Raw genomic sequence first — 115,343 nt, 5'->3', positions numbered from 1 at the left:
TTACTTCGACCAAGTCGTCTTATCTGCCCGTACCCCAGCTGATGTGAAGCGCAACACCGCTGCCATGCGGGCGGTGTTACAAGGTGAGCTAGATCAAATGGCCCATAACTTTCAACCGACCACTACGCTTAATGAATACTTACAAGTCATCGCAGGTAAAACGGCCCGCTTATTTAGCCTCAGTTGTCAGCAAGGCGCACATCTAGCTTTGGCATCAGCTGCTGTGGAAACCTTGGCACAACAAATCGGTCAACAACTAGGGTTAGCCTATCAAATGTTAGACGATATTCTGGACTACACCGGTGATGAAGCCCTAACCCATAAACCGGTCTTGGCTGATTTAAAGGTAGGCGTCTATTCCTTACCTTTAATCTATGCCTTACAACGTGACCCTAGCTTGGCACAACAACTTCCCATGCCAGGCAGTCACCCAACCAATCAGGACCTGATTGCGATTCGCGATCAAGTGATTGCCTTAGGTGGGGTCACGCAGACCCAACAATTGGCTACCACCTATACACAGCAAGCCTTAAGCTTGATTAATCGCTTACCCGCCGGCAGCAGTCAACAAGCGCTCCAACACCTTGTGACTCAATTGTTAGTTCGCAACCATTAATCCGATGCTTAAAAGGTGACTTGACTAAAAAATAAATGTTGCAAGAATCTTAATAAATTCTTGCAGCATTTATTTTTTTGACCTAATTGACATCAAGCATCACGACCATGATCTAAATCATACAACCGTTTAAACCGCGGCGCTGTTGCGTATAATTCAGCAGGTGTCCCCGCCATATCGAACTGCCCGGCTTCTAAAAAGCGCACTTGATCGACATAATCAATTCCGGCTAAATGATGGGTCACCCAGAGAATGGTTTTATCTTGTAACACCCGAAAAATAGTAGCTAACAAGTGTGCTTCTGTAATTGGATCTAGGCTAACTGTGGGTTCATCCAAAATGATAATCGGTGCATCTTGCAATAGGATACGCGCCAGGGCTATCCGTTGGCGTTCACCGCCAGAAAACCGGGTCCCGCCTTCTTCTACTAGCGTCGCCATTCCCGCTGGTAACGCATCGATTAATGGTCCTAATTCCACTGCAACCAATGCCGCTTTAACGGCCGCATCCGTGGCCTGCAAATTCCCCATGCGCACATTATTTAGAATACTCGTATTGAACAGATAGGGCTGCTGGTCTAAGACGCCAAACAAAGCGGCCCGCGATGTTTGCAGGCGACTAATCGGCACATCATTTAACTGGATAGTCCCAGCACTGGGTGTTAAATCACCTAAAATCAGCTTAAGTAACGTGCTCTTTCCAGTACCAGAAGGCCCCAGTAAGGCCACTTTTTCACCGGCCTGCAACGTTAAATCTAAATGGTTAAAAATAGCCGGTTGAGTAGCGTCATATTGAAAATCAAGTTGGACCACCTGCAGTGTTTGGAATGGTTCAGTGAGTTGCGTTTGTTGCGACTCATCTGTTGGCGTCGTATCCAGCTGATTAACACGCTGAATCGATCGTTGATAGCTGGGCCATTCGCTGACACCTTGACTAACTGACTGAAACGCATCAACTAATGGAAAGACTGATAACACAAAAGCAGCAATCCAGTTAACGCTAGCCGCATTAGTTGTCCAATACAAGCTACTCCACCCTAATAAGGCCAAGCAAATGACACCAAACAATAATTGAATGGTAAAATCACGCCACCATTGAAATTGATGATCCGCTTGCCGAAGCGTTTCTATTTGCTCGATTGGCGCTGTTTGCTGCGCATTAAAATCTGCTTGGCGCCCAGCAATCACCCAGTCGCTTAACCCCATCACCGAATCTGTCAGTTGTGTATAAAATTGTTGTTGAACTTTACGACTTTTGGTTTCCCGGGCGCCATTGATCAAGACGGACCACAAAGGCATCACCACTACGATTAACCCTAGTAAGACTAACATCAATAACCCAAACCACCAGCTAAAGTAGCCCAGCGCAAGGATAATTATCACGTACATGGTCCACGCAATGACCGTCGGAAAAACCGTCCGCAAGTAAAGATTTTCAATATGATCGATATCATCGGCCAACAAACTTAAGACATCCCCGGTTTGAAAATTTTGGCGAATGGCGACAGCTTGTTTAGCCACTGCTTGATAAAGTTTCTTACGAAAATCCGAGACAATTCTTAAAACCCAGTTATGGCTCGTAATGCGTTCCGCATACCGAAAAGCTGGCCGACCAATCCCGAAGGCTCTAGTCAAGACAATCGGGACATAAATCAATAAAATATTTTCCGGTCGTTGTGCCGCACGACTAATTAAATAGCCTGAATTAAACATCAATGCCGAGCCACAGAAAAAGGTCATCAAGCCTAAAAAGAGTGTTAATGCTAGTAATTTTTTATATTTCCGGAGGTACGGCATCACCCAAGTGTCATGTTGAAATGTGGTAAAAAAGTTTTTCATTCGGTCGCACCTCCCATTTCGGTCCACAATCGTTGATACGGTCCGGTGTGTGTTGCTAACTGCGCTGGCACCCCTTGTTCAACAATACGACCATGTGACAAGACCAAGACATAATCCATTTGATTTAACCAATGTAACCGATGCGTTGCAAAAAAGACTAAATGTTGATCAAATACTGGCAAAATCGTTTGTTTTAAGGCGGCTTCAGTTTCGATATCTAAATGCGCTGTCGGTTCATCAAATAATAAAATCTTCCGTGAATCATCTAAGAATGCCCGAGCCAACGCAATCCGTTGGGCTTGACCGCCACTGACGCCCCGTGCACCTTCCCCAATTGGCGTGTTCACCCCCGCTGGCAAGGTCTGTAACCAGGTAGTTAAGCCTGCTCGCTCAGCAGCTTGGGCGATTGCGCTCGGCGTCGCCTGTGGTTGATAAAAAGCGATGTTTTCAGCCACAGTCGCATGGAACAAATACGGGTTTTGTGGAATATAGAAAAAACTTTGTTGCCAAGCGGTCTGATCAAGATGTGGAATCGGTTGCCCATTGACTGTCAAGGTCCCTTGGTTCGGGGTAGGCGTCAAAAAGCCGCCTAATAATTTAATCAAGGTCGACTTGCCAGAACCTGAAGCCCCAATAATCCCAATCCGCTGATAACCTTTAGCCGTAAAATCGAGATTCGTTAGAGTTAACTGATCAGTCGTGTACCCAAAATTGACAGCTTTCAAACTTAACGTACTATCTGCTTGCCAAGTTAGTGGCGTCGTGCCCAGTTGGGCTTGTTGCGTCGGTAACGGTAATGCTAGCATTGTCTTAACGGCGGTAAGCGCATTCTTACCATTTAACGTCGCATGATAGTCATTAGCGAACGTTCGCAGGGGCAAAAAATAATCTGGTGCTAACACTAAGATCACTAGCGCCGGCAATAAGGTAATCGTGCCATTGATTAAGCCAAAGCCTAAAAAGACGGCGACCACTGCAATTGATAACGTCGTGAAAAAATCCAAGGCAAACGTCGATAACATGGCCACCTTAATGACCGCCAACGTTTGCTTGCGATAGCTTTCACTTACCTGATACACATTCTTGGCATAGCGTTTACTCAAGCCCAGCTGTTTTAACGTCGGTAGCCCTCGTAACGTATCAACAAAATGATTGGATAATCGTTGATAACCTGCATATTGGCGGTCTGCTTTAGCCTGGGCCGCATACCCGAGAATAATCATAAATAAAATAATTAATGGAAAAATAGCCAATAAAAACAAAGCTTCCCGCCAGCGTAAAAAGGCGATATAAATTAAAATCACCCAGGGAATCACCATCATATCAATCACTTTAATAACGACCAACATTAAATACGTCTGGACTTTATCAATCCCCTCTAAGGCAGTCGTCACCACATTACCCGTACCCATTTTAGCAACATAGCTTGGGCCTAAGCGATAAAGCTTTTGCATGACCTGACGCCGTAAATCACCGGTCGTCTTGGCAACCAGTGGATACATTAAATGATTCTTAATGACCACTAACAATTGCCGGCCCACCCAGGCAATAGCAAAAATCAGCATCGGTTGTAAGACGATTGTCAACACTTGGCGCTGCCACAGGCCCACAATCGCCACCGCCAAAAACTGTGCCTGAATGATAATACAGACGCCCTCAAGCAACGCTAACACCGTCAATAACACGGCAAGTCGGCGCATGCCTGGGAGCTTAAATAGTGCTGGATCAAACATTGACCATCCCTCCTCACTTACAAATCACAAAAGATCGTGACTTATTCATTACTAAGTCACGATCTGATTCAAACCACTTTTACGATGCTAAGCGTTTATAAAATACCCAATAACTCCAGATAAAGTAAGCTAGCATAATCGGTAACACCGTTAAGGTAATGATCGTCATCACATGCAGCGTATACGGTGAGTTCGACGCATTTTTAATCAGAATGCTATGAGCCGCATTGTTAGCAACCATCACCCGAGGGAACAGGCCATTAAACAATAAGACCACGACATCAATCAATGATAACCCACTGCCGATAAATGACAGCCATTCGTGATTGCCGTATACCCCCCACGTCGCTAAGACCGTCAACGCTACTAAGACAACTACTAAAATCAATGTTGACACCGGCCGTTTCGCGAAGAAGTCGGTATTGAAATAAAGTAAGACTGCAAACAAGACCTCACCAGCAAACAAGACCCAATAAAGGGGCTTAGCCCACTGAAGCGCTCGCTGCCGTAAAGTGCCTGTCGTCTTTAGTCGAATAAAATTTAAGCCGTGTAAGTAGCACAGCAAGGTCACTGCCACCCCACCAACTAACGTAAACGGATTGACGTAATCCGTAAAGTGGGCGGTGAGATTGCCATTAGCATCAATGGGCATTCCTTTGACAAGTGCGGTAAACATCATGCCAAACAAGAATGCGGCACAAAAACTGCCGATGGCGGCTGCCCATTCCCAAAAGTTGCGGCCAGCAACAGTTGCCATCCGACTCCGAAATTCAAAGGAGACGCCACGCATAATTAAGGCCACCAGAATAAATAACAGAATTAAATAAAAGCCAGAAAACAATGACGCATACCACATTGGAAACGACGCAAACATGGCACCACCAGCAGTGATCAACCAGACTTCGTTAGCATCCCAGTGTGGACCAATCGTATGAATCACGACATCCCGTTCTTGCCGTGTTTGGGCTAAACTCTTAATCGTCATCCCAACCCCAAAGTCAAATCCTTCTAAGAAGAAGAACCCACTAAATAAAACGCCAACTAACACAAACCATAAGAATTGTAAGTTACTCATGACTGAAGGCCCCCTTGCCGTATGGATCATATGGTGCATCATCGGCCGCTTGCAACAAATCATCCGGACCCTGACGTAACGTCCGCCGTGATAAGACAATCATGACGACCCCTAAGCCACTGAATAAGCAGAAGTAAATAATATTTGAAATCAATAGCGATGCCACACTCACATTTGGTGAGACCGCATCCGCAATCGTTAACAACCCATAAACAACCCATGGATAACGGCCTAATTCAGTAATGAACCATCCCGCCGTATTCGCGGCAAATGGTAAGAATGTACAGACTCCTAAGACCCATAAGAACCACCGCTGCCGTTCAATTAACGTTGAGCTGGCACGATTAAAGAATAAGCCAACAATCGCAATTAATGCAAATAGTCCGCCAGACACTGCCATGACCCGGAAACTCCAGAATAAGGTTTTGGCCGGCACATAGTAATTCATGCTTTTACCAAATTTATGATCATACTTAGCATGTAATTCTTTATTCAACCGGTTTTGACCCTTTACATTTCCGCTTAACTTATGATAGCTCAAGATATCTAAAACATATGGCACTTCAATCGACCATTTAGCTTGATGATTTTTGGTGTCTAAACCCTCGATAATCGCCCAAGGTGCCGGTGATCCTGAATCCTTATACAAGCCTTCAGTCGCTGCAAACTTCATCGGCTGTTCTTTAATAATGTAACGAGTTTGCAAATCGCCCATACCAACGACCCCAATGGTCGCAATCAGGCCAACAAGTAAACTAATCGTGATGGATTTGCGGAAGAACTGAACGTTGCGTTTTTTGAGCAAGCCAAACGCGGCCATCCCCGCCACAACAAAGGCACCGGTTACGAAAGCCCCAAACAACACATGGGGTAATTCATACCATAATTGTGGATTTTTAATAACCGCTGAAAAACTCGTCATTTGAGCCCGTCCCGTTTTGGCATTAATCATAAAACCAACCGGATTTTGCATAAAACTATTCGCAGCTAAAATCCACATTGCTGAAATCATCGTCCCAATGGCCGTTAGCCAAATGAATGCACAATGAATCCCCGCATTGAATCGATCCCAACCAAACATCCACAGACCAATAAATGTTGACTCCATAAAGAACGCAACCAGCGCTTCGATTGCCAATGGTGCGCCAAAAATATCACCCATAAACCGTGAATAATCTGACCAATTCATGCCAAATTGAAATTCTTGAATAATCCCAGTAACAACGCCAACGGCAAAGCTAAGTAAAAAGATTCGTCCCCAGAATTGCGCCATATGTTTATATAATTCATCCTTTTTAACGACGTAAATTGTTTCCATAATGGCAACGATTAAAGCTAACCCAATCGATAATGGCACAAAGAAAAAATGGAATACCGTCGTCATCGCAAACTGAAAACGAGCTAAGGATAGAATACTCAATCCTAAATTCATGGTGGTCCCCCCTTTAATGCGACTATTTAGGTTCCAAAAAGTAAGCGGAACCAATAACTTCGCCTTTATCATAGCAAGTGATAAGTGAAAATTCAAACAATCTTAACTTTTATTTTTAAAATCAGCTTTTTTAGCTGTGCCGGTTGACATTATTAACCACCATGCTATATTAACGACAGACTCAGAAAAAAGGTGCGGTTTGATGGAAATTGGAACCAAAGTCACCTTTAGCTTAGATGGTAACCCCTACACTGGTGAAATTGCGAAGGCCTACACGAACGCCTATTTAATTACCTTCACCAGTACTGATCCAGACATCACAGATAAATATCATGATAAAGTTATTATTAGTCAGAAAAAAGTGCGACCGGTCTAGGCGTAACCAGCAAAAACCAGTTAGAAGTCACGCGACTTCTAACTGGTTTTTTTAGATAACTAATTAACTTGTAGAACCAACTAGTCTGCATGGCGGAATCGCAACAACGGTAATCCAATTAATGGCGTTAAGATTCCCGCCAAAATAGCTTCCGGTACGCCATTAGTCCCAACAATCGTTAATAAATATGGCATTAGCTTAGAAAGATCCACTTGGTAGAAGCCAGCTGCTTGTTGCCGATATAAAAGGCCGATTAACCCCAATACTAATAGCGTATTTGTTAAAGCCCCCGTAATCCCTGCTAGGGTTAACCCTAATGTTGTTTTTTGCCGACGACGAAACCAGATAAAGACCCACCCAGCAACGACCCCAATCAGAATCCGGGGCAATACTGACACTAACGGATTTGTAAATACCAGAGGTGCCAACGGACTAGTCGGTGCCACAAATGCCCGTATCCAATCCAGCAAGCCCCAAGCACCGCCAATAATGGCGCCATCACGCGGTCCCAAGACGACGGCAGCAATTATGACCGTAACATGAATCGTCGTTAAACTTAATCCCATAATTGGAATATAACCAAAAAAAGGGACGATATTTTGAATAATAACAATTGCAATCAACACCGCTAGTACACTAATATGATAAGCGTTTGAACGTTGTTTCATCTACGCCACCTCAACCCTACTTCACAATTTTTAATCATCCTAATTATAGCATGGGTGCCTGCCCAAAAACGACCACATGGCCAAAAGGCGCTTGGATTTTATCCCAAACGCCCAGCCTTAAAATCAAGTCACCAACACCAATTATTTAGCCTCTTTAGCGCGTAAATCAGCCCGTAGCTTAGAATGCCGAAAACTATACGTAAAGTAAATTATTAGGCCAATTGTCAGCCAAATACCGAACATCTTCCACGTAAAGGCTTGTAAATTAAGCATTAAATAGATACAGGCCAAAAATGATACAATTGGCAATACTGGGTAAAAAGGTACCTTAAACGAACTATTGATTTGTTGCAAAGTTTCATGTTTTCGTAAGAAAATAACCCCAATTGAAACCATGGCAAACGCAAACAAGGTCCCGATATTAACTAATTCTGCAATTTTATCTAATGGAATAATAGCCGCAAAAATACTAGCAATGAGACCAAAAATCCAAGTACTTTTGACAGGTACTTTCGTTCGTGGATTCAAAGTCCTGAACGCCTTAGGCAATAACCCATCGCGACTAATCGCAAATAGCAAACGAGTGCCACCATAAAGCATCACAATTAATACAGTTGTCATACCAACAACGGCTCCAAGCGACACAATCCCAGCAGCCCAATTCTGATGAATGATATTCAACGCATACGCCACTGGATCGCCAACGTTTAACTTCGTATAATGAACGACACCAACTAAAACCGCGGCCATCGCCACATATAAGATTGATGCAACCACTAACGACCCAATAATGCCAATTGGCATATCACGTTTCGGATTTTTAACCTCTTCAGAAGCTGTTGAAACGGCATCAAAGCCGATATAAGCATAAAAAGCCAATGAGGCCCCCTTAACTAAACCATGCACGCCATGTGGCATAAATGGGTGATAATTTGCTGGGCGAATAAAGAAAATCGCGACGCCAATAAATAAGACAATGACTAGAATTTTAACAATAACCATAATTGAATTAACTCGGGTCGATTCTTGTAAGCCACCAACCAACAACAATGAAATTGCTAAGACGACCACAAAAGCAATCAGGTTAAAACCAGCATGCTTAACGCCAGCCGTCCCAATCGCCGCAGATAAGAACGTGGGAAGTTTAATGCCAAAACCACTTAATAAGTTTTGAAAATACGATGACCAACTAACTGCCACCGAAGAAACCGCAAATAAATATTCCGAAATTAATGACCAGCCTAAAATCCACGCTAGAAATTCACCAAAAACCGTATAAACATAAGTATAAGCACTCCCCGCTAATGGAATAGTTGACGAAAATTCCGCATAGCATAACGCTGCTAAGGAACAGACCACTGCGGCAATCACAAATGATAGCATCGCAGCCGGTCCGGCATACTTCGCCGCAATAATCCCCGGCGTGATAAAAATACCCGATCCGACAATCGCACCGATTCCCATCATCGTTAGACTAAAAGCATTTAACGTTTTAGCTAGGCCGCCCTTATTGAAGTTGGCCGGATTAACTGATTTTTTAACCAATAATCGTTGTGACGCTCGCATTTAGTGTTGCCTCCTAATTAAATTCTTATTAATGTAACGTTGTTCATTTTATTGATTTTCACATGAATAGTCAAGTGAATTCAGTACAATTTAAACTAATAGGCAGTTAGAATCAGGACGAGTCACGGTTTTAAAGCTTTTAGTCATTATCACCAATTTTCAGTCTTTCACAAATTAAAGTAAAAAAAGAGCAATCGCTAATTAATAGCGACTGCTCTTTCATTATTTTTTAATACTAGATAAATTGAATTAAAGACATCAAGATTGGCACAACAACAATGAACAATACGGTACTAGTTGTAACAATGTTAGTCGCGTATTCGACATCCCCATGTGCTTCATTAGCTAAGATTGGCAAGACCGCAAGCATTGGTGTTGCGGATTGAACAATCAATGTTTGTGAGGCCATCGTTGGGAAGCTTGCCCCAATATTACCCGCAACCATGATAACTAAAATCATCACGATTGGTGATAAGACGAAACGACCAATTAAAGCAACAATCGTATCACGATCAAAGTGAATACTCTTTAACCCAGCATCTGCCAAGACAATCCCAATATAGATTAAGGATAATGGCGTTACTAAGTTACCCACGTAAGTTAAAGTTGAATTAATAAATGACACCTTTAATACTGGGATATTGAGTAGTAAGAAGACCAAGGCAACCAAGAACCCAACTAGTGGCATTGGGATAACTTTCTTCCAGTCGATCTTATTGTGGGTCTTTTCCTTAGACTTAGTTGGATCATCATTCGAAATCAAGAAGACCCCGAAAGCCCAAGTCGAAACGGTGTTCACAATATAATAAACTAAGAAGTAAGTCATACTATTCTCACCGAACAAGGCAATATTCAATGGTAACCCAATGAAGATTGTATTGGCGTTGACAATCGCATTAATGAAAATCCCCTTGCGTCCAGGTCGAACCCGCATAATTTTAACTAGGGCAAAGGCAATTAGATAACCAATGATCACCGCTAAGAAGGCATAGGCTAAATATCCCGAAAATGAACCTAACTGGCCCCGGGTTAACCGACTAAGGACTGAGACGAAAATTGACGCTGGTAGCGCGATATTCTTAATGAATTTAGAAATGTTGCCGGCAAAACTATCTGAGAACCAACCGGTCCGCCGTAACACGTAACCTAAAACCATAATTAGAACAACGACTAGCACACTTTGAATTGAATTCCATAAAACAACCATGAGTTTTTATTCCCACTTCCTACTTTTTTTAATTAATACGCTCTCTTATGCAAACCACGTTAATTAATATTCTGGAACCCACTTCATGTCAGCAACAGCTTGCTTGGCACTCGCAATTGGTTCTTTATTAAGCTTTTGATCAATGACACTTTGTGCCACAACTTCAGCTAATTTTTGTGAAAATGACGTGATTTTTGAAACTGGTGGTAATACAGCAGCACCAGGCTTGTCAGTATCAACAATACCGCCTAAGGCATGGCAAGCTGCAGATAACGTTGCACTGTTTAAGACCTTAGCAGTTGAAGCAATCAACCCAAAGCCTAAACCAGGGTACATTAGGGCATTATTTCCTTGACCAATTTGGTAAGTTACACCCTTGTATTCAACATCGTCAGCTGGAATCCCAGTCGCGATCAAAGCACGACCATCGGTCCATTTGATTAAATCTTCAGCCTTAGCTTCAGCTAACTTAGTTGGGTTAGATAATGGGAAGATGATTGGTCGTTCTGTATGCGCAGCCATTTCCTTCACAATACTTTCAGTAAAGGCCCCTGGTTGCGTTGAAGTCCCAATCATCACGGTTGGATGAACAGCTTTAACAACAGCCTCTAAGTTCGTTAATTCATCAGCGTTACTAAATTCACTACGTTGACGTGTGAAATCTTTTTGGGCAGGAGTTAGGTCATCCGTATCGTCAAATAACAAGCCTTGTTGGTCAACGGCATAGAAATGTTGTTTGGCTTCGGCTTCGGTTAACCCAGCTTGCATCAATTCGTCCATGATTTGGTTGGCAATTCCCATGCCGGCCGTCCCTGAACCAAATGATAAAATCTTTTGATCTTTGATACTTTCCTTAGAAATGTTCAAAGCACCTAAAATCCCAGCTAAAACAACCATCCCAGTCCCTTGAATATCATCATTGAACGTGGCGATTTGGTCCTTGTACTTGTCCAAGATAACTTGGGCATTTGAACGGCCAAAGTCTTCCCAATGTAATAATGATTCTGGGAATAATTTTTGTTCAGCTTCAACAAACTTATCAATGACATCATAATATTGATCGCCATAAACCCGTTTGTGACGATTGCCTAAGTACAATGGATCATCGAGTAATTTCTGGTTGTTTGTCCCAGCATCAATGCTAACGGGCAATACTTGTGATGGGTCAATACCAGCAGCAGCCGTATAAACCATCAACTTACCAACAGCAATATCAACCCCGTTGACACCCCAATCACCCATGCCAAGAATTCCTTCAGCATCGGTCACAACAACCAAGCGAATATCACGACCACTAGCCGCATTCTTCAAAGTTGCTTCCACATCTTCGGGCGCATCAACTGAAACAAAGGCCGCATTTTGTGGATCCAAGAATAATTCGTTGTATTGTTCGATCGAATCAGCAACCACTGGATCATAAACGATTGGCATAAATTCAACCACATGTTCATCCATCAAATGGAAGAACAAGGTCCGGTTTTCATTGAATAAATTCATTAAGAAAATCCGTTTTTCTAACCGGGTTGCTTTGCTCTGGAATTGTGCGTAAGCTTGCGTGGTTTGTTCATCAATCGTTTGAACTTGACTTGGGAGCGTCCCAGTTAAGCCTAACGCTTGACGTTCTGCTTTCGTAAAGGCAGTCCCTTTATTTAAAAATGGATTGTTTAAAATTGTATCTGCTTGAGTCATATTTAATTCCTCCAATTCGTTATTTCAATTTACAAATAATACTTTAACTTGCCGAACCACTTATAGTCAAATATATGCTATTATATAAATATATTTTATATGGTTCCATAAATCATTGATACAGAGGCCTTTTTAATGAATACAAAAGATTTGGCTTATTTCAACCAATTAATTATTCAAAAAAACTTTTCAAAAGTTGCTGTTTTTTTTGGCGTGACTCAGCCCACTATCACGACAGCCATCAAACGCTTAGAAACTGAGTTCAATGCAAAGCTGGTTGTCCGCGATCGCGTCCACAACCAAGTTAGTATCACCGCCAGTGGCGAGCAATTGGCGGAACACGCGGCTATCATTTTACGGGAACTCCAAGTGGCTCATGAAGAAATCAATAATTTGACCCAACAACAGATTGTTCTAGGTCTCCCCCCAATTATTGAAAATCATTATTTCCCCAAAGTTGCCGCTAAGCTCGCCCAAGCTGGCATGTTGGCTAATATTGAAACTGTTGAGGGCGGGTCGATTTCGTTACGGGATGCTGTCCAGAATGGCCGCGTCGATATGACCCTACTTGGCTCAGTGGAACCCCTATCTTACCGCAACTTACTCGCCGAAGAGTTCGACCGCCAGCCATTCAGCATTTTCGTTTCAAAATCCCACCCGTTAGCACGCCGCAAGCGCATTTATTTTAGCGAACTCCGGGATGAAAAATTCGTTTTCTTCAATAGTAACTTTGTGCATAACACGGCTTTTAATAAATTGACCCGGCGTAATCATTTCCGGCCTAACATCGTCTTTCGCTCAAACGATACCCACGTCCTAATGAAATTGATTGCTGAAAATGTCGGGATTGGCTTTTTAACCAACGTCGTCGATCATTATCGTGATGATGTCGTTCGTCTTGACTTATTAGACGATGAACAACCTGAATTCATTACAAGTATTGTTTATCGGACCACCCATATTCTGACACCGGTACAACTAAAGCTGCTGGAAATCTTACATTCAGCTTTAGAATAAACTTAACCCCGACTGGCTGTGTTATAGTAGTGATAAAGTTGATGCCTATTTAGGAGGCGCATAATTTGGATACAGAAACCTTACAAAAATACCTTGAAGACAATTCTCAAGTCGTCGCCATTTTCATGAGCAAGTGTACGGACTTTTTAAATCAGCAGAACCAAGCTCGGTTACCCGCACGTCGCTTTAACGACGCCGAAATCAATCGTCAAGCTGAAAAAATGTTAGTTAGCGTCCTCGAAAACATTCACGATAAAATTGCACCACACACCCGTGAACAAACGGTTGCAGCTTGGACGCAATTTTTAAGTGAAAATGACGTCTTAGATGACTTAGAGTTATCCATGAGTGAATTGTCTTTTGAACAAGAAGATTAAGTGCAAACAGCCACTACAAGAAATTGTTAATTCTTGCAGCGGCTGTTTTTTTGTTTTAGACTCTTTTGATGGCCTCACTATGATTTTGACAGACCAGCGTAAATTTGATTAAGATTCCATTGCATCATTGTATAGTAGGTATCTCCCGTCGTCCCCGAGGGCGCCAGCGAATCCGTGAAGATGGTCGCTCGAATTGGTAAACCAGTTTCTTGCGCCAGCTTCTGCATGGACTTAGGCGACACCGACGTTTCCACAAAGAGCCCTTTAACTTGTGAGGCTTGAATCTGTTTTAACACGGTGCGCATTTGGTGGGGCGTCCCCTGTGACTCCGTATTCACTTCCCAAATATACGCAGCAGGTACTTGATATGCCGCGGAAAAGTATTTAAAGGCCCCTTCCGAAGTCACTAACAGGCGTTGTGACGCTGGGATTTGTTTAAATTTAGTTTGTCCTGCTTGGTGTAACTTAGTGAGTTTTGCCACGTAACGATCTGTATTACGTTGATAATAACCGGCATTTTCGGGATCTTTTTGTTGTAACACCTTATTCATGTTTTGTACGTATTGAATCCCATTAGCTAAGTCAAGCCAAGCATGTGGATCTGGTTCCTGTTGATTAGTAGTGAGTTGCTTAACTTTAACGCCTTTGCTTGCCGCAAAAACATCCGTTTTAAAATCCTTTTTAGAGGCTTTAATCAGCTTCTTAAACCAACCGTTGCCACCAGTTTCTAAATTAAGCCCATTATAGAAAATGACTTCGGCTTCAGCCGTCGCTGCAATATCAGCGGGGCGTGGCTCATATTCATGCGGATCAGTTCCTCGTTTAACAATACTATAGCTTTCAATTTTATCACCACCAACATTTTCAACCATGTCAGCTAAAATTGAATTAGTGGTGACCACCTGGAGTTTGCTCGTTGCTGTATTTTTAGCGACAGTGGCCACTTGACGTTGGTGTAAAAAAACAGCCATCCCACCGATTAACCCAACCACAGCAAACAGCGTGAACAGTTTTATTTTCATGCCACTGACCGCCGTGATTTAGGTTGGCGCCACAAGCGCGGTAATAGCGCTTGCTTGGGCGAAAAAATAAATGAAATCCCAAAACAGCCCGCTGCTACCAACACAATGGCGGGACCTGAAGCCCAGTTTAGCGTATAACTCAGATAGAGTCCCACGACCGAAGCCCCCGCCCCCACTGTGGCAGCCAAAAACAACATCGTAACTAATTTATCGGTCCATAGAAAAGCAGTTGCTGCGGGTGTGATTAACATGGCAACGACTAAGATAATTCCGACCGTCTGTAAGGCGGAAACCGTAACGAGTGTGAGTATTAACATCAATGCATAATGCAAATACCGAACTTTTAAACCATACGTGCGCGCAAAAGTTGCATCAAACGAGGTAATGAGGAGTTCCTTGTAAAAGAAGACAATGAACACAATTACTAACCCTAAAACCACGACCGTTGTCATCATATCAGCGTCGCTAACCGCTAAAATATTACCGAACAAGATATGATGTAAATTCGTCGAGCTTTCGGCCATCGAAATCAGAATAAATCCCAGCGCATAAAAGGCACTAAAAACAATCCCGATTGATGTATCTGTTTTAATTTTACTATGATTCGCAACTAGCCCAATCAAGCCTGCTGCCAGAACCCCAAACACAGATGCGCCAATCAAAACGTTCAACCCGAACATATAGGCCACAGCCACCCCGGGTAAAACCGCATGCGAAATGGCATCTCCCATCATCGACATCCCGCGTAAAATGATGAAACAACCAATCAATCCGGACATCACCCCGACCATGATGGCGGTTATTAAGGCGCTTTGTAAAAAATCATACTTGCCTAATGCGACAATAAATGTTGAAATACTAGTCATCATGAGTTCCTCCTGCCGGTGCAAATAAGACCGCCGAAAGATCCGCACTAAACGCTTTTTCGATATTAGCCGCTTGATAGACCGTTTCAACAGGGCCAAAATCAACAATACCATGATTCAAAATAACTAAATCATCAAAATAGCGTGAGACCTTATTCAAGTCGTGGTGCACCACAATAATCGTTTTTTCTTGATCACGCCACTGCTTCAAAATCGCCATAATCGCTGTTTCACTTTGTAAATCAATCCCAACAAAGGGTTCATCAAGAATAATAATCTCTGCCTGTTGTACAATTGCGCGCGCCACAAAGACCCGTTGTAGTTGTCCACCCGATAGATTTCCAATTTGCCGATTAGCAAAAGCAGTCAAGTCCACTTGCGCTAACGCTGCTTGACTCGCTTGGCGCTCAGCCTTACCAGGACTTTTGAATAAGCCTAAGCGGCCGTAAGTCCCCGTTAGCACCACTTCAAATACATTGATTGGAAAGGTTAAGTCGAGTTCCTTACGTTGCTCCACATAGGCGACTTTTTGACGTAACTGCTTTAACGGCTGACCATCGACTGTCGCCGTCCCCTGTCTGACTTTAATCAACCCCAACATTGCTTTAATTAAAGTTGATTTTCCTGCACCGTTTGGTCCAATGATTCCAGTAATCTTGCCTGCGTTAAAATTCACGGCAACATCAGTAAAAACTGGTGTGTCATCGTAAGCAACGGTGAGATTCTTAACAACTAACATTAAGTTCCTCCGTTTCATTGCCGGTTACCTTGCATCGTTTCTAATAGTCAGTATAACCGATTGTTAACTCAAGTTCAAATAATTGTTAGGTGTAGTTAACTTTTTTTATAAGCGGTAGTTGTGGTTGGCATATTGGGCAACAACTTAGTGATAGGTTAATTACAGCGTGGAATCTAAAAACATGTTTTAGTTTTGTTTTATTTTCCCTGAAATTCACTTAAAGTAGACCAAAAAAAGAAGCTCTCATCCTTGCGGATAAGAGCTTCTAATAGTTCAGAAAATGTTGATAGAACAACGTTTTTTCTAAAAATATTAACGCTTTGAGAATTGTGAAGCTTTACGGGCTTTCTTCAAACCTGGCTTCTTACGTTCCTTCATACGAGCATCACGGGTCAAAAGACCTGCGCGCTTCAAAGGACCGCGGAAATCTGGATCTACTTCGAGCAATGCCCGAGCGATACCATGACGAGTTGCGCCGGCTTGGCCGTGGAAACCGCCACCGTTAACGTTAACTAAAACATCATATTGATCAGTTGTTTCAGTTACCGTGAATGGTTGCAATAGTTCTTTACGAACATCTGCAAATGGAATGTAGTCCTCAACTGATTTGTCATTCATGACAATTTTACCAGAACCTGGTACTAAACGTACGCGGGCTACTGAATCTTTACGACGGCCTGTGCCGCGATATTGTACTTGAGCCAATGTAGTTTCCTCCTTAGATTAAGTTAGTGATATCCAAAACTTCAGGTTTTTGTGCTTGTTGCGTATGTTCTGCACCAGCATAAACATGCAACTTCAAGCCCATTTTGTGACCTAAAGAGTTGTGAGGAAGCATACCTTTAACTGAAGTTTCAATTAACATTTCAGGTTCTTTAGCTAAGAAATCACCAGCAGTTCGTTCCTTTAAACCACCAGCATAAGCAGTATGATGATAATAAATCTTGCGTTCTGCTTTCTTTCCTGTTAAAGCAATCTTACTTGCATTAATAACAATTACGTTGTCACCAGTATCCACGTTAGGGGTAAAGGTAGGTTTGTTCTTACCACGTAAAATTGATGCTACGACGGTTGAGAGACGACCTAAAGGTATATCAGTTGCATCAACCACATACCATTTACGATCGATTTCACCTGGTTTAGCCATATATGTTGTACGCACGTTGTGTTCCTCCATTTTCTGTGTTTGACACTCAATAAGATTCCGGGGCTTATCGTGGGGCAAACAATACCAACGATTAGTTTACCTAATTTAAGGGTAGAAGTCAATGCTTAATTAGGTCGTTTTGTAACTCGTCCCGGTCATAATACACTTTTTTCATATAGAGCCCAGCTGCCGGCGCAGTTCCGCGTGCTTGGGCCCGATCTTTAGCCGCTAATAACTGTGGAATACAGTCAACCGCACGCCGGCCCTGACCAATCTCCATTAAAATCGCCACCATGATACGCACTTGATTATAGAGAAAGCCACTTCCATAAAATTCAAACTGAATCTCTTGCGTTGTTGGTAGTGCCCACGCACGAGCTGCATAGATTTCACGGACATGGTCATGCGCTTGCGAACCAGATGCCACAAAACTAGTAAAATCATGGCGCCCTAATAGATCCGGCAAGGCTTGTTGAATACGATCAATATCCGCCGTGAACTTAAAATGTCCAGTGTATTGACGCCGAAAAGGATCGACGAATTCATTCTGATAAGCACGGTACCAATAACATTTGCCGACCGTATCATAGCGTGCATGAAAGTCAGCGGGGACGATTTCAACTTGCTTAATCAGCAGATCCATGGGTAAGAGACTATTTAGACCCCTTCGAACCCCCTCCGGATTAATTTCATTGGGCAAATCAAAATGAATCACTTGTCCCAACGCATGTACCCCGGTATCCGTGCGTCCCGCACCATAAATTGGAATCGCTGGCACTGGATTTTTAGCCATTTTATTAACCGCCTTACTAAACACCAACTCGACCGTCCGCTCATGCGGTTGCCGCTGAAAACCAGCGAATTTAGTGCCATCATAAGCCAGAATTACTTTATATCGCGTTGTCAAAAATTCCCTCCATTAACTCAAAAAAGTAGCCAGTTAGCTTGCTAGCCAGTCGCTAGGCTCTTAAATAAATCAGAACGCCCGTTAAGACGATAAAGCTCAGCGTCGCCCAGGTATCGCGTCGTTGCCACTTTAAAATTCGAAACTTACTGCGGCCTTCGCCACCTTGATAACCCCGAGCTTCCATGGCCGTCGCTAAATCTTCAGCGCGATTAAAAGAACTCACGAATAAAGGAATCAGTAACGGGACGATGGCACGCATTTGTTGAAAAATATTACCTTCACCAAAATCAACACCACGAGCGCGTTGCGCATTCATAATCTTTTCAGTTTCATCCATTAATGTTGGTACAAAGCGCAACGCAATTGATAACATTAACGCCACTTCATAGACCGGAAAATGGACCACTTTTAAAGGCATCAAAATATATTCAATCGCATCTGATAACTCCAAGGGCGGTGTCGTTAAGGTTAACAACGTTGACATAAAGATAATCAATACAAACCGACAAAAAATATAGATCCCATTAACGAGTCCTAATTGACTGATTGTGATAATGCCCCATTTAAAGTACACCTGGCCGCCACTCGCACTAAATAAGACTTGTAGCACGACTGTAAACAAGATTAACCAAATCAACGGTTTGACACCATTAATAAAGAAGGACCATTTAACACCCGATAATTTAATAGCAATTAACGTAAAAACAAATAACGCCACATAAGTTGGCCAATTATTCGCAATAAAAATAATACCGATAAAATAAAAGCTCAATAATAATTTGGCACGTGGATCCATATGATGAATAACTGAATCACCAGGAATATAACGCCCAAAAATCAATTTATTCATCATGTGCGTCACCAGTCCTAAAGGCCGTGGCCGGTAATTGTTTAACTAAGGCCGCTGCTAACTGGTCTTCCGTTAAGGGCTGTGGTTCTAATAACAGCCCTTTAGCCGTCAATTGTTGGGCAAAAGCAGTCGTCTTGGGGAGTCCTAATTGATGGGCTGCTAACCACTCGGGCTCTTTAAAGATTTCTCGTGGCGTCCCTGTTTTGGCAATACGCCCTTGATCCATCACAATTACATGATCGGCATAATTAGCCACATCATCCATTTGATGTGTGACTAATACAATGGTTAACTGCTGCTCATGGCGTAACCGGGCAAACATCTCCATCATATCAAAGCGTCCCTGAGGGTCTAACCCCGCGGTTGGTTCGTCGAGGACTAACACTTTCGGCGCCATGGCAAGCACACCGGCAATCGCAACCCGGCGCATCTGACCACCGGATAAATCGAACGGTGACCGATCTAACAAAGATTGGTCTAAGCCCACTAAAGTTAACATTTCAGCAGCCGTTGCCAAGGCATCCGTTTCGCTGGCGCCAAAGTTCTGCGGGCCAAAGGCAATGTCTTTAGCAACGGTTTCTTCAAATAATTGGCTTTCAGGAAATTGAAAAACAATCCCCACATGCTGGCGTAACGACTTTAAGTCTTTATTACTCGTGGCAGCTGTAATCTCTCGGTCGCCAATCGTCACGGTCCCATGGGTCGGCTTTAATAGGGCATTGAGGTGTTGTAATAACGTTGATTTACCACTCCCGGTATGTCCAATCAGTGCCGTGTATGAACCGGTCGGAATCGACACATTAATATCCATCAAAGCTTGTGTTTCAAAGGGTGTGCCCGGTTGGTAGGTAAAATCTACTTGTTTGAAATCAATTGCCATAACCAGTCCGCCATCCCTTTCTCCGTTAAGTATTCCGTTGGCACTCGCACGCCTTGCCGCTTTAAAGCCGCCTTGAGTCGCTCGGCATACGGCATGTCTAAGCCCATTTTTATTAAGGCCGGGCCATGCTGAAAAATTTCTGCCGGCGTGCCCTCTTCAACCAGCTGGCCATCATTAACGACTAACACCCGATTGGCATTCGCCGCTTCATCAATATCATGCGTAATTGATAGTACCGTTAAATTCGATTGAGCTTTCATCTGACGAATTGTTTGTAACACGTCGTAACGGCCGCGAGGATCTAGCATCGACGTGGCCTCATCCAAGATTAAGATTTGCGGACGCGCTGCAATCATCCCAGCTAACGCCACCCGCTGCTTTTGCCCACCGGACAAGCGCGCAGGTTCGCGGGTCGCAAAGTCGCTCATGCCAACCTGAGCTAACGCGGTTGCCACTCGTTCCAACATTTCAGGTCGCGGGACGCCCTGATTTTCGAGGCTAAACGCCACATCATCGGCAACTGTGGCACCCACAAATTGATTATCAGGATTCTGGAAAACCATGCCGATTTTTTTCCGGATATCCCAGACAGTTGTTTCAGACAACACTTGCCCGTCAATCGTAATTTTACCGGCTGCTGGCGCTAATAGCCCATTTAAATTTTTAGCCAATGTCGACTTTCCGGACCCATTATGCCCGACAATCGCCAACCATTCGCCAGCTGCGACTGAAAACGAAATATCTTTTAACGTTAGGTCATCCGCCGACTGTTGCGGGTAACGATAATCTAAATGTGCAACGTCAATCATCTGACTCACCGTCGTCCCTCATTTCCTTAATTTTATGCCTATTATCATACCATACTGCGCTATTTCAAATCACTTGCCGGTCCGTAATGGTACCCAGTATCACTGAATAACGTAAATTTCTTTTTCAGATTATTGGAAACATAAACTTTTTTATCCTTAGTAATAAAAATAGCGCCAATACCTTGATCTGCTTTACCATTGATATAGGTCATCCCGGCCTTTAACCCTTTATCAAAAGTCGCGGTTGACAGGCCATCCCCATCGGTCGACTTTTTCGAAATAATGGAAACACCCATCAAATTATTTTGGAACGGCGACCCCGTTTTAGGATCCATCAAATGGCTATAAACTTTACCGTCTTTTTTTAGGTAGCGTTCATAAATTCCTGAAGTCACAATTGATTTATTTTTAGCAGGCAAAGAGCCAATTGACGTCCCCCGAGATTGTTTCGGGTCTTGAATGCCGACGGTCCAGTTACCAGACTTCGTTTTCTTAGGACTGTTACCCATCACATAAATATTGCCACCTAAGTCAATAATTGCCGTTGAGACACCGTGATTCAAGAAATATTTTTGTACTTGATCGGTCATATACCCTTTGGCAATCCCGCCTAAGTCCAACTTCATCCCTTTTTCTGTGAGATAAACTGAACGTTTTTTATCGTTGAGCTTAACCTTAGTGTAATCAACCAACTTAACATTAGTCGCAATCTCAGCTTGACTTGGGACGCGGGCATCCGAGAAACCAATCCGCCATAATTGCGTAATCGAGCCAATTGCCATATCGAAGGATTCATCCGAATTCTTACTATAGTAATAGGCGGCCTTTAAAATCGGATAAACATCCCGGCTGACGACCACCGCGTGTTTACCGGCGGCAGCATTAACTTTATCAATTTCTGAGCCTTTCGCATTGGTCGTAACTTCCTTAGCTTCTTTTTTCAATAATTTGAATGCGCCGGCAACCACGTCACTTTTGCCCTTATTATAAACCCGCAAAGTGACGACTGTGCCCATCATAAATTGCGTATCTTCTGTCGGCGTTTGTACCACTTTAGTGGGCTTAGGCCGTTGATTCGCCGTTTTTTTCTGCGCAGTTGTAGTCCCACAAGCAGTTAATGGCACAATCAATGCCACGACGACAACGAGTTGGAGCCATTTTTTTAATTTCATCGTGTAACTTCCCCTTAACTAATTTCAATCGTTATTATACCAAAGTTTCTAGCCACTGTATGCCATTTTTCTGGGCTAAATTTAAAACAAAAGACCTGAGACAAAGCGCCTCAGGCCTCAAAAAAATGTTATGGCTTATTGATTAGTCAGAGAAGACCATGTTATCAACTGTGATCGCCTTAGTATTGCCATTTTGTGCGGCATTTTGTAATTGTTCCGCATATAAAACGAAGGTATTTGATGATTCAGTTGCACCAGTAACCACGTCAACCTTAGTTGGATCACTATCCTTAACTAAAGCTTTGTTTAAAGCTGGTTCATAAGTCTTAGGATTCGTCTTAGAAATTTTCTTCATTTGCTTGTTATAAGCGGCATCATCAACTTTGGACTTGCCCTTCTTATTAACTTGGTCGTATTCAGACTTCGTAATCTTGTTATCCTTAACGGTAATGGCAAAGGTTGCCCGGTAACCGTGTGAATAATTCTTTTCAGATAGGTTATAAGTCCCATCTTTCATCTTGGCACCGTTGTTAATTTTAATCGTTGCGGTGTTACCAGCTTGTGCGGCTTGAACTAATTGTTGTGCATAGTTTTGGAAGGATTTTGATGATTCAGTAGCACCTGAAACAACATCAATTGATGCCACATTTCCCGTTGCTGCTGCGCCTTCTAAGGCTTTGTTCAATTTTGGTTCATAGGTCTTAGGATTAGTTCCAGCAACCTTCTTCATTTGCTTATTGTAAGAAGCATCGTCAACTTTGGACTTGCCTTGCTTGTTAACTTGGTCATAATCTGACTTTGTCACTTTACCTTTGTTGTTAACGGTAATGCTGAACTTCGCCCGATAACCATGTGAATAGTTTGTTTCTTCAAGTTTGTAAGTTCCAGCCTTCATCTTGCTACCAGCCGTTAACTTAGCGACCTTGGTCGTTTTAGCTGATGACGAAGATGAACTGCTTTTCTTTGAAGATGATGAACTTGAACTCGATGAGCTGCTCCCACAACCTGCTAATGCTAATGCGGAAATAACAACTACTGATGCACCCGTAACAATTGACTTAAACTTCATAATATCCCACTCCTTAACCTTTTTGTATGAAAATTCACATTAATCTTAACGTTTATTATAAAAATAGTCAATACAATATTAACAATTTGATTGCATGACAGGCGTTTACTACCGCTAATGGTACCGTTTTTCATTTTCATCAATAAATTAATGAATTTCGAGTCTAATACAATGTGATTTATTGTTCATTCTATCCAATATTCCATAGACAAACGTTTACATTACTTATATAATTAGAGACGGAATCATTATTTTAATATTATTATTCAAGGGAGTTGTTACGCAATGGCAAAGAAAAATATTGTCGTTGTCGGCGCGGGATTTGCCGGAGTTTACGCGACAAAGAAATTAGCGAAGCATTTTAAAAAGAATGCTGACGTTGAAATCACGTTAATTGACCGGCATTCATACTTCACGTATATGACCGAACTACATGAAGTTGCTACTGAACGAGTTGATCCAGAGCATATTCAATATGATTTGCAACGGTTATTTTCTCGTCGGAAGAATGTCCGCTTAGTTACCGACACGGTTACGGGAATTGATAAAGAAAAACAAACGGTTACTACTGAAAATGGTAGCTACCAGTATGACCAATTACTCATTAGTTTGGGTGGCGAATCTAATGACTTTGGGACGCCTGGCGTTAAGGAACACGGTTTCGAATTGTGGTCCTTCGAACAAGCTATGGCCCTCCGGTCGCACTTAGCAGCGGTGATTCGTCGTGGGGCTGTTGAGTTAGATCCAGCCAAGCGCAAAGCCATGTTAACCTTAACCGTTTGTGGTTCTGGGTTCACCGGTTCTGAATTAGTCGGTGAGTTAATCGAATATCGGGATGTCTTAGCTCGTGATAACAAGCTCGACCCTAGCGAGATTACCTTACAACTCGTTGAAGCGGCCCCAACGATTATCAACATGTTAAACCGAACCCAGGCTGGCAAAGCTGAGAAGTACATGACTAAACATGGTGTTACTATCAAGACAAACTCAATGATTACTGGCGTCTTTGAAGATCACGTGACCTTAAAGGACCAAGCTGATTTACCAACTTACACCTTGATTTGGACTGCAGGTGTGCGCGCCAACGGTGTCGTTGATAAGTTTGGTATCGAAACTGGTCGTGGCGGTCGGCTAGCTGCCAATGAATTCATGCAAGCTAAAGGATGCAAAAACATCTTCTTAGCTGGTGATTCAACGTTCTACCAAGAACCCGATCAACCACGTCCAGTCCCACAAATTGTTCAAGGGGCTGAAGAAACTGCGGCAACTGCAGTTCAAGGTATCATCAAAAATGTTGATCACTCTGATGTCACCATTAAACCATTTAAAGGGGCCTATCAAGCTTCAGTTGATTCGATTGGTTCGAAGTATGCCGTCGCTCAGGTTCTTGAAAAATGGAACGTTTCTGGCTTCATTGCCGTCCTCTTGAAACATGCCATCAACTGGATGTACTATGTTCAAATTTTCTCAGGCTATTATTTATTCCAGTACTTTATGCATGAATTCTTCCGGACACGCAACCAACGTAATGTTTTCCGCGGTTGGACGTCACGAGCCGGCAACGTCTTATGGAGTGTGCCATTACGGTTCTTCTACGGCGCTATGTGGCTTTGGGATTGTTGGACTAAAGTTCAAGGGAAAGAATCGTGGTTTGTTGACAAACTCCGACTAACCTCCTTCTCATGGTTACAGGTTTCTGCAACTAGTGGCGCTAGTGAATCAACTTCTAAAGCAGCCAAAGGAATTTTTAGTTTATCTTATATGTACGGAAAAGATCCATTGCTCGTCTTTGATAAGATGCCAGCATGGTTTGAATCGGTTACTAAAATCTTTATTCCTAACATGCAGATGGCCTTCTTCTTCCAGAAATTAATGACTTGCGTTGAAATCGCCGTTGCCTTATGTATCTTCTTCGGCCTCTTCACTTGGCTAGCGAATGGGATCACAATTGGTTTAGTCATCGTTTTCTGTTTATCAGGGATGTTCTACTGGGTCAACTTGTGGATGATTTTTGCCGCCATCGCATTAATGAACGGTTCTGGTCGGACCTTTGGGTTAGATTATTGGGTCGTTCCGTGGTTACAAAAGCATCTCGGTCATTGGTGGTACGGCAACGTTCGTTCCCATTACGATGGTGTTAAAACCCGTTAATTGCGGTATAATTAATTAAATCGTTTCCCGATGGTTCAAGGGTAGCTTTTACCTTGAACCATTTTTTATTCAACCTAAAAGGAGGCCAAAGCATGCATCGTTTACGCGCATTCAAACAACTACTAAAACGATACGGATCAATGTTACGTCCGTTTGATTTCATTATTATTGTTAGCTTGCTCATTTTATCATTTGCTCCTTTGGCCGTTTTCTCCTACCAGCAACGGCAACAGACCATTCAAGCCGCCCAAAGCGCTAAAAAAGCGCGCCATACCTTAACTGCGGTCGTTTCACATGATGGGCATGTCTTAAAAAAGGTTAATTTAACAACATTAGCTAAAACCCAGCATTATACGTATCGTGATCAATCCGGCCATTATAATCAAATTACCTTTAAAGCCAAACGTGTCGCGATTACTAAGGCCAACTGTGCGGATCAAGTTTGTGTCCGCCGAGGCTGGATTCATAAGCCGGGACAGACAATTGTCTGTTTGCCCCATAAGATCTTAATTGAAATCAAGTCTAGTACCGGTCAAGTCAAGGCTGGCGGTAACGGGCTGGTTACGGAGTAAAATCTTGAATAATTCATATGAACAATCTAACAAAACACACCGAAATATTTATATTGCCTTATTAGTGGCCCAGGGCGTCATTATCGGCATTCTAGAGCGCATGATTCCCTTCCCTTTCGCCTTTGCCCCTGGTGCGAAACTGGGTCTAGCGAATCTCATCACCATTGTCGCTATTTTCACGCTATCTTTTCGTGACGTCATTACCTTAACCTGGTTACGCTTAATCTTAACCGCCCTTTTAGGTGGGACACTCTCAACCTTTATCTATAGTTTTGGTGGGGCTTTTCTCAGTTTATTTACCATGTTACTCGTTAAACAGCTCGGACCAAAACGGGTCAGTATCATTGGTATTTCTGCCACCGGTGGTGTGATGCACAATGTCGGTCAACTCTTAGTTGCTAGCTTAATTGCCCAGACTTGGACTGTCATGTTGTACCTCCCGGTGTTATCAATCATTGGCCTAGCTGCTGGTAGTGCTCTCGGTATTGCTGCCAATTACCTCTTTACCCATGTGACCAGTCTGAGCTATTTACGTTTTAATCATGAACAACGACCAAGTCAAAAAAAGGAGTAACTTTTCATGCAAGCAACGCAATTACATCCACTTTGGCATGATTATCCAACTTTACAACCAGAGTTACAGCAAGTTATGCAACTAATGGATGCTAATATTAATATTTCTGATACCGCCATTACTAGTGCCATTCTTGAAATGATTCACAGCGGTGGCAAACTCTTGCGGCCAGCCTACTGTCTGTTATTTTCACAATTTAAGGCGACGGACCGACAACGAATGATTGCCCTCGCAGCAGCGCTAGAAACGTTGCATACAGCGACTTTAATTCATGACGACATCTTGGATGATGCAAAGCTTAGACGTCATCAGGCCAGCATTCAAGAGCAATTCGGCAAAGATGTCGCAGTCTATGCAGGTGATTATCTATTCGTTGTCGTGTTTAAAATCTTAGCGCAATATTCGAGCAGTTTTAAAAGTATCCAATTAAATTCTGAAAATATGGAGAAAATTTTAATTGGTGAGGTCCAACAGAAGGATCGCCATTACCGCATTGATATTACGATGACGCAATATCAGGAACAAATTCAAGGTAAAACAGCCGAACTCTTCGCATTAAGTTGTTTCCTTGGTGCTTACGAATCTGGTCAGAGCGCACCGTTTGCTGCCCGGGCACGTAAAATCGGCTTAGCCATTGGGATGGCGTTTCAAATTCTAGACGATATTCTTGACTATCAAGCCGTTAGTCACGAAATTGGGAAGCCAATCTTAGAAGATGTGGCCGAAGGGGTCTATACGTCCCCATTAATCTTTGCACTACAAACCGACTACCGGACTGAGCTGCTCCCTTTATTGCGACAACAAGGTCAAATTAATGCTACCGACCGCCACCGCATTCAAACCATCGTCATTGCCGCTGGCGGGGTTGACCGAGCTAAGCAACTGGCAACTAGTTACACTAATCAAGCCCTACATTTATTAAATAAGCTCCCGAACAACGCAACTCGCACCACTTTAATCCGATTAACGCAGCAACTATTAGATCGACATAATTAACTTAACTAAAAAAAGCGTCTAGATTGAGTTTATACAAACTCAATCTAGACGCTTTTCAGTTGACTAGCACCAAAAAAATCACTTAAGACTGCGATATGCCATCTATGTTTAACATAAATAACTTCCGAACTAGACTTAGTTACCAAAATAGGTAACCACCATCATAACGTCCGTCAACCATCAATCTCAGTGATCCGTAAAAAATTTAATTAGTCAACGAGTTCCAAGACAACCATGTGGGCACCATCGCCACGACGAGGCATAGTCTTGTAAATTCGTGTATAACCACCATTGCGGTCAGCATATTGAGGACCTAGGTCACTAAATAGCTTTTGCAAAGCAGTTTGTACAGTTACGTTGTCGTCTTCTTCCTTAACATCAGCAACAATGTCCCGCATAAAAGTAGCGGCTTGACGACGAGCGTGTAAATCGCCCTTCTTAGCTAATGAAATCATCTTATCAGTAGTCGAACGAACTTCCTTAGCGCGAGCTTCAGTAGTTTCGATGCGACCATTAACGATTAATGAACTAGTCAAATCACGAAGTAAGGCACGACGTTGTGAACTTGTACGTTGTAATTTACGGTAACTCATGAACGGATATCCTCCCTTGTATTAGTCTTCTTTGCGTAATGATAACCCAAGGTCAGCTAACTTAGCTTTAACTTCCTCAAGCGACTTGCGCCCAAGGTTGCGAACCTTCATCATATCAGCTTCAGTTTTGTTAGTTAATTCTTGAACCGTGTTGATACCAGCACGTTTCAAACAATTATATGAACGGACTGAGAGATCTAACTCTTCAATCGTCATTTCTAACATTTTTTCCTTATGCGTTTCTTCTTTCTCAACCATCACATCAGTGTTTTTAGCTTCATCAGTGAGATTTACGAAGATTGAAAGGTGATCAGTCAGGATTTTGGCTGATAGACTAATGGCTTCACTTGGAGTGATTGAACCATTTGTCCAAACGTCTAAGGTTAACTTATCAAAATCATCACGTTGACCAACCCGCGTGTTTTCAACTTGATAGTTAACACGTTCAATTGGAGAATATAATGAATCGACAGGTAAAACGCCAATTGGCATATCATCTTCACGATGTTTGTTATCCTCAGCGGAAACATAACCACGACCAGTATTAGCAGTCATACGCATATGGAAGTGTGCACCATCTGCAACAGTACAAATTGCTAAATCAGGATTTAAGACTTCTACGTCAGCATCGCCAATGATATCACCAGCGGTAACGTTAGCAGGTCCCTTAACATCGATTTCCAATGCCTTGGTTTCGTCTGATTCTAATTTAAGCGCGATCTTCTTTACATTCAAGATAATTGCCGTAACATCTTCAGTTACGCCCTCTATCGTTGAAAATTCATGAAGAACCCCGTCAATTTGAATACTGGTAACAGCAGCGCCAGGTAAAGAAGAAAGAAGAATCCGACGAAGTGAATTCCCTAAAGTTGTACCATAACCACGTTCAAGTGGTTCTACAACAAACTTACCATAGTTGTCGTTTTCATCAATTTTATGAATGTTAGGTTTTTCAAATTCAATCATTCTTATCTTTTACCCCTTTCAAAACGCGTGGTGTTTGGTAGTTGTGCGCACAAAATGAAGTTTGCCCTCAAAATGAACGTCACAGATTAAACACGACGGCGCTTTGGAGGACGAGAACCATTATGAGGAACTGGCGTAACATCGCGAATTGCACTAACTTCCAAACCAGTAGCTTGTAAAGCACGGATTGCAGCTTCACGACCTGAGCCAGGACCTTTAACAGCGACTTCAACAATCTTCATGCCATGTTCCATACATGCCTTAGCAGCAGCTTCGGCAGCCATTTGAGCAGCAAAAGGTGTTGACTTACGACTACCCTTGAAACCTAATGAACCAGCTGATGACCAAGCAATTGCGTTACCTTGCATATCAGTGATCATTACAAGTGTGTTGTTGAATGTTGAATGGATGTGAGCCACACCGGCTTCAATATTCTTTTTTACCCGACGACGACGGGTTGTCTTTCTAGTTGCCATAAAATTCGAAAACCTCCCTTATTTATTATTTTTTACGTCCAGCGATGCTAACTTTTTTACCCTTACGAGTACGTGCGTTATTCTTCGTATGTTGACCACGAACGGGTAAACCACGACGATGACGCATCCCACGATATGAGCCGATTTCTTGAAGTAACTTGATATTCAAGCTAACTTCACGACGTAAGTCACCCTCAGTTTTGTAACCGTCAACGACGGCACGGATCTTATCTTCTTGTTCAGGAGTTAAGTCACGTACACGAACGTCTTCTGAAACCCCAGCTTCAGCTAAGATCTTTTGAGCAGACGTATTACCAATACCGAAAATGTAAGTCAAACCGATGACAATACGCTTGTCACGTGGTAAGTCAATTCCTTCAATACGAGCCATTAATTTTTCACCTCCGACTTATTAGTTAAATTATTTACCTTGGCGTTGCTTATGCTTTGGATTAGCAGAGCAGATAATCATCACACGGCCTTTACGACGAATAACTTTGCAGTGTTCGCACATAGGCTTTACAGATGGTCTTACTTTCATGAATATTTACCTCCTATAAGGTACAAAGTGTCGATCCTACTTGAAACGGTAGGTAATCCGACCCTTAGTTAAATCATAAGGTGACATTTCGACTGTTACCTTGTCGCCAGGTAAAATCCGAATGTAATGCATGCGAATCTTACCTGAAACGTGTGCCAAGATTTCAGCGCCGTTTTCAAGTTCAACCTTAAACATTGCGTTGGGCAACGTTTCTTTAATGGTGCCTTGAATTTCGATGACGTCTTCCTTTGCCAAGTAATTGTCCCTCCCTTATTATCTGGTTTCGTGCTGCCACGTTTTTGGTCCGCTTTTCGAACCAGTCATTGTCTAAATAATATTAAAAAAATACTAAATCATTCAACGGCTAAACCTGAATAAGTTTATCACAACGGCATTTGAAAAGCAAATGACGCTCCTACTCATGGGACTTACGGTTAAAGGTTATCAAGAACTGACTTGATATCTCGATAGACATCATCAATGTCGCGATCACCGTCAACATTGACTAGCAATTTCTCTTGACCGTAATAATCGATTAATGGCGTGTTCAATTTAACATTGACATCCAAACGATTTTTGACGGTTGCAGGCTTATCGTCATCTCGCTGATAAAAATCATGACCACCACAAACATCACAAGTTCCCTCAACTTTAGGCATCTTGTATAACTTGTGGTAAGTTGCACCACATGTCCGACAGATGAAACGACCTGAAAGTCGTTCAACTAAAACTGCTGGTTCAACATGAATGTTAATGACACCGTCCAACGGTTTGTTCAAATCTTTAGCGATTTGTGACAAAGCGTGAGCTTGATCAATATTGCGTGGATAACCATCCAAGAGAAAGCCATTAGCAGTATCCGCTTCAGCTAACCGATCCTTAACGATGCCATTGGTGACTTCGTCAGGAACCAAATTACCTTGGTCGATATACTTCTTAGCTTCCAAGCCCATCTTGGTTTCATTTTTAATTGCTGCCCGGAAGATATCACCCGTTGAAATATGAGGAATATCAAAATCTTCAAGAATCTTCTGCGCTTGAGTACCCTTACCAGCACCTGGTAGACCCATTAAAATCAGGTTCATTGTTCCCATGTTTTTTCCTCCTATAATGCAAGAATGTGTTGAGTCTCCCCAACACATTCGCTAATTAACGAATGAAACCGACATAGTCGCGCTTCATCATTAACCCTTTAATTTGACGAATAGTTTCAAGGGCAACCCCAACCACGATTAGTAAACTAGTCCCGCCTAACCCGATTGATTCATCCAAGCCCCAGATATCTGAAGCAAGCAATGGAATCAAGGAAATTAATCCAAGGTAAAGGGCACCAACCGTACTTAACCGCATTAACAATTTAGATACCCAGCCCTGAGTATCTTTACCAGGCCAAACGCCTGGAATATAGCTGCCTTGCTTTTGTAAGTTTTTAGAGAGTTTTTCAGGATTAACCTGAACAAACGCATAGAAAAACGTGAAAAGCACAATTAATACGGTATATAATATCGCACCAGTCGTTGACTGCATATTAAAGATGTTACTCATAACTGTATACCAAGTTTCGTCACCATGGCTGGATTGGAAACCAAGTAAAATTGTCTGTGGCGTTGCGATGAAAGAACTCGCGAAGATAACAGGAATAACCCCGGCAACATTCACCTTTAATGGTAGATAACTACTATCAGGTGCACCAGCTGCACGCCGAGTATATTGAATTGGAATTCGATCATTAGCTTGTTCAACCCACGTTACAAACATAACGATGATGATGACCAAGAGTAACAATCCAACCACAACTAAAATACTCAACCACCACTGACTTTTTGCTACATTGACAAATTGTTCTTGATAAATTTGATAAATCGAAGTTGGTGTACGAGCAATGATCCCAGCAAAGATAATGATTGAAACCCCATTACCAATCCCACGATCAGTAATCATATCTCCCATCCAAGTTGTCAACATGGCACCACCAGTTAAGATGAGCCCAATCGTTAGATAGGTTGACACGCTTGGATTGCTAACTAATTTAAGCGAGCTAAGAGAGTTAAAACCAGCCGTAATACCAATTGATTGAACGAAGGCCAAGATGATTGTTAAATATCGAGTCGCTTGATTAAGCTTCCGTCGTCCAACTTCACCTTGCTTGCCCCATTCAACAAACTTTGGAACAATATCCATTTGTAACAATTGAACAATGATTTGTGCCGTAATGTAAGGGGATACCCCCATAGCAAGGATAGAATAATTTGTTAAGCCGCCACCACTGAATGTATTCAACATACTTATCAGTCCAGATGATGCAACCGATTGTAGCGCCTTTGCATTAACCCCTGGAACTGTGATATAAGAGCCAAGACGAAATACAATCAAAACGCCCAACGTGAACAGAATTTTATTCCGAATATCCTTAACTTTCAGAGCGTTCTTCATGGTAGTCAGCAAGTTAAATCACCTCAGTTTTACCGCCAGCAGCTTCGATTGCCTTAACGGCAGTTTCGGAGAACTTGCTTGCCTTAACTGTTAACTTTTTGTCGAGTTTACCATTACCAAGAACTTTAACAGCAGAACTCTTTTTAACCAAGCCAGCTTCCTTTAATGATTCTGGTGTTACTTCAGCACCATCATCAAAACGGTTTAAGCCATCAAGATTAACAACCGCATATTCCTTACGGTTGATATTAGTAAATCCACGTTTTGGAATCCGACGGTACAATGGCATTTGGCCACCTTCGAACCCTACACGTACTTTACTACGCGCCTTTTGGCCTTTTTGACCACGACCAGAAGTTTTACCTTGGCCACTTGAATCGCCACGACCAATCCGACGGCGTGAAAAACGTGAACCTTCACTCGGTGTTAATTCATGTAACTTCATCTAGTAGGCACCTCCTCTTTAAAAATTTTAATTATTTGATTACTTCAACATCAATTAAATGAGCGATGTGGAAGATTGCACCGCGAGTTGCCGCGTCATCAGGTTTTAGAACTGAGCTGTTAACTCGGTTTAAACCAAGTTCCTGAACAATTTTACGTTGCTTAGGAAGACGATGAGCCGCACTGCGCACTAAAGTGATCTTTAATTGAGCCATGTTGTTTGTCCTCCTATTCAGCTAAATGTTCAACTGAAACGCCACGTAAAGCAGCAATTTGTTCTGCTTTCTTCAAGCTCTTTAAACCTTCAAACGTTGCACGAACAACGTTAACAGGCGTATTTGAGCCGAGACGCTTACTTGTCACATCATCAATACCGGCTAATTCCATAACGGCACGAACGGCGCCACCAGCGGCAACACCGGAACCTTCAACAGCAGGCTTAAGCATAATGCGGCCACCGCCGTAAACACCAAGGGCTGCATGAGGAATGGTTGTACCGACCATTGGTACAGTGATCAAGTTCTTTTTAGCAGCTTCGGAAGCTTTCCGAATGGCTTCAGGAACTTCTTGCGCTTTACCAGTACCGAAACCAACGTGTCCTTTGTGGTCACCAACGATTACCAATGCAGCAAACCGTAGACGACGACCACCTTTAACAACTTTAGTAATCCGGTTAATGGCAACAACATTATCGTCAAGATCTAATTTTGATGGATCAATGAAAGTCATGTGGTATTATTCCTCCTTTGTTAGAATTTAAGTCCGTTTTCACGAGCAGCTTCAGCTAAAACCTGAACCCGGCCGTGATATAAGTAACCGCCACGATCGAAGACAACGTCAGCAATCTTCTTTTCGGCAGCACGTTTTGCAACGACTTCACCAACAGAAGCAGCCTGTTCGGTCTTTGTGTTGCCTGTTACTTCGCTATCTAATGTTGAGGCACTTGCGAGCGTTACACCCTCTACATCATCAATAACTTGAGCGTAGATGTTTTTGTTTGAACGATAAACATTTAAGCGTGGGCGCTCAGCAGTACCAGAAATCTTACCGCGAACACGTGCGTGACGACGTTGGCGGGTCTTATTCTTATCTGGTTTTGTAATCACAATAGTCACCTCTAATATATAGTATGGACAGCACTAGGCTGCATTATTTACCAGTCTTACCTTCCTTACGACGAACATATTCATCGACGTAACGAATCCCTTTACCTTTGTAAGGTTCAGGTGAGCGAACGGCCCGAACTTCGGCAGCAAAATCGCCAACAGCTTGCTTACCAATACCAAGGATATTGATATGTGTGTTGTCAGGAACTTCAATTGTCAAGTTTTCAGGTGTTTCGAATTCAACAGGATGTGAATAACCAACGCTTAATACTAATTTCTTACCTTGCAATTGGGCACGGTAACCAACACCGACCAATTGAAGATTCTTAGCAAAGCCTTTAGTAACCCCTTCAACCATGTTGTTGACATTAGCACGAGTAGTTCCGTGCACTGCCTTCATCTTATAGTCATCAGATGGGCGAGTGAATTTAACTTCATTGCCTTCAACTGACATCGTGATATCACTGGAAATGTTCCGAGTTAATGTTCCCTTAGGACCCTTAACTGTGACCACTTCACCAGCTTGTGATACCTCTACCCCAGCGGGTAGTTCAATTACTTTATAACCAATACGACTCACTTACTTGCACCTCCCGTCTTAATTATTTATTACCAAACGTAAGCTAAAACTTCGCCGCCAAGTTTCTTAGCGCGAGCTTCTTTATCAGTAATTACGCCTTCTGAAGTTGAAATGATAGCAATACCTAAACCATTTAAAACTTTAGGAACGGCATCAGCTTTAACGTATGAACGTAAACCTGGTTTTGAAATACGCTTCAAACCACTAATTACACGTTCGTTGTCTTTACCATACTTCAAGAAGACACGGATAATGCCCTGTTTGTCATCATCCATATATTCAACGTCGCGAACAAAGCCTTCATTCTTTAAAATTTCAGCAATGTTGCGTTTGATTTTTGATGCAGGAACTTCTAATGAGTCGTGACGTACCATGTTAGCGTTACGAATACGAGTCAAGAAATCTGCGATTGGATCAGTCATCATGAAAGTTTAACCTCCTTTAACTTGGGTTCGTTTTTTACCAGCTGGCCTTTTTCATGCCAGGGATTTGACCTTTGTGGGCCAGGTCACGTAAGCAGATACGGCACAAGTGGAATTTACGGTAAACTGAATGTGGACGACCACAACGTTCGCAACGAGTATAGTTTTGAACATTAAACTTTGCGCCACGCTTTTGTTTAGCAATTTGTGATTTTTTAGCCAACTTCGATTAACCCCCTTCGATTATTTAGCAAATGGCATGCCAAATTGAGTTAACAACTCACGTGATTCTTCATCACTATCAGCTGTCGTTACGAGTACAATGTCCAAACCGCGTACACGGTTAACATTATCATAGTTGATTTCTGGGAAGATCAATTGTTCACGGACACCCAATGTGTAGTTACCGCGCCCATCAAATGAACGAGTGCTTACACCATGGAAGTCACGAACACGTGGTAATGATACATTGATCAATTTATCCAAGAAGTCATACATACGTTCACCACGTAAGTCAACTTTGGCACCAATTGCCATACCTTCACGAAGACGGAAACCAGCGATAGATTTCTTTGCACGAGTAACCAAAGGTTTTTGGCCCGCGATCAAAGTCAATTCTTCAACGGCTTCGTCTAAGTTCTTAGCATTAGTGACTGCATCACCAACACCCATGTTCAAAACAATCTTTGCCAGCTTAGGTACTTGCATTACTGAAGTGTAATTAAACTTGTCAACTAATGCTGGGACGATTTCTTTTTCATATTGAGCTTTTAAACGGTTTTCCATGAAACTTGCTTCCTCCTTTCAGTTAGGCTCTTAGTTTTCTAAAGCGTTGCCGCTCTTTTTTGAGAAACGGACACGCTTACCATCTTCGCGACGGACACCTAAACGGGTAGGTTCGTTGTTTGATGGGTCAAGGAACATAACGTTAGAAGCATCAATTGGTGCTTCGATATCAACGATACCGCCTTGTGGGTTAACATTCGTTGGTTTTTGGTGTTTCTTAATCTTGTTAACACCTTCAACAACGACACGGTTCTTGGCAGAGATAACTTTTTTAATAGTACCTTCTTGACCACGATCCTTACCGCTGATTACACGAACTTTATCACCAGTTTTAATCAACATTAGGTTGCGCACCTCCTTATATTTACGGTGTGTGATTACAGAACTTCTGGGGCTAATGAAACGATACGCATGAAGTCTTTATCACGTAATTCACGAGCGACAGGGCCAAAGATACGAGTACCTTGAGGTGTCTTGTCATCACGGATAATAACTGCAGCATTTTCATCGAATTTGATGTATGAACCATCAGTCCGGTGAACACCAGACTTAGTCCGGACAATAACTGCTTTAACAACATCATGAGCTTTGACAACACCACCGGGTGTTGCTTGTTTGACCGTAGCAACGATAACATCACCGATATTAGCAGTCTTACGACCTGAACCACCTAAAACTTTAATAGTTAGGATTTCACGGGCACCGGAATTGTCAGCAACTTTTAAACGACTTTCTTGTTGGATCACAGTAAGTGTCCTCCCTTCATTTAATATTCTTCAGCTAATAAACTAGATAATAACAGCTTTTTGAACGACGTCAAGTAAGCGGAAACGCTTTGTAGCTGATAGAGGACGAGTTTCCATGATCCGGACGATATCGCCAACGTGAGCATCATTATTTTCATCATGTGCTTTGTACTTCTTTGAATAACGAACGCGCTTGCCGTAAACAGGATGATTCTTGTATGTTTCACGGACAACAACGATGGTTTTGTCCATCTTATCTGAAACAACGCGTCCTTGGATAACCTTGCGGCTGTTACGAGTATCTTCACTCATTCGTGATTGCCTCCTTTATACTCTACTTGTTTAATTCTTGTTCACGCAACGCAGTTTTGATACGTGCGATATTCTTACGAACTTGTTTTAAACGAGCGGTGTTTTCAAGCTGACCGGTGGCCAATTGAAAACGCAAGTTGAAAAGTTCGTCTTTGTAAGACTTTTCTTTTTCGAGCATTTCAGTAGTGGACAATGCTTTAATTTCCTTAGCCTTCATCTGATTCGCCACCTACTTCCTCGCGCTTAATGATCTTAGTTTTTACAGGTAACTTAGTACTTGCTAAGCGTAAAGCTTCGCGAGCAACTTCTTCAGATACGCCGCCGACTTCAAACATAACTTTGTTACGTTTTACTGGAGCAACCCAACCTGCAGGAGTACCTTTCCCATTACCCATCCGCACGCCGACACCTTTTTCAGTGTAGGACTTGTGAGGGAAAATCTTAATCCATACTTTACCGCCACGCTTCATGTAACGGTTCATAGCAACACGAGCAGCTTCAATCTGCCGGTTACTAATCCAGTGTGATTCTAGTGTTTGTAAACCATAATCACCGAATGCAACTGATTTACCGCCTTTAGCTTCACCGCGCATTTTACCACGATGAACACGACGGAATTTTACCCGTTTAGGTACTAGCATGTTTATTTTCCTCCTTTATCTGCAGATTTCTTTTCTGGCAAGATTTCGCCACGGTAGATCCATGTCTTAACGCCAAGCTTACCGTACGTTGTACGAGCTTCAACCCATGCGTAATCAATATCCGCACGTAAGGTATGCAATGGAACCGTACCATCTGAGTATGTTTCAACACGTGACATATCAGCACCGTTCAAACGGCCTGCGACTTGTGTCTTAATACCTTTAGCACCGGAACGCATTGTACGTTGCATAGCACCGCGCATTGCACGACGGAAAGCGACACGGCCTTCCAATTGACGGGCAATACTTTCACCAACTAATTTAGCATCTAAATCAGGTTTCTTGATTTCGATGATGTTGATGTGTACACGTTTACCAGTTAAATTGTTTAATTCTTTACGAAGTGCTTCTACTTCAGAACCACCCTTACCGATAACCATCCCTGGTTTAGCGGTATGGATTGAAATGTTCACGCGATTTGCAGCGCGTTCGATTTCAACGGTGGAGACGGAAGCGTCGGCAAGTCGTTGTTCGATATACTTACGGATGCGTAAATCTTCGTTCAAATAGGTTGCAAAATCTTTTTCAGCGTACCATTTTGCTTCCCAGTCGCGAATGATTCCTACACGTAATCCGGTTGGATTTACTTTTTGACCCACGCGTTATCCCTCCTATTTTTCAGTAACTGTGATCGTAATGTGGCTAGTCCGTTTGTTGATTGGTGAAGCTGAGCCTTTAGCACGAGGACGGAACCGTTTTAGGGTTGCGCCTTCGTTGACGAAAGCTTCACTGACAACTAAATCTTCACGATCTAAGTCAAAGTTATTTTCAGCGTTAGCGACTGCTGATAGTAGTACTTTTTCGACTACTGGTGAGCCACCCCGAGGAGTGAACTTTAAAATTGCTAATGCTTCGGCAACGCTTTTACCTCTGATAAGATCGACAACTAGGCGGACCTTACGAGCGGCGATACGAACAGTTTTTGCAGTTGCGCGTGCAGATGTTACTTGTTCAGCCATTCTTTATATCCTCCTAACTATTACTTCGTTGTCTTATCGTCTGTACCATGACCATGGAATGTCCGTGTAGGTACAAATTCACCTAACTTATGACCAACCATATCATCTTGGACATAAACTGGGACATGCTTACGCCCATCATAAACAGCGATAGTGTAACCAATGAAACTTGGGAAAATTGTTGAACGACGTGACCACGTCTTAATGACGGATTTCTTGTCGGAACCAGACTGTGCATCGATTTTTTTCAATAAATGCGCATCTGCGAAAGGTCCCTTCTTTAAACTACGACCCATCGTGTGACCTCCTCTCGAGAACTACAGTAATTGCGAATTAATGTTTACCTGGACGACGACCACGAACGATAAGCTTGTTTGAACGAGCTTTCTTGTTACGAGTCTTCTTACCAAGGGTTTTCTTACCCCATGGTGACATTGGCGATGGATGACCGATTGGAGCCTTACCTTCACCACCACCATGAGGGTGATCGTTAGGGTTCATTACAGAACCACGAACTGTTGGACGTTTGCCTTGCCAACGTGAACGACCAGCCTTACCTGAGTTGATTAATTCATGTTGTTCATTACCAACAGTACCAATAGTAGCACGGCCAGTTAATAGAACTAAACGAACTTCACCAGAAGACAAACGTACGATAGCGTACTTGCCTTCCTTACCAAGTAATTGAGCAGACGCACCAGCTGAACGGGCCATTTGGCCACCCTTACCGGGTTTCAGTTCGATGTTATGGATAACAGTACCAACTGGGATGTTAGTTAATGGTAAAGCATTCCCAACTTTGATGTCAGCTTCAACACCTGATTGAACTTGCATACCAACTTCTAAACCCTTTGGTGCTAAAATATATGATTTTACACCATCAGCATATACCAATAAGGCAATGTTAGCTGTCCGGTTTGGATCATATTCGATTGCTTTAACCGTTGCAGAAACTTCATCTTTAATCCGCTTAAAGTCAACCAAACGGTATTGTTGCTTATGACCACCGCCACGATGACGAACAGTAATGTGACCATAACTGTTACGACCAGCCGTATGACTTTGTGAGTCTAATAATGACTTTTCAGGTTTCGTCTTAGTAATTTCGGCGAAATCAGAAGCAGTCATATTACGACGGCCGTTAGTGGTTGGTTTATACTTCTTAATACCCACTGTGAGTTACCTCCTAAAATTAGATTTATTGTTGATCGTCGTTGAACAACTTAATTTCGTTTGAGTCAGGAGTTAAGGTAACAATTGCCTTACGACGCTTCTTAGTGTAGCCGGCGTAACGACCTTGACGCTTTAACTTACCTTTAACGTTCATCACGTTAACTTTAACGACTTTGACATCGAAGATTTCTTCAATAGCCTTTTTAACTTGTGTTTTTGTTGCCTGTACGTTGACATCAAAGGTATAACGCTTGTCATCCAAGTTAGCCATTGATGCTTCAGTAACTACAGGGCGTAAAATTACATCGCGTGCTTCCATTATGCGAGCGCCTCCCCTAATTGATCGAGGGCTTTTTGGGTAACGACTAATTTGTCACTGTTAGCAACATCTAGTACGTTAACACCTTTGGCTTTTAGGATCTTAACATTTGGTAAGTTACGACCTGCCAAAGCAGCCTTTTCATTGTCCTCTTCAACCAAAACAAGTGTCTTGGTGTCGACATTGAGGTTATTTAGTACGTTAGCAAATTCTTTAGTCTTAGGTGCGTCGAAAGCTAAGCCTTCAACAGCAACTAAGCTATTGTCTAAGACCTTTTGAGAAAGGACAGACTTCAAAGCTAAGCGCATAACCTTCTTTGGTAATTTGTAGCTATATGAACGTGGAGTTGGTCCAAAGACAATCCCACCTTTACGCCATTGTGGTGAACGGATAGAACCTTGACGCGCCCGACCAGTACCCTTTTGACGCCATGGTTTACGACCACCACCGCGACGAGCACTCCGGTTTTTAACGGCGTGAGTTCCTTGACGCAATGATGCTCGTTGCATCAAGATGGCGTCAAAAACAACGTTTTCGTTTGGTTCAACACCAAACACTGCATCGTTTAAAGTAACGTCACCATTTTGCGTACCGTCTTGTTTGTATAATGCTACGCTAGTCATGTATTATGTCCTCCTTTCTTATTTACTTTTTACAGATGTTTTAATGATAACAAATGACTTGTTAACGCCAGGGACATTCCCTTTAATTAATAAGACGTTGTTTTCAACATCAGCACGAACGATTTGCAAGTTTTGCATCGTCCGTTGGTGATTACCCATCCGGCCTGGTAATTTCTTACCTTTGAAGACCCGGTTAATAATAGCACCTAATGAACCAGGACGACGATGGTAACGAGACCCATGAGACATAGGTCCACGACTTTGACCATCTTTATGGATATTACCTTGGTAACCATGACCTTTAGTGATACCCGTAACGTCAACGGCGTCACCGACTGCAAAGATATCAGCCTTGACTTCGTCACCTACTGTGTAATCTCCAAGCTCAACATTACGAATTTCACGAATGAAGCGCTTAGGAGCCGTTTTTGCTTTTGCTGCATGACCTTGAGCAGGTTTGTTGCTTAAGACTTCACGCTTATCGTCAACACCTAATTGAATTGCTTCGTAACCGTCATTTTCAACAGTTTTAACTTGCAAGACAACGTTGGGTTGAGTTTCGATAACTGTAACTGGGATTAATTCCCCGGCTTCAGTGAAGACTTGCGTCATTCCTACCTTTTTCCCTAAGATTCCTTTAGTGGTCATGAGTACACCTCCAATTAATTGATTTTAGTTTGAATTAAAGCTTGATTTCAATATCTACACCGCTAGGCAAGTCTAATTTCATTAATGAATCGACTGTCTTAGGCGTTGGGTTAACGATATCGATTAATCGCTTATGAGTCCGCATTTCGAATTGTTCACGTGAGTCCTTAAACTTATGTGGTGAACGTAGAACGGTATAAATAGTCCGTTCAGTTGGTAAGGGAATTGGGCCTGAAATAGTAGCACCAGTTCTCTTTGCCGTTTCGACAATCTTGTCAGCTGACTGATCAAGAATACGGTGTTCGTACGCCTTTAAGCGAATACGAATTTTTTGTTTTGCCATTGTTGTGACCTCCTTCGTCTATTTTGAAAATAAGACTAGCTCCGTGAAAATTACCGCCGCACCCCATGACAATGTAGCCGGGCGTGTCGCAACCTTTCACATCAAAGCTAACTACGGTTACTTGATGTCGGGGTAACCCCATCTAAATACCAAGCACATTCTATATTAACTGAAAAGCTCTGCAATAGCAAGTGTTTCCACACTTTTTTCAAACCATCATTGTAATTCGAGTTACCTTTTTCAAACCAGCAACAACTAAGATAACATAGATAGCTAAAAAATAATAGTCTTTCTCGAGTTTTGTAATCTTAATGTCAATTATCCACTACCAGTTTCAGTTTACTTCTATAATATACAACAACAAAAAAACGCTGAGCAAAATGCTCAACGTTTTTTCTAATCAGGATTAATCTTCGACCGGTTGGCCGCCATTTTTCTTGATAATTTCAGCTTGAACAGCCTTTGGTACCTTTTCGTAATGGTCAAAGGCCATTGTGAAGGTCCCACGACCTTGTGTTGCTGAACGTAAGGTCGTTGCATAACCAAACATTTCAGCTAACGGTACAAACGCATGAACTTCTTGAGCGTTCCCACGTTCTTCCATACCTTCAATCTTACCACGACGAGCGGTAACATGACCCATAATATCACCTAAGTAATCTTCTGGTGTCACAATATCAACCTTCATGATAGGTTCCAAGATAACTGGACCGGCAGACTTAGTTGCGTTCCGTAATGCGATTGAAGCGGCAATCTTGAAGGCTGCTTCACTAGAATCGACATCATGGTAAGAACCGTCGTATAACTTAGCTTTGACATCAACTAATGGGTAACCAGCTAACACACCGTTAGCCATTGATTCGCGCAAGCCTTGTTCAACTGAAGGAATGTATTCACGTGGAACAACCCCACCAACGATGGCATCTTCGAATTCGAAGCCTTTACCTTCTTCGTTAGGTGTGAATTCAACCCAAACATCCCCATATTGACCTTTACCACCAGATTGGTGAACGAACTTACCTTGGACCTTAGTAGCCTTGGTAAAGCTTTCACGGTATGAAACTTGAGGTGCACCAACAGTTGCTTCAACGTTGAATTCACGACGCATCCGATCAACAATGATGTCCAAATGTAATTCACCCATCCCGGCAATCAAAGTTTCACCAGTTTCAGGGTTAGTTTCAGCCTTGAAAGTTGGATCTTCTTCAGAAAGCTTTTGTAGCGCAACATTCATCTTATCTTGGTCAGCCTTAGTCTTAGGTTCAACGGCAACCTGGATAACTGGATCTGGGAATTCCATTGATTCCAAATGATATGGATGTTCAATACTCGTTAATGAGTCCCCAGTAGTTGTATTCTTCAAACCAATCGCAGCGGCAATATCACCAGAGAAAACTTCTGGGATCTCTTTCCGTTGGTTAGAATGCATTTGAAGTAAACGACCGACCCGTTCACGTTTGTCTTTAGTTGCGTTTAACACGTATGAACCAGATTCCAAGGTACCTTGGTAAACCCGGATAAAGGTTAACCGACCAACGAATGGGTCAGTTGCAACTTTAAAGGCCAACGCAGCGAATGGTTTGTCATCGCCAGCAATTAAGTCAATAGCTTCATCAGTTTCAGGATCAGTTGCTTTATAAGGCTTAACATCAAGTGGTGATGGTAAGTAATCCACAACAGCGTCCATTAACATCTGAACACCCTTATTCTTGAAGGCAGAACCAGCTAAAACTGGGAAGAATTCAAGGCTTAACGTTCCTTTACGGATTGCAGCTTTGATTTCAGCTTTAGAAACTTCTTCACCATTCAAGTACTTTTCCATGATGCCATCATCAATATCAGCTAAAGCTTCAATCAAGTCATCACGAGCAGCTTGGGCTTCTTCTTTGTATTCATCAGGTACATCAACAGTATCCCATTCAGTCCCAAGCTTATCTTCGTCATAAAGGTCAGCCTTCATTTCGATTAAGTCAATGACACCTTCAAAGTTGTCTTCTGCCCCAATTGGTAATTGGATAGCATGCGCATTAGCTTGCAAACGATCACCAATCGTGCTTACTGAATACTTAAAGTCTGCCCCAATTTTATCCATCTTGTTAACAAAGACAATCCGTGGCACGTTATAAGTTGATGCTTGACGCCAAACAGTTTCGGTTTGAGGTTCAACCCCTGATTGAGCATCCAAAACCGCAATGGCACCATCTAAAACCCGTAATGAACGTTCAACTTCAACAGTGAAGTCAACGTGTCCAGGGGTGTCGATGATGTTAATCCGGTGGTCTTTCCACTCAGCAGTCGTTGCAGCGGAAGTAATGGTAATCCCACGTTCTTGTTCTTGAGCCATCCAGTCCATTTGTGAAGCCCCATCATGGGTTTCACCGATCTTATGGATTTTACCCGTATAGTACAAGATACGTTCAGTAGTAGTGGTCTTACCAGCATCGATATGGGCCATAATACCAATATTACGAGTCTTATCGAGTGAAAATTCTCTTGTATTAGCCATTAGTAAGTGTGTTACTCCTCTCAATTCAAATGGAATTAACAATGTAAACTTTTCTTCAAAAAATGGCTACTATATGCTCGCATATAATAGCCACCTTGTTGTTTCGTTTAGTTAAAGGCAACCCTTAACCAAACCATGGGAATATTACCAACGATAATGTGCAAAGGCACGGTTGGCTTCAGCCATTTTATGCGTATCTTCACGCTTTTTAACTGAGGCACCAGTATTGTTAGCAGCATCCATGATTTCACGAGCTAACCGGTCTGACATGGTGTGTTCACCACGTGAACGTGCGTATTGAACGATCCAACGAAGGCCCAAGGTCGATTTACGATCTGGACGAACTTCGATAGGAACTTGATAGTTAGATCCACCAACACGGCGAGCTTTAACTTCAAGTACTGGCATAACGTTCTTCATAGCTTCTTCGAAGACTTCTAAAGGTTCATTACCAGTTTGTTCTTTAATTTGATCGAACGCATCATACAAGATTGTTGATGCAGTTCCGCGTTTACCATCTAACATTAAGTGGTTGATTAAACGCGTTACTAATTTTGAATCGTACATTGGATCAGGCAAAACTTCGCGCTTTGCGACATGTCCTCTTCTTGGCATTTAACTTACCTCCTTATTCCTTTGGCTTTTTAGTCCCGTACTTAGAACGGCTTTGGCGACGATCTTCGACACCGGCAGTATCTAAAGTACCACGGATAACATGATAACGAACACCAGGTAAATCCTTTACACGTCCACCACGAATTAAAACAACACTATGTTCTTGGAGGTTGTGACCAATACCAGGAATGTAAGCTGTAACTTCAATCAAGTTAGATAGACGGACACGCGCGTACTTCCGTAAAGCCGAGTTAGGCTTCTTAGGAGTCATTGTGCCGACACGAGTAGCGACACCCCGTTTTTGTGGTGCTGGATTGTTAGTTTGAACCTTCTTGTAACTGTTATACCCAAAGTTCAAAGCTGGGGCGTTCGATTTTGATACTTTAGACTTACGGCCTTTGCGAATTAATTGATTAATTGTTGGCATGTTCTAAAGTGTCCTCCTTCCAAAATATCTGAGTTTTTAAGTCCACACATCCAGGTGGTTCTTTTTTTTACAAAAAATAACGCCTGAACGATGGCGGTTTTGCGCTTAGCCGACCAGTCAGCATGTCTGTATTCCTATACAGGAATCTGTCTGCAAAAAGCACCTTTACTAGACTACCATGATGTTCAGAGCGTGTCAATAAATGTTATAAGCTTTTCTTCACGTAATTATTGATTAGTGAGGAGGAATTTTTTTGTTACTTCTATTAATAAATAGTTATTTCTTTTTAACTGGTGCCTGCTTGGGATCATTCATGACTTGCTGTGCTGACCGGATCAGTACTAAGCAACCTTGGAATTGGTCACAACGTTCCCGTTGTCCACATTGCCAGACACAGTTGCGGTACTGGCAACTTACACCAATCATCGGCCTACTTTTGCAACGTGGTCATTGCTACACTTGCCACCAACCGATTAGTTGGACCTCAACTTGGATTGAATTACTGTGTGGCAGTTTACTACTTTATAACTGGCAAGCCTTATCCATGCTCACCATTGTCTGGTTAAGTTGCTACTTCGTCCTGATCTTCAATAGTCTCACGGATTACCACACCTTCCAAGTTTACCCGCTTACGCTCATCTTACCGGCGCTGCTAGGTCTTAGTCAACGCCATTTAATTTGGGATAATGCCCTATTACTCGTTTTGTTCCTATTAGTTGGACTCTACTTAGTCGCCCGCTTGACCAATAAATTCGGCTTAGGTGATGTTGACGTGTTGCTGTTATTAATTTGTGTCGCTTCCCCCGTCCAAGTAATCACCAGCTTAACGTTAGCGGCAATTGGTGCCCTCGTCGTCTTAAGCCAATACCAGCAACGACAGCTTCCTTTTGTGCCCTTTATCAGTTGGGGTTTCATTCTAGTGACCCAACTAGGCCTCGCCAATTGACATCAAATCATTGTCATCCGTCGGGACTATAATCGTGGCTATCTGATGAGCCGCATTCAGTTGGATCTGAAATTGGGCGCGATTTTTTAGCGGTAATACATTTTCTTGATAGTTCCGCCAATTAATCGTGCGCCAATTATGATGTGCCAGTCGGGTAAAAGCACGTTGATCTAATTGATAACGAGCAGGCAAGTTTAGTGCCATGCAGCGAGCTAAGTACCACCGGTAATTAACTTCTGGCGCCACTGTTAAAAAAACACTAGTCGTTAGTAAAGATTGAAAGACCGGTTGTAAGACCATTAGCCCCTCCACAATAATAATATCTGGCTGAGAAATCGTTTGCGACCATTGCTGATCAATATCATTAATGGCATGATTGTAACTGGGAAGTGTTATTCGGCGCTTAGTCTGAACCCGCATCACAAATTGTCGCATCAATGCGGACCGATATGATTGCGGAAAACCTTTGACTGCCATTAGATGGTGGGCTTTCAAGGTCGCATTCGGCAGCAAGAAGTCATCCGTCGAAACTAAAACAGTCTGCGCCTTTGGCAACCGTTGCTGACAAAACCGTTGCAGTTGTTGCGCAAACGTAGTCTTTCCCGCCGCAACATTGCCAGTAATCCCGATCACGATTGGTTGTGTCCCTACTTTTTCAATCATTGCTGTGGCTAAAAGCTGCTGATAAAATTTGTCATTTGACGTGTACATGACGCCACCACCTTTAATTTCATTTTGGAGAGGAGCTCGTTTAAATGGATATTCATCAGATTCAATACTTAATCACGATTGTTGATAACGATTTTAACCTCACTAAGAGCGCACGGGTCCTAAACGTGTCACAACCTGCGCTCAGTAAACTCATCAGTGAACTTGAAAATATTGAAAATGTGCGCATCTTTATTCGGCGCAAAGGTCGTATCACCGGTTTAACCCCCGTTGGTAAAGATCTTATTCAAAATGGTCGGCAGGTCAGTCTCGACTATCAAGCGATGATGCAAAGCCTACGCGATCACGCAACCGTTCAAACTGGTAAAATCACAATTGGCATTGCCCCAGTCATCATTTCAACCGTCTTTAATCGGGCAATTCCAAAGTTCATTCAGGAAAATCCAACGATTCAATTAAAAATCGTAGAACGTGGTGCCTACGAACTACAAAAAATGCTTTTATTACAAGAAATTGACTTAGCAGTGATTGTTGCTCCGGCAACCTTTCCTGGTATTACTGAAACAATCATTTACCGCGATTCAGTTGCAGTTTGGTTCAACAACCAACATCGTTTCCATGATTTTCCAGGAGCAATTCCCTTCAATGAAGTCGGGCAAGAACGGATTGTCACACTTGATGATAGTTTTATGGTCACTTACCAAGTTAAGCAACGCTTTCAGCAGCAAAAGATTCAACCCAACTTCTTCTTTCAAACCAGCTCTTGGGATTTAATTCTTAATATGTGCCAAGAAATGGACACTGTCGGTATTATTGCAGCCCCAATTGCTAGTAACTACGCCGGAACTAATATCGAGCATCGTGAATTCGATCCGGTTTTCCCTTGGAATATTAGCCTTTGTCGCTTCGGTGACGACTACACTAGCAATTTAGTTCATTACACTAGCGATTGGTTCACCAACTATTTTAAGCACACACCGCGACATGTAGCTTCATCATAAAAATAACGAGGTTGGGATTAACTTTCCCAACCCCGTTATTTTTTAAGATAATGTCAAACATTCTTTTAAGCGTTAACCGTTACCGATTGATTAGCTTGATTGGTAATGTTCCCCATCAGCGCTGGTTCAAAAATCCGGGCATCCATATAATGTAAATTAGAACTGATTTGTGGCTTGAAATCCATTTGATCTAAAACATCCGTGTGTAAATCAATCCCAGGTGCAATTTCAATTAATTCAATGCCCGTCGCAGTCAATTGGAAGACAGCACGTTCAGTCACATAGTAAATGTTTTGGTGATTCTCGTGTGCAACTGGTCCAGAGAAGGTGATTTGCTCAACATCAGTGACTAGTTTATGCCGCCGACCTTCTTGCGTAATCTTTAATTGACCATCACTCACTGTCGTCCGCAAGCCGCCAGCAGTAAAGGTCCCCGTGAATACTACAGTCGGTGTATTTTGTGTAATGTTAACAAAGCCACCGGTACCAGCAATCTTGGGCCCAAATTTTGAAACATTGATGTTGCCGGCGTGGTCGAGTTCAGCTAAGCCTAGAAAGGCAATATCAATACCGCCGCCATCATAGAAATCAAACATGTACGGTTGATCAATCGTCGCTTCGGGCGCAATGGCACAACCAAAGTCGCCACCACCCATTGGTACGCCGCCAAACGTCCCTGGTTCGACCGTCGTGGTAATGTCTTCAGCCGCCCCTTCTTCTTTCAGGACTAACGAGACCGTTTCAGGATATTTACCAATGCCGTAATTCACAATTCGATCTTGATCACGCTTAAACATCGCTGCCCGTCGCGCAATCACCTTTTTAGCATCTAACGCCACGTTAATAGCGCCGGCTGGTTTGACAACATCCGCATCAATATAATCAGGATTATATTGGGTGGTATTACTTTGCATCGTCATCGTTTCATCCGCAGTCTCAACCACGTAATCCACCAATAAACCTGGAATTCGAATATCTTTCGGCCGCATCGCACCGGCTTTAACCACACGTTTAACTTGGACAAAGACTTTGCCACCGTTATTATGGGCCGCCATTGCAATTGAGGTCGATTCCAAGGTTAAAGGTTCATCATCAAAAGTGATATTGCCATTCTCATCAGCAAACGTCCCACGCAAGATGGCAATATTGGGCTTAGGAACTTCATAAGCGAGATAATCAGCGCCATGAATTTTAATTTTAGAAACCAAATCATGTGCTTGAGCGGCTTCATTTAGCTTACCGCCTTCAACATCGGGATCAACGAAAGTCCCCAGACCAACCCGACTAATCTGAATCGGTTTATGTGCTGCCGAATCCCGGAAGATTTGCGACAAAACCCCTTGTGGAAAATTATAAGCTTCAAAGTCATTAGCTGCCACTAGCGGTTCCAATTGTGGCGCTAACCCCCAGTGACCACCAACGATTCGGCGTAGTAACCCTTTGACTGCCAAGTTATTGGTCCCTTTATTGGCACCATCACCAATTCCAGAAGCATGCCAAATGGCTAATTGAGCCGGATGACCCTCGGTATCAAACCGTTTCCGAATACTCCGTAAGATTTCTTCCGCAACGTCGGACCCTAAGAAGCCTTCTAAAGCGATGGTTGCATCGTCGGGAATTAATTGGGCTGCTGCATCGCTATTAATAAATTGCACTGACATTTCTAACACCTCATTTTCAAGATTAAACAACCATCGATTAACGCAACGGGTCGTTATATTATGGTTCTAATTTCTTCAAAGCTTCCAAATCAACGGCCTTAATATCTGCCCCAGGAACTTCGAAACCGTTCAATTGTAAGAATTCACGCCGGAATTCAGCATAACCAGTTAAGTCAGAATTAAAGTTTTCCGGTGTAATCTTCGTCATGAGTTCAGCAACCTTGGCTTGAATATCGGCGCGTTGTTCCCAAGCATCTGGCCGTAAACGACCTTGATCGTCAACTTCTCTTAAATCGCCATAAACCATGTCGCGGAATAACCGATCTTTATGCATAATTGGTGTTTCATGTGTCCCAGTTGTTTCTTCAACCTTGTATAGCGCAATGCAATACAGTGGAAAAATCGGAATAACAACGGAGGCTTTCGTCGTAACCGCCCGTGAGACTGAAATCAAGGCTTCGCCGTTTAAATCATTCAAGGTCTTTTGAATTTTGTGTGATGACGCTTCCGCAGCATCTTTCGCAGCGCCTAAAGTGCCTTCATGATAGAATGCGTAGGTACTCTTAGGGCCAATATATGAATACAAGATGGTCTTAAAGCCTTCAGCTAACACCCCTGCCGCTTTCAATTCGTTAACCCAAATCTCCCAGTCTTCGCCACCCATCACATGCTTAGTCGCTTCAACTTCTTCAGGAGTTGCTGGTTCAACGGTTTGATCAAATAATTTATTTTCTTCCATGTTAATGTTTTGACCAGTTACCGGTTCGCCAACCGATTTAATAACTGAACGCCAAGTTTCATCCGGATTAGCTGGATTAGTCCGTTTTGGTGCTGCAACTGAATAAACTAATAAATCAATTTTACCGCCAAATTCGGCTTTAATGTACGCAATCACTTGGTCTTTCATCGCCTGCGTGAAACAGTCGCCGTTAAAGTTTTTACCAATGAGGCCCGCTTTTTCTGCCGCTTCTCGGAAATAAACATTATTATACCAGCCCGCTGTACCGAGCATCTTCTCATCACGTGGTGCCCGTTCGTAAGAAATACTAATGGTATCGGCACCTTGACCAAATGCTGTCGTAATCCGACTAGCCAAGCCATAACTGGAAGAACCACCAACGATTAAGGCTTTTTTCGCTCCAGCATAGTGACCTTTACCTTGGACATACGCAATTTGATTCAGGATTTCTTGACGACAGCCTTCTGGATTAACTGAACGCGCCACGTTACCTTTTAATTTTTCGGTTAATTGAACCATTGTCGTTGCTTCTGACATTATAAAAACCACCTTTATTAGTTTAACAATTAGTCGGGTAAGAATTAGCTCAAGCAAGTTTCAGCGAAAGTACTCGTTGGTCAACAACGGGAACCGAAACTGTTAAGCACTGATGCCAGCGACTATTGAATTTTTTATGTTAGATAATTAAGCTATTCACATTAGTCATCAACTTGCGGCCGGGACAACTAATTATCTCCATCCACAATGTAAGCCCTTTCTACGGCATTCACCACTATCATTTTTTTATCACTCATATAACTACAAGTTATATGACCGTTGAACCGGCGATTGCTTGATATTTTTTCACAATCTTTTTTTGATTCTTATCAACAAAAATAAACGAGTTGCTTCAAGATTCTAAAAGTCAATCTGTGCCGTTTAATCCAAAAATCGGCAGCCATTCCTAAAGCCAGAATGACTACCGATTTTATGTTAATACTTGCAAACTACAAAACCTTCATCCCATGTGCTAATCATCCAGACAGTCATTATAAGCCGAAAAATCCTTTATATAGAAAGATTCCAATAACTGCACCGACAATTGATGCTAGAACTGGTACCCAGCTATAGCCCCAATGTGAGCTTCCCTTATTAGGAACCGGCAACAGCGCATGGACAATCCGAGGACCTAAATCTCGAGCGGGATTTAAGGCCGGTCCGGTTGGTCCCCCCACGGAGATTACTAAAGTTGCAATCAAACATCCAACCCCAATATTAGCAATATCGATATTTTGATGGAAGAACATGCCACGATATAAGCCCATCGCCCCAAAGACTAAAACCGCGGTGCCAATCAATTCCGTGACAAAGCCATTAAAGTTGCTTTGCGTCGCATCCCCCGTTGAAAATGTCCCTAAAATTGCAGCCGCATCATGACTTTGCCGATAATGTGGCCAATAAATCGCTAACACCAGCAGTTGGCCTGCCACGGCACCTAAAAATTGGTAACTTAGATAAGGCAGCACCTGGGGCCACGGAAAAATTCCGGCGCAGGCTTCTGCAATTGTAATCGCCGGATTTAAATGATTACCAGAAATCGAACCAAACATCATCGCTGGTAGCATGACGCCCAAACCATACCCAATCGCAATAAACAACCAACCACCATTACTTTGACCCAACTTACCATTCCCCGTTGTGGCTGGTAAAAATGAATTTGCTACCGCCCCATTCCCAAACAAAACTAAAATTAAAGTCCCAAAAAACTCCGCCGCATAACTCGCTGGCCAATTGCCACTCATTATAAAAACCTCCTTCAAATTGACGATTGCTTTAAACACGTCGAACTATACCGGAGTCATTTAAGCAAGTAAACACTGATATTTTTTCATAACCAGCATAACCATATGTTATAGTTAGGCGTCACAACGCTTTCTGGTCATCCATTAGTTCTTTTATTCACAATATTAACAATTATTTTTTCGTTTCCGTGATTTTTAAAACTGATAAAACCTTATTTTGCTGGGATTCGTCAAACTTGATCATTTGTTATAAATTCACTAGTGAGTTGCAATTTTTGAAATACTCGTTATGATTAAGCGTGAAAGTACTCGTTGGTAACCTCTGAATTTGTGAAAGGAAGTTATTAACATGTTAAAACTCAACACTTACGAAAATATCTTACTAGACGTTCAGGCTGGCATCGCTACCTTGACTATCAATCGTCCTAAATCAATGAATGCCTTGAACACTGCAACCTTAACTGATATTGGTGCCGCCTTAGATGTCATTAAAGCCAATGCTGATACCATTAAGGTTGTCATTATTACCGGGGCTGGTCCCAAAGCTTTCGTAGCTGGTGCTGATATTGCCGAAATGCACGATATGAATTCATTAGCAGCTGCTGAACTTTCGAAAACAGCACATGCCACATTTGGCCGCATTGAAAATCTGTCTCAATTAACGATTGCTGCCGTCAACGGCTATTGCCTAGGCGGTGGGTTAGAACTCGCTGCTTCTTGCGATATTCGCGTTGTTTCAGACCGGGCAAAATTCGGCCAACCAGAAGTTACTTTAGGTATCGTACCTGGCTTTGGTGGGACCCAACGTTTAACTCGCTTAGTCGGCCGCGGTAAGGCTAAAGAAATGATTGCCATGGGTACGATGGTTGATGCACAAGAAGCTTATCGGATTGGTATTGCTGAAGAAATTGCCACACCTGATGAATTGATGGCTAAAGTTGATAAAATTGCGCAAACAGTCATGAAGAACGGCCTCATTGCGGTTGGTATGGCTAAATACGTGATTGACCGGGCAGCTGATTTACCATTAGACACTGCCATTGATTTCGAAACCCAGATGTGGGCACAGACCTTTGCAACCGCTGATCAGACGGAGGGCATGACCGCCTTTCTTGAAAAACGACCAGCCGCTTTCCCTGGTAAATAATTAACGCTTAGATAAAAAAAGGCATTTGGATTTTGTCCAAATGCCTTTTTAGCGCAACAACGTCGGCCCAATAACCAGTCTCGATACCGACTATCAAAATCTTAATTATTCAGATTTTGATAGTCACATTTGATAACGGTCATTGAGCCGATGCGATTACTTATTTATGCAGTTACTGGCCGTTGCGCGGGGATAGCTTGGGCTTCCCCGCTCGTCACGACTTCGCCATTTTGATTTGTCACGGTTGTCGCTAAGGTCACAATTTTAAAATGCGGTTTAGCTTCAATCTTTGTCACCGTCACTTTAACAACTAAGACGTCATCAAAGTAAACCGGATGGCTGAATCGCAGATTCTGATTCAAATAAATTGCGCCTGGCCCCGGCATTTTCATCCCAACACATGCCGATATCATACCGGCAGAAATCATCCCATGCGCAATACGCCGCTGGAAACGTGTCTGCTTCGCAAAGCTTTCATCCATGTGCATCGGATTGTAATCCCCTGTAACTCGTGCAAAATCATTCACGTCCGTCTCAGTCACCCGTTTAGAGAACTCCCCAACCATGCCAATCGCGATCACGTCATCGTAAATACGCTGATATTCTGTCATTTTGCTTACCTCCAACTTATTCAACCTTGCATCAGTTGATTTCAAATTCATTATAGCCTGATTGTGATTAAATACACAATACCAGTTAATTATAGGCGGTATAACTTTTGGTAACGGTTACAGTTCTGCGTACAAAAAAGAGTCGACCCTACGGCCGACTCTTCTTGCGCTACTTAGCAATTACTTGCTAGCATCTTGTTCTTGCATTTGTTTTTCAAGATCACTGATCGAGTAAACCCCATCAGCCACATTGCCAACTTCCTTAGGCTTGATATGACGGTAACCCGGCATACCAGTCCCAGCAGGAATGATCTTACCAATGATGACATTTTCTTTCAGACCGATCAATGGATCGTTCTTACCACGAATAGCCGCATCAGTTAAGACCCGTGTTGTTTCCTGGAATGACGCCGCTGATAAGAAACTATTCGTTTCCAAGGCAGCTTTGGTAATCCCAAGAATAACTGGCCGTGACGTTGCTGGAATACCACCAGCAATTAACGTCTTGTAGTTTTCATCTTTAAAATCAGCAATATCCATCAAGGTCCCAGGTAAGACATCCGTATCACCCGGATCCATGATCCGAACTTTACGAAGCATCTGCCGAATCATGATTTCAACGTGCTTATCACCAATTTCAACCCCTTGCATCCGATAAACGCGTTGCACTTCACGGAGTAAGTAGTTTTCAGTTGATAAGACATCTCGAATTTGAAGTAATTGTTTAGGATCAATTGACCCAACGTTCAACGCTGCACCACGATGAATGAAGTCACCTTCACTAACCGCCATCCGCGCTGTTAACGGTAACGTATAAGTCCGGGTATCAGTTTCACCCTTAACCGTAACTTCTTTCGTCCGTTCCGCAGGATTTTCTTCAATTGATTCAACCGTCCCAGTTACTTCAGTAACTTCGGCACGCCCTTTAGGATTACGTGATTCAACAATTTCTTGAACCCGTGGCAACCCTTGGGTAATATCGTCTCCGGCAACCCCACCAGTATGGAAAGTCCGCATCGTTAACTGCGTCCCGGGTTCACCGATTGATTGTGCCGCAACGGTCCCAACAGCTTCACCGACTTCGACTTCATCACCGGTAGCCATATTACGGCCATAACAGTGTTCACAAACCCCATGTTTCGTGTTGCAAGTGAAGGCCGAACGAATCGTCACTTCAGTTACACCCGCGCCAACAATCGTCTGTGCTAGGTCTTCATCGATCATAACGTTGTTACCAACAATTTCTTCATGCGTCTCAGGATTAAAGACAGTCTTCATCGTGTAACGACCTAAAATCCGGTCATACAATGGTTCGATAACTTCGTTACCATCCATGATGGCTTCGATTCGTAACCCACGATCAGTGCCACAATCCTTTTCACGCACAATAACATCTTGAGCCACATCGACAAGTCGACGTGTCAAGTAACCAGAGTTGGCAGTCTTCAAGGCCGTATCGGTCATCCCTTTACGAGCCCCATGGGTTGAAATAAACATTTCCAAGACTGAGAGTCCTTCACGGAAGTTAGAAAGAATAGGTAGTTCCATGATTTTCCCATTAGGAGCGGCCATCAAACCACGCATCCCAGCTAACTGCGTAAAGTTAGAAATGTTCCCACGCGCACCAGAATCACTCATCATAAAGATTGGGTTATCTGGGCTAAAACTATCAATTAGTTTTTGTTGGATTTGGTCTTTAGCATCATTCCAGACACCAATGACCCGTTCATAACGTTCATCATCCGTAATTAAACCACGACGGAATTGTTTTGAAATCGTGTTAACTTGCTTATGCGCTGCGTCGATGATTTCTGGTTTTTCTTTTAAGTCAGTCACATCGGCAACCCCAACCGTCAAACCAGACTTAGTTGAAATGTTGTAACCTAAGTCTTTCATCCGGTCAAGCAAGAGTGACGTTGCCGTCACATGGTATTGCTTGTAAACTTCCGCAATAATATCAGCCAAGAAGCCCTTCTTAAATGGCATGATTAAGTCTTGACCATCTAAGAAATCATGAATGTTTTCACCAGGCTTCAAGAAATACTTGGCAGGCGTGCCATCAATCAAATTGTCATTCGTTGGTTCGTTCAAGTATGGGAACTTACCAGGCAAAATGTTATTGAAGATAGCTTTACCAACCGTAGTCACTAAGACTTCTTGCTTCTGTTCGTCATTGAAAGGCTTGTCAGTCATGGATGAAGCTTGAATCCCAACCCGACTGTGCATGTGCACGTAGCCAGCTTGATAAGCTTTTTGAGCTTCATTCAAGTCTTTAAAGATCATGCCTTCGCCTTCACGACCAACTTCTTCAGTCGTCAAGTAGTAGTTACCGATAACCATATCTTGTGATGGTGTTACCACTGGCTTACCATCTTTAGGTGCCAAGATATGATGCGCAGCCAACATTAATAGCCGAGCTTCAGCTTGTGCTTCATCTGATAAAGGTAAATGGATGGCCATTTGGTCCCCATCGAAATCGGCATTGTAAGCTTCACAAGCCAATGGATGTAACCGCATTGCTTTACCACTAACCAAGACTGGTTCGAACGCTTGAATCCCTAAACGGTGAAGTGTAGGGGCCCGGTTCAAGAGCACTGGATGTTCTTTAATGACGTCTTCTAAGACACCCCAAACATCGTCATCTGCACGTTCAATCTTCCGTTTAGCATTTTTGATGTTAGAAGCTAATTCACGTTTAACCAATTCTTTCATGATGAAAGGCTTGAAGAGTTCCAACGCCATTTGACGTGGTAACCCCATTTGGTTCATCTTCAAGAATGGTCCAACGTCGATAACAGAACGCCCAGAATAATCAACCCGCTTACCAAGTAAGTTTTGACGGAACCGACCTTGCTTCCCTTTCAACATATGTGAGAGGGACTTCAATGGCCGATTACCAGGCCCAGCAACAGGACGCCCACGCCGACCATTATCAATCAAAGCATCAACGGCTTCTTGTAACATCCGCTTTTCGTTTTGAACAATAATACCAGGGGCATTTAAATCTAATAAACGTTTCAACCGGTTGTTACGGTTGATGACCCGACGGTATAAATCATTCAAGTCAGAAGTGGCAAAACGTCCACCTTCCAATTGAACCATTGGCCGTAAGTCCGGGGGAATGACCGGAATCGCATCCATGACCATCCAAGCAGGTTCATTACCAGAAGTAACAAAGGCTTCAATGATATCTAGACGACGAACGGCCCGCGTCCGTTTTTGACCAGAAGCATCTTTTAAGGCTTCCTTCAAATCACGTGCTTCTTTTTCAAGTTCGACGTTATTTAAAAGACGCTTAATTGCTTCAGCACCCATTTCGGCATCAAATTCATTACCGTATTGGGCTTTCTTTTCTCGGTATTCACGTTCAGAAAGCAATTGTTTCTTTTCAAGTGGCGTGTTACCAGGTTCGATAACGACGTATGAAGCGAAGTAAATGATTTCTTCAAGTGCCCGAGGACTCATGTCTAAAACTAAGCCCATCCGGCTAGGAATTCCCTTAAAGTACCAGATGTGTGTCACTGGTGCGGCAAGTTCAATATGACCCATCCGTTCGCGACGAACTTTACTACGAGTCACTTCAACCCCACAACGGTCACAGACAATACCCTTATAACGAATCCGTTTGTACTTACCACAAGCACATTCCCAATCCTTAGTAGGACCGAAGATACGTTCATCAAACAGACCGTCTTTTTCAGGTTTCAATGTCCGGTAGTTAATGGTTTCCGGCTTTTTAACTTCGCCATATGACCAGCTACGAATCTTGTCTGGTGATGCCAGACCGATTTGCATGCTTTCAAACTTGTTGACATCGATCAAAGGACCGACCTCCCTTTTTATTGATTATCCTGGTGAGCGTTTGTTGTTTCTGAAGCTGCTGGCTTGTCAGCCTTAGCTGGTTTATCAGCGGCTTTTTGTTCTTGTTCTTGCTGGAACTTGCTCAAGGCATCCACGTTAACGACATCGTCGTCATCGTCATCCATATCCCGCAATTCAATTTCTTTATCTTCTGCATCGAGGACCTTCATATCAAGGCCTAATGCTTGTAATTCCTTAACCAAAACTCGGAATGATTCTGGCACTCCTGGTTTAGGAATTGGTTCGCCCTTAACGATGGCTTCGTAGGTTTTAACCCGACCAACCACGTCATCAGACTTGTAAGTCAAGATTTCTTGCAAGGTATAAGCAGCCCCATAAGCTTCCAAGGCCCAAACTTCCATTTCACCGAAACGTTGGCCCCCAAATTGCGCTTTCCCACCAAGTGGTTGTTGCGTAACTAAAGAGTATGGTCCGATGGAACGTGCATGGATCTTATCGTCAACCATGTGACTAAGCTTCATATAGTGCATAACCCCAACGGCAACTCGTTTGTCGAATGGTTCACCGGTCCGACCATCATAAACAACGGTCTTCCCATCTTGATCCATCCCAGCTTCACGAACGGCTTTCCAAATATCAGAGTCACGCGCCCCATCAAAGACTGGCGTTGCCATATGAATGCCTAACTTGCGAGCAGCCATTCCTAAATGCAATTCCAAAACTTGACCAATGTTCATCCGGGAAGGAACCCCCATCGGACTCAACATGATATCAATAGGGGTACCATCTGGCATGTACGGCATATCTTCTTCAGGAACTACGATTGAAACAGTCCCTTTATTACCATGTCGTCCGGCCATCTTATCCCCAACTTGAATCTTCCGCTTTTGCGCAATGTAAACGCGGACCATCATGTTAACGCCAGGTGATAATTCATCCCCATTTTCACGGGTAAAGATCTTAACATCTTGCACGATTCCGCCACCACCATGTGGTACCCGGAGTGAGGTATCGCGAACTTCGCGGGCCTTTTCACCAAAGATTGCGTGTAACAAACGTTCTTCAGCTGATAATTCTGTAACCCCTTTAGGTGTTACTTTACCAACTAGAATGTCGCCATCTTTAACTTCAGCACCAACGCGGATAATCCCATCTTCGTCAAGGTTCTTTAAAGCATCTTCCCCAACGTTAGGAATTTCACGCGTCATTTCTTCAGGTCCAAGCTTAGTGTCACGCGCTTCTGATTCATATTCTTCAATATGGATTGACGTGTAAACATCTTCGCGAACCAACCGTTCATTAATAATGATGGCATCTTCGAAGTTATAACCATTCCAAGTCATGAAGGCAACTAATGGGTTTTGCCCTAAGGCTAATTCCCCACCTTCCATGGCTGGACCATCGGCCAAAACTTCATCATTGTCAACATGATCACTAACTTTGACGATTGGCCGTTGGTTATAGTTCTTACCACCATTAGAACGACGGAATTTCATTAATTTGTAGGTATCCAAAGAACCATCGTCACGTCGAACGCGAATTTCACGCGCATCAACGTATTCAACTGTTCCTTCATGCTTATTAATTAAAGCAATCCCAGAGTCATGCGCCGCTTTGTATTCAATCCCGGTCCCAACTAATGGGGCATGTGGATCAACTAAAGGCACCGCTTGTCGTTGCATATTGGCACCCATAAGGGCCCGGTTAGAGTCATCGTTTTCCAAGAAAGGAATACATGCGGTGGCTACGGCAACAACTTGCTTAGGCGAAACGTCCATGTAATCGACGTTCTCGATTGAAGTTTCCAAGTTTTCTTCCTTTTCACGGGCCAAAACTGTATCTTCAACGAAAGAACCATCATCGTTTAATGGGGAGTTTGCTTGTGCAATGACAAATTGGTCTTCTTCATCGGCAGCTAAATAGTCAATCTTGTCAGTAACCTTATGTGTCGTCCAATCGACCCGTCGATAAGGCGTTTCGATAAACCCATAACGGTTAACCTTGGCATATGATGACAAACTATTAATCAACCCGATATTTGGACCTTCAGGCGTTTCGATTGGGCACATCCGACCATAATGGGTATAATGCACGTCTCGAACTTCATAACCAGCCCGATCACGCGTCAAACCACCAGGTCCTAAGGCTGACAAACGCCGTTTATGCGTTAATTCACCTAAGGGGTTCGTTTGATCCATGAATTGTGACAATTGTGAAGACCCAAAGAATTCCTTGATTGAGGCAACAACTGGGCGAATATTGATTAATTGTTGTGGCGTAACGGTTGCGGCGTCTTGGATTGACATCCGTTCACGAACAACTCGTTCCATCCGTGATAACCCGATTCGGAATTGGTTTTGTAACAATTCACCAACTGAACGAATCCGACGGTTACCCAAGTGATCAATATCATCGGTCGTGCCTAAACCTTCACGCAAGTTGAAGAAGTAATTAATAGAAGCAATGATATCAGCTGGCACAATGTGCTTGAACTTCAAATCAATATTGCCATTACCAATGACATTCACAACTTTTTCAGGATCATTTTGTGAATAGACTTTAACAACTTGTAACACCATTGGATTCGTCACAACAGCTTCATCAGATGGCGTATAAGTAACCGTCTTGAAGTCGTCACGTTCCAAATAATCGCCAAGCTTAGCCATGACATTCTTATCAATCATGTCACCCTTTTGCGCGATAACTTCACCAGTATCTGGATCAGCCAACGTTTCAGCTAAGGTTTGACCCATTAAACGCGTCTTCATGCTGAGCTTCTTGTTAACCTTATAGCGGCCAACTGGTGCAAAGTCATAACGTTTAGGATCAAAGAACCGTGCAGTTAAAAGGCTCCGTGAACTATCAGCAGTCTTGGGTTCACCAGGACGTAGCCGTTCATAAATATCTTTTAACGATTCTTCAACACGGGAATCATCCGTATTCTTATGCACGTCTTTTTCCAACGTTAGCATCAAACTGTCAGTTTCACCTAACATTTCGATAATATCGTCATCAGAACCATAACCTAAAGCCCGAACTAATTCCGTTAATGGAATTTTCCGAGTCCGGTCAATCCGAACGTACGAAATTTGTTTGGCGTCAGTTTCTAATTCAAGCCAGGCTCCACGGTTAGGAATCACCGTCGTACCATAACTAGGACGACCATTTTTATCTAATTCTTCATTAAAGTAAACACCGGGTGAACGAACCAATTGTGAGACAATGACCCGTTCGGCACCGTTAATGATAAAGGTCCCTTGTTCAGTCATTAATGGGAAATCGCCAAAGAATACATCTTGTGACTTAATTTCACCAGTTTCATGGTTAGTCAATCGTAAAGTCACATGCAGTGGTGCGGAATAATTCGCATCATGTTCACGTGCTTCATCGACGGTGTACTTTGGTTCTAATAGTTGATAGTCGACAAATTCAAGTGAAAGTTTTCCTGCAAAATCGTCGATTGGCAAAATATCTTCAAACATTTCCCGGAGACCTTCATCCAAGAACCACTGATATGAATCAGATTGAATTTCGATCAAGTTAGGCAAATCAAGAACTTCCTTGATACGTGCATAACTTCTACGGGTACGGTGTTTACCGTATTTAACTAAATGTCCGGCCAAGTTGTTCACCCCTTCTTATTATTCCGTGCCTCGGCCCTCACAATTAATATTACATTTGTGTTACAAATGCACTAAAAACCGAATTTTGGGCATAAAAAAACCAAAAATAGTCATTTAAGTTGGACTATTTTTGGGATTATATTAGCAAACAGCGCAGACAATAGATTGCGCATTTGTTCGAGTTCACGGTTACAGACAAGTTATAATATACAACGAACGCGGTCAATTGTCAATCTAGAACCTTCAATTATTTGGCGTCGCCACGCCAAATAAAATCATTTTCAATAACGTTTGAACTTGCACCCGTTCATCAGCTTTCGGATCACCAATCTGATGAAACCGATTGAATAACGGACTCAAACTAGTCAAATAAAAGTTAGCCGCCATTTGAGGCGTGACCCCCACTTGCAATGTAACACGCTCTTGTTCAAAAAAAGTTTGGAGTGGTTGAACATAATCGGTGGCAAAGACTGTGGCTAATTGTTGAATATGTTCCCGAGTCAAAGCTTTAAAACTCGTATGGATTAACGTGAATACATCGGCTGGATGCTTATGGGTCAGCAGTAGCGATACATCCGTTAATTGCTCTAACGGCGACTGAGTTTGATCGGTTAAGATGGCTGCCAGTCCCGTTTTAATTTCAGCACCGACAGTTGTGATGACGGCCAAAAAAATAACTTCTTTATCTTTAAAATGATGGTACAAAGCCGGTTGCGTAATGCCAACTGCATTGGCAATATCACGAGTACTCGTCGCGGCATAGCCTTCTTTCAAAAACAACTCCCGGGCAGCAGATAAAATTGCCTGATGTGTTTGTGCTAGCTGTTCGGCACGCGTCACCATCGCGGCCACCTTCTTTCAATTCTTAATTCCTATTATAATCTACACCAAAACCCGATTAGTCGCCAGTCTTGAAACGCACCTCAAAATCTGAAATCAAAAAAATAAGCCTAGAACCAAAGTTCCAGACTTACCCTTTATGTTTAGATTAACTTGAAGATACTGTCGAACGGCCATCAGATTTCGGCTGAGTTTTCACATTAACCGTAATTGCCCCTTTATGGGCACCGATTGTAACCTGATCATTCACTTTAATTTCACCAGTTAATAAGGATTCACTTAACCGGTCTTCAATTTCAGTTTGTAAAGCCCGTCGAATTGGACGTGCACCATATTCAGGATCAAAACCAGCTTTCGCAACCACATCAATGGCCGCCGCCGTAATCTTAATCTTAATCCCTTGTTGTGCAACCCGCCCAACAATTTCTTGCGCCATTAACTTGACAATCGCATGTAATTCTTCACGGTTGAGTGAATGGAAGACAATTGTCTCATCAATTCGGTTCAAGAATTCTGGTCGGAAGGCCTTCCGAAGCTCTTCGCGAATCGTAGCTGATACCGCCTGATAATCATTCGCCTTATCAGCTGCACCAAAGCCAACTGATTTTTCATCACGTAGCGTTGTCGCACCTAAGTTTGATGTCATAATCAAGATCGTATTGCGGAAATCAACTTTCCGCCCCTTCGAATCCGTTAAATAACCATCATCCAAGACCTGCAATAAAATATTAAAGACATCTGGATGGGCTTTTTCAACTTCATCAAATAACACGACTGAATAAGGCTTTTGCCGAACTTTTTCGGTTAACTGACCACCTTCATCATAACCAACATAACCAGGGGCCGAACCAATCAAACGACTCGTTGAATACCGTTCCATGTATTCAGACATATCAATTCGAATCATATTATCTTCTGAACCAAACATCGCTTCAGCCAAGGCCTTCGCTAATTCGGTCTTTCCGACCCCAGTAGGGCCTAAGAACATGAAAGACCCAATTGGACGACTTGGATCTTTCAAACCGCTCCGAGCCCGCCGAATCGCACGTGCCACCGCTGAAACTGCTTCTGGTTGACCAACAACCCGTTGATGTAAAATCTTTTCAAGGTTAACCAATCGTTCACTTTCAGTCTTTTGTAACTGTGTCAACGGCACGCCAGTCCATTCAGCCACCACTTGGGCAATATCTTCACCCGTTACTTGTAAGTGATACTTCTGGGATGTGCCATCAGCAACCTCAGCCTGTTGATCAGCCGCTAAAGTCGCTAACCGTTGTTTTAATTTCATTTCACGTTTGCGAATATCGGCAGCTTGTTCAAAGTCTTGATCTTCAATTGCAGCTTCTTTAGCTTGCCGTAGTTTCGTCAACTTATCTTGATTTTTAGATAACTTAGTTGGTTGATCCATTTGGTCAATCCGAACTTTGGCGGCAGCTTCGTCCATTAAATCAATCGCCTTATCCGGTAAGAAACGATCGCTAATGTAGCGATTAGAAAGCTTGACTGCTTGTTCCACTGCCTCATCGGTAATCATGACATGATGATGATCTTCATAGCGTGGCCGCAAACCACTTAAAATCTCAACGGCTTCTGCTGGGGTTGGTTCATTAACCATTACGGTAGCAAAACGTCGTTCTAAGGCTGCATCTGATTCGATATATTTTTGATATTCATTTAAAGTCGTAGCCCCAATGGTTTGAAGTTCACCACGGGCTAAAGCAGGTTTTAAGATGTTAGAAGCATCAATCGCCCCTTCAGCACCCCCGGCCCCAATTAAGGTATGCAATTCATCGATAAATAAAATAACATGCCCATCATTGTAAATTTCGTCGATAACTTTTTTCAAGCGATCTTCAAATTCACCACGATACTTGGTACCCGCTACTAATGAGCCCATATCAAGCATCATAAGACGTTTATCAGCCATATCACTCGGCACATCACCCGCCACAATCTTTTGCGCCAGGCCCTCAGCAATCGCTGTTTTACCAACCCCAGGTTCACCAATTAGAACGGGGTTATTTTTTGTCCGTCGTGACAAGATTTGAATGACCCGTTTGACCTCTTTGGAACGGCCAACGACAGGATCCATTTCCTGTTCACTCGCCAATTGGGTTAAGTCACGGGCTAAGGAATCCAAGGTTGGTGTCCCTTCTGTGGATTTTGCATTCCGAGTTTGCGCATTAGCTTTACGCTTACCCATGGCATCACTGACACCAAGCTTACGCAAGACCACTTTGCGAGTCTGACCTAAATCAAGATTTAGGTTCATTAAAATTCGCGAGGACAAGATACTTTCATCAGAGAGCATCGCTAATAATAGATGTTCCGTGCCAATCTTGTTAGCGCCAAGCCGCTTTGCTTCATCACCAGCAACTGATAAAATCTCTTTAGCTTTCGGCGAATACGGTAAATAGGTGTCTTTACCAACATTGCTTAACGTCCCATAGCCAGTAAACCGCTCAATTTCTTCACGGATATCATCCTCTGTCACGGAATATTGTTGTAAGACCTTGTTAGCAATCCCATTTTTCTCGATGGCCAACGCTAATAATAGATGTTCCGTACCAACTGCTTGATGTTTAAAATACTTAGCCTGCTCTTGCGCTAAGACTAAGACACTTTTGGCACTCGGGGTAAATAGGTTATCCATTGCGATTCCTCGCTTTCTTTAACTTTCATAACGTAAATGATTTAAAATACCAATAATAATTCGCGCCCGTAAGCTATTTTCTAAATCATGATCGTCCACCTTTAAGGTATTCCGATCAGTAGCGACTAGAATTAATTGGGCTTCGCGACGATTTAACACGTCGTCTTCATAAAGACTTTGGACGACCGCGTAGGCGTCACGTTGTGTGATGGAATCCCCAATCACTTGAATCAGGGTGTCCAAAACGTCTGCATCATCGACTAAATTAACCTTTTCAATGCGAATATACCCACCACCACCACGTTTACTTTCAACTAAGTAACCGTTTTGAATGGTAAAACGGGTCTTGATCACATAATTAATCTGGGAGGGAACCACGTTAAACAGATCCGCAATTTCTGACCGTCGAATTTCAACATGCGCCGCGTCCGCCAAAATACTTTTTAAATATTTTTCAATGATATCGGAGATATTTTGACTTTGCATTTGCTTCACCCTTTACATTATCTTTGACTAATATTGACTTTCATTATACGAGGATAATATGAAATTGCAAAGAATTTTACCTAAAGCGCGGCCGCATCGGTTCCCTACGGTTGTTACAGCATAGCACGCCCATCAGTCGCTTTCAATTGATTCGACTGCCAGTTGGTATAGTTGACAGCAAAAAAGGATGAGCACAAAGTCTCATCCTTTTAGGAAACACCAGCTCACTATAATTGATGCCTAATTGACTGGTTATTTACGGTTAATCTAATCGGGAAAACAGGATTTGAACCTGCGACCCCTACGTCCCGAACGTAGTGCTCTACCAAGCTGAGCTACTTCCCGTTAAAAAGTTTAAATAAAAAGCCCTAGTTAAATTAACTAAGACTGTTTTAATCGATCGGGAAAACAGGATTCGAACCTGCGACCCCCTGGTCCCAAACCAGGTGCTCTACCAAGCTGAGCTATTTCCCGATAACTAATGCACCCAGTAGGAGTCGAACCTACAACCTTCTGATTCGTAGTCAGACACTCTATCCAATTGCGCTATGGGTGCAAATTAAAATGCCGAGGACCGGGATCGAACCGGTACGGTTATCACTAACCGCAGGATTTTAAGTCCTGTGCGTCTGCCAATTCCGCCACCCCGGCAAATTAAAAGCGGAAGACGGGATTCGAACCCGCGACCCCCACCATGGCAAGGTGATGTTCTACCACTGAACTACTTCCGCAAAATAAGTATTAAATTGTAAAATGCCGACTAGAGGATTCGAACCTCCGACCTCCTCATTACTAGTGAGATGCTCTGCCAACTGAGCTAAGTCGGCATATGCGGGTGAAGGGACTCGAACCCCCACGTCGTAAGACACTAGAACCTAAATCTAGCGCGTCTGCCAGTTCCGCCACACCCGCATGAAATTAATCATGCCTTGTTGTCGGTACAAGCAGTGCTTACCGGTACGCCATGACAACTATTTAACTTTATCATTCGGTTGAATAATTGTCAACATATTTTTAAATTTAATGGATAAATATACTTTTTAACGCATATTTTTCCGACAAGAAATATTATAGCACTCGAGATAAATCATGGGAACCCCTAATTTTAAAAAAAGTAATTTCCATCGGGTTCAGCTGCCCTAATCACTGCGTCAATCACACTTATACCAGCATTTGATGGCATACAAAAAGACCGCAAAAATTGCGATCTTTTCAGTAGCTTTTATCTCTAAGCACCTTAATACGGTCTCAACGCAACTTAAGCTCGTGCTGTAATCTGCGTCTTACCATGCATATATGGCACTAGTACATCTGGAATAGTGATTGAGCCATCCGCATTTTGATAATTTTCCATGATGGCTGCAACGGTGCGGCCAACTGCTAAGCCACTCCCATTCAACGTATGAACAAATTGGAGCTTACCATCGTCATCACGATATTGAATGTGCGCCCGTCGTGCTTGGAAATCGGTGCAATTAGAACAGCTTGAAATTTCACGATATTTGCTTTGTTCTGGGAACCAGACTTCCAAATCATGCGTCATGGCAGCCGTAAAGCTCATGTCACCCGTCGTTAACGTGATGACATGGTAAGGCAATCCCAATTTTTTCAATAACGATTCCGCATTATTGGTTAGCTTTTCCAATTCATCCCATGAGTCTTCTGGTTTAGTGAATTTCACCATTTCAACTTTATTAAATTGATGTAATCGTATTAACCCCTTCGTGTCACGGCCAGCACTCCCCGCTTCTTCTCGAAAAGCCGGTGATAGTGCGGTGAAGTAAACTGGTAACTTCTCACTTGGAATAATCTCATCGCGATAATAGTTCACTAATGGCACTTCAGCCGTGGGAATAAGGCTTAAATCTTGAGTCTTAATCCGGAAAGCATCATCTTTAAACTTAGGAAATTGTCCCGTTCCATACATGGATTCATCCGTCACCATGTAAGGGGGTAAGATTTCGGTGTAGCCTTCAGCTTCATGCTGATCCAAGAAAAAGTTATAAACAGCCCGTTCAAGTTTGGCACCATCGCCAACATAATATAAGAAGCGACTCCCGGAAACTTTGGCGCCCCGTTCAAAATCTAAGATCCCCAGCGCTTCACCTAATTCCCAATGAGCTTTGGGTTCAAAATCAAATTGACGGGGCGTCCCAATTCGCCGTAATTCGACTGCATCGTCTTCATCTAAACTAATTGGGACATCTGGATGGGGCATATTAGGTAAGTGTGCCGCTAAATCTTGCACCTTAGCCGCAGCTTGCCGTCGGTCTTCATCTAACGCCTTAATTTCAGCGCTCACTTTTTGCATTTCAGCGATTGGCGCACTGGCATCCGCTTTTTGCCGCTTCAACTGTGAGATTTCACCGGAAACTTGATTTCGCGTGGACTTCAATTGTTCACTCTTCAAAATCAAAGCTCGTCGATCAGCGTCAGCCTGAATCAAATCATCAATCTGACTAGCTGCGACCCCGCGGTGCCCAAGCTGTTCCTTAACAAAATCTGGTTGTTGTCGAATCATTTTTACATCTAACATGTTAAAATCCTCCTTGAAAATAATGATAAAAAAACAGTCTTCGCATCCCTAAATTGGGACGAAAAGACTGTTATTCGCGGTACCACCCAAGTTCAGGATGATGCACTCATCCTGCCCTCAATCGGATAACGGCTTAGCCGTGCAGTATTACCTGCCCACTTTGTCGCGTCGGAGTTTCGACTACCGGTTCACACCAACCACCGGTTCTCTGACTGTCTACTTTAAACGCGCCGTGTTTAATATACTGCTATCACTATAAGACATTCCCCACTAAAAGGCAACTGGCTTAGCTTAAGGCCTTCACCCGGTCGTCAATCATTGTTAACACCGTCTGGCGAGCAACAGGATCAGCCACAAAGTCCAATTCGTCCCCGTCAATTTGCATTTTGGGGCTCCGATCGTAATCGGCATACCACTTAGCATAACGAGCATTTAGCGTTTCGTAGTAGTGGTATAAGTCTGGATCTTGATCAATCTGTTCGTAAGAGCGGCCCCGCATTTGGATTCGTTTCAACATCGTTTCAAACGAAATATTGATATGAATCAATAAATCAGGACTTTTTTGATGCTCAGCTTCCGGCAATTCCTGCATCATGTTATCTAATAAAGAATCGTAAATATCAACTTCCGTACTCGTCGCCCGGCCTAAGTCACCGTTTAAATGGAATAACAACGAATCTTCAAAAATTGATCGATCTAAGACATCTAAATCGTTTGTAAAAGCCGACTTGATACTGCCTAATCGTTTATTTAAAAAATAGATTTGGAGTAAAAATGCGTACTTCTTAGGATTCTTATAAAATAATGGCAAAATAGTATTGTCATCGACGGATTCGTAAAACGCAGTTGAATCAAAATGATCCGCAACTAGGTGCGTTAAACTCGTCTTCCCGGCACCAATTGTTCCTGACATTACAAGCATGGGGTTCTCTCCTTTATTCACGTCCGTTTTTAATTAGCTTTCAAAGCAACACTACATATTGTACGCACACCCATGTCAAAATGCAATATCTAGTCAAAAATTACTTGGTCGCACTTTCACGCGCCTGCAATAAAGTCACATATTGTTCCAAGGTTAAGTGATGCTTAACTATAAAGGCCGCACTCGCTTTACCAACATAACGGAAATGCCAGGACTCATAGTCAATGCCCGTCGATTTTTCGCCCGTCTTAGGGAAACGAAGAATCAACCCATAATCGACCGCGTGGTTAATCAACCATTTTTGTCCCGCTGCTTTATCTGATGATGATAACAGTTGGCTACCGTTGGCATTAAACCATTTGGTATTTATAATATCCGCAGCTAATCCGGTCTGATGTTCACTTCCACGTGGTACCGCAACGTATTCTTGGGTCAACTTCAACGCTTGCTTAGCGGTCTTGCCTTGTGACTCATACGTCTTGATCGAGTCATTCCAAACCTGCTTTTGATAAGCCACAGAACGATACCCAGACACAATTGTTGCTGGGTAACCTGCTTTTTTGGCACCATTTAAAAAGGCTGTCATTGGTTTAACGACCGACTGCCGGACGGGAATGCCATTAATTGACCCTTTGGTAAAGGTCAATTCATCATACTTATGCCACTTATTGACCAAAAACAAGTCACTATCAGTCGACTTAACGCCCTTAGGTAACGCCTGAATCAACTTTTGCCGCTTGGTTAAGGTCTTCGTGGTACTTTGACTGGTTGCCGAACTTTTTTGCTTCGTGCCGGTGGCCGAACAGCCACTTAGGATTCCCACTATTGAAACGACTACTAAACTTTTCAAAACACTTTCTCTCAACATATTCACTCGCTGCCTTTCTAATTTAGATTAGCACACTTAACCGGGCACGACCGCATAACATGACTTTTTTGCGATAATTTTAAGTTTTTCTGGTGACACTCGTCCAATTACAAAAAAGGATTGCGACCTCGGTCCCAATCCTAATTCGCTACTTATCTAAATGATGTTTTGATAAATCAACTTGATCCAAAGGAACCATTTTTGTATGATGCCGGATCTTATAATACACAAATAACACGATAAACAACGGAATACTCATGTAAGTAATCCCAATGGCTTGCCAATCCCAAGTGGCAAAGGAATGTAAGTCTTGACCCACAATAACCACTAAACAGAGGAAAAAGGCGAACAATGGCCCGAACGGAAAGAGCTTAGCATGATACCGCAACTCGCTCAGTTGATGGCCCTGCTTAATAAAGGCCCGCCGAAACCGCAAATGTGAGATGGCAATTCCGAGCCAAGCAATGAACCCGGTTAACCCACTGGCCGAAACGAGGAAGATATAAATCCGCCCCCCCGACAAACTAGATAGGAAGGTTAGGAGTCCAACAAACGCTGTCCCGAGTAATGCCATCATCGGAATACCATGGCGATTGGTCCGCCCAAAAGTTTTGGGTGCATAGCCTTGTAACGACAATGAATATAGCATCCGTGTTGACGCATACATCCCAGAATTTGCAGCCGACAGAACCGAAGTTAAAATCACGGCGTTCATCAAACTTGCCGCCGCCGCTAAGCCTGCTCGCTTAAAGACTAAGGTAAAGGGACTAATCGCAATATCACTGGCCGATGAACCCAATAGATCCTTCGACGTATACGGAATAATCGCTGCAATCACGAAAATTGCTAAAATGTAAAACAGTAAGATACGCCAAAAAACTTGTTTAATCGCCGCTGGGATACTTTTTTCTGGAGTTGCGGATTCCCCCGCCGTAATCCCGATTAATTCCGTCCCTTGGAACGAAAAACCAGCAACAACAAACACACTCAGAATCGTCGGAATCCCACCGACAAATGGCGCTTTCTTGACAGTAAAGTTACTCAACCCAGTTGCATGACCGCCCATAATGCCAAGAATCGTTAATACACCAACAACCAAGAACACCAATACGGTAATCACTTTAATCAAGGATAACCAATATTCAGTCTCGCCAAACGAACGAACCGATAACGCATTGATGATGAAAATCAAGACTAATGCGATGAGACTGAAAATCCAACCGGGTACGTTAGGTAACCAAAATCGCATAACGATGGCTGCGGTACTAATATCCACCGCTAACGTAATAGCCCAATTAAACCAATAGTTCCAACCCATGGCAAAACCTAGTGCTGGATCGACAAATTTGGTGGCATAAGTGGAAAATGACCCCGATACGGGTAAATAAGTCGCCATTTCGCCCAAACTGGTCATTAGGAAGTAAACCATAATGCCAATCCCAACGTATGCGAGTAACGCGCCGCCAGGCCCAGCAGTTGAAATTGCGGACCCCGAGGCTACAAACAACCCCGTTCCAATACTGCCTCCTAACGCAATCATTGATAAATGACGCGTCTTTAAATCACGATGGACCTCGTGATGTTGTTCTTCTGCCATGCGGCAACCTCCAAAAATCTGATTTATATCTAAAAGTGTTCACACCGATTCAGTTTTTTCAAGACCAAAAATAAAAAAGTCCTTTCGCAAAGTGCGCAAAAAGACTTTAAATCAGATGGCCTGTTAATGCTGATTTCATCGTCGATAGCGCCCCGCAACTTAAACTTAAGTTGCGACAGTCCTTGATTTATTCAACCAAGGCCCAACGGTCCAACTGGTAACAGTCAGAACCATTTCGGCGATTGCCCCTTTCACTGATTATCACTAGCGGTTACCCGCCTCCAATCAGCTACTCTTGTTAATCGCGTCCTCTTCTTTCGATATACTCAATCATTATACAAAACCCAGTTAGGTTTGACAACTCTGTTAGCGTGTTACAGTTTAATAAAATTGATCTGGTAACATCGTTTGGCCCAAAGCTTGATTATCAGAATAATCAATTGGAATATCCACAATGACCGGACCGGCTGTTTTAAAAGCTGTATCTAAAACTTGTTCTAACTCACCGGGCTTATTGACCCGTAACCCAGTGGCACCAAAACTCTCAGCGTATTTCACAAAATCAACCGGTCCAAAACTAACCGCCGCATCTTCACCGTATTTCATTTCTTCTTGGAATTTGACCATATCATAATTGCCATCATTCCAAATCAAATGGACGATATTCAGCTTCAACCGTACCGCCGTTTCAAGTTCTTGACCTGAAAAGAGAAAGCCACCATCACCCGATACGGATACAATCTGCGTATTCGGTCGAACTAAGGCCGCCGCAATGGCCCATGGCAAAGCAACCCCTAGTGTTTGCATCCCATTACTAAATAAGAGATGCCGTGGTTCATAACTCCGAAAATGACGCGCCATCCAGATATAGAAGCTCCCAACATCCACAGTCACCGTCATCTCATCTGTCACTCGTTGTTGTAGTGCAGCAATGACCGACAACGGATGGTTCAGTCCTGAATTTTCATCAATATTTGGGACAAAATCACGCGTTTTTAATTTTTCTTGTAATTCTTTTAAATAGTCTTTGGACTCATCACTAATATCGTAGCCCTTCATATAGGGTAATAAGAAATCTAACGTTTGCGCAATATCTCCCACTAATTCGGTTTCTGGTTGGAAGTTATGATCAATTTCAGCGCGCATGTCGTCCACAACCACAATACGTGACTTACCTTCAGCATTCCAGTTACGCGGTTCATACTCGATTGGGTCATACCCGACTGCAATCACCAAATCAGACTTTTTCAACAACATGTCCCCAGGTTGGTTGCGGAATAACCCCACACGGCCAAAGAAATGTTGTGATTCTAAATCACGGGAAATCACACCTGCTGCTTGGAACGTCTCGACTACTGGCAGATTGGCCGCCGTCACTAAATTACGAATTGCTTGCGTGACTTCTGGCGAGGATGCCCGCATCCCAACTAACAGAACAGGGAGTTTGGCAGCTTTAATTTTTTGGGCTAGCAACGTGGCTTCAACTGGACTTGCTGGACCTAATTTAGGCGCTTGTAACGCCTCAATCACTGGTGTCCGCACGATAGAATCTGTGACATCTTGCGGCACACTTACGAAGCTGGCCCCCTGCTTGGCCGCAGTCGCTTCCTGATAGGCATTCGCAAGCACTTCCGACAAGTTGCCGGGTTCTTGGACTTCGGCACTATACTTCGTAATCGGCTCAAATAAAGCCGCATTATCCATACTTTGATGGGTCAAACGTAACAAATCAGCTCGCTGGACTTGCCCAGAAATGGCCAACACGGGATCCCCTTCGGCTGTCGCTGTCACTAAACCGGTAGCCAAGTTACTGGCCCCTGGTCCAGATGTCGTTAAAACCACGCCTGGTTTCCCAGTGATCCGACCAATGCCAGCTGCGATAAAGGCTGCATTTTGCTCATGACGCGTGACCACCAGCTTGGGACTCTTCGGGTTAACCGGATGTTCAAGTCGTTCAAATACCCGATCAATTTTAGCACCGGGAATTCCGAAAACATACTTGACGTCATGATTTGCAAGACTGTCGACAATCGCGTCGGCCCCGTAATACTTCTTATCTGCCATTTTTATTTCGCTCCTGTTTTGTGAAAGTTATTGTTAGAATATCACAGATAACACCGTAATAACAGCGTTTTGGCACTTGTGAAAAAAGTTTTCTGAATTGTTATATCAGCAAAAACGCGGTCCACCCCGGCTTAATCGACTCAGCCGGTTGAAACCGGATACAATTTCAACCAAGTATGTAGCTTATCTCACTTAGTCGTTCGTAAATGCGCCAAAATTTCATTTAATTGTCCCATTTTATTCTCCGATTGATTGGTCCAATTCAAGACTGGAATCTGATCGACCACTAACAACTCTTTAATGAGCGTCGCAATTTTTTGTTGCGCTAAAAAGCCTAACCAACGGTCATCCGCTTGCGAAAAGATTGCATTGACGACTTTGGTGCCTTCATCCGCTACCGGTTCAACATCCTTAAAGACTTGATCAAAATAACCATGGTCTGGAAAGGTATGTATAGGACCTTCAATCGCCAACACCGCATCTTTAATCGTAATCGTTTCTGGTGAGCGTGCCAATTGGACACCACCATTATTACCACTCGTTGACGCCACTAAATCAGCCACGACCAATTTACGAATAATTTTCCGAATGTAGGTTGCGGAACCCCCAATCCGCTCATGGATAACATCCGCAGTCAATGGAATATCGGGCCGTTGGGTCGCTAATAAGACTAAAATACAAGCCGCTTGCTCAAATGATTTAGCGAGTTGCATCGTGCTCATCTCCTGTCGTTGGTTTAGTTGGCACATTCTCAAAAAATAATTCGGTTTGCCCCGCCCCAAACTGCGCGTACGCTGGATGGGTCACTTGATCGTATTGCCGAAAGCCAGCATGTTGCAGGATTAAGGCTGACGCAACATTATCTTGCAGACAGCTAGCCGTTAGTCGTTGCAAGGTCAGGGTTTCAAAGGCATAGCTTTGCAACAGGTGCACGGCGGCCGTCATATAGCCACGATGCCAGTAGGCCACGTTCAACATGTAGCCTAGCTCCATTTGACTGGGTGCCGGTTCACCTTGGGCATTCATCCGCTCATACAACCCGATACTGCCAATCACTTTACCAGTCGCCTGTAAGACAATTGCAAAAATTTGCGGTGATTTTAGCTGCCGCTTTAATAGATATTGGGCCTCCATCAAGCCAGCAACTGGTGTAAAGCCAGCGTTAATCGCCACGGTTTTTTCCCGGACTAGCTCATAATAATCCGCCTCATCAGCCATTGTAAATGGGCGCAAATTCAATTGTTCATTATGTAAATCAGCCATTGTCATTGGCATTAGTTCCCACCCCGTTTGCGTTATACTAGTTATGTTAACCATATCAATAGAGGTGATTGCATGCAAGTGATTCAACACAAATTAACTGGCAGCGGTGCGCAACTAACCGGCTTTTTACACTCAACCGATCCAACTGGAACGACCCCCAAATACCCCAGTATTATTATCGTCCCTGGTGGTGGCTATACGCACATTCCGGTTGCGCAAGCTGAGATTTTAGCACGCACCTTTGCCGATCATGGCTATCAGGCCTTTTATTTGCAATACTCCTTATTAACGGATGTTCAACCACTCGGTTTGACCCCCGTATTGGAGCTTGGTCGTACCATTCAATTGTTGCATCAACAAGCCGTCGCTTGGCAGTTAGATGTTCAACAAATTACGCCAGTGGGCTTTAGCGCTGGTGGACATGTTGTGGCCTTATATAATGATTATTGGCATGATTGGTTACCGAACGCTTTAAACACAACCGCTGATCAACTCAAGCCGGCAACCGTCGTTTTAAGTTACCCAGTGATTAACCCACAATACGGTTACCCCGCTGATTCAGCGACCTTAGCTAAATGGACGGCCAATCCCAATGAATTAGCTGCTGATCAGCACGTCAAGGCGACTAATCGGCCCACTTTCATTTGGGTTACTGCGGATGACCCCTTAGTGCCAGCAATCAATTCATTAGCCTATGCGCAAGCTTTGGCCCAAGCTAAAGTGCCTTATGAACTACATGTTTTTCAACACGGCCCCCATGGGTTGGCTTTAGCTAACGCCCAGACCGCCTGGCGACCAGCGGCTAATCAACCACACGTCGCGCATTGGTTCAACCTAGCCTTGGAGTGGCTGACCATGCAATCAAAATGACCGCCAAAAAAGCGACTTTCCTTGAGAACCTAGTCAAGGCAAGTCGCTTTAATATTAATCTCATTAAATAGTCCTATAAATAGGAGCGGTAGAACAATTGCCAGCGTAATAATTTCCGAGCATATAACACATACAGCCATTCCATGACTTCTACCCAAATCCAGCCTAACAAAACCGCCCCAAGGGTATCGGTTGGATAATGAGCTTGCATATAAACCCGCGCAATCATGACTAACAAGAGCCAAACAATACTAGCCCACTTAAGCACCAGTGCCCAGCGATAACTAGCTAACTCTGGTACAACAAATATAATAATAACCGTCACTAACAAAAAAGTTCCCATGACATGACCACTCGGATAACTATAGCCACTATCAGCTGCCAAATGATCAATCGGTCGAGCACGCGCAACAAGATGTTTGAAAATAAAATCTAAAACAACCCCGCCGGCCATTAACCCTAACGACCAAAAGGCCTGAATTTTATATTTGAAGCCGTACAGTAAGAATGACAGCAACACCAGCCACAAAATATCGCGACCTGGTGATGCAAGCCAAGAAATCAGCTTAAAACTACCCGTAAAGAAACCATTAACTTTTATCGTCACCAGCGATGTAACCCCGGCGTCCAACAAATCAATCCCAATGGCCCCTTCACTAATAAAATAGCTTAGGTAAGCAAATAAAATGACCCCCACGACAAACTTGATCGGCCGACTTCGCGACTTATCGATCATCAAAACTAGAACCCCCATCAATTAATAATTAATAATTATCAAAATTATACCATAACCCTTTCATTGACTGAAATAAGTCCAACAATTTGTTCGTGAACATTAAAAAAGCCCAAAGAAATCATGAATTAATCATTTTTACGGCCTAAAACCGTTATGATTAACTAAAGTGACATTTTTATCGCTATCCTAGTTTGGATTTAGTTTCCGATAGCGTGAAAAAATGCTAAACTATGGATAGTTTTTAAGCAATCATTTTGGAGGAGAAAGTTCATGGAAGAAATGCCAAGTCGTTCACAGTTACACAAAGAAAATTCTGGGGGCCAAGGTCCACAGAAAAAAAGACGGCACCCGGTTCGTAATACCATCTTAGTTATCATTGCCGTATTGCTTGTTGGTATTGGTGCCTTTGCTGCTCGAACTTATTTCAACGCTAAAAGCGCCGCTAAGATTGTTTATCAAAGCAGTGGCATCAAGAAGACGCGGGATACCGGCGCCGTATTAAATGGTAAAAAGCCCGTTTCAATCTTATTATTAGGAACGGATACTGGGGCCTTAGGACGAGATTACAAAGGACGGACAGACACTTTAATTGTCGCTACCATCAATCCACAGACTAAGACCACGACCTTGATGAGTTTACCTCGTGACTCAGAAGTTGCAATTTCTGGCTTTGAACAAGACTTTCCAGCTAAATTGAATGCAGCCTACGCTTACGGTAGTGCTGGTACCACTATTAAAACAGTCCAAAACTGGCTAAACGTGCCAATTGATTACTACGCCTTAATTAATATGGGTGGGATGAAAAAAGTCATCAACGAAATTGGTGGTATTGATATTACCCCAATCCGGACCTTTACTTACGAAGGCTATACGTTCACTAAGGGTGTCAAGACTCACATGAATGGTGCTAAAGCTTTGGCCTACTCACGGATGCGTTATGATGATCCTTTAGGTGACTATGGTCGGCAACAACGACAACGACAATTAATTACCGCAATTATCAGTGAAAGTTCTAGCGCAACTAACTTAATGAAGCAAGACTTCTTGAAGTCAATTGCCAAACAAACCCGAACTGATTTGACCTTTGGTAACTTAACGAGCATCGTTTCTAACTACCGCAAAGCAACTAAAAATATCGTTTCTGACCATGCGCAAGGAACTGGCAAAAATATCGATGGGCAATCCTTCGAAGTTGTTTCCCAGACCGAAAAGCAACGGGTTACTAATGTTTTACGTAAGTCATTAAATCTTAAAGCAGCTACTACCGGGAGTTTGTACGGTAAGTAAAGCAACCGATCACTTAAAAGGACTTGGGCAAACACCCCAAGTCCTTTTTTGATGTTCTAAAATGGCAAGCCTTCATCGTCGTAACCGCCGAATCTGCAACATCCAAAAGGCGATGGATCGATTCAATAATTCTGCAATCAGAAAGCCCAACGCAATTGCACCGGTAATAACCACAACTTGTAACATGAACCCCACAGCAACATTATACTTACCGAGGGCAAAGTTACGAACCATTTGATACGCCTGACTTCCAGGTACAAATGACACTAAGCTCGGAATATTAAAAATAATTGATGGCATTTTTTTATAATGTGCCGCTAAATTGCTGAGAACCCCAATGCCGACGGACCCAATAAAACTACCTAAAACAACGCCGCCATTGGTTGCTTGAACAATCAAATAACAGCCCCAAGTCAAGGTGCCAATCCAGCCCGCTAGATTCAAAGCGCGGCGTGGAATATTGATAATTAAACCAAATCCTAAAACGGCTAGGTAGGCTAATACCAATTGACCAACGATATGCATGGGCGGACCTCCTTAAAAAATCGTAATAATAACCGCAATCCCAAATCCCAAAGCAGCCGCACTGATTAATGCTTCCACCGCACGAGCCGGTCCACTAACAAAATTACCTGCCAAAATATCACGGACAGCGTTAGTTAATGGTACACCGGGAACTAGTGGCATTAACGCCCCAATGATAATATCGTTAATATTAGTTCCCCAACCGAGTTGGCAGACCCATTCGGCCGTTATCCCAATGAACAAAGCCGCCACTAATTCACTCAAAAATTTAATTTTTAAATAACGATTCAATAAATAAAAGACGAGGTACCCTAGGGTCCCAATCAATACGGTGGGCCAAGTGTTCACAGTTTCTTGGCGAAACATAATCATCAACGGCCCACTGACCAGGGCTGCACCAACCAATTGTAACCATAACGGAAAGGAACGTGATGCTTGATCTAAATCATTTAAGGCCGTATATAGGCCGGGTAAATCCAAAGTTTGCGCCGCAAAGGCTCGTGATAATTGGTTCACCTGCGCGACTTTTTCCAAATCAATCGTTCGTTGGGTGATAGCCGCAATCTGGGTCGCATTGCGCCCCTGAATCGACATCATGACCCCCGTAATCGTCACATATGTATTGGCTTGAATCACCCCAGCATTTTGCGCGATGCGAATCATTGTATCATCCACCCGCGAAATTTCAGAGCCATTTTCAACCATAATTTTGCCAGCTTTCAAACAAGTCGCAATTATTAATTCATCCGCCGTCATGACAGCACCCCCTTTTGCACTTGCAAATATCATAAGCTAACTCAACCCTAAAACCAACCATTAATTTGATGAGACGACGAAAAAAACCGGCCACGGAAGTTTCCTTCCATAACCGGTTTTTGAAGAACCTCTAATAAATTAGAGATTAGCCGTTTAAGCTGTTAATTAGTCTTTAGTAACGTTAACTGCTTGTGGGCCACGATCGCTTTCTTCAACGTCGAATGCTACAGCTTGGCCTTCTTCAAGAGTCTTGAAGCCGTCTTCTTGGATAGCTGAGAAATGTACGAATACATCGCTACCGTTTTCGCGAGTGATAAAACCAAAACCCTTGTCGGCGTTAAACCATTTAACTGTTCCATGTTCCATAATAAAAAATCCTCCTAGTGCTTTTTTGCACATATAAATTAATGTAAATCATGATTCGGTGCAAATGGGGATAGTTTATTGAAACGATCTGACCAAAATTACCTAACCAAGCTACAAGAACAATTGTAGCATATTGTTTTCGAAAAGGATAGCTAATCACGCATATTTCCTAAATTTCTTTAGCTTTATTTACAAAAGCCTGTCCCACCGCGCTACAAGTCTTTAGTAAAACTGACTTATACTACGATTAATTTAATTTATTTCACAAAAATGTTATGGGCCGCCTTATAACTGACCGGAATTTGTTGGCCCGTGGCCTGTACTTCAATCGTCACGGGACCCTCAAATGGATCATGCTTCATCACTTGCACAGTTTGACCAATCTTTAACGCTAACCCATGCAAGTAAACGAGCAGATCATGATTATCAATGAACCGTTCAATAGTCACTACGGCGCCATCTTCAGTATCCGCTAACGTGGTATGGCTATCTTCCTTATAATGACCGTCCTTATCTGGAATCGCCCCACCATGAGGACAATAAGTCGGATGGCCGAGATAGGCTTCTAAAGAATCTACTAGCCGTTCACTGGTCACGTGTTCCAAAACTTCCGCTTCCGTATGCACATCGGGTAACTCATAATTTAGCTTATCCACTAAAAAATCTTCCCAAATACGATGCTTACGAACCAGTGTTTCAGCATACCGAATGCCCTTTTTAGTTAATGAAATACCAGCATAAGGCGTATGCTTAGCCAAACCTTCTTGTACTAATTTACCAACCATTTCCGTTACGGAACCAGCTGCAATGTCCAAGCTTAAAGCAATCTGCTTATTGGACACCTTTTTCTTTGTACCACCAAGTTCGAAAATAATTTTTAAGTAATCTTCCTTCATGGGGGTCATGAATATTCTTCACCTCAACTAAATTTATCTGTCCATTTCAACGTATTAGTCCAACTATCGTACTACACTTAACAAACTTTCGCCACTAACCACGCAACTCACGTACAAACTAGTAAACTTTTGAAAAGTGGGCCTAATCGTGCCATAATTAAATTGTAGCGCAAACTCCGGCCTGGGGGTTTGCACCCGTTTTAAATTTTTATCGGGGACCGTGTTTCAATACTAAGGAGGAACCGCATCGTGACTAATGATGCTCAATTATCAATTACCCAACTTAATGGTCGACTACAACACCAAGCTGTTGAAGCTTTTGCTAAGTTCTATCAACGGCTATATGATGCTAACAATCTAGAATTAATGTCTGATTACGACGTTGCCAGTTATATGACTGACATTAACGAACATCTCGCATTAACCCGCTTCATGACCAAGGCACAACGGCTTGCTGATAGCGTCACCTTTTCATTCGCTGACTATCTCCACCTGATCGACAAGCTCGATCAGACTTACTTCACCAGTGGCAATCCGGCGCTAACTTGGAATGAATGGTACGCTAGTCACTTCAGTCAGGTCGCAACATCCTAATAATCAGTTAGGTTTAAGTTAAAAAGCGATTGAGTGTGTTCACACACTTAATGGCTTTTTTAGTATCACCAACGGTACTATAAAGGACCCAAGCTTTCCCGCATCACTTGGGCCCCACTGGTAAGTATCATCACCGGACAATTGAACACTACTTCTAGATTCAATAACACGTTGTTTTTATGCACGATTACTACCTGATAAAAATCAGGCATCTCTGCGCTCTTTCGCGCTCTGTTGTAAATCCTTTTACAAAGTTAAACTTCAAAACACGACCAACATGACACAATGGTCAATCCAGCCATAAGATCGATTGACGAGCGGGAAACTTGATTGTCCAAATGACTTACCGACACTTACCAACCTTAATTTACCATTAATTAATCGTTTTCACAAGCTAGAAGCCAGCTAAAACCTACTTATTTCTTGGATAAACCTGATAATGAACTTCCTCATTTACCATATAACCATACAACACTTGCGTTTTAGCTTCATCAAAATAACCTAAGTTCAGCATGTGATGCCCGTCGCGTTCCTCGATACCTTGAAAAGCCTTCAAGGTAAATAGCCGCATCATATCCAAGCGATTACGCCGTTCAGCTGCCATTTTGGCCGCCGCCGCTAACGTAAACCCTTCATCCAAAAAGGCTTTAATCAAGTGGACCCGCATAAACGTGCCATAAGAATAATGATGAGCTGCATTTTTTTCGGTCACATTTTTACTATAGATATACCCTTTTTGCTCCCAATACCGCAATTGGGTTTGAGAGACCCCCGTTCCTTTTGATAAGTCGCTAATGCCAAGTTCAAATTGGTGTGCATTAAATTGGCATTTTAATCGCTTTATTAATGCTTCGTCTTGATCATCCACAGTCTAGCCCCATTTCTAACATTTTCAATATTCAGTATATATTTTTTAATATCAATGTCAAGTTTGTTGACAAAGACATCAAATCCGACTATATTAGAAAACGTACATTTTTTAGAGAGAAGGGATTCAATTGTCAACGAGTGTTGATGCAAATGGCAAGCCCTATAACCGCGGCTTGCTAATTGCCATATTATTGATTGGGACATTTTGTACGGTCCTTAATCAAACGATTTTAACCACTGCCTTTCCAACTTTGATGAAGGCATTTGATATCACAACTTCGACTGTCCAATGGCTCACTACCGGATTTTTACTGGTGAACGGGATTATGATCCCGGTAAGTGCCTGGTTAAGTACCCGCTTCAGTACCAAGTGGCTTTACTTATCCGCCATGACGATTTTTGAAATTGGTACCATTATTTGTTTCACGGCGCCAAACTTCCAGCTACTCTTAACTGGTCGTTTGGTTCAAGCCGTTGGTGTCGGCGTCACTATGCCATTATTGCAAACAATTATGTTAACCATTTTTCCGGCTAACAAACGTGGCGCTGCCATGGGGATGGCCGGAATTGTTATCGGCTTAGCACCAGCAATCGGGCCGACCCTTTCTGGCTGGGTCATTGATAACTTAAGCTGGCGTGATTTATTCGGTCTCATCATCCCGATTGTCGCCGTAGTCATTATTGCCGGCTTCTTCTTCATGGCTAATGTTTTGGAAACCTCCAAGCCGAAACTTGATTTTGCTTCCTTAGCGATGTCAACAATTGGTTTTGGGAGTCTCCTTTACGGGTTCTCCTCAGTTGGGGATAGTGGTTGGACCTCAGCAAAGGTTTTAACCACCATTATCTTAGGCGTTATCTTTATTGTGCTCTTTGTTTGGCGTCAATTAACAATGGAAAAACCATTCTTGGAATTCCGCGTCTTCAAACATTCAGCCTTTACGGTAGCAGCTGTTTTAAGTTCTGTAACGAATATGGCAATGGTCGGTGCTGAAATGGTCATTCCCTTGTACTTACAAATTATTCACGGCTTCTCTGCCTTTGAATCTGGGCTAACATTGTTAGCCGGGGCTTTAATGATGGGGATTATGAGTCCAATTACGGGTCGTGCCTTTGACCGTTTTGGGGCCCGACGCTTAGCTATTTTAGGGATGTTTCTCTTAACAGCCGGCACAATTCCATTCATGTTCTTGACTCGGAATACCTCAACGATTTATATCGTTGTGCTATACGCCTTACGCATGTTCGGAATTTCCATGGTCATGATGCCTGCCACAACTTCAGGAATGAACGCTTTACCGGTTGAAATGATGGGTCATGGGACCGCCGTTAATAACACCACTCGGCAAATTGCCAGTTCAATTGGGACGGCCATTTTAACGTCCGTCTTATCAAACGTGACTACTGCTGAAAAACCTGCGCATAGCTTACTCAAAAGTCAACCACTGGCCTATCAAGATAAATACTTGAATGCAACCTTGGGTGGTTACCATGCCGCTTTCATTGTGGCTGTGGCTTTCTGTGTCGTTGGATTAGTGGTTGCTTTCTTCTTGAAAGACAGCCAACATTCCACTAAACTTTCAGCGAAGGCAGGTGACGCCAAATGATTTTAGTCCTATTAGTCCTCAGCACGATTGCGCTTTTCTTAAGTTTCGTCTATATGCGCCGTTCAAAGTTGCAACTTGGGTTAGTCGTCATTCTGGTTTTACTAGTGGTTGCTTCATTAATTCTAGTAATTCGTAACGATAGTGCCCATTTTGGGATGCGTCAAGTGACAACCACTAAGACAGCGACGCTCAAATCCGCTGGGAGTAGTCAAATGGACCTCCTGCTTTATCAATCGGTCGGTACCGCTGATAAAAATCGAGTTTATATTTACAAAACCACGACGAAATCGAAAAAAGTCAGTCATACACCTGCTAGTGTTAAGACAACTAACCACGTCACCACTACGACAGGAACCGCCAAATTAGTAACCAAAACCACGCGTTGGGTTTATCAAAGTAACGCAGCTAAGTTCTGGTTTGGCATTGCTGACAATGACAATCAATTGATTAAACGCACGAATCACTTCTACGTTGGGAAGCAATGGGTCGTTTTAAGTACGTCGCAAGCTAAACAGTTGACGAAGTTGGTTAAACAACAACAAAAAACATTAAAAGCCCGTGCAAAAGTTTACGTGGCGAATGAAGTTAAAGCAGCGATGGTCAAAAACCCATCACTGTCACAAGCACAATTAGCCCAACTTGAAAAACAAGCTGCGGCACAGTATCAAGCTAGTGCTTTACAAAGCATGATTAAAACCGTTAAACAAAGCCACTAGTAATTATTAGGGGTGTCCGGTAACTTTACCGGGCACCCCTTTTAGTTGCGCTGATAACGGCTTTAAACGCTAAAAAACGCAGGTTACTGATTAATCATCAGTAACCTGCGTTTAACGCTATTGCAATCCTAATTTTGAACTAATTTGTTGCACATTGCTCGCAAAGTGGCATCAAATCTTTTAAGTCCTCAACGGATGAGCCATTTTCTAAGAAGCAATTGACCATATCTAGCCAATATTGATCGTCAACGCTAAATAGCGCATGTTCATCTTTACAAGGCAACAAGCCGGCCTTAGTATAAGCGACGATTTTATCAGCAGTAACCCCACTACGGGCTGCTAATTGTTCCAGAGTCATTTTCCCTCACCATTTGTCCTTTCAAAAAATCAATGTGCTTATGTTACGCCCGCGTCAAAATAAATGCAAGTAATATTTTCCTGACGGCATCATTAAAATTGAATGATAGCTTTGTTCATTATTTTCACCAAAAAGTGTACACTGTAAATTACGACTTTTTATTAGGAAAGGAAGCTAACCTTATGACTGCTAATTTATCTTTTCGGAGTGGACTAAAAGACGTGATACCAACCGTCTTTGGCTACATCGGTGTTGGGATCGCCATGGGCATTGTCGCCAATACAAGTCACCTATCAGTCCTAGCCGTCTTAGCAATGTCGCTCATTGTCTATGCCGGCTCGGCCCAATTTATTATGGTCAGCATGCTCTTAGCGGGCAGTCCAATTTCGGCAATTGTCTTGTCCACTTGGCTCATCAATTCTCGAATGATGTTGATGAGTTTATCCATTGCCCAATTTTTCAAGCACGACTCCCTCTGGCAAAATCTGGCTTTGGGTTCCTTGCTAACTGATGAAACTTTTGCGCTGAGTATGAACAAAGTTAACCTCACCCACCAAAAGTTGCGGCCTAACTGGTTACATGCCGCCAATTTAGTCGCTTATTTTGTCTGGGCAGCCGCAACCGTCGTTGGCTGTTTACTCGGCAATCTCATTACTGACCCAGATCAATTTGGCCTCGACTTTGCCGTCGTTGGGATGTTTATCGGCCTCTTATACTTGCAACTCATTACGGATCGCAGTAAGCCACTTAAAACGCAACTGCTCGTTGTCTTATTCGTGGCCCTCATGATGACCTTGCTCATGCGCTGGGTCCCAGGTAATATCGCCTTATTAATCGCAACGCTGTTAGGCTGCGCTTTCGGTATGGTGGTGACACCCAAATGACAACTTATATTTTCGTTACAATTCTACTGTGTGGTCTGGTAACCTGGTTAACTCGGGTGGTGCCATTTGCCATCATTAAGAACTTAACTATCCCAGCCGGCGTCATCCGCTTTTTATCCTTCGTACCGGTTGCCATTATGACCGCTATTTTCATTGAAAATTTACTCATTTATCACGCTGGTCACTGGCCAAGTCTTAATTTGGCAAATAGTCTGGCGGCACTTCCGGCCATTTTAGCTGGCATCCTAACTAAAAATCTATTAGCCGTCGTCGTTACTGGCGTATTAGCCATGGCAGCCCTCCGCTTTATTGGCTTCAGTTAACCTCCCCTGAACCCTATCCCAAAAGAGGCTCGAGACAAAATTGTCTCGAGCCTCTTTGAGCTGTATCAACTAATGGTCTAAGCTTAATACCAGCCGTTTGCTTGCCAGAAGCTTTGTGCTGCAGTCCATGAACCGTAACGTGAAGCGACATAGTTATTGGCAACTTGTTCTTGATTGGCTGCTGAGTAGTCCCCGTTTAGATAAGCGGCACTGAGTTGATATTTCCCGATATATTGCCCATTACGAGCACTATATGAGCCGCCGGATTCTTTGTTGGCGATCCAAGCTTTGGCTGCACTATCTGAATTACTCGTCGTTTCTGCTACCGGTGCGGTGGTTGCAGGCGCACTCGTTGGTGCTTCTGCAACGACTGGTGCACTGGGGGTCACTGGTTGTGCGACCGACTTGTTTTGGTTTTGACTAGGGGTTGCCGTCACTTGGCTTGGTTCAGCAACTGTGGTAGTCCCATTGACGGTCAATTGTTGGCCCACGTAAATCAAGTTAACATTAGCTAATGAATTAGCCGTTTCAATACTTGAAATCGTGGTTTGATGGGCATGCGCAATGGCACTCACCGTATCGCCAGCTTTTACAGTAATCGTATCAGCATTAACTGCCGTCGTTGTCACAACTAGTAGTCCAGTCGCAGCCATTGTGGATAATAGTAAATTTTTGATCTTCATATGAATAACGTCACTCCTGTAATCTTTGATAGTTTTCTACGGCCAACACCCCGTGGATTGCTGGCCTTAACAACAGAAGCTAAGTATACTGACTCAATGTAACAAGGCAATAGCAGTTTGATTACTATTTAGGCGATTACTTGTAATAAAACGGGCTTTATGTAATACTTCGTAATATTAAAGCCGGAATAGGTTGGGTGTGCGAATTACTAAAATTTTAGCTTATAAAAATTATTTTAGGTGACAAGCTTGATGAATACCTTGAACGGCTTTATCTTATTCCAGAAAGCAAGTATAATAATGAAAGTGTACTCATAAGTTTTGCAAATCATTGAATTATTAGTCTATTAATAAGCCGGTCCAACTCAGATTGTCCTAAAAATGATGGCAGTTCGGTAAGAAACGGTTATAATTTGCTAGATTACTTTACTTCATATTAAGAATCAGGTAAATTAACAACAAAACCTGAGTGCTGATTGAGTACTTTAAAATTTAAACCTTAAGATTGAGAGATGAACATACATGTGCGGTTTTGCTGGTTGCTTAACTGATCGGACGAAAGCGGATAACGCAGCTTACGATCAGACCATCCACGAAATGACGAAGATGATTGTCCATCGGGGCCCCGATGACGATGGTTACTTCGCTGATGATAACATTACAATGGGCTTTCGACGGCTAAGTATTATTGATTTAGCTGGTGGTCACCAACCACTCTCGTATGACCATGAACGTTACTGGATGACCTTTAATGGTGAAATTTACAATTACGTTGAATTACGGGAACAACTTAAAGCAGACGGTTATGAGTTTAAAACGAACTCTGACTCTGAAGTTATTCTTGGCATGTATGCCAAATATAAAGAAAACGCCACTAAGTACTTACGTGGGATGTTTGCCTTTGTCATTTGGGATAAGCAAGAAAAGACTTTGTTTGCGGCTCGTGATCAATTTGGAATCAAGCCATTTTATTATGCGATTCAAGACGATGACTTCTACTATGCTTCTGAAAGTAAAGCCATCTATAAGATCCTGAAAGACAAGACCTTTGACAAAAACGCCATGCAAGATTATATGACGTTCCAATTTGTGCCCGAACCCGAAACGTTAACTAAAGAAATTAAAATGTTAGCGCCTGGGTGTTCTTTAACTAAAAAGATTGGCGCTGCACCACGGCTCAACCGTTACTATCATCGTGAATTTCACCCTGTGCAACGAAGTGAAGCTGAATATGCGCAAAAAATCAAAGACGCCCTCTTCGATTCCGTTAAGATTCATATGCGCTCAGACGTGCCAGTCGGGTCGTTCCTATCCGGTGGGATTGATTCGTCAATTATTGTGGCCATTGCTAAAAACTATAATCCTAAGTTGGAAACTATTTCCGTCGGTTTTGAACGTGAAGGCTATAGTGAACTAGATGTGGCCCAAGAAACCGCTCAAAAGCTGGGTGTTCAAAATCACAGTATGTTGATTACACCAGAAGCCTTTATGAATGCTTTCCCACACTTCGTTTGGAGTATGGATGACCCCTTGGCTGATCCGGCCGCTGTGCCGCAGTACTTCTTAGCCAAAGAAGCTGTCAAACACGTCAAAGTGGCCTTAACCGGTGAAGGTGCGGATGAATTATTTGGTGGTTACACCATCTATCACGAACCCGAATCTTTGAAACCCTTCCGGTATACAAAGCCCATCAATGGTGCCCTCAAACGAATTGCGACCATGATGCCAGAAGGTATGCGTGGCCGGTCATTCTTATTACGTGGGACTACGCCTTTACAAAACCGGTATGTTGGGAATGCCTTTATTTTTGGTGAACAAGAAAAGCAAGCCTTCATTAAAGACTATAATCAAAAGCATCCGTTCCAATCAATCACTCAACCTTTCTATGATGAATCTGAAAACTATGACCCAATCAGTCAAATGCAGTTCATCGATATGCACACCTGGTTAAATGGTGATTTGTTGCATAACGCTGACCGCACAACGATGGCCCATAGCTTGGAACTTCGGACACCATTTGTTGACCGTGAAGTTTACAACTTAGCCGCTGAAATCCCAGCAAATCTTCGGATTAGTCATGGCACTACGAAATACATCTTACGCAAAGCCGTTGAAGATGTCGTACCTGAACATGTCTTGCATCGCAAGAAACTCGGTTTCCCAGTGCCAATTCGGTTCTGGTTAAAAGACGAGATGTACGCCTGGGCAGAAAAGATCATTAACGATTCTCAAACTGATCAATACTTCAATAAGGCTTACTTCTTGAAGCTCTTGTCTGACCATCGTGATGGCGTCCGTGATAACTCACGTAAATTATGGACCGTCTTGACCTTTATGATGTGGCATAAAATCTACGTTGAGGCAGATACCTTAATGGATAGTCCCACGGCAAATGCCCATGCTAGTCAACTTGAGGAGTCATAAAGCTGATGGAAATTATTGTTCAAAAATTTGGCGGGACTTCGGTTAAAGATGAACCGTCACGTAAACAAGCTTTAAAACACGTACAATATGCGATTGACCAAGGTGATAAAGTCATTGTCGTCGTTTCGGCAATTGGTCGTAAAGGGGCGCCCTATGCGACGGACTCCTTACTCGGATTGGTCCATGGTGACCAATCACGCTTAACCGACCGTGAACTCGACATGCTGGTCTCTGTTGGTGAAACAATCTCAACGACCGTCTTTACTGAACTTGCTCGTGAACAAGGCCTCAACGTCTTGGCTATGACGGGGCAAGATGCTGGTATCGTGACGAATGACGACTTTCAAAATGCTAAAATCTTACGGGTGAATACCCAACCGATTGAAGCCGCTTTTAATGACGCCGACGTGGTTGTGGTCACTGGTTTTCAAGGTGCAACTGAAACCGGGCATATCACCACGATTGGCCGGGGTGGTTCCGATACGTCGGCTGCAATTTTAGGTGCGGCCTTTAAAGCCAAGCGGGTTGATATCTTCACTGATGTCAACGGTATGATGACAGCTGACCCTCGCCTAGTCACCCATGCCCGTTTCATTGAAGCCATTAGCTATGAAGAACTGGCTAACATGGCTCATGAAGGTGCTAAGGTGATTCATCCTCGCGCCGTTGAAATTGCTGAACAAGCACACGTGCCGATGCGAATTCGGTCAACTTACCAGGCCCCTGATGAACTGGGAACCTTGGTCACTGACCGCACAACTACTCAGATTGAACACTATCGGACCGTAACCGGTATTGCTCATCAAACCGATTTGACGCAATTCACGGTCCCAACCGATACGCTGAGTTCAAGTGAGATTTTTCAGTTAATGGCACAACATCATTTAAGCGTGGATTTTATTAACATTACCCAACATCAGGTCGTCTTTAACTTGGTGAATGGTGATGCCCACGTGGCGGATGCCTTATTAACAAAGGCTCACGTTCATTGTCAAACGATTGGTGACTGTGCAAAGGTCTCCGTGGTCGGTGCTGGTATCACTGGGACACCGGGCGTCACTGCCCGCATCGTCACGGCGTTAAGCACCCAACACATCGAGATTTTACAGTCAACTGATAGCTATACCACTATTTGGGTTTTAGTTAAGCAGGCTGATTTAAAAGCTGCAATGAATGCCCTTCATGATGAATTCTTAGGCATTGAAAAATAATTAAAAAAAGATACCGCCGTTATCAAGTTTGCTAACTTGATAACGGCGGTATCTTTTTAGTCATTTTAATTTTCAGCCAAAATTTCAGTCAGCCGTTGTTCAAAAAATGGCAACCAAATATCGCGATAACCGGCCCGCGTTGGATGAGCATCGTCAACCATATATATCGCAGCACTGGCGGTCACAATTCTGATGCGGTCATTATTCCACACATCAATAATTTGAATTCCCCACTTTTTTTGCAGCTGATACAATACTTTAATCAAGTGCGCATACGCTGGATCCGGTTTACGTAAACACGTGAAAAAAGCGACCGGACAATTCCAGGTTTGTTGGGCATAGGCAATGATATATTCCATCGCACCAATCGTGGTCGTGCGATCAAAGTCTTCCAGCGCCTTAGATGCGCTAATTTTTCCGGGGGCAATGTTGAACCGTGTATCATTGGTTGACAATTGACACACAAACAAATCGAAAGCTTGATCCGTTGGTAAATCTTTTTGCAACCGTGCGGTATACGTTTTGGCCGAATCGCCACCTAATGTGGTTCCAGACACGGCTGCTTTCGTACTTTTAACCCCCGCATGGGCCGCTAAATATTCCGGTAGGGCATCCCCAAAAGAACCGGCACCATAAGTAATGGAAGAGCCTAAAAAAGCAATCCGCTCGCCTTGTAATTGAGAAGCTGGATCTAAGGTCATTTTTGTTGATGCAATGGCAGGACGATTCCCACGATAAAAGGCCACGCCCTTACCAACTAGCTTGGTCATCGCAACGGTGGTAGCCGTTGCTGCTAATAACTGTGTCGCTTTATTTTTCATACGTTTAACCTGACTTTCAAAAGATAATTTAATTATAACGCGTTTAACGACGATATTTTAACACAAAGTGACGTAAGGTCTGATTGAAGGCTGCAGGCACTTCGGCCATAATATCATGTCCACAATCTTCAATTGACACCGCCTGTATCTGTGCATTCGCTCGCTGTAATTGAGCCGCATACCCTGAGCGATAGTAAGGACTTTGCGTTGCCACCACCAATGTTACTGGAACCGCAGTCGCTAACAACATTGGCACCCAATTCTGTTGAAAATGATCCCTTAATAACACCTGATTAGCTTGTTCATCGAATGGTGCCTGTTGTTTCACTAAATTCAAGGCAGCCGTAACGGCTGGTTGCAAGCCATGCAAAGTTTCGTGTCCCGCCTTCGGTTGCGCCAAGGACACCATCAAATTAGCTGCTGTGACAGCTTTAAACCCGTAAGGCCACTGAGGTGTGTTTAGCATCCGTGGGGATTGGTCCACTCCCATGACGGCTCGCACTGCCACTAAGTTTTGTGACAATAACGCATAAGCAACACTCGCTCCCAATGAATGGCCCACAATTAACGGCCGCTTTAACTGGCAATGCCGACTTAATTCCGCCAGATCCTGCGCTAAGCGGGCTACGGTCAGCCCTTGCTGCGTACGTTGCGACCGGCCACTATTTCGATGGTCATACGTCACCACCCGATAATGCATTTGTTGTAAATAGGCCACTTGTAGCGTCCAGATTTCTTGATAGCCACCAAATCCGGGTACTAATATGACCGCTGGTGCTGTCTTAGGCCCCACATCCTGATAAGCTAGACGTACCTGATCACTCGTCCAAAAATCCATCCGGCTACCTCCATCGACGACCAAAAGCGTGACACCTAACAGTGAGCCACGCTTTGATTTAATTCTTAACCGCTTGCCACGGATTAGTCACCAATTGCGGTCCCTGGGCCGTTTTTAACAACACTGTGGTTGTGCGTTGTTGCGCATACTCTTCTAAAGAAAAGCCATTTTGGCCGGCCACCAACTGGACATCAACATGCACGCCAAACTGATTTAAAGCCTGCAATAATTGTTGCGCCGCACTCACCGTTAAGGGGTGTTGCGCAGGCATTATTAAATCTAAATCACTCGTTGGCTTAACCGCCGCTTGCCCAGTAGCTAACTCAAAGCCAGCACTACCGCCCAGTCCCCATGGTAATGACATTATTGACGCAATCGCTGGCAACGCTTGAAACACCGGCAATTGCTGGCGATTCGGCGTAATCATTTGCCAAGCCTTCGTGGTCACTAACTGTTCAGGACTAATTTGTTGCGCCATGTTAATTGGCCCTTTAAGCCATCCTGCCCATCGCTGATTTCGTTGCGGACCACGAACACCGACTGGAATCCCATTGAGTTGCGGTCCTCGCCGTACAACAACTACTGGCATTTGCTGTAACGCGGCCGGAACCCAACTAGGGATCGGCACTGAGCCTTCGAAATCAGTCGGTGCCACTAAGCGAATAATCGTATGCGGTGCAATTGGGACTAAGCTTGCCATTGTTCAGCCACAGCGGCGCGCATCTTACGCGTCGCAACGCGACCACTGGCTTTCGCAATCGCCGTTTCGTAACGCATGTGTAAGTCAGTCGGTTGATCAACCGTACTTTGAACAGCGGTCTCAATCAGATCATTAACTTTAGCCACTGCGGCTGGTGTTGCTGACCACGACTGAATCCCGTCAACAAATTGTGATAATGCCCCTAATTTTTGATAATTCTTAACATCATAAGCCATTGCTGGCACATGTTTGGTCGCTGCTTCTAATTCTGCGATAGTCCGTTGCGTAATGCGGGCGGCACTGGCCTTCGACATGGCTTGGACCGTAATCGACTCATCATCTAACAAGATTAATCGATTCGATTGCAACCCAAAGGATAAAAAGCCACCAGAAACGGCATCCCCAGGAATAAAAGCAATCACCGGATGCCCGGCTTGACGAGCCTTGGCTTCTGCCACCGCTGCTGCTGCCAAACTAAGATGAATGCCAATTAATTCTTCTTTGTACCCATAGGCTTGACTAGGCACATCAACAATCAAAACAATTGGCCGCTTAACCGGCTTGTCAGCATCCGCTGCCACAATCTGATCAATGACCGTTGCCACTGTGAAGCCCTCTTGTAACCCAACCTCGCCATGTCGCACCCGCGGGAACCGGTTATGTTCATCAGCCACAATTGCTAAATAAGCCCGATCCGCTTGATTGGCATAGAGCACAGTTGCGACCTCACTCTTAGCATTCGTGATGCCAGTCAACTTTTCAAACCACAACCGGCCCCGACTCTTCGTACCAAGTTGATCACTGGCTTTAGCTGGTGCAAGCTGATGCTTAACTGGCTTAATTGTCGCATACAATTGTCGATACCCCGCCGTGTCTAATGGCGCTGTCAGATCTAACTGATCTAATAAAGTCAGATAAAAATCATTACGTTCAGTCCGATGACTATCTTTCTTTGCCCGGATGGCATTCACCACAGCCTGCTTAATCGCACTAACTTGGTCGTCGATGACTTCATCAACAATCCCCGTAGCTGCCCGTTGCGTGGTCCCTAAAGTATCCCAAATTAAATCCTTATCACTGGCATCAAATTCGCGGACACCCGCTTCTTGTTCAATCACCTCGGGACCGTTCAATCCAACCCGAGCCTTCTTCGTCGTAATTAAATAAGATAACGTCGCTGACGTAATCGACATACCACCAAAAGAACCGACCCGGCCTGGAATAATCCCAATCACGGGCACATAGCTCTTTAGCGCAACAATGGCATTATGAATTTCAGAAATGGCTAATAATCCATAGTTAGCTTCTTGTAACCGTACCCCACCGGTATCCAGAATCAATACCGGATAAACAGAATGCCCCTGTTGATTATCTTTGAGCGTTTGTTCTAGCGCAGCAACAATTTTGGCACCGTTAACTTCACCAATCCCGCCGCCTTGAAAGCTACCTTCGATCGAAATCACGACCGCTGCTTGGTGATCAAGTTGGCCTTGCATTAACACCACCCCATCATCACTTTCAGGCACAATACCTTGTGGTTCCAAATGTGGCGAAATCAAATTATCAAATGGTCCAACCAACTCGCGAGCGGTGCCATCATCAAGTAACGCTTGGGCACGTTCGCGTGCATGTAATTCTACAAAACTTGTTTGCATATTATAAAGCCTCCATTGCTTGCGTTAAACGCAAGTTAACCACACCAGGCGTTGCCCCAAAATCATTAATTTCAATCGTAGCCGTAATGGGATAGCGCGCAAAGAAACGGGTTAAAACATTCCCCCAAACGGTTTTAAAGCCATCACTCCCAGTGACCACAGCTACCTCAGTAGTGGTGCCCGTAATTGGTTTTAGAATGACTTCCAAATCACCTGAAGCGACGACCCCAACGTGAACCGGTCGGCTAATCGGTTGCGTCGTTTGATAATTAAAATTCAATTTTTCCATAATTAGTTTGCCTCACTTTGTTAATCTTAATTGTGTTAGAAAATAGCTAGCTGCAAATAAATCGGCTGAGCCACCGGGCGAAATCTGTTGTGCTAAGGCGTAGGTCTGCAATGCTTGATAGTTAGGATTCGTCAACACTGGTTGCGAATCACGTAAAATTTGTTGTGCCTGAGATTGAAAACAACGTAATGTCGCCAAGTCTCGTCGGTAGACAATATTAGTATCATCCACCTGGGCACATAAACTTAACAAGCAACGTAGCCAGGCCTCGTCATCCGGCTGAGTTGGTACTTCAGCCAAAGCGCGCTGTAATTTAGGAAAGCCAGCTTGTGCCTCACCTTTTGCACCTGCTAGATGGTAACGTTGTCGAACTTGTTGCCCATGCGTTAATGCTGGCGTTGTTTGTTCAACTGAATCAGGGATTAATGCAATGCCCTGTGCATGGTTTAGAACCGTCATCAAGTTGTCGCTCATTGTGCTCATTAGTCCCGCAATTAATAAACTAAACGTCCAAATAGCCCCTTTATGCGTATTAACGCCCTGAGTAGTGGTGAACATAGCTTGTTCGGCTTCACGACCGAGGACCCCGAGCTTAGTTCGTAAGGTCTTATCCAATGGGTGCCGCTGACTCAAAATCCCCATCTGTTCAAAAGCTGGTTGTAAACTAAGCGCTGATTTTTCGAACAACGCCAAGTCCATATCAGTATGCGCACCACTAGATTGTTGATCAACCAACCCCGGTTTCGGTGTAAAGCGAACTTCCCATTTCAAAGCGGCTACCGCTTGTTCAGCTAGCTCAGCAGGTGAAATTGATAACGTCATTATCCATCACTCCTAATTTGATTATGACCAGCTCCGGAATTTAGCTGGTGGATTATATAACCCCTTCGACCAGGCCATCAGGTCATCCATATTTTGGGCGGCCAGCAAGGAACGCTTGGCCTCATTTCGATGGACGCCTAAGTCCTCTGGCAGCGCCACAATTCCACGTGCCCGTAAATCAGCTAACTGTTTCGCATTACTCCGTAACCCAACTGGGGTGACGCCGGCAATTGCTTCAATTGCCGCTTGGCGTTCAGCCATACTATCAGTCTTATACAAGTAGGCGATACCTTCTTCGGTCACAATATGCGTCGTATCTTCGCTATAAATCATAATCGGAACATTTTTTAACTTCGCTTCAGTTTGAACTTTTTCCGCATCTAAATGATCAACGAATACTGGTTTTTTATTGGCACCAAACGTTTCAACCATTTGAACGACTAATTTTTGACCTTTACCTAACGGATCATCTGTCGGTCGTAAACTTTGCCAAGCTGGGGTTGAGTGCCGACGTCCAGTCGGATTACTCCCCATATTTGGTGCACCACCGAAACCAGATAATCGACCAGCCGTGACCGTTGACGAATTGCCATACTGATCAATCTGCAACGTTGACCCCACGAACATATCTAGCGCATACTGTCCGGCCATTTGACCAAACGCACGGTTAGACCGCATACTGCCATCTTTACCGACAAAGAACACATCGGGCCGGGCCGCAATATATTGTTCCATCCCAACTTCACCACCGAAGCTATGGATAGATTGAATCCAACCACTTTCAATCGCAGGAATTAGTGTCGGTGTCGGATTAACTTCCCAATTAGGGACGATTTTACCTTTTAAGCTCAATTGTTCGCCGTAAGTTGGTAACAATAATTCAATCGCAGCCGTATTAAAGCCCACCCCATGGTTAACGGATTGGACGTGATGTTTTTCATAAATCCCTCGAATCGCCATCATGCCCATTAAAATTTGCAACTCTGTGATATTTTGTGGATCCCGCGTAAACAACGGTTCCAATTGATAAGGGGCATCCGCTGGAATCACCACATCAATCCAATCACCTGGAATATCGACGCGGGGAACCCGGTCGACAACTTCATTAGCTTGTACAATGACGATGCCGTCTTTAAAAGCAGCGGCTTCAACAATGACTGGTGTTTCTTCCGTATTATTACCAGTGTATAGATTACCTTCATGGTCAACTTTATCCGCCGCCACTAAGACAATATTGGGAATCAAGTCCACGTACAAGCGTGCATATAATTCTAAGTAAGTATGAATATCACCGACTTGCATGGTCCCATCGGCAATCATTTGAGAGACACGGGTACTTTGTGGCCCTGCAAATGAAAAATCCATTTTATTAGCGATACCTAACTCAAAAATATCTAAATGCTCTGGCCGCGAAATACTCGACATAATCATGTGTAAATCATGCACCTTATCCGGGTCAACCGCAGCTAACGTCTGTGATAAAAAGCTGGCTTGTTTTTGATTGTCACCTTCCAAAACCACCTTATCACCTGTTTTAATTAAAGTTTCCAAGACAGCCTTGGCATCTGATGTCTTCGCAAATTTTCCGGTTAACAATGGCGCTGCAGCTTCTAAGCGAGCTGCTTTAGCATCACGTTTCGTCGTCCAAGATTTATTTGTCACACTCATTTATAGAACCTCTTTCCATTTATTCAATAAAAATTCAACATCATCGACCGACATTGCGGCCAGATTCAACGTTCGAATAGTTGGTTGATACGTTTTAATCAATTTTGTAAAGACTTGACCAGGACCAAATTCTAAGCTAACGTTTAGCCCAGATTCTTGTCCAATGGCAATCATCGTATCCCAATAAACCGGGTAGCGTAGATTATTAGCTAAATCAAACGCCACACCAGCAGCGTCTCGAACCCGATGCCCATTCCAATTAGTTAAATAGGGACACTGCGGTGTTGCTAACTGCTTGGTCGCTAGCGCCTGGGTTAGCTGCTGGGCCACGCCCGCCATCAACGGTGAATGTGACGGTACGGGGACTTGCAATAGTTTAGCGTGTTGCGCGCCTTGAGCTAAGGCTAATTTCAAAACTTGTCGAATGCCCTCTAATACGCCGGAAACGGTATTTTGCAGCGCCGTATTTTGATTTGACAGATACACCGCCGGATATCGTATCTGGACTTGAGTCACAATTGACTGGAGTTCGATACGGGTCAGCCCGACGACAACACCCATCCCGTAACCTGTCGGATATGCGGCTTGCATGGCAGTTGCACGCAAATAGACTAAATTAATGGCTGTATCAATCGTAATAACTTTGGCAGCAACCGCTGCGGCAAACACCCCTAAAGAATGTCCCGCAACAGCTTGCGGTTGGACATCTAGCGCCTGTAATTGTTGTAATTGGGCTAATTGCAAAACTAGAATACCCAATTGAATCTGTACAGCATCTTCATAAGCCGCAGCGGTATCAGCCAGTGTTAACCCTGTTAACTCGGTAACACGTTGCTTCAATGCCGCCGGAACAGTTGCTAACATGCCGGCTCGTTGACTACCTTGACCAGGAAAAACCCATAAAGCTTGCATCCTGTCATCTCCTCGTAACTTGACCGTGCTAACACTTCACTTGATCCCACGATTCTACTTTAAAGCGAAACGATATAAATGTATAATAGTAAAAAGAAAAGAATAATAACCATTTGGTTATCATTCTACTGGAGGTCAACGCATGAATTTAACCCACTTGAAATGTTTTGCAGTCGTCGCTCAAAAGCAAAGTATCACCCAGGCCGCTAATCAGCTCTATATCTCGCAACCGGCTGTCAGTAAAATGATTCATCAGTTAGAAACTGAATTAGACGTTCAATTATTTGATCGTCAAGGTCGTACCATTAAGCTAAATCGAGCTGGTGAACTATTCTATAGCTATGTCACCGACGTCTTAGATGAATTGAACCGGGGGATTAATGCAGTTACCGGTGGTATCGATGTTAGTGAACAGCCCATTGAAATCACCCTGGAAGTCGCCTCTTCCCTAATTCCACAAATTGCGACCACGATTCAAACCAAGTTTCCTAACGTTCGTTTAAATTTAAAACAACACGTCGTGACGACCGGTGATTTTCAAAATTCAGATTTTATCATTACTAGCCGCCTATTGCCTGAGATGACCAGTACGCCATTGTTTAAAGAAGAAATTTTAGTCGGTTGGCATGCTCAAACTGGACTTAACAAACGATTTATTGCCGTTGACGACCTCATCGACAAGACTTTTGTGGGCCTGTCACCAGCAAATTCATTACGTGCTGCGGTGGATCACTATTTCATGCGCGCCGGTAGTCCCTTAAATTATCGCTATGAAACTGATGATCCCGCTACCGTTCGGGGCTTAATGGAAGCAGGCATTGGTTATGGTTTCATTCCAGCAATAACCTGGCAAAAAGTTGGTCGGAAACTACATCTGGCTCGGCTAATGCCAGAACCCTTAGAACGAACGATTTATTTAAGCGCCCCTAAACAAACTCAGAGTGATATCCAACGTGAAATCGGTAATGAATTGATTCGCCTTTTTTTAGCTTATCAAACGAGTGCGCTTAAAATTTAACTTGCAATTTTACAAGATGGTCGTTATATTAAATGCGTTGCCAATACTTAATGACTGATCTCACAATCACATTAAAGGTGGCTCATGATAATATGAAAACTCAAACCAAAATGACGCCCGTGGCTGATATTGGCGATTTTATGAAGATTAGTGCCTGTACAGCGGTCATGTTACAGACTGTTCTAGCACTCGCCTTAACAACTAACCCTAATCATGCGACACAACTGCTGATTGGGGTCTTTTACGACCTCGTTAAATTCACCGCACCTGCTTTTATTTTCGGGATTCTTTATACCACTACCCGAACAACTTTTCCCAGCTATTTGCCAGACTACCCCAAATACTTACGACGTCAATGGTCAGCGCTAGTCGTCCCTACAATTTGGTGGACCTTAATCTATCTGATTATTTTCCCAGGTATGCAACAAATGACGCCCTATCACAATTGCCTGAGTTTTCTATGGCAATTCGTTAATGGCAATGCCGCTCCCCATTTATGGTACAACACCATGATGTTGCAATTTATCCTGTTAATGCCGCTATTCTGGGCTTTAGCGCGCTGGGTCACTGGCCATCGTTATCGGGCCACCATGGTCACTGGCTTAACTTTGCTTGGCTATACCACTTGGCTTTGGTTTTATGATACCAACGTTTGGCACGGCCCTCAGGCACAAAGTTGGTACTTACTAGATCGCCTTTTCATCAGTTTCTTGATTTATGGTATTTTCGGCGTCCTCGCATGGACCCAACGTCACACGATTAATGCTTTAATTCATCATTGCCGTTGGTGGCTACTTGCCGGGTACTTGGCCGCCTTTTATTGGACTAACCGAACATTATTTCAGTTTGGCTTCCCCATTAAACTAACTAACGCCCCTTATTATCAACCAGCTATGACCTTGTATGCACTTATCGTCATTGGGTTAATCATCGCACTAGCCAATCACCAAATAAAAAAATCAGCTACTAGTTTGCCGGTCATTCATTGGCTAGCCACATACGCCTACCGGGCCTATCTTGCGAATGTCTTTTGGTTACAAGTCGTTTGGCGCGGGTTGACACATCATTTTAGCCAACAGCCCCTCTTAATGATTATCACCAGTTATATCCTAACTTGGGGATTGTCATTTGCCTCAGCCTATGGTTTTCATTGGCTTCGGACTCACTTTAAAACTTGGCACCAAAGTCGGCACGCAACTAACGTTAGAAATTAAGGTCAACGGGTGACTTTTCACGTAATTGCATGGTATCCTAGAAAGCGTAAATTAGCGTATTTTATTTGAAAAGGACGTAAAAATTAATGAAAGCAAGTCAATTAATTAATAGCTTAAAATTTAAACAAGTCCAACCCGCATTGACCACCGACTTTGAGGTGACCTTATTAACGCAAGATACCCGTGAAATCAAACCTGGCGCTGTCTTTGTGGCTGTCGATGGCTACCACGTTGACGGTCATGACTTAGTCGCTCAAGCCGTCGCTCAAGGTGCCCAACTGATTGTGGCCCAAAAACCCATTCAGGTGACCGTACCAGTCATTTATGTGCAAAATACTGAACGAGCCATGGCCATCTTAGCCGATGTCTTTTATGGTGCCCCTAGTCAAAAAATGCGGATGATTGGTGTAACCGGAACCAACGGTAAAACGACCGTCACTCACTTAATCGAACAAATCTATCGTGATAAAAAGCAAGCAACTGGCTTGATTGGCACGATGTATCGAAAAATTAAAGATGAAAAATTTCCAACTGCCAACACGACACCAGACGCAATCACCACGCAACGGACGTTAGCAGCAATGCGCGATGCCGGCGTCGAAACCGTTGCCATGGAGGTGTCTTCCATCGCATTAGTTTTAGGTCGAGTTTGGGGCATTGATTATGATATTGCCGTCTTCACCAACTTAACGCAAGACCATTTAGACTTTCACAAAACCATGGCTAACTATGCCCAAGCAAAAAGCATGCTCTTTGCGCAACTAGGTAATAAATACGATGCTAATGGGACTGCTAAAGTTGCCGTGTTAAACACGGATGATCCGATTGGCCGTGAATTCGAACAATATACCGCCGCCCATGTGCTCAGTTTTGGCTTAAAGCCAGATGCGATGATTAATGCGCAAAACGTTCAAATCAAGAGTCATGGCACAGAATTTGACTTGTCCGTCTTCGGCCACGTTACGCATGTCACCATGAAACTCATTGGGCAATTTAATGTCTACAATATGCTGGCTGCTTTCGCTGCAGCTTACGCCAGTGGCCTACCAGAAGACCAAATTATCACTTCGCTAGAAAAAGTTGCCGGCGTTAAAGGGCGTTTTCAAGCGATTCCATCACATACTGGCGTGAGTGTGATTGTTGATTACTCCCACACCCCAGATGGCTTATTGAACGCCTTGGAAACCATTCAAGACTTTGCTAAACAAGATATTTATTGCGTCGTCGGTTGCGGTGGTGACCGTGATAAGGGTAAACGACCAAAAATGGCTAAAATTGCTGTCGAACGAAGTACGAAGCCCATTTTCACTTCCGATAATCCTCGCACCGAAGATCCCGAAATGATCTTACAAGATATGGTCGCCGGTGTCCCTGACCAGACGGTCCCCGTTTATGTTGATCGGCACGTGGCAATTGCCAAGGCAATCGCCCAAGCTCAACCTGGCGATGTCGTTCTAATTGCTGGTAAAGGTCATGAAGATTACCAAATTATTGGTCGCACTAAACATCACTTTGATGATAGTGAAGAAGCCGCACAAGCCTTAGCTTTAAAACCGACTGTGGATTAACTTAATAGCTCAATTCAAAAGGCGCACACGAAAAAATCGTGTGCGCCTTTTGAATGGGCGTTAATCAAGCCTAGTCATTTAAATAATCGGTTTGATTCCAAGTTTTTATAGTAAATTTTTGATTATCCTGCGTCTCCACAATCGTCAAACTATCATTAGCCACAATACCGTGACCAATCGTCGTTAATTCCTGCCCGTTAACAACTAGCGGTGCGCGCAAGTCAGCAATTGGAACACCCATCAACGTTTTAATGGTCATTGTCGTCACTAATCCATGTGAGACGATCAGAATTGGTTGCGGATTTGTCACCCCCGCCGTCGTCACGGCGGCATGGACAGCGGCGGTCGTGCGTTGCACGAATTCAGCGTAGCTCTCACCGCCACCGGCTAATTCTGGCTGGTAGCGTTCCGGCTGATGAATCACAAAGTCCAACTGTTCTTTAGGGGCGACGTCTTTTTCAAGTTGCCCGTCCCACGTCCCAAAATCTAGCTCTCGCAACCGGGGATCAAGCTTAATGGTGGGATGCCACTGATTAGCAGCTGTAATGTATTCCGCCGTCTTGAGCGCCCGCAGCTGTGGACTACTATAGACTTGAGCAAACTGAACAGCACTCAAATAGCGCCCCGCCGCTTGGGCACCTTCAATTCCACTCGCCACTAACGGCGAATTAACAGCACCGCCTTGAAATCGGCGTTCAACATTGTACTGGGTACGACCGTGCCGCACAAAATAGATTTGCATTGCCTTAACAACCTTCCTAACTGACTTATTAACCTTTATTTTACCCGTGTTCGGTTAATTAGCCAAAAAATGTTCAGGACTAACCTTGAACATTTTTGATAAGTCTATTGAATTATTGATTTAATCATATGTTGATAAGCATGGATACCAATCATTAATTGCCCATCAGCCACAAAACCTTGGCGATGATATAACTTAGCCGCTTTAGGATTACCTTCATCAACGTTCAAACTCAACTTCGTCAACCCTTGGGCCTGAGCAACTGCGGGTAACGCCGCTAACAATTGGCTACCAATCCCTTGGCCTTGTCGCTTTGGATCAACCGCTAACATACTCAGATACCATTCACCAGGACGCGTTTCGCCACCAAGTTCCAATGGTGCCGTAAATTCAGTTGCCGCTGCTGAGACCTCTTTCAAACGAGCATTAACAGCCACTTCATTAGCGGCCGGATGACCAAAAGCCACCCCACTAACTTGATTGTGATCATCAACCATGACCAATGTCTGTGCCAAACCATTTAGATTTTCAGGTAAGGCATACAGCGTCGTTAACATCGCTAATAATGCAGTATCCGAAATATTTTTTAATACGGGCATTGCCATATCGCGATAAATAATCGCAATTAGCGGCGCAATTTGCGCACTATCTGCTGGCTGAGCCTGCCGAATTTTCATGATATAACCTCCATCAATTATTAAGGTCACTTTACCAAATTCTATCAAACACCGTCAACCCTTTAGCTTAGTCGCATGCCGGTGTTCAATCGTCATCACCCAAGTCGTGACTGGCACGGTAAGAATGACACCGATTAATGCAAATAAAACCATGATGACTTCTGCCACAAAAATTTTATTATTAATCACACTACCAAAAGAATAATGTAAGCCGGAAAACCAGATGAATAAGGCTAAAAAACCGCCAAAGAAACCGAAAAATAGCGTATTAAACGTGGTCCCAATAATTTGTTTGCCAATACTAATGCCATCAATATAAAGCCGCGCTGTCGTGACGTTTGGATGTTGCTCAATAATTTCACTCAGCCCGGCCGCAATCGCAATCCCGGCTTCCGCAATTGCACCTAGTGTACTTAATATGGCTTCAGTAATGGCAACGCCCACAAAAGACACGCCAATTGTTAACGACATTCCTTCTAGGTCTTCGCTATCTTCAAGACTAAAACCTTGGGCCATAACCCAATTTTCAACAGGAAAAATAATTAAAATTAACGCCACCATCACAATCAAGGCAGCAATATAGGCCGTTTTAGCCGCTACTTCATTCGCTTCCCCAAAGAAAATCGTGAACGCTAAAATAATCGTGCCGATGACTAATGAAACTCCCATCGCCGGAAAGCCCCAGGAAATGAAGACGACCGCTAAGAATAATAAGCCAAAGTTAAAAATAAGACTTAAAAAAGCGGTGGCGCCAGTTTTACCACCCACCAAGGTCATCAACGCAAATAAGACCAGTCCTAAAACCGTAATGGTACTCATTATGCGGTCACCTCCTTAGGCATCAAGCGACTCGCTAACCAACTTGCTACTGGAATTGCTAGTACGATACCAATCCCTGAAATCAAGCTTTGAACCATCCCTAACGACATATTCATCGAAAAAGTGTAACCCCAATTGTTGCCATTCCGTAAATATAATAACGTCATGGCAAACGTATCCGCCATAAAAATTAAAAATAACACGTTGATTAAGGGCCCCATAATCGACCGCCCAATTTGAATACCAGATTTAAAAACTTGTCGTGCTTCAATATTAGGTCGTTCGGTTCGTAATTGAAATAACGACGCAACAATGTCGGTTGACTCATCCATAACCGCACCTAAAGATCCTAATACCGTCTCAACTAAAAAGAGCGGTCGAGGCACTTGGGTCACATATTGCATTGATTCATAAGTGATCCCACGTTCATGTGTCACATTAAAGACAATCAGACTAATCACCACGGCTAACCCAGTCCCCACAATCGTGGCACCAAGCGTCACTAACATCTGGCGACTAAATCCAAGGACCAAGGACAACGTTAACACGGCAAAAATCAGCGCTAAAATTCCAAATAACCAGTATAAATGATTGCCATTAGTCATCAAATCAATTTGAATGGCACCATAAAATAAGACCGCATTTAAACTGACACTTAATAACGCCATGAAGCCGCTAAAGCGCATAATTAAAAGCAATAATGCCATCGCCAACCAAGCAACTGCAGCCAAGGCAGTATCCCGTTTCAACCCTTGCAATGTCACAGAACTTTGTTTATCACTAGGAATTCGTAAAAACACTTGATTTCCAACGTGATAGGCTTGATCCATCGCTTTAGACTTCGTATACGTGTTTTTTAGCCGATAACTTTGACCACGATGTCCTTTGTTCAACACCTTCACTGTCACCCATTGTGTATAAGTGACATCTTTATTCTCAAACTCATCCGTGCTGGTCGTTCGATTAATTGCACGAACTTTCGTCACTTGACCAACTGTTTGCTGATATAGTTTAGCGTCAACCCGGGTTAGTCCCACCCCAATCAACCCTAATAAAATCACCACTAACGTTAGCCAGCGACCCCAATGTTTTAGTTTCATCCGCTTCACATTTTTCACCCTTTTCGCTCGTACTATCTTTAGCTTAGCATGCGCTTTAACCTTTGCACGAGTTTACCCATCAATCTTTACCAGAAACTAAGAAGCTTCAATCTGGGTTTGTAAAGCCTGTAGCCAATCCAATTCAGTCACATTTTGGGTCCGCTTCGCTGCCTTGAGTCCTTGCTTAATTAACGTTTGTGCTAGCGTTGGTTGTTGATCTACCCGCCAAGCATACACCGCGCGTAATTTATAGTTAGTTAAGGGCGCATAGCGTTGTAACAGTTGTTGAACGCCAGTATCTCGATACCAGCCCAAAATCTGGGGACTCAAATGATTCGCCAATAAATTCCAATAGAGCGTTGCATCCAAATATTGGGCTAAGTCCTCTGGTGGTAACTTATCAAAGCTGGGTTCCAACCGGCTCAAGCCCGTTAACAACTCAGGCATTGCCAAGCCATGTTGTAAGCCCCACATTAAGACTAGCCAAGCCTGCCGCACCACAAAGTAATTCTGATTGCCCCCACCCTGCGGTAACACAATCATGGCAGCGGGTAAATCAGCGACTCGGCCAGTTGTAATTTGTAAGGCTTGGGCCCGTTCCGTCACATAAGCGGCGGTCATCGCTGCGGGGGATTCATGCGCAGTCTTAAAGTTCAATGCCGCAGTCGGCCGCCCATGTAAAATCATCGGTAAAAGCTGGCCAACCTTTAATGTATTCACCCAGATCCAAATAATAAAGGCAAGTAACCACAAATTAAATGACAATGTAAATTGCCCTAACGTGACGAGGCTCAAAACGACAACAAGTAAACTGAATAAGCCACCCCCAAAGCAAGCGACAGCATAATTAAAGCGCGTCGTGTCGGTAGCCGGTTCCGCAACTACATGCGGATAACTCATCAACGGGCGTTGCCAGCGCCAATGTCCTTGGACCCGACTAAGCTGATACCGAAAGCCCGCAATTTGTACCACTTTGGCCCCGATTAACCGATACCCCAGCCACTGACCCAGATCATAAATTAAAGTTGCACCTAGTTCACTGCCAATCAACGCTAGTCCTAACCAACCAACCGTTGAAATAAATTGTCCGACAAGTTGCATTTAACTGCCTCCTTATTGCGTTAATTTAGTCGTAATGATGCTTGCCGTAAGAAAACGGGCTGCTGTTCTTGTAACATGAAAGTCAATAATCGAGTCGCATACGTCGCTGGGCGTTGATTAGCAGCGACCGTCTGATTTAACTGCGTCAAGTTATCCGTAATCAACCCATCGACTCCCATAAACATCATCTGGTTCATATCTTTTTCTTGATTAACCGTCCACGCATAGACTTGCTTATGTTGCGCATGTACGTCCCGGACAAACGACGAATTCAATGTGGAGTATTCCATCGTAAAAAAGGTTGCCTGACTATGCGGTACGCCAATCAGATTGTACGGTAAAATATAGCCAGCCGAAACTTTGGGCATCTGCGTACGTGCTTGTTCAATAATCCGATAACTCAACGACTGTAATAAATCATGATGCGTGGTGATTGTCGTTTGATATTGCTTAGCAAAATCCTGGACCAACGTGGCAGGATCACTACTCGTTGTCTTTATCTCAATTAATAGCTTTTGATGCAACTTTTCAGCGACCTTCAAATAATGACTGAAGCTGACAACTTGTGCCTGACGACCATTTTCACGCATCGTTAATTTTGTTAGTTGCGCCAACGTCAATTGATTAACTTGACGATTGACCCCGGTTAACGACCGTAAATTTTTATCATGCATCACCACAAACTGCCGGTCCTTGGTTTCATAAACATCCATTTCGATATAATCTGGATGCTGCTTAGCGGTTCGACGTAAGGCGGCAATTGAATTTTGGACCCCATTGTTATTAGTCACGCCGCGATGTGACGCTGTTTGGGGTTGTGAGAACCCCCAGCCCCCTAAATAAGCAATATTCACTACCACGAGGATTAACCCAACAATGGATAAACCGATGGCAATTAATACGGGACGCCGTGCAGCTGGTTTCCCCAACGGCCAACTCAACCAACTTTGGGTAATTGTAACACCAGCTAAATCACTAAAAAACATTAGTGATAATGCGGTTAAGTACACACTCAATAAAACTTGAACGACTTCAACCAAGATCAGGTTAATCACGGCAATGACAGCGCGATAACGCACGTAATCATCAACGAACAATTGAATGCCATAAACAGATAAATTAATTCCCCAAGTGGCTAGCCAAGTCACACCACCAATTAGAAGTAACGTCCAAATAATCCTGATAGTTTTACCGCTAGTTCGTTGCCAACTCGCTGTTAAAGCCTGCTTAATTGGCCAATTTTTTAAAATCATTAGTGGTAAAACAGCAATTAGGCGTACGCCCACGTAAAAAGTGCCAGCATATGCAAGCATCAATAACGCATATAAGACCCAATGACCACTTTCCAGCCATTCAATGATAAATACGGGAATTCGAACTTTCGCCAGTAAACTTGTGGAAAATCCAATACCGCCAAATGGCAGAATCAAAATAAAATATAACAATAAAAAACCAAATGCTTGTGGCACCTGGCGTACGGTTTGGATGAGCGCTTGCCACAATAAATTACCTGTTGCTAAGCGACTCCCTTCTCGTAACCGTTTGATGCCAGTGAGTAATAGCCAAAATTGATAATAAATGGTCCCGATAATTAATAAAACAATCACCACCAGGCCGATTAACACCCACGGTTGCTTCAGTAAAACCGCGCCGAGATTACTGTAGGTTAAGTACGGTACCCCAAAGACCACTAATAACTCCGCTGCTAGCCAATTATAGATTGGAATCACCACTGATGAAACGGTTTCATTAACTAATAAAATTAATGCGCCATACATTAACCAGCGCCGCCAAAAATAACGATTCGCTTGTTGCCAATAACGCCACCCGAATTGCATTCAAACACCCCTACTTAAAGATTATTTTAATTATAACAGTTATCCGTTACAATATTAGCGCCAATTGCGGGTATCATCACAAGCAGGTTTACTTTTAGTTTCCGCTGGTATAACGTAAGTTTAGCGTCCTAGGAACACACCTTAATGGGTTAAAAGCGAGGTATCGATGATGTTTTTATTATTACTAACAATTTTTGGTGTTTGGGCCACTTATAAGTTCTTCACAAAATGGCTCTGGTGGTTACTTGGTCTTGTGATTGTCGTCAACCTAGTCGCTTGGTTCATGCGTTACGGCTGGCTATTAATTATGGTCAGTAGTTTTGCGCTGGCTAGCTGGTTATTTTATGTTGCTTACAAGAAGTACCAGCTGAAACATCGTTAGCCTAAGCACAAAAAAGCCGGTACAGCAAGGCTTTACGACCTGCTAATACCGGCTATTACTTTTACCAATTGCGCCCCCCGAGAATCGAACTCGGATCGCAAGGACCGAAATCTCGCGTGCTATCCTTTACACTAAGGGCGCCTACTCTTTATTTTAGCACAATTAAGCCCGAATGTCGGTTTAAAATAATTAACTGACCGAACCAGTTTAAGACTGGATTGGGTGGTTTAATGGTTCAATATAACAAACAACCGAACCCTTACTAGAGTCGACAGTTGCGCTAATCATTAAATAGATACAGAACAAACTTCAACGATTAAAGTCACTAATTATAAAGCATTTCAATAAAAACGATTGACAATCAATTAAGGAGTTGTTTTAATTAAAATGTAAGTCTCGGCGTGTTTTTAATTCAACAGTCCGTTCGGCAACTTGCGGACTTTAATGATTTGACGGTCACTTTTTGGTGACTAAAAATAAATTACGGACTAGCAACCGGGTTCGTGAACGCCGTGGATGGCGTAGTTACCTGCTTAATTACCTTAACGACCACTTCATTACTAGCCTGTAATGATGGGGACTTGGTCTTAAGGCCATTAAATAGAATCGAAAGGAAAAGGTCAGTTATGGCTAACTATCAAAAATCAGAGGCATCATTAGCGGCAAGTGCCCAATTAATTGGCATTTTCGCTGAAAAAGTCCGACGCCAAATCATCATTGCTCTGGGGAACAGTGGTGACGGCTTAAACGTGACTGACATTACCGCTTTAGTCAACATCTCACGACCAGCAGTTTCTCACCACTTACGCCTCATGCGTGAAGCTGGCGTGATCGCCATGCGCAGTAATGGCGTAGAACATATTTACTACCTCACTTTGGCGCAACCATTAGCACAACTACAAGCTACCTTTACCACGCTGGCATCAGATTTCGGACCCGTTACCGATCAACATTAGGGATTAAAAAGGCATTTGGATTTTATCCAAATGCCTTTTTAATCCCTAAAATTTGATTTCAACTCATTTTTAAACCCTTAACTTTTGTAAATCAGGTGGTAAAGGCGCCGTAAACGTCAAGCGTTGGTCACTAAAGGGATCTTGAAAGCCTAAAGTGGCCGCATGCAGCGCTTGTCGTTCAATTAAAGTTTGGTCCCCACCATACAAGGCATCACCCAATAACGGATGACCAAGCGCCGTTAGATGCACTCGAATTTGATGCGTCCGCCCCGTTACTAATTGTAATTTCACCTGTGTCATCTTAGCGGTCGTTTGTAGAACCCAATATTTGGTTACCGCTGGTTGACCACTAGTCATCACTGTTCGTTTAGGACTTGCCGTTTCGCGGCCAATTGGTAACGAAATGGTGCCCGTCGTTGGCGTTAGTTGCCCACTAACCCAAGCCAGATAGGTTTTCGTTAACGTCGCCTGAATGGGCGCATACGTCAACATACTCTGAGCGATGCGATGTTTTGCAATCAACACTAATCCGCTAGTATCGCGATCCAAGCGTGTAATTAAATGAGGCTTTTGATTGGCGGCATGCGTCGCTAACAGGTAACCCTTAACTCGATTAACCAGTGTATCGGTTCGATTACTAGGACCAGGCACACTCGTTAATCCCGCCGGTTTATTGACCACCAACCAATTTTCATCCGCATAAATAACCGCTATAGGGCCTGTACTAACTGCAACCGTTGGATCTGCGGCCTCATCCGGGATCCGGATCCCGGCAACTTCGCCCGTCTTAATCGTGATCACACCGGTTTGAACCCGCTGATTAACGATGAATTGACCCTCACCGTGTTTAATGGCCTTAATCAGCCGCATACTAATCCCGTGCTGTATCAAAAAATGTTTCATGGAAACGGATTCGCCAGTATGGCGCCAGTCAACTTGCATTTTAGGCCATCCTCTCTGTATTAAACTAAGACTTAACTACTTCTCATGTACAAGTCACGAATAATTTTAGCCATGGCGGACAGACGTACATTGTCTTAATGTCGAATATCCAAAATAACATCGCATCTTTTGGTCAAGTTCTGAGTGATATTTATGGTTTTCTGAACAAAGCCAAGCCTTAATCAGCAGTTGCTGGTTGATGTGCAAAAGCCCGAATGGTTGCCATAAAAGTCTCACCATACTTTTCAAGCTTGCTAGCGCCGACCCCTTTAACATCTAGAAAGGCCGCATCCGTTTCCGGCATAATTTCACCCATTGAATGCAATGTTTTGTCTGAAAAGATGACAAACGGTGGCACATGTTGCGCTTCAGCCAAGTTCCGCCGTAAAGTCCGTAATTGTTCAAATAACGCATCATTTTCAGGCGTCGACCGTTCGACGGTCTGCGCCGTTTTGCGATAGACCTTGGTTTCGCCTTTAAGCACGGCGACCCCCGTTTTAGTCACACCCAAGGTTGGATATTGACCACCCATACTTTGCAAATACCCGGTGGCCGTTAAAAAATCAATCAATTCAGCGACACTTTTTTGCCGTTGACCGGCCATAATCCCATAAGTGGGTAATTCATCCAAGTGGGACTCGCGAACGCGTTGATTATTAGCCCCCGTTAACACTTGTGCCACCACAATTTTGCCGAACCGTGCATGTAACCGTACGACACAAGACAAAACCTTTTGCGTGGCCGTGGTAATATCTTGTTCCGCCCGCTCATCCTGGCAATTACTGCAACGCCCACACGGCTCAGAAGACTCACCAAAGTAATTCAAAATAAACTGCTGTAAACAGCCTTGGGTATTGGCATATTGTGACATGACTTGGAGTTTTTGATAAGCGCGATGCTTATGTTCCGTATCCATTTCGGATTCATCAATAAAGAAATGTTGAATATGGGCATCTTGGGCCCGATACATTAAGACCGCCGTACTTGGCAAGCCATCTCGACCAGCCCGACCGGCTTCTTGATAATAGGCTTCTAGGGTGCCGGGAACTTGAGCATGAATGACAAACCGCACGTTACTTTTATCAATCCCCATCCCAAAGGCATTCGTCGCCACCATCACTTGCACCCGATCATACAAGAAATCTTCTTGATTTTGCCGCCGCACTTGGTCGTCTAATCCCGCATGATATTGAGTCGCCTTAATCTGATGCTTAGTCAACAGCCCCGCTAACCGCGTGACTTCTTTCCGGGTACTAGCATAGATAATCCCAGCTTCGTTGGCATTAGCAGCTAGATAGTCTAAAATATAACGATCCGTATCCTGACCTTTCACAACTGCCAAATCCAGATTATCACGGGCAAACCCCGTGTTCACTTCATGATCTGGTTCAATCTTTAATAAGTGCCGAATATCCTTGGCAACTTGTTCCGTTGCCGTCGCCGTCAACGCCAAGACTTGCGGCTGGCTCGGCAATTGCTCAACAGCAGTACTCAATGCTAAATAACTCGGTCGAAAATCATGCCCCCACTGTGAAATACAATGGGCCTCATCAATAGCCAATAGTTTAATTGGCAACTGGCCTAAATCACGAATAAACTGGGGTGAATCTAACCGTTCAGGTGCAATATAGAGTAAGGTGTAATCGCCCGCTCGTAGGGCTTGTAACCGCTGATTAATTGCCTGATAGTCCAACGAACTATTGATGAACGTGGCTGCAATTCCATTATCATTGAGCGCATCAACTTGATCTTTCATCAATGAAATCAACGGCGAAACAACGACCGTTAATCCGTCAAAGAGTAACGCCGGAATCTGATAACAGAGTGATTTACCGCCCCCAGTTGGCATGATTGCCAACGTGTTTTCTCCCGCCAACACTTGCTCGATGACCGCTTTTTGCCCCGGCCGAAATTCATCATAACCAAACGTTGTTTTTAATACTTGTTGTGCCGCTGCTAAGTCCATCACCTAAGCTCCTCCGTCTTAATTCAGTGGTTCTATTCTACCGAGAATTTTACCAAGTTACAACTTGAGCAGTTGCAAAAAAATGGTTTGCCGTTCAACTATCATTAAGGGGTCGGCAGTTGATTCTAATCATCAACTGCCGACCCCTTAATGAACACAATGCTTTTTATGTAATCCCGTTATTTTGACTGTTTCGGCCGACCGCGATGATCAACCAAACCGTCGGCACCCGCTTGCTGATATTTCCGGACCCAAGTGTACACTTGCGAATAGGATACTTTAAACTTATCAGCGGCCTGCTGATAATTATTATCATGCGCTAACGTATATTGAACAATCTCAATTCTCTCAGTATATGTCGCTCGCCGTCCACGTGCCATCACCAAGCCCCCTTTTATTAACCATGTTTTATCATACCAAGAGATGCCAGATTTTTGTAGCTTTAAATTTGGGTTTTTACGCATTATTAAAGTTCTTTCACTGGCAGCAGAGAACATTTGTTCGCATAATAACTATTGAGGTGAGTCCATGTCTAATCAAAACCTACTTGTCAGATTTGACAACCAAACTAAAATTTTAAAATTCGATCCTTTTTTCAGGTCACTATAATCAGCGCCATCAATTCGTCATCACGAAATTTATGGTCGGCCAACCGATGACAAGCTAGTTTTTTCGCCCGCTTAGGAAGCGTATAATGGATTTAATAAATTAAAGGAAGTGTCGTTCACATGACAAAACGTATTCAAGGTTCTTGTACCACCATTCTCGTTGGTAAAAAAGCCTCAATTGATGGGTCAACCATTATTTCCCGTAACGATGATGGTCACGAAGCTTTAGATCCAGAACGATTAGTAGTCGTTAATCCTGCTGACCAACCCCGCCACTATCAAGCAGTCTTAAGTAAATTCCACATGGATTTACCAGACAATCCGTTGCGGTACACGTCAATTCCTAATTCAATTCTCACTAATGGGACTTGGCCTGCAGCCGGGATTAATAGTGAAAACATCGCAATGTCTGCAACTGAAACCATTACGACTAATTCACGCGTTTTAGGCCTCGATCCATTCGTTACCGATGGTATTGGTGAAGAAGACTTGGTCACTCTAGTCTTGCCTTACATTCATAGTGCGAAGGAAGGGGTCGAACGCTTAGGCGACCTCTTAAAAACCTATGGGACTTATGAACCTAATGGGATTGCGTTCTCTGACAACAACGAAATTTGGTGGTTAGAAACCATCGGTGGGCACCATTGGGCTGCCAAACGAATTCCTGATGACGCCTACGTAGTCGCACCTAACCGGATGAACATCGATTCCTTTGATTTCAGCACCGCAGATACCATGGCCTCTGCTGATTTAGAACAGTTCATCAACGATAATGATCTTAATCCAGACTTTGATCACTACAACTTACGCCACATCTTTGGTAGCGCAACAATCAAAGATACCGTTTACAATAATCCGCGTGCTTGGTTCGGTCAAAAATACTTCACGCCAGCAGTTGAACAAGATCCGATGGCCCAAGATTTACCTTTTATTTGTCATGCTAATCGGAAAATTTCGATTGAAGACGTTAAGTTCGTCTTGAGTTCTCACTATGAAAATACGAAATACGATGTTTACGGTAGTGGTAACGAGGCAGATAAGACCTTGTTCCGACCGATTGGGATTAATCGTAATCATGATGTGCATATTTTGCAGATTCGGAATCATGTCCCTGCTGAAATTGCTGGAATTCATTGGCTTGCATTTGGTGCCAATACGTTTAACACCGTCGTACCATTTTACTCAAATGTCACCGATACCCCTGCCAGCTATAAAGATGCGGATGGTACCTTTAACTTGAATAATATGTACTGGTTAAGCTGTACCACTGCCCTATTAGGCGATACCAACTACGATTTTTACGTCGATATGCGGAATAGTTTTGACTTAAACACCATGAGCGCTTATCGTCAGATTCAACATACCACCGACGCTGGCCTAAGCCGGCAGACTAAGATTCAAACCTATTTAGCCGCTGCTAACCAACAATTAGCTGACGAATCGATGCGCCGCCAAACCAAATTATTAGGTGATATGGTCATTTCCGGTTCTGAACAAATGAAATTGCGCTATAACCTCAATGATTAAATGAGAAAGTCGGCCATAATCACTCGCTGAATTTTAATTTTAGGGTTTACTTTTTAAAAATGAGTGCTAATATTAATGACACAAGATAAAAAACGGAGGAAAGAGGAGTACGTTAATTCAACCTGCCAGTGAATCAGGGCTTAGTGGAAACCTGATCAGACCTTGAATTAGCCGAAAAACACTTTCTTAGTTGCTAACTGAAATAACTTAGTTAAAGTAGGATTAGTCGTTGGCCGGTACGTTATCATCGGTGGCGTATGTTAGTACGCTATTTAAAGCTGGTTTATTGTGAAGATAAACAACTTGGGTGGTACCGCGAAAAAAGTCTTTCGTCCCTTGATTTAGTCAAGAGACGGGAGACTTTTTTCGTCTTGTTAATTTAAAAACCCAAAGGAGTGCCACATTATGCATTTAATTATTCCAAAATCATATGATCCTAAGTTATCCGTTAAAGAAACCCAGACCGCCATTCGTTACATTCGTGAAACTTTCCAAGATGAATTCGGTAAAGAACTCAACTTATCACGTTTGTCAGCGCCAATGTTTGTTGAAAAATCAACCGGGCTAAACGATAACCTAAACGGCGTTGAAACCCCAGTTTCCTTTACAATGCAAGACTTACCTGATCAAACGATTGAAATCGTGCATTCATTAGCCAAATGGAAACGGATGGCCTTGCATCGCTATAACTTTGCATTACACACTGGCCTCTACACTAACATGAATGCCATTCGTAAAGATGAAGATTTAGACAACCTTCATTCGGCTTACGTCGACCAATGGGATTGGGAAAAAGTCATCACCAAAGATGAACGTAACTTAGATACCCTGAAACAAACTGTTAAAACCATTTTCAAAGTCATTAAGCATATGGAACACGAAGTTTGGTACAAATTCCCACAAGCGGTGCACCATTTACCAGATGAAATTCACTTCATGACCACCCAAGAATTGGAAGACCTCTATCCAGATATGACTCCGAAAGAACGTGAAAACGCCATCTGTAAAAAACTCGGGGCTGTCTTCTTAATGCAAATTGGCGGTGAACTTCATAGCGGCAAACGCCATGATGGTCGCGCCCCTGACTACGATGATTGGCAGTTAAACGGCGACATTTTGTTCTGGTACGAACCACTACAAATTGCCCTTGAAGTTTCTAGCATGGGTATTCGGGTCGATGCCGAATCAATGTCCCGTCAACTTAAGTTAGCGGATGCCGAAGATCGTCTCAAGTTCCCCTATCATCAAATGATTTTACATGATGAACTTCCCTTCACCATCGGCGGTGGTATTGGACAATCACGCCTTTGCATGTTGTTATTAGGCAAAGCGCATGTTGGTGAAGTGCAAGCTGCTTTATGGCCACAAACCATGATTGACCAATGCGAAGCTAACGGGATTCACTTACTTTAAGCCTTGTTTAAACGACACTTGAAATAACGTTTTAGAATTTTAAATAAGCGGCAGTTACGAAACTGATTACTGGTTTCATAACTGCCGCTTATTTTGTATGATGCTTGGCGTCCATGGAAAATACTGAGTAAAACACAACTTATGAGATCACGCTTAAAAGCTACTGAAATCACCCTCACATGCGTGGAGAATAACATTCTTTAGTATCATCAATATTCACAATTCTTTCTGCAAAGGTTAACTTACAATATGGTGGTTGATGAACCTGTATTTCAATGTTCTCACGTTCACTGTAACTCTGAGCATGCGCATGCGGCACAACCGGGTACTTCTTAGCATTGCCGTGGTAGTATAATCAATATCTATTC

The 115,343-nt window shown here is 43.3% G+C and carries 120 protein-coding genes, 8 tRNA genes, 1 riboswitch and 1 other annotated feature (1 of these 130 cut by a window edge); of the genes, 27 read left to right on the top strand and 101 right to left on the bottom strand.

The window, feature by feature from the left end:
* Nucleotides 1–616, top strand: the 3' portion of a protein-coding gene (locus C5Z25_RS10585; RefSeq protein WP_105452558.1) for a polyprenyl synthetase family protein. Its footprint begins 362 nt before the window's first position; 616 of the gene's 978 nt are visible here — the last part of the coding sequence; its start codon lies off the left edge, out of view; the stop codon is at nt 614–616.
* A gap of 92 nt (nt 617–708) precedes the next feature.
* On the opposite strand, the gene cydC is transcribed toward C5Z25_RS10585, so the two are convergent.
* The 4 genes from cydC to C5Z25_RS10565 form a co-directional block, all read right to left on the bottom strand.
* On the bottom strand, nt 709–2,454 hold the full coding sequence (cydC, locus tag C5Z25_RS10580) for a thiol reductant ABC exporter subunit CydC (protein WP_105452557.1): 1,746 nt from the start codon (nt 2,452–2,454) through the stop codon (nt 709–711).
* Nucleotides 2,451–4,187 (bottom strand): thiol reductant ABC exporter subunit CydD, encoded by a 1,737-nt coding sequence (cydD, locus tag C5Z25_RS10575; protein WP_105452556.1) that lies wholly within the window; start codon nt 4,185–4,187, stop codon nt 2,451–2,453. Before cydD ends, cydC begins: the two co-directional genes overlap by 4 nt.
* A gap of 79 nt (nt 4,188–4,266) precedes the next feature.
* Nucleotides 4,267–5,262, bottom strand: coding sequence for a cytochrome d ubiquinol oxidase subunit II (gene cydB / locus C5Z25_RS10570; RefSeq protein ID WP_105452555.1), 996 nt, complete (start codon nt 5,260–5,262; stop codon nt 4,267–4,269).
* Nucleotides 5,255–6,694: a cytochrome ubiquinol oxidase subunit I gene (locus C5Z25_RS10565; RefSeq protein ID WP_105452554.1), complete on the bottom strand. Its 1,440-nt coding sequence runs from the start codon at nt 6,692–6,694 to the stop codon at nt 5,255–5,257. Before C5Z25_RS10565 ends, cydB begins: the two co-directional genes overlap by 8 nt.
* A gap of 202 nt (nt 6,695–6,896) precedes the next feature.
* On the opposite strand from C5Z25_RS10565, the gene C5Z25_RS12585 reads away from it, so the two are divergent.
* Entirely contained in the window at nt 6,897–7,070 is a 174-nt protein-coding gene (locus C5Z25_RS12585) for a hypothetical protein (protein WP_199774908.1), read from the top strand.
* Between the two features lie 80 nt (nt 7,071–7,150).
* On the opposite strand, the gene C5Z25_RS10560 is transcribed toward C5Z25_RS12585, so the two are convergent.
* From C5Z25_RS10560 to C5Z25_RS10545, 4 genes are all read right to left on the bottom strand, one after another.
* Nucleotides 7,151–7,738, bottom strand: a complete 588-nt coding sequence (locus C5Z25_RS10560) for an ECF transporter S component (RefSeq protein WP_105452553.1) — start codon at nt 7,736–7,738, stop codon at nt 7,151–7,153.
* Between the two features lie 141 nt (nt 7,739–7,879).
* A complete protein-coding gene (locus C5Z25_RS10555; protein WP_105452552.1) occupies nt 7,880–9,304 on the bottom strand; it encodes an amino acid permease in 1,425 nt (474 codons plus the stop codon).
* Nucleotides 9,305–9,539: 235 nt separating this feature from the next.
* Nucleotides 9,540–10,511 (bottom strand): AEC family transporter, encoded by a 972-nt coding sequence (locus C5Z25_RS10550; RefSeq protein ID WP_105452551.1) that lies wholly within the window; start codon nt 10,509–10,511, stop codon nt 9,540–9,542.
* Between the two features lie 63 nt (nt 10,512–10,574).
* On the bottom strand, nt 10,575–12,200 hold the full coding sequence (locus tag C5Z25_RS10545; RefSeq protein WP_105452550.1) for a malolactic enzyme: 1,626 nt from the start codon (nt 12,198–12,200) through the stop codon (nt 10,575–10,577).
* A gap of 135 nt (nt 12,201–12,335) precedes the next feature.
* Here C5Z25_RS10545 and C5Z25_RS10540 point away from each other — a divergent pair, with 135 nt between their 5' ends.
* Both C5Z25_RS10540 and C5Z25_RS10535 read left to right on the top strand, forming a co-directional pair.
* Complete coding sequence (locus tag C5Z25_RS10540; protein ID WP_105452549.1) at nt 12,336–13,217, top strand: LysR family transcriptional regulator; 882 nt, start codon at nt 12,336–12,338, stop codon at nt 13,215–13,217.
* A 65-nt stretch (nt 13,218–13,282) separates the two neighbouring features.
* Nucleotides 13,283–13,594, top strand: coding sequence for a hypothetical protein (locus tag C5Z25_RS10535; RefSeq protein ID WP_105448052.1), 312 nt, complete (start codon nt 13,283–13,285; stop codon nt 13,592–13,594).
* 77 nt (nt 13,595–13,671) lie between these two features.
* On the opposite strand, the gene C5Z25_RS10530 is transcribed toward C5Z25_RS10535, so the two are convergent.
* From C5Z25_RS10530 to pplA, 11 genes are all read right to left on the bottom strand, one after another.
* Nucleotides 13,672–14,616 (bottom strand): metal ABC transporter solute-binding protein, Zn/Mn family, encoded by a 945-nt coding sequence (locus C5Z25_RS10530; RefSeq protein ID WP_105452548.1) that lies wholly within the window; start codon nt 14,614–14,616, stop codon nt 13,672–13,674.
* Nucleotides 14,613–15,482: a metal ABC transporter permease gene (locus C5Z25_RS10525; RefSeq protein ID WP_105452547.1), complete on the bottom strand. Its 870-nt coding sequence runs from the start codon at nt 15,480–15,482 to the stop codon at nt 14,613–14,615. Before C5Z25_RS10525 ends, C5Z25_RS10530 begins: the two co-directional genes overlap by 4 nt.
* Entirely contained in the window at nt 15,475–16,221 is a 747-nt protein-coding gene (locus tag C5Z25_RS10520) for a metal ABC transporter ATP-binding protein (RefSeq protein WP_105452546.1), read from the bottom strand. The genes C5Z25_RS10525 and C5Z25_RS10520 overlap by 8 nt, the downstream gene beginning before the upstream one ends.
* 312 nt (nt 16,222–16,533) lie before the next feature.
* Nucleotides 16,534–16,926 (bottom strand): 30S ribosomal protein S9, encoded by a 393-nt coding sequence (gene rpsI / locus C5Z25_RS10515; RefSeq protein ID WP_105448048.1) that lies wholly within the window; start codon nt 16,924–16,926, stop codon nt 16,534–16,536.
* Between the two features lie 13 nt (nt 16,927–16,939).
* The gene (gene rplM, locus C5Z25_RS10510) at nt 16,940–17,383 is read right to left on the bottom strand and encodes a 50S ribosomal protein L13 (RefSeq protein ID WP_105448047.1); all 444 of its coding nucleotides are present in this window, start codon (nt 17,381–17,383) and stop codon (nt 16,940–16,942) included.
* Nucleotides 17,384–17,486: 103 nt separating this feature from the next.
* Entirely contained in the window at nt 17,487–18,275 is a 789-nt protein-coding gene (gene truA / locus C5Z25_RS10505) for a tRNA pseudouridine(38-40) synthase TruA (protein ID WP_105452545.1), read from the bottom strand.
* Between the two features lie 52 nt (nt 18,276–18,327).
* Nucleotides 18,328–19,128 (bottom strand): energy-coupling factor transporter transmembrane component T family protein, encoded by an 801-nt coding sequence (locus C5Z25_RS10500; protein WP_105452544.1) that lies wholly within the window; start codon nt 19,126–19,128, stop codon nt 18,328–18,330.
* On the bottom strand, nt 19,118–20,005 hold the full coding sequence (locus tag C5Z25_RS10495; protein WP_105452543.1) for an energy-coupling factor ABC transporter ATP-binding protein: 888 nt from the start codon (nt 20,003–20,005) through the stop codon (nt 19,118–19,120). The genes C5Z25_RS10500 and C5Z25_RS10495 overlap by 11 nt, the downstream gene beginning before the upstream one ends.
* Nucleotides 19,981–20,814: an energy-coupling factor ABC transporter ATP-binding protein gene (locus tag C5Z25_RS10490; protein ID WP_105452884.1), complete on the bottom strand. Its 834-nt coding sequence runs from the start codon at nt 20,812–20,814 to the stop codon at nt 19,981–19,983. Before C5Z25_RS10490 ends, C5Z25_RS10495 begins: the two co-directional genes overlap by 25 nt.
* A 59-nt stretch (nt 20,815–20,873) precedes the next feature.
* Nucleotides 20,874–21,986: an FAD:protein FMN transferase gene (locus C5Z25_RS10485; RefSeq protein WP_105452542.1), complete on the bottom strand. Its 1,113-nt coding sequence runs from the start codon at nt 21,984–21,986 to the stop codon at nt 20,874–20,876.
* Nucleotides 21,987–22,128: 142 nt separating this feature from the next.
* Nucleotides 22,129–23,055, bottom strand: coding sequence for an extracellular electron transfer flavoprotein PplA (gene pplA, locus C5Z25_RS10480; RefSeq protein WP_105452541.1), 927 nt, complete (start codon nt 23,053–23,055; stop codon nt 22,129–22,131).
* Between the two features lie 285 nt (nt 23,056–23,340).
* Between pplA and C5Z25_RS10475 the strand changes: the two genes are divergently transcribed.
* The 4 genes from C5Z25_RS10475 to C5Z25_RS10460 all read left to right on the top strand — a co-directional run bounded on the left by C5Z25_RS10475 (nt 23,341) and on the right by C5Z25_RS10460 (nt 27,348).
* The gene (locus C5Z25_RS10475) at nt 23,341–25,206 is read left to right on the top strand and encodes an NAD(P)/FAD-dependent oxidoreductase (protein ID WP_105452540.1); all 1,866 of its coding nucleotides are present in this window, start codon (nt 23,341–23,343) and stop codon (nt 25,204–25,206) included.
* Nucleotides 25,207–25,298: 92 nt separating this feature from the next.
* Entirely contained in the window at nt 25,299–25,778 is a 480-nt protein-coding gene (locus C5Z25_RS10470; protein ID WP_105452539.1) for a NusG domain II-containing protein, read from the top strand.
* A 4-nt stretch (nt 25,779–25,782) separates the two neighbouring features.
* Nucleotides 25,783–26,352, top strand: coding sequence for a Gx transporter family protein (locus C5Z25_RS10465; RefSeq protein WP_105452538.1), 570 nt, complete (start codon nt 25,783–25,785; stop codon nt 26,350–26,352).
* A 6-nt stretch (nt 26,353–26,358) separates the two neighbouring features.
* Nucleotides 26,359–27,348, top strand: a complete 990-nt coding sequence (locus C5Z25_RS10460; RefSeq protein WP_105452537.1) for a polyprenyl synthetase family protein — start codon at nt 26,359–26,361, stop codon at nt 27,346–27,348.
* Nucleotides 27,349–27,557: 209 nt separating this feature from the next.
* Here C5Z25_RS10460 and rplQ read toward each other — a convergent pair whose 3' ends face one another.
* The 32 genes from rplQ to rpsL all read right to left on the bottom strand — a co-directional run bounded on the left by rplQ (nt 27,558) and on the right by rpsL (nt 45,067).
* A complete protein-coding gene (gene rplQ / locus C5Z25_RS10455; RefSeq protein WP_105448037.1) occupies nt 27,558–27,941 on the bottom strand; it encodes a 50S ribosomal protein L17 in 384 nt (127 codons plus the stop codon).
* A 21-nt stretch (nt 27,942–27,962) separates the two neighbouring features.
* Nucleotides 27,963–28,907 (bottom strand): DNA-directed RNA polymerase subunit alpha, encoded by a 945-nt coding sequence (locus C5Z25_RS10450; RefSeq protein WP_105452536.1) that lies wholly within the window; start codon nt 28,905–28,907, stop codon nt 27,963–27,965.
* Between the two features lie 86 nt (nt 28,908–28,993).
* The gene (rpsK, locus tag C5Z25_RS10445; protein WP_105452535.1) at nt 28,994–29,383 is read right to left on the bottom strand and encodes a 30S ribosomal protein S11; all 390 of its coding nucleotides are present in this window, start codon (nt 29,381–29,383) and stop codon (nt 28,994–28,996) included.
* A 25-nt stretch (nt 29,384–29,408) separates the two neighbouring features.
* Nucleotides 29,409–29,774, bottom strand: coding sequence for a 30S ribosomal protein S13 (gene rpsM / locus C5Z25_RS10440; RefSeq protein WP_105448034.1), 366 nt, complete (start codon nt 29,772–29,774; stop codon nt 29,409–29,411).
* 30 nt (nt 29,775–29,804) lie between these two features.
* Nucleotides 29,805–29,924: a 50S ribosomal protein L36 gene (rpmJ, locus tag C5Z25_RS10435; protein WP_003638083.1), complete on the bottom strand. Its 120-nt coding sequence runs from the start codon at nt 29,922–29,924 to the stop codon at nt 29,805–29,807.
* A 36-nt stretch (nt 29,925–29,960) separates the two neighbouring features.
* Nucleotides 29,961–30,179 carry a translation initiation factor IF-1 gene (gene infA / locus C5Z25_RS10430; RefSeq protein WP_003638082.1) on the bottom strand — a complete coding sequence of 73 codons (219 nt, stop codon included), beginning with the start codon at nt 30,177–30,179 and terminating at the stop codon, nt 29,961–29,963.
* A 179-nt stretch (nt 30,180–30,358) separates the two neighbouring features.
* Nucleotides 30,359–31,009 carry an adenylate kinase gene (locus C5Z25_RS10425; RefSeq protein ID WP_304598425.1) on the bottom strand — a complete coding sequence of 217 codons (651 nt, stop codon included), beginning with the start codon at nt 31,007–31,009 and terminating at the stop codon, nt 30,359–30,361.
* A 64-nt stretch (nt 31,010–31,073) separates the two neighbouring features.
* Nucleotides 31,074–32,369, bottom strand: coding sequence for a preprotein translocase subunit SecY (gene secY / locus C5Z25_RS10420; RefSeq protein WP_105452533.1), 1,296 nt, complete (start codon nt 32,367–32,369; stop codon nt 31,074–31,076).
* 1 nt (nt 32,370) lies between these two features.
* Nucleotides 32,371–32,802, bottom strand: coding sequence for a 50S ribosomal protein L15 (gene rplO, locus C5Z25_RS10415; protein WP_105452532.1), 432 nt, complete (start codon nt 32,800–32,802; stop codon nt 32,371–32,373).
* 31 nt (nt 32,803–32,833) lie between these two features.
* Nucleotides 32,834–33,016, bottom strand: coding sequence for a 50S ribosomal protein L30 (gene rpmD, locus C5Z25_RS10410; RefSeq protein WP_105448030.1), 183 nt, complete (start codon nt 33,014–33,016; stop codon nt 32,834–32,836).
* 13 nt (nt 33,017–33,029) lie between these two features.
* Nucleotides 33,030–33,530: a 30S ribosomal protein S5 gene (gene rpsE / locus C5Z25_RS10405; RefSeq protein WP_105448029.1), complete on the bottom strand. Its 501-nt coding sequence runs from the start codon at nt 33,528–33,530 to the stop codon at nt 33,030–33,032.
* A gap of 20 nt (nt 33,531–33,550) precedes the next feature.
* Entirely contained in the window at nt 33,551–33,916 is a 366-nt protein-coding gene (rplR, locus tag C5Z25_RS10400; RefSeq protein ID WP_304466361.1) for a 50S ribosomal protein L18, read from the bottom strand.
* A 34-nt stretch (nt 33,917–33,950) separates the two neighbouring features.
* Entirely contained in the window at nt 33,951–34,487 is a 537-nt protein-coding gene (gene rplF, locus C5Z25_RS10395) for a 50S ribosomal protein L6 (RefSeq protein WP_105452531.1), read from the bottom strand.
* A gap of 29 nt (nt 34,488–34,516) precedes the next feature.
* Entirely contained in the window at nt 34,517–34,912 is a 396-nt protein-coding gene (gene rpsH, locus C5Z25_RS10390; protein ID WP_105448026.1) for a 30S ribosomal protein S8, read from the bottom strand.
* 34 nt (nt 34,913–34,946) lie between these two features.
* The gene (locus tag C5Z25_RS10385; protein ID WP_003638073.1) at nt 34,947–35,132 is read right to left on the bottom strand and encodes a type Z 30S ribosomal protein S14; all 186 of its coding nucleotides are present in this window, start codon (nt 35,130–35,132) and stop codon (nt 34,947–34,949) included.
* 20 nt (nt 35,133–35,152) lie between these two features.
* Entirely contained in the window at nt 35,153–35,695 is a 543-nt protein-coding gene (gene rplE / locus C5Z25_RS10380) for a 50S ribosomal protein L5 (protein ID WP_105448025.1), read from the bottom strand.
* 30 nt (nt 35,696–35,725) lie between these two features.
* The gene (rplX, locus tag C5Z25_RS10375; protein ID WP_105448024.1) at nt 35,726–36,037 is read right to left on the bottom strand and encodes a 50S ribosomal protein L24; all 312 of its coding nucleotides are present in this window, start codon (nt 36,035–36,037) and stop codon (nt 35,726–35,728) included.
* Nucleotides 36,038–36,072: 35 nt separating this feature from the next.
* Nucleotides 36,073–36,441, bottom strand: coding sequence for a 50S ribosomal protein L14 (gene rplN / locus C5Z25_RS10370; RefSeq protein ID WP_105448023.1), 369 nt, complete (start codon nt 36,439–36,441; stop codon nt 36,073–36,075).
* 42 nt (nt 36,442–36,483) lie between these two features.
* Nucleotides 36,484–36,753: a 30S ribosomal protein S17 gene (gene rpsQ / locus C5Z25_RS10365; RefSeq protein WP_105448022.1), complete on the bottom strand. Its 270-nt coding sequence runs from the start codon at nt 36,751–36,753 to the stop codon at nt 36,484–36,486.
* A gap of 22 nt (nt 36,754–36,775) precedes the next feature.
* A complete protein-coding gene (rpmC, locus tag C5Z25_RS10360; protein ID WP_003638068.1) occupies nt 36,776–36,970 on the bottom strand; it encodes a 50S ribosomal protein L29 in 195 nt (64 codons plus the stop codon).
* The gene (rplP, locus tag C5Z25_RS10355) at nt 36,960–37,394 is read right to left on the bottom strand and encodes a 50S ribosomal protein L16 (RefSeq protein WP_105448021.1); all 435 of its coding nucleotides are present in this window, start codon (nt 37,392–37,394) and stop codon (nt 36,960–36,962) included. Before rplP ends, rpmC begins: the two co-directional genes overlap by 11 nt.
* A 2-nt stretch (nt 37,395–37,396) precedes the next feature.
* The gene (rpsC, locus tag C5Z25_RS10350; RefSeq protein ID WP_105448020.1) at nt 37,397–38,053 is read right to left on the bottom strand and encodes a 30S ribosomal protein S3; all 657 of its coding nucleotides are present in this window, start codon (nt 38,051–38,053) and stop codon (nt 37,397–37,399) included.
* Nucleotides 38,054–38,065: 12 nt separating this feature from the next.
* Entirely contained in the window at nt 38,066–38,413 is a 348-nt protein-coding gene (gene rplV / locus C5Z25_RS10345; protein WP_105448019.1) for a 50S ribosomal protein L22, read from the bottom strand.
* Between the two features lie 20 nt (nt 38,414–38,433).
* Nucleotides 38,434–38,709: a 30S ribosomal protein S19 gene (rpsS, locus tag C5Z25_RS10340; RefSeq protein WP_105448018.1), complete on the bottom strand. Its 276-nt coding sequence runs from the start codon at nt 38,707–38,709 to the stop codon at nt 38,434–38,436.
* A gap of 37 nt (nt 38,710–38,746) precedes the next feature.
* Nucleotides 38,747–39,586, bottom strand: coding sequence for a 50S ribosomal protein L2 (gene rplB / locus C5Z25_RS10335; RefSeq protein WP_105452530.1), 840 nt, complete (start codon nt 39,584–39,586; stop codon nt 38,747–38,749).
* Nucleotides 39,587–39,611: 25 nt separating this feature from the next.
* A complete protein-coding gene (rplW, locus tag C5Z25_RS10330; protein ID WP_105448016.1) occupies nt 39,612–39,905 on the bottom strand; it encodes a 50S ribosomal protein L23 in 294 nt (97 codons plus the stop codon).
* Nucleotides 39,905–40,528: a 50S ribosomal protein L4 gene (gene rplD, locus C5Z25_RS10325; RefSeq protein ID WP_105448015.1), complete on the bottom strand. Its 624-nt coding sequence runs from the start codon at nt 40,526–40,528 to the stop codon at nt 39,905–39,907. The genes rplW and rplD overlap by 1 nt, the downstream gene beginning before the upstream one ends.
* 18 nt (nt 40,529–40,546) lie before the next feature.
* Nucleotides 40,547–41,176: a 50S ribosomal protein L3 gene (gene rplC / locus C5Z25_RS10320; protein WP_105448014.1), complete on the bottom strand. Its 630-nt coding sequence runs from the start codon at nt 41,174–41,176 to the stop codon at nt 40,547–40,549.
* Nucleotides 41,177–41,210: 34 nt separating this feature from the next.
* The gene (rpsJ, locus tag C5Z25_RS10315; protein ID WP_003638059.1) at nt 41,211–41,519 is read right to left on the bottom strand and encodes a 30S ribosomal protein S10; all 309 of its coding nucleotides are present in this window, start codon (nt 41,517–41,519) and stop codon (nt 41,211–41,213) included.
* 406 nt (nt 41,520–41,925) lie between these two features.
* A complete protein-coding gene (gene fusA / locus C5Z25_RS10310) occupies nt 41,926–44,025 on the bottom strand; it encodes an elongation factor G (RefSeq protein WP_105452529.1) in 2,100 nt (699 codons plus the stop codon).
* 144 nt (nt 44,026–44,169) lie between these two features.
* The gene (gene rpsG / locus C5Z25_RS10305) at nt 44,170–44,640 is read right to left on the bottom strand and encodes a 30S ribosomal protein S7 (RefSeq protein WP_105450094.1); all 471 of its coding nucleotides are present in this window, start codon (nt 44,638–44,640) and stop codon (nt 44,170–44,172) included.
* Between the two features lie 13 nt (nt 44,641–44,653).
* Complete coding sequence (gene rpsL / locus C5Z25_RS10300; protein WP_105450093.1) at nt 44,654–45,067, bottom strand: 30S ribosomal protein S12; 414 nt, start codon at nt 45,065–45,067, stop codon at nt 44,654–44,656.
* Nucleotides 45,068–45,320: 253 nt separating this feature from the next.
* Between rpsL and C5Z25_RS10295 the strand changes: the two genes are divergently transcribed.
* Entirely contained in the window at nt 45,321–46,013 is a 693-nt protein-coding gene (locus C5Z25_RS10295; protein WP_234002737.1) for a prepilin peptidase, read from the top strand.
* On the opposite strand, the gene C5Z25_RS10290 is transcribed toward C5Z25_RS10295, so the two are convergent.
* A complete protein-coding gene (locus C5Z25_RS10290; RefSeq protein WP_105452528.1) occupies nt 45,996–46,724 on the bottom strand; it encodes a type I pantothenate kinase in 729 nt (242 codons plus the stop codon). The genes C5Z25_RS10295 and C5Z25_RS10290 overlap by 18 nt on opposite strands.
* 44 nt (nt 46,725–46,768) lie before the next feature.
* Between C5Z25_RS10290 and C5Z25_RS10285 the strand changes: the two genes are divergently transcribed.
* Complete coding sequence (locus C5Z25_RS10285) at nt 46,769–47,683, top strand: LysR family transcriptional regulator (RefSeq protein WP_105452527.1); 915 nt, start codon at nt 46,769–46,771, stop codon at nt 47,681–47,683.
* Nucleotides 47,684–47,748: 65 nt separating this feature from the next.
* On the opposite strand, the gene C5Z25_RS10280 is transcribed toward C5Z25_RS10285, so the two are convergent.
* The 3 genes from C5Z25_RS10280 to C5Z25_RS10270 form a co-directional block, all read right to left on the bottom strand.
* A complete protein-coding gene (locus C5Z25_RS10280; RefSeq protein ID WP_105452526.1) occupies nt 47,749–49,344 on the bottom strand; it encodes an acyl CoA:acetate/3-ketoacid CoA transferase in 1,596 nt (531 codons plus the stop codon).
* Nucleotides 49,345–49,402: 58 nt separating this feature from the next.
* A complete protein-coding gene (gene fabV, locus C5Z25_RS10275; protein ID WP_105452525.1) occupies nt 49,403–50,620 on the bottom strand; it encodes an enoyl-ACP reductase FabV in 1,218 nt (405 codons plus the stop codon).
* 491 nt (nt 50,621–51,111) lie between these two features.
* The gene (locus tag C5Z25_RS10270; protein WP_105452524.1) at nt 51,112–51,864 is read right to left on the bottom strand and encodes an MIP/aquaporin family protein; all 753 of its coding nucleotides are present in this window, start codon (nt 51,862–51,864) and stop codon (nt 51,112–51,114) included.
* Between the two features lie 349 nt (nt 51,865–52,213).
* Between C5Z25_RS10270 and C5Z25_RS10265 the strand changes: the two genes are divergently transcribed.
* A complete protein-coding gene (locus tag C5Z25_RS10265) occupies nt 52,214–53,011 on the top strand; it encodes an enoyl-CoA hydratase-related protein (RefSeq protein ID WP_105452523.1) in 798 nt (265 codons plus the stop codon).
* A 164-nt stretch (nt 53,012–53,175) separates the two neighbouring features.
* Here the strand turns inward: C5Z25_RS10265 and C5Z25_RS10260 are convergent, their stop codons facing one another.
* The 20 genes from C5Z25_RS10260 to C5Z25_RS10165 form a co-directional block, all read right to left on the bottom strand.
* Entirely contained in the window at nt 53,176–53,622 is a 447-nt protein-coding gene (locus tag C5Z25_RS10260) for a MaoC family dehydratase (protein ID WP_105452522.1), read from the bottom strand.
* 180 nt (nt 53,623–53,802) lie between these two features.
* On the bottom strand, nt 53,803–57,444 hold the full coding sequence (rpoC, locus tag C5Z25_RS10255; protein ID WP_105452521.1) for a DNA-directed RNA polymerase subunit beta': 3,642 nt from the start codon (nt 57,442–57,444) through the stop codon (nt 53,803–53,805).
* Nucleotides 57,445–57,461: 17 nt separating this feature from the next.
* Nucleotides 57,462–61,067 (bottom strand): DNA-directed RNA polymerase subunit beta, encoded by a 3,606-nt coding sequence (gene rpoB / locus C5Z25_RS10250; protein ID WP_105452520.1) that lies wholly within the window; start codon nt 61,065–61,067, stop codon nt 57,462–57,464.
* Nucleotides 61,068–61,310: 243 nt separating this feature from the next.
* Entirely contained in the window at nt 61,311–61,910 is a 600-nt protein-coding gene (locus C5Z25_RS10245) for a TetR/AcrR family transcriptional regulator (protein ID WP_105452519.1), read from the bottom strand.
* Nucleotides 61,911–62,055: 145 nt separating this feature from the next.
* Nucleotides 62,056–64,560 (bottom strand): ATP-dependent Clp protease ATP-binding subunit, encoded by a 2,505-nt coding sequence (locus C5Z25_RS10240; RefSeq protein WP_105452518.1) that lies wholly within the window; start codon nt 64,558–64,560, stop codon nt 62,056–62,058.
* An 18-nt stretch (nt 64,561–64,578) separates the two neighbouring features.
* Nucleotides 64,579–65,046: a CtsR family transcriptional regulator gene (locus tag C5Z25_RS10235; protein ID WP_105452517.1), complete on the bottom strand. Its 468-nt coding sequence runs from the start codon at nt 65,044–65,046 to the stop codon at nt 64,579–64,581.
* A gap of 271 nt (nt 65,047–65,317) precedes the next feature.
* Nucleotides 65,318–65,391, bottom strand: a tRNA-Pro gene (locus C5Z25_RS10230).
* A 55-nt stretch (nt 65,392–65,446) separates the two neighbouring features.
* Nucleotides 65,447–65,520 (bottom strand) — tRNA-Pro (locus C5Z25_RS10225).
* An 8-nt stretch (nt 65,521–65,528) separates the two neighbouring features.
* Nucleotides 65,529–65,602: transfer RNA gene (locus C5Z25_RS10220), tRNA-Arg, on the bottom strand.
* Between the two features lie 9 nt (nt 65,603–65,611).
* Nucleotides 65,612–65,697: transfer RNA gene (locus C5Z25_RS10215), tRNA-Leu, on the bottom strand.
* 8 nt (nt 65,698–65,705) lie between these two features.
* Nucleotides 65,706–65,777 (bottom strand) — tRNA-Gly (locus C5Z25_RS10210).
* Nucleotides 65,778–65,800: 23 nt separating this feature from the next.
* Nucleotides 65,801–65,873, bottom strand: a tRNA-Thr gene (locus tag C5Z25_RS10205).
* A 3-nt stretch (nt 65,874–65,876) separates the two neighbouring features.
* Nucleotides 65,877–65,958, bottom strand: a tRNA-Leu gene (locus tag C5Z25_RS10200).
* A gap of 346 nt (nt 65,959–66,304) precedes the next feature.
* The gene (serS, locus tag C5Z25_RS10195; RefSeq protein ID WP_105452516.1) at nt 66,305–67,582 is read right to left on the bottom strand and encodes a serine--tRNA ligase; all 1,278 of its coding nucleotides are present in this window, start codon (nt 67,580–67,582) and stop codon (nt 66,305–66,307) included.
* 286 nt (nt 67,583–67,868) lie between these two features.
* Nucleotides 67,869–68,504, bottom strand: a complete 636-nt coding sequence (locus C5Z25_RS10190) for a deoxynucleoside kinase (RefSeq protein WP_105452515.1) — start codon at nt 68,502–68,504, stop codon at nt 67,869–67,871.
* A 100-nt stretch (nt 68,505–68,604) separates the two neighbouring features.
* Nucleotides 68,605–69,354, bottom strand: coding sequence for a M15 family metallopeptidase (locus C5Z25_RS10185; protein WP_234002736.1), 750 nt, complete (start codon nt 69,352–69,354; stop codon nt 68,605–68,607).
* A 166-nt stretch (nt 69,355–69,520) separates the two neighbouring features.
* Nucleotides 69,521–70,969, bottom strand: coding sequence for an amino acid permease (locus C5Z25_RS10180; protein ID WP_105452513.1), 1,449 nt, complete (start codon nt 70,967–70,969; stop codon nt 69,521–69,523).
* Between the two features lie 137 nt (nt 70,970–71,106).
* Nucleotides 71,107–71,291, bottom strand: a riboswitch (Lysine riboswitch).
* A 59-nt stretch (nt 71,292–71,350) separates the two neighbouring features.
* Nucleotides 71,351–73,033: an acetolactate synthase AlsS gene (alsS, locus tag C5Z25_RS10175; protein WP_105452512.1), complete on the bottom strand. Its 1,683-nt coding sequence runs from the start codon at nt 73,031–73,033 to the stop codon at nt 71,351–71,353.
* A 188-nt stretch (nt 73,034–73,221) separates the two neighbouring features.
* The gene (locus C5Z25_RS10170; protein WP_105452511.1) at nt 73,222–73,746 is read right to left on the bottom strand and encodes an Rrf2 family transcriptional regulator; all 525 of its coding nucleotides are present in this window, start codon (nt 73,744–73,746) and stop codon (nt 73,222–73,224) included.
* Nucleotides 73,733–74,308, bottom strand: a complete 576-nt coding sequence (locus C5Z25_RS10165; protein WP_105452510.1) for a GNAT family N-acetyltransferase — start codon at nt 74,306–74,308, stop codon at nt 73,733–73,735. Before C5Z25_RS10165 ends, C5Z25_RS10170 begins: the two co-directional genes overlap by 14 nt.
* A 60-nt stretch (nt 74,309–74,368) precedes the next feature.
* On the opposite strand from C5Z25_RS10165, the gene C5Z25_RS10160 reads away from it, so the two are divergent.
* Nucleotides 74,369–75,166: a lp_1002 family arylesterase gene (locus tag C5Z25_RS10160; RefSeq protein ID WP_105452509.1), complete on the top strand. Its 798-nt coding sequence runs from the start codon at nt 74,369–74,371 to the stop codon at nt 75,164–75,166.
* Nucleotides 75,167–75,239: 73 nt separating this feature from the next.
* Here C5Z25_RS10160 and C5Z25_RS10155 read toward each other — a convergent pair whose 3' ends face one another.
* Nucleotides 75,240–75,902, bottom strand: coding sequence for a phosphatase PAP2 family protein (locus C5Z25_RS10155; RefSeq protein ID WP_105452508.1), 663 nt, complete (start codon nt 75,900–75,902; stop codon nt 75,240–75,242).
* A gap of 270 nt (nt 75,903–76,172) precedes the next feature.
* Between C5Z25_RS10155 and C5Z25_RS10150 the strand changes: the two genes are divergently transcribed.
* Complete coding sequence (locus C5Z25_RS10150; protein WP_105452507.1) at nt 76,173–77,189, top strand: LCP family glycopolymer transferase; 1,017 nt, start codon at nt 76,173–76,175, stop codon at nt 77,187–77,189.
* Between the two features lie 72 nt (nt 77,190–77,261).
* Here C5Z25_RS10150 and C5Z25_RS10145 read toward each other — a convergent pair whose 3' ends face one another.
* The 4 genes from C5Z25_RS10145 to C5Z25_RS10130 all read right to left on the bottom strand — a co-directional run bounded on the left by C5Z25_RS10145 (nt 77,262) and on the right by C5Z25_RS10130 (nt 79,741).
* Nucleotides 77,262–77,714, bottom strand: a complete 453-nt coding sequence (locus C5Z25_RS10145; RefSeq protein ID WP_105452506.1) for a threonine/serine exporter family protein — start codon at nt 77,712–77,714, stop codon at nt 77,262–77,264.
* A gap of 12 nt (nt 77,715–77,726) precedes the next feature.
* Nucleotides 77,727–78,470: a threonine/serine exporter family protein gene (locus C5Z25_RS10140; protein WP_105452505.1), complete on the bottom strand. Its 744-nt coding sequence runs from the start codon at nt 78,468–78,470 to the stop codon at nt 77,727–77,729.
* 165 nt (nt 78,471–78,635) lie between these two features.
* Nucleotides 78,636–78,836: a cold-shock protein gene (locus tag C5Z25_RS10135; protein ID WP_024624485.1), complete on the bottom strand. Its 201-nt coding sequence runs from the start codon at nt 78,834–78,836 to the stop codon at nt 78,636–78,638.
* A gap of 257 nt (nt 78,837–79,093) precedes the next feature.
* The gene (locus C5Z25_RS10130; protein ID WP_105452504.1) at nt 79,094–79,741 is read right to left on the bottom strand and encodes a metal-dependent transcriptional regulator; all 648 of its coding nucleotides are present in this window, start codon (nt 79,739–79,741) and stop codon (nt 79,094–79,096) included.
* 240 nt (nt 79,742–79,981) lie between these two features.
* Here C5Z25_RS10130 and C5Z25_RS10125 point away from each other — a divergent pair, with 240 nt between their 5' ends.
* Entirely contained in the window at nt 79,982–80,326 is a 345-nt protein-coding gene (locus tag C5Z25_RS10125) for a hypothetical protein (protein ID WP_105452503.1), read from the top strand.
* Nucleotides 80,327–80,738: 412 nt separating this feature from the next.
* Here C5Z25_RS10125 and C5Z25_RS10120 read toward each other — a convergent pair whose 3' ends face one another.
* Nucleotides 80,739–81,194 (bottom strand): MerR family transcriptional regulator, encoded by a 456-nt coding sequence (locus C5Z25_RS10120; RefSeq protein WP_105452502.1) that lies wholly within the window; start codon nt 81,192–81,194, stop codon nt 80,739–80,741.
* 130 nt (nt 81,195–81,324) lie between these two features.
* Between C5Z25_RS10120 and C5Z25_RS10115 the strand changes: the two genes are divergently transcribed.
* Nucleotides 81,325–82,800 (top strand): MDR family MFS transporter, encoded by a 1,476-nt coding sequence (locus C5Z25_RS10115; protein WP_105452501.1) that lies wholly within the window; start codon nt 81,325–81,327, stop codon nt 82,798–82,800.
* Nucleotides 82,797–83,516, top strand: a complete 720-nt coding sequence (locus tag C5Z25_RS10110) for a DUF4811 domain-containing protein (protein ID WP_105452500.1) — start codon at nt 82,797–82,799, stop codon at nt 83,514–83,516. Before C5Z25_RS10115 ends, C5Z25_RS10110 begins: the two co-directional genes overlap by 4 nt.
* Before the next feature lie 139 nt (nt 83,517–83,655).
* Here the strand turns inward: C5Z25_RS10110 and C5Z25_RS10105 are convergent, their stop codons facing one another.
* Nucleotides 83,656–83,874, bottom strand: a complete 219-nt coding sequence (locus C5Z25_RS10105; RefSeq protein ID WP_105450064.1) for a helix-turn-helix domain-containing protein — start codon at nt 83,872–83,874, stop codon at nt 83,656–83,658.
* Between the two features lie 182 nt (nt 83,875–84,056).
* On the opposite strand from C5Z25_RS10105, the gene C5Z25_RS10100 reads away from it, so the two are divergent.
* Nucleotides 84,057–84,758, top strand: coding sequence for an AzlC family ABC transporter permease (locus tag C5Z25_RS10100; protein ID WP_105452499.1), 702 nt, complete (start codon nt 84,057–84,059; stop codon nt 84,756–84,758).
* On the top strand, nt 84,755–85,081 hold the full coding sequence (locus C5Z25_RS10095; RefSeq protein ID WP_105452498.1) for an AzlD domain-containing protein: 327 nt from the start codon (nt 84,755–84,757) through the stop codon (nt 85,079–85,081). Before C5Z25_RS10100 ends, C5Z25_RS10095 begins: the two co-directional genes overlap by 4 nt.
* 83 nt (nt 85,082–85,164) lie before the next feature.
* Here the strand turns inward: C5Z25_RS10095 and apf are convergent, their stop codons facing one another.
* A complete protein-coding gene (apf, locus tag C5Z25_RS10090) occupies nt 85,165–85,764 on the bottom strand; it encodes an aggregation-promoting factor (protein WP_105452497.1) in 600 nt (199 codons plus the stop codon).
* A gap of 522 nt (nt 85,765–86,286) precedes the next feature.
* Between apf and asnB the strand changes: the two genes are divergently transcribed.
* Complete coding sequence (asnB, locus tag C5Z25_RS10085; RefSeq protein WP_105452496.1) at nt 86,287–88,188, top strand: asparagine synthase (glutamine-hydrolyzing); 1,902 nt, start codon at nt 86,287–86,289, stop codon at nt 88,186–88,188.
* A gap of 5 nt (nt 88,189–88,193) precedes the next feature.
* Nucleotides 88,194–89,399 carry an aspartate kinase gene (gene dapG, locus C5Z25_RS10080; protein WP_105452495.1) on the top strand — a complete coding sequence of 402 codons (1,206 nt, stop codon included), beginning with the start codon at nt 88,194–88,196 and terminating at the stop codon, nt 89,397–89,399.
* A 65-nt stretch (nt 89,400–89,464) separates the two neighbouring features.
* Here dapG and C5Z25_RS10075 read toward each other — a convergent pair whose 3' ends face one another.
* The 8 genes from C5Z25_RS10075 to C5Z25_RS10040 are packed head-to-tail and all read right to left on the bottom strand — an operon-like array spanning nt 89,465 to nt 97,104.
* Nucleotides 89,465–90,220, bottom strand: a complete 756-nt coding sequence (locus tag C5Z25_RS10075) for an SGNH/GDSL hydrolase family protein (protein WP_105452494.1) — start codon at nt 90,218–90,220, stop codon at nt 89,465–89,467.
* A gap of 43 nt (nt 90,221–90,263) precedes the next feature.
* Entirely contained in the window at nt 90,264–91,058 is a 795-nt protein-coding gene (locus tag C5Z25_RS10070; RefSeq protein ID WP_105452493.1) for an alpha/beta fold hydrolase, read from the bottom strand.
* Nucleotides 91,059–91,116: 58 nt separating this feature from the next.
* Nucleotides 91,117–91,758 (bottom strand): malonate decarboxylase holo-ACP synthase, encoded by a 642-nt coding sequence (locus C5Z25_RS10065; protein ID WP_105452492.1) that lies wholly within the window; start codon nt 91,756–91,758, stop codon nt 91,117–91,119.
* Complete coding sequence (gene mdcD, locus C5Z25_RS10060) at nt 91,746–93,413, bottom strand: biotin-independent malonate decarboxylase subunit beta (RefSeq protein ID WP_105452491.1); 1,668 nt, start codon at nt 93,411–93,413, stop codon at nt 91,746–91,748. Before mdcD ends, C5Z25_RS10065 begins: the two co-directional genes overlap by 13 nt.
* Nucleotide 93,414: 1 nt before the next feature.
* Nucleotides 93,415–93,702 carry a malonate decarboxylase subunit delta gene (locus C5Z25_RS10055; RefSeq protein ID WP_105452490.1) on the bottom strand — a complete coding sequence of 96 codons (288 nt, stop codon included), beginning with the start codon at nt 93,700–93,702 and terminating at the stop codon, nt 93,415–93,417.
* Between the two features lie 12 nt (nt 93,703–93,714).
* Nucleotides 93,715–94,524: a triphosphoribosyl-dephospho-CoA synthase gene (locus tag C5Z25_RS10050; protein WP_105452489.1), complete on the bottom strand. Its 810-nt coding sequence runs from the start codon at nt 94,522–94,524 to the stop codon at nt 93,715–93,717.
* A 21-nt stretch (nt 94,525–94,545) separates the two neighbouring features.
* Complete coding sequence (gene mdcA, locus C5Z25_RS10045) at nt 94,546–96,192, bottom strand: malonate decarboxylase subunit alpha (protein WP_105452488.1); 1,647 nt, start codon at nt 96,190–96,192, stop codon at nt 94,546–94,548.
* Nucleotides 96,193–97,104, bottom strand: a complete 912-nt coding sequence (locus tag C5Z25_RS10040; RefSeq protein ID WP_105452487.1) for an acyltransferase domain-containing protein — start codon at nt 97,102–97,104, stop codon at nt 96,193–96,195.
* A gap of 142 nt (nt 97,105–97,246) precedes the next feature.
* Between C5Z25_RS10040 and C5Z25_RS10035 the strand changes: the two genes are divergently transcribed.
* The 3 genes from C5Z25_RS10035 (at nt 97,247) to C5Z25_RS10025 (ending at nt 100,904) form a co-directional block, all read left to right on the top strand.
* Nucleotides 97,247–98,122 carry a LysR family transcriptional regulator gene (locus C5Z25_RS10035; protein ID WP_105452486.1) on the top strand — a complete coding sequence of 292 codons (876 nt, stop codon included), beginning with the start codon at nt 97,247–97,249 and terminating at the stop codon, nt 98,120–98,122.
* Nucleotides 98,123–98,214: 92 nt separating this feature from the next.
* Entirely contained in the window at nt 98,215–99,336 is a 1,122-nt protein-coding gene (locus tag C5Z25_RS10030) for an acyltransferase family protein (protein WP_105452485.1), read from the top strand.
* A gap of 86 nt (nt 99,337–99,422) precedes the next feature.
* A complete protein-coding gene (locus C5Z25_RS10025; protein ID WP_105452484.1) occupies nt 99,423–100,904 on the top strand; it encodes a UDP-N-acetylmuramoyl-L-alanyl-D-glutamate--2,6-diaminopimelate ligase in 1,482 nt (493 codons plus the stop codon).
* A gap of 70 nt (nt 100,905–100,974) precedes the next feature.
* Here C5Z25_RS10025 and C5Z25_RS10020 read toward each other — a convergent pair whose 3' ends face one another.
* The 6 genes from C5Z25_RS10020 to C5Z25_RS09995 form a co-directional block, all read right to left on the bottom strand.
* Entirely contained in the window at nt 100,975–101,646 is a 672-nt protein-coding gene (locus C5Z25_RS10020) for a histidine phosphatase family protein (protein ID WP_105452483.1), read from the bottom strand.
* A gap of 104 nt (nt 101,647–101,750) precedes the next feature.
* Nucleotides 101,751–102,323, bottom strand: a complete 573-nt coding sequence (locus C5Z25_RS10015; protein WP_105452482.1) for a GNAT family N-acetyltransferase — start codon at nt 102,321–102,323, stop codon at nt 101,751–101,753.
* 54 nt (nt 102,324–102,377) lie between these two features.
* Nucleotides 102,378–103,142 (bottom strand): YibE/F family protein, encoded by a 765-nt coding sequence (locus C5Z25_RS10010; RefSeq protein ID WP_105452481.1) that lies wholly within the window; start codon nt 103,140–103,142, stop codon nt 102,378–102,380.
* On the bottom strand, nt 103,142–104,242 hold the full coding sequence (locus C5Z25_RS10005; protein WP_105452882.1) for a YibE/F family protein: 1,101 nt from the start codon (nt 104,240–104,242) through the stop codon (nt 103,142–103,144). The genes C5Z25_RS10010 and C5Z25_RS10005 overlap by 1 nt, the downstream gene beginning before the upstream one ends.
* 96 nt (nt 104,243–104,338) lie before the next feature.
* A complete protein-coding gene (locus C5Z25_RS10000; protein ID WP_105452480.1) occupies nt 104,339–105,343 on the bottom strand; it encodes a hypothetical protein in 1,005 nt (334 codons plus the stop codon).
* Nucleotides 105,344–105,363: 20 nt separating this feature from the next.
* Entirely contained in the window at nt 105,364–107,181 is a 1,818-nt protein-coding gene (locus tag C5Z25_RS09995; protein WP_105452479.1) for a glycerophosphoryl diester phosphodiesterase membrane domain-containing protein, read from the bottom strand.
* 166 nt (nt 107,182–107,347) lie between these two features.
* On the opposite strand from C5Z25_RS09995, the gene C5Z25_RS09990 reads away from it, so the two are divergent.
* On the top strand, nt 107,348–107,563 hold the full coding sequence (locus tag C5Z25_RS09990) for a hypothetical protein (RefSeq protein ID WP_158682938.1): 216 nt from the start codon (nt 107,348–107,350) through the stop codon (nt 107,561–107,563).
* Between the two features lie 69 nt (nt 107,564–107,632).
* On the opposite strand, the gene C5Z25_RS09985 is transcribed toward C5Z25_RS09990, so the two are convergent.
* Nucleotides 107,633–107,704: transfer RNA gene (locus tag C5Z25_RS09985), tRNA-Arg, on the bottom strand.
* Nucleotides 107,705–108,189: 485 nt separating this feature from the next.
* On the opposite strand from C5Z25_RS09985, the gene C5Z25_RS09980 reads away from it, so the two are divergent.
* Nucleotides 108,190–108,519, top strand: coding sequence for an ArsR/SmtB family transcription factor (locus C5Z25_RS09980; RefSeq protein ID WP_105452477.1), 330 nt, complete (start codon nt 108,190–108,192; stop codon nt 108,517–108,519).
* Between the two features lie 69 nt (nt 108,520–108,588).
* On the opposite strand, the gene C5Z25_RS09975 is transcribed toward C5Z25_RS09980, so the two are convergent.
* The 3 genes from C5Z25_RS09975 to C5Z25_RS12530 all read right to left on the bottom strand — a co-directional run bounded on the left by C5Z25_RS09975 (nt 108,589) and on the right by C5Z25_RS12530 (nt 111,807).
* A complete protein-coding gene (locus tag C5Z25_RS09975) occupies nt 108,589–109,461 on the bottom strand; it encodes an RluA family pseudouridine synthase (protein WP_105452476.1) in 873 nt (290 codons plus the stop codon).
* 178 nt (nt 109,462–109,639) lie between these two features.
* Entirely contained in the window at nt 109,640–111,430 is a 1,791-nt protein-coding gene (recQ, locus tag C5Z25_RS09970) for a DNA helicase RecQ (RefSeq protein ID WP_105452475.1), read from the bottom strand.
* A gap of 176 nt (nt 111,431–111,606) precedes the next feature.
* On the bottom strand, nt 111,607–111,807 hold the full coding sequence (locus tag C5Z25_RS12530; protein ID WP_105450048.1) for a helix-turn-helix domain-containing protein: 201 nt from the start codon (nt 111,805–111,807) through the stop codon (nt 111,607–111,609).
* A 348-nt stretch (nt 111,808–112,155) separates the two neighbouring features.
* Here C5Z25_RS12530 and C5Z25_RS09960 point away from each other — a divergent pair, with 348 nt between their 5' ends.
* Both C5Z25_RS09960 and asnA read left to right on the top strand, forming a co-directional pair.
* Nucleotides 112,156–113,562 (top strand): C69 family dipeptidase, encoded by a 1,407-nt coding sequence (locus C5Z25_RS09960; RefSeq protein ID WP_105452473.1) that lies wholly within the window; start codon nt 112,156–112,158, stop codon nt 113,560–113,562.
* 86 nt (nt 113,563–113,648) lie between these two features.
* Nucleotides 113,649–113,902, top strand: a binding site (T-box leader).
* Nucleotides 113,903–113,967: 65 nt separating this feature from the next.
* Nucleotides 113,968–114,975: an aspartate--ammonia ligase gene (asnA, locus tag C5Z25_RS09955; protein WP_105452472.1), complete on the top strand. Its 1,008-nt coding sequence runs from the start codon at nt 113,968–113,970 to the stop codon at nt 114,973–114,975.
* The last annotated feature ends 368 nt before the right edge of the window (nt 114,976–115,343 follow it).

This window comes from Lactobacillus sp. CBA3605 (genome assembly GCF_002970915.1).
Lineage (GTDB): Bacteria > Bacillota > Bacilli > Lactobacillales > Lactobacillaceae > Lactiplantibacillus.
This window is presented reverse-complemented; position numbering and strand designations above follow the sequence as displayed.

What these genes read in the sequence shown, in the direction of transcription:
- cydC (WP_105452557.1), bottom strand. Translation starts at nt 2,454, where the DNA reads ATGAAAAACTTTTTTACCACATTTCAACATGACACTTGGGTGATGCCG.
- cydD (WP_105452556.1), bottom strand. Translation starts at nt 4,187, where the DNA reads ATGTTTGATCCAGCACTATTTAAGCTCCCAGGCATGCGCCGACTTGCC.
- cydB (WP_105452555.1), bottom strand. Translation starts at nt 5,262, where the DNA reads ATGAGTAACTTACAATTCTTATGGTTTGTGTTAGTTGGCGTTTTATTT.
- C5Z25_RS10565 (WP_105452554.1), bottom strand. Translation starts at nt 6,694, where the DNA reads ATGAATTTAGGATTGAGTATTCTATCCTTAGCTCGTTTTCAGTTTGCG.
- C5Z25_RS12585 (WP_199774908.1), top strand. Translation starts at nt 6,897, where the DNA reads ATGGAAATTGGAACCAAAGTCACCTTTAGCTTAGATGGTAACCCCTAC.
- C5Z25_RS10560 (WP_105452553.1), bottom strand. Translation starts at nt 7,738, where the DNA reads ATGAAACAACGTTCAAACGCTTATCATATTAGTGTACTAGCGGTGTTG.
- C5Z25_RS10555 (WP_105452552.1), bottom strand. Translation starts at nt 9,304, where the DNA reads ATGCGAGCGTCACAACGATTATTGGTTAAAAAATCAGTTAATCCGGCC.
- C5Z25_RS10550 (WP_105452551.1), bottom strand. Translation starts at nt 10,511, where the DNA reads ATGGTTGTTTTATGGAATTCAATTCAAAGTGTGCTAGTCGTTGTTCTA.
- C5Z25_RS10545 (WP_105452550.1), bottom strand. Translation starts at nt 12,200, where the DNA reads ATGACTCAAGCAGATACAATTTTAAACAATCCATTTTTAAATAAAGGG.
- C5Z25_RS10540 (WP_105452549.1), top strand. Translation starts at nt 12,336, where the DNA reads ATGAATACAAAAGATTTGGCTTATTTCAACCAATTAATTATTCAAAAA.
- C5Z25_RS10530 (WP_105452548.1), bottom strand. Translation starts at nt 14,616, where the DNA reads ATGAAAATAAAACTGTTCACGCTGTTTGCTGTGGTTGGGTTAATCGGT.
- C5Z25_RS10525 (WP_105452547.1), bottom strand. Translation starts at nt 15,482, where the DNA reads ATGACTAGTATTTCAACATTTATTGTCGCATTAGGCAAGTATGATTTT.
- C5Z25_RS10520 (WP_105452546.1), bottom strand. Translation starts at nt 16,221, where the DNA reads ATGTTAGTTGTTAAGAATCTCACCGTTGCTTACGATGACACACCAGTT.
- C5Z25_RS10500 (WP_105452544.1), bottom strand. Translation starts at nt 19,128, where the DNA reads ATGATGAATAAATTGATTTTTGGGCGTTATATTCCTGGTGATTCAGTT.
- C5Z25_RS10495 (WP_105452543.1), bottom strand. Translation starts at nt 20,005, where the DNA reads ATGGCAATTGATTTCAAACAAGTAGATTTTACCTACCAACCGGGCACA.
- C5Z25_RS10490 (WP_105452884.1), bottom strand. Translation starts at nt 20,814, where the DNA reads ATGATTGACGTTGCACATTTAGATTATCGTTACCCGCAACAGTCGGCG.
- C5Z25_RS10485 (WP_105452542.1), bottom strand. Translation starts at nt 21,986, where the DNA reads ATGAAATTAAAAAAATGGCTCCAACTCGTTGTCGTCGTGGCATTGATT.
- pplA (WP_105452541.1), bottom strand. Translation starts at nt 23,055, where the DNA reads ATGAAGTTTAAGTCAATTGTTACGGGTGCATCAGTAGTTGTTATTTCC.
- C5Z25_RS10475 (WP_105452540.1), top strand. Translation starts at nt 23,341, where the DNA reads ATGGCAAAGAAAAATATTGTCGTTGTCGGCGCGGGATTTGCCGGAGTT.
- C5Z25_RS10470 (WP_105452539.1), top strand. Translation starts at nt 25,299, where the DNA reads ATGCATCGTTTACGCGCATTCAAACAACTACTAAAACGATACGGATCA.
- C5Z25_RS10460 (WP_105452537.1), top strand. Translation starts at nt 26,359, where the DNA reads ATGCAAGCAACGCAATTACATCCACTTTGGCATGATTATCCAACTTTA.
- rplQ (WP_105448037.1), bottom strand. Translation starts at nt 27,941, where the DNA reads ATGAGTTACCGTAAATTACAACGTACAAGTTCACAACGTCGTGCCTTA.
- C5Z25_RS10450 (WP_105452536.1), bottom strand. Translation starts at nt 28,907, where the DNA reads ATGATTGAATTTGAAAAACCTAACATTCATAAAATTGATGAAAACGAC.
- rpsK (WP_105452535.1), bottom strand. Translation starts at nt 29,383, where the DNA reads ATGGCAACTAGAAAGACAACCCGTCGTCGTCGGGTAAAAAAGAATATT.
- rpsM (WP_105448034.1), bottom strand. Translation starts at nt 29,774, where the DNA reads ATGGCTCGTATTGAAGGAATTGACTTACCACGTGACAAGCGTATTGTC.
- rpmJ (WP_003638083.1), bottom strand. Translation starts at nt 29,924, where the DNA reads ATGAAAGTAAGACCATCTGTAAAGCCTATGTGCGAACACTGCAAAGTT.
- C5Z25_RS10425 (WP_304598425.1), bottom strand. Translation starts at nt 31,009, where the DNA reads ATGAACCTGATTTTAATGGGTCTACCAGGTGCTGGTAAGGGTACTCAA.
- rplO (WP_105452532.1), bottom strand. Translation starts at nt 32,802, where the DNA reads ATGAAGTTACATGAATTAACACCGAGTGAAGGTTCACGTTTTTCACGC.
- rpmD (WP_105448030.1), bottom strand. Translation starts at nt 33,016, where the DNA reads ATGGCTCAATTAAAGATCACTTTAGTGCGCAGTGCGGCTCATCGTCTT.
- rpsE (WP_105448029.1), bottom strand. Translation starts at nt 33,530, where the DNA reads ATGACTTTCATTGATCCATCAAAATTAGATCTTGACGATAATGTTGTT.
- rpsH (WP_105448026.1), bottom strand. Translation starts at nt 34,912, where the DNA reads ATGATGACTGATCCAATCGCAGATTTCTTGACTCGTATTCGTAACGCT.
- rplE (WP_105448025.1), bottom strand. Translation starts at nt 35,695, where the DNA reads ATGGAAAACCGTTTAAAAGCTCAATATGAAAAAGAAATCGTCCCAGCA.
- rplX (WP_105448024.1), bottom strand. Translation starts at nt 36,037, where the DNA reads ATGTTGATTAAAACTGGTGATAAAGTTCGTGTAATCAGCGGTAAGGAT.
- rpsQ (WP_105448022.1), bottom strand. Translation starts at nt 36,753, where the DNA reads ATGAGTGAAGATACTCGTAACAGCCGCAAGGTTATCCAAGGACGCGTT.
- rpmC (WP_003638068.1), bottom strand. Translation starts at nt 36,970, where the DNA reads ATGAAGGCTAAGGAAATTAAAGCATTGTCCACTACTGAAATGCTCGAA.
- rplP (WP_105448021.1), bottom strand. Translation starts at nt 37,394, where the DNA reads ATGCTAGTACCTAAACGGGTAAAATTCCGTCGTGTTCATCGTGGTAAA.
- rplV (WP_105448019.1), bottom strand. Translation starts at nt 38,413, where the DNA reads ATGGCTGAACAAGTAACATCTGCACGCGCAACTGCAAAAACTGTTCGT.
- rpsS (WP_105448018.1), bottom strand. Translation starts at nt 38,709, where the DNA reads ATGGGTCGTAGTTTAAAGAAGGGACCTTTCGCAGATGCGCATTTATTG.
- rplW (WP_105448016.1), bottom strand. Translation starts at nt 39,905, where the DNA reads ATGGAAGCACGCGATGTAATTTTACGCCCTGTAGTTACTGAAGCATCA.
- rplD (WP_105448015.1), bottom strand. Translation starts at nt 40,528, where the DNA reads ATGACTAGCGTAGCATTATACAAACAAGACGGTACGCAAAATGGTGAC.
- rplC (WP_105448014.1), bottom strand. Translation starts at nt 41,176, where the DNA reads ATGACCACTAAAGGAATCTTAGGGAAAAAGGTAGGAATGACGCAAGTC.
- rpsJ (WP_003638059.1), bottom strand. Translation starts at nt 41,519, where the DNA reads ATGGCAAAACAAAAAATTCGTATTCGCTTAAAGGCGTACGAACACCGT.
- fusA (WP_105452529.1), bottom strand. Translation starts at nt 44,025, where the DNA reads ATGGCTAATACAAGAGAATTTTCACTCGATAAGACTCGTAATATTGGT.
- rpsG (WP_105450094.1), bottom strand. Translation starts at nt 44,640, where the DNA reads ATGCCAAGAAGAGGACATGTCGCAAAGCGCGAAGTTTTGCCTGATCCA.
- rpsL (WP_105450093.1), bottom strand. Translation starts at nt 45,067, where the DNA reads ATGCCAACAATTAATCAATTAATTCGCAAAGGCCGTAAGTCTAAAGTA.
- C5Z25_RS10290 (WP_105452528.1), bottom strand. Translation starts at nt 46,724, where the DNA reads ATGTACACGTCAAATGACAAATTTTATCAGCAGCTTTTAGCCACAGCA.
- C5Z25_RS10285 (WP_105452527.1), top strand. Translation starts at nt 46,769, where the DNA reads ATGGATATTCATCAGATTCAATACTTAATCACGATTGTTGATAACGAT.
- C5Z25_RS10280 (WP_105452526.1), bottom strand. Translation starts at nt 49,344, where the DNA reads ATGTCAGTGCAATTTATTAATAGCGATGCAGCAGCCCAATTAATTCCC.
- fabV (WP_105452525.1), bottom strand. Translation starts at nt 50,620, where the DNA reads ATGTCAGAAGCAACGACAATGGTTCAATTAACCGAAAAATTAAAAGGT.
- C5Z25_RS10270 (WP_105452524.1), bottom strand. Translation starts at nt 51,864, where the DNA reads ATGAGTGGCAATTGGCCAGCGAGTTATGCGGCGGAGTTTTTTGGGACT.
- C5Z25_RS10265 (WP_105452523.1), top strand. Translation starts at nt 52,214, where the DNA reads ATGTTAAAACTCAACACTTACGAAAATATCTTACTAGACGTTCAGGCT.
- C5Z25_RS10260 (WP_105452522.1), bottom strand. Translation starts at nt 53,622, where the DNA reads ATGACAGAATATCAGCGTATTTACGATGACGTGATCGCGATTGGCATG.
- C5Z25_RS10245 (WP_105452519.1), bottom strand. Translation starts at nt 61,910, where the DNA reads ATGGTGACGCGTGCCGAACAGCTAGCACAAACACATCAGGCAATTTTA.
- C5Z25_RS10240 (WP_105452518.1), bottom strand. Translation starts at nt 64,560, where the DNA reads ATGGATAACCTATTTACCCCGAGTGCCAAAAGTGTCTTAGTCTTAGCG.
- C5Z25_RS10235 (WP_105452517.1), bottom strand. Translation starts at nt 65,046, where the DNA reads ATGCAAAGTCAAAATATCTCCGATATCATTGAAAAATATTTAAAAAGT.
- serS (WP_105452516.1), bottom strand. Translation starts at nt 67,582, where the DNA reads ATGTTAGATGTAAAAATGATTCGACAACAACCAGATTTTGTTAAGGAA.
- C5Z25_RS10190 (WP_105452515.1), bottom strand. Translation starts at nt 68,504, where the DNA reads ATGCTTGTAATGTCAGGAACAATTGGTGCCGGGAAGACGAGTTTAACG.
- C5Z25_RS10180 (WP_105452513.1), bottom strand. Translation starts at nt 70,969, where the DNA reads ATGGCAGAAGAACAACATCACGAGGTCCATCGTGATTTAAAGACGCGT.
- alsS (WP_105452512.1), bottom strand. Translation starts at nt 73,033, where the DNA reads ATGGCAGATAAGAAGTATTACGGGGCCGACGCGATTGTCGACAGTCTT.
- C5Z25_RS10170 (WP_105452511.1), bottom strand. Translation starts at nt 73,746, where the DNA reads ATGCAACTCGCTAAATCATTTGAGCAAGCGGCTTGTATTTTAGTCTTA.
- C5Z25_RS10165 (WP_105452510.1), bottom strand. Translation starts at nt 74,308, where the DNA reads ATGCCAATGACAATGGCTGATTTACATAATGAACAATTGAATTTGCGC.
- C5Z25_RS10160 (WP_105452509.1), top strand. Translation starts at nt 74,369, where the DNA reads ATGCAAGTGATTCAACACAAATTAACTGGCAGCGGTGCGCAACTAACC.
- C5Z25_RS10155 (WP_105452508.1), bottom strand. Translation starts at nt 75,902, where the DNA reads ATGATCGATAAGTCGCGAAGTCGGCCGATCAAGTTTGTCGTGGGGGTC.
- C5Z25_RS10150 (WP_105452507.1), top strand. Translation starts at nt 76,173, where the DNA reads ATGGAAGAAATGCCAAGTCGTTCACAGTTACACAAAGAAAATTCTGGG.
- C5Z25_RS10145 (WP_105452506.1), bottom strand. Translation starts at nt 77,714, where the DNA reads ATGCATATCGTTGGTCAATTGGTATTAGCCTACCTAGCCGTTTTAGGA.
- C5Z25_RS10140 (WP_105452505.1), bottom strand. Translation starts at nt 78,470, where the DNA reads ATGACGGCGGATGAATTAATAATTGCGACTTGTTTGAAAGCTGGCAAA.
- C5Z25_RS10135 (WP_024624485.1), bottom strand. Translation starts at nt 78,836, where the DNA reads ATGGAACATGGAACAGTTAAATGGTTTAACGCCGACAAGGGTTTTGGT.
- C5Z25_RS10130 (WP_105452504.1), bottom strand. Translation starts at nt 79,741, where the DNA reads ATGACCCCCATGAAGGAAGATTACTTAAAAATTATTTTCGAACTTGGT.
- C5Z25_RS10110 (WP_105452500.1), top strand. Translation starts at nt 82,797, where the DNA reads ATGATTTTAGTCCTATTAGTCCTCAGCACGATTGCGCTTTTCTTAAGT.
- C5Z25_RS10105 (WP_105450064.1), bottom strand. Translation starts at nt 83,874, where the DNA reads ATGACTCTGGAACAATTAGCAGCCCGTAGTGGGGTTACTGCTGATAAA.
- C5Z25_RS10100 (WP_105452499.1), top strand. Translation starts at nt 84,057, where the DNA reads ATGACTGCTAATTTATCTTTTCGGAGTGGACTAAAAGACGTGATACCA.
- C5Z25_RS10095 (WP_105452498.1), top strand. Translation starts at nt 84,755, where the DNA reads ATGACAACTTATATTTTCGTTACAATTCTACTGTGTGGTCTGGTAACC.
- apf (WP_105452497.1), bottom strand. Translation starts at nt 85,764, where the DNA reads ATGAAGATCAAAAATTTACTATTATCCACAATGGCTGCGACTGGACTA.
- asnB (WP_105452496.1), top strand. Translation starts at nt 86,287, where the DNA reads ATGTGCGGTTTTGCTGGTTGCTTAACTGATCGGACGAAAGCGGATAAC.
- dapG (WP_105452495.1), top strand. Translation starts at nt 88,194, where the DNA reads ATGGAAATTATTGTTCAAAAATTTGGCGGGACTTCGGTTAAAGATGAA.
- C5Z25_RS10075 (WP_105452494.1), bottom strand. Translation starts at nt 90,220, where the DNA reads ATGAAAAATAAAGCGACACAGTTATTAGCAGCAACGGCTACCACCGTT.
- C5Z25_RS10070 (WP_105452493.1), bottom strand. Translation starts at nt 91,058, where the DNA reads ATGGATTTTTGGACGAGTGATCAGGTACGTCTAGCTTATCAGGATGTG.
- C5Z25_RS10065 (WP_105452492.1), bottom strand. Translation starts at nt 91,758, where the DNA reads ATGGCAAGCTTAGTCCCAATTGCACCGCATACGATTATTCGCTTAGTG.
- mdcD (WP_105452491.1), bottom strand. Translation starts at nt 93,413, where the DNA reads ATGCAAACAAGTTTTGTAGAATTACATGCACGCGAACGTGCCCAAGCG.
- C5Z25_RS10055 (WP_105452490.1), bottom strand. Translation starts at nt 93,702, where the DNA reads ATGGAAAAATTGAATTTTAATTATCAAACGACGCAACCGATTAGCCGA.
- C5Z25_RS10050 (WP_105452489.1), bottom strand. Translation starts at nt 94,524, where the DNA reads ATGACGTTATCAATTTCACCTGCTGAGCTAGCTGAACAAGCGGTAGCC.
- mdcA (WP_105452488.1), bottom strand. Translation starts at nt 96,192, where the DNA reads ATGAGTGTGACAAATAAATCTTGGACGACGAAACGTGATGCTAAAGCA.
- C5Z25_RS10040 (WP_105452487.1), bottom strand. Translation starts at nt 97,104, where the DNA reads ATGCAAGCTTTATGGGTTTTTCCTGGTCAAGGTAGTCAACGAGCCGGC.
- C5Z25_RS10035 (WP_105452486.1), top strand. Translation starts at nt 97,247, where the DNA reads ATGAATTTAACCCACTTGAAATGTTTTGCAGTCGTCGCTCAAAAGCAA.
- C5Z25_RS10030 (WP_105452485.1), top strand. Translation starts at nt 98,215, where the DNA reads ATGAAAACTCAAACCAAAATGACGCCCGTGGCTGATATTGGCGATTTT.
- C5Z25_RS10025 (WP_105452484.1), top strand. Translation starts at nt 99,423, where the DNA reads ATGAAAGCAAGTCAATTAATTAATAGCTTAAAATTTAAACAAGTCCAA.
- C5Z25_RS10020 (WP_105452483.1), bottom strand. Translation starts at nt 101,646, where the DNA reads ATGCAAATCTATTTTGTGCGGCACGGTCGTACCCAGTACAATGTTGAA.
- C5Z25_RS10015 (WP_105452482.1), bottom strand. Translation starts at nt 102,323, where the DNA reads ATGAAAATTCGGCAGGCTCAGCCAGCAGATAGTGCGCAAATTGCGCCG.
- C5Z25_RS10010 (WP_105452481.1), bottom strand. Translation starts at nt 103,142, where the DNA reads ATGAGTACCATTACGGTTTTAGGACTGGTCTTATTTGCGTTGATGACC.
- C5Z25_RS10005 (WP_105452882.1), bottom strand. Translation starts at nt 104,242, where the DNA reads ATGAAACTAAAACATTGGGGTCGCTGGCTAACGTTAGTGGTGATTTTA.
- C5Z25_RS10000 (WP_105452480.1), bottom strand. Translation starts at nt 105,343, where the DNA reads ATGCAACTTGTCGGACAATTTATTTCAACGGTTGGTTGGTTAGGACTA.
- C5Z25_RS09995 (WP_105452479.1), bottom strand. Translation starts at nt 107,181, where the DNA reads ATGCAATTCGGGTGGCGTTATTGGCAACAAGCGAATCGTTATTTTTGG.
- C5Z25_RS09990 (WP_158682938.1), top strand. Translation starts at nt 107,348, where the DNA reads ATGATGTTTTTATTATTACTAACAATTTTTGGTGTTTGGGCCACTTAT.
- C5Z25_RS09980 (WP_105452477.1), top strand. Translation starts at nt 108,190, where the DNA reads ATGGCTAACTATCAAAAATCAGAGGCATCATTAGCGGCAAGTGCCCAA.
- C5Z25_RS09975 (WP_105452476.1), bottom strand. Translation starts at nt 109,461, where the DNA reads ATGCAAGTTGACTGGCGCCATACTGGCGAATCCGTTTCCATGAAACAT.
- C5Z25_RS12530 (WP_105450048.1), bottom strand. Translation starts at nt 111,807, where the DNA reads ATGGCACGTGGACGGCGAGCGACATATACTGAGAGAATTGAGATTGTT.
- C5Z25_RS09960 (WP_105452473.1), top strand. Translation starts at nt 112,156, where the DNA reads ATGACAAAACGTATTCAAGGTTCTTGTACCACCATTCTCGTTGGTAAA.
- asnA (WP_105452472.1), top strand. Translation starts at nt 113,968, where the DNA reads ATGCATTTAATTATTCCAAAATCATATGATCCTAAGTTATCCGTTAAA.